This window comes from Belliella alkalica (genome assembly GCF_022549785.1).
Taxonomy (GTDB): Bacteria; Bacteroidota; Bacteroidia; order Cytophagales; family Cyclobacteriaceae; genus Belliella; species Belliella alkalica.
Genome location: NZ_JAKZGO010000003.1, coordinates 287,357 through 380,832, shown reverse-complemented (window position 1 = coordinate 380,832; position 93,476 = coordinate 287,357). Strand labels below are relative to the sequence as shown.

The 93,476-nt window shown below is 37.2% G+C and carries 72 protein-coding genes and 8 tRNA genes (1 of these 80 cut by a window edge); 23 read left to right on the top strand and 57 right to left on the bottom strand.

All coding sequences use genetic code 11. From position 1 onward, the window contains the following. The 20 genes from MM213_RS05690 to MM213_RS05595 form a co-directional block, all read right to left on the bottom strand. Positions 1–3,996: CLIPPER-2 domain-containing protein (locus MM213_RS05690; RefSeq protein WP_439647563.1), on the bottom strand; the 3,996-nt coding region annotated here is incomplete at its 3' end. A 21-nt stretch (positions 3,997–4,017) separates the two neighbouring features. Then, on the bottom strand, positions 4,018–4,533 hold the full coding sequence (locus MM213_RS05685) for a hypothetical protein (RefSeq protein WP_241410496.1): 516 nt from the start codon (positions 4,531–4,533) through the stop codon (positions 4,018–4,020). 502 nt (positions 4,534–5,035) lie between these two features. Next, on the bottom strand, positions 5,036–8,515 hold the full coding sequence (locus MM213_RS05680; RefSeq protein ID WP_241410495.1) for a DUF8818 domain-containing protein: 3,480 nt from the start codon (positions 8,513–8,515) through the stop codon (positions 5,036–5,038). Positions 8,516–8,583: 68 nt separating this feature from the next. After that, the gene (locus MM213_RS05675; protein WP_241410494.1) at positions 8,584–12,315 is read right to left on the bottom strand and encodes a sensor histidine kinase; all 3,732 of its coding nucleotides are present in this window, start codon (positions 12,313–12,315) and stop codon (positions 8,584–8,586) included. A gap of 74 nt (positions 12,316–12,389) precedes the next feature. Then, positions 12,390–12,623, bottom strand: coding sequence for a hypothetical protein (locus MM213_RS05670; protein ID WP_439647562.1), 234 nt, complete (start codon positions 12,621–12,623; stop codon positions 12,390–12,392). A gap of 62 nt (positions 12,624–12,685) precedes the next feature. Beyond that, positions 12,686–13,240: a DUF420 domain-containing protein gene (locus MM213_RS05665; protein WP_241410492.1), complete on the bottom strand. Its 555-nt coding sequence runs from the start codon at positions 13,238–13,240 to the stop codon at positions 12,686–12,688. After that, positions 13,227–13,862, bottom strand: a complete 636-nt coding sequence (locus MM213_RS05660) for an SCO family protein (protein WP_241410491.1) — start codon at positions 13,860–13,862, stop codon at positions 13,227–13,229. The genes MM213_RS05665 and MM213_RS05660 overlap by 14 nt, the downstream gene beginning before the upstream one ends. A 292-nt stretch (positions 13,863–14,154) precedes the next feature. After that, the gene (locus tag MM213_RS05655) at positions 14,155–14,484 is read right to left on the bottom strand and encodes a cytochrome C oxidase subunit IV family protein (RefSeq protein WP_241410490.1); all 330 of its coding nucleotides are present in this window, start codon (positions 14,482–14,484) and stop codon (positions 14,155–14,157) included. 21 nt (positions 14,485–14,505) lie between these two features. Next, complete coding sequence (locus MM213_RS05650; protein ID WP_241410489.1) at positions 14,506–15,282, bottom strand: cytochrome c oxidase subunit 3; 777 nt, start codon at positions 15,280–15,282, stop codon at positions 14,506–14,508. Between the two features lie 23 nt (positions 15,283–15,305). Then, entirely contained in the window at positions 15,306–15,887 is a 582-nt protein-coding gene (locus MM213_RS05645) for a cytochrome c oxidase subunit 3 (RefSeq protein WP_241410488.1), read from the bottom strand. 2 nt (positions 15,888–15,889) lie between these two features. Then, a complete protein-coding gene (gene cyoE, locus MM213_RS05640) occupies positions 15,890–16,792 on the bottom strand; it encodes a heme o synthase (RefSeq protein WP_241410487.1) in 903 nt (300 codons plus the stop codon). A 4-nt stretch (positions 16,793–16,796) separates the two neighbouring features. Next, positions 16,797–17,870 carry a COX15/CtaA family protein gene (locus tag MM213_RS05635; RefSeq protein ID WP_241410486.1) on the bottom strand — a complete coding sequence of 358 codons (1,074 nt, stop codon included), beginning with the start codon at positions 17,868–17,870 and terminating at the stop codon, positions 16,797–16,799. Continuing rightward, on the bottom strand, positions 17,851–19,740 hold the full coding sequence (locus MM213_RS05630) for a cytochrome c oxidase subunit I (RefSeq protein ID WP_241410485.1): 1,890 nt from the start codon (positions 19,738–19,740) through the stop codon (positions 17,851–17,853). The genes MM213_RS05635 and MM213_RS05630 overlap by 20 nt, the downstream gene beginning before the upstream one ends. A 16-nt stretch (positions 19,741–19,756) precedes the next feature. Continuing rightward, positions 19,757–20,794: a cytochrome c oxidase subunit II gene (locus MM213_RS05625; protein WP_241410484.1), complete on the bottom strand. Its 1,038-nt coding sequence runs from the start codon at positions 20,792–20,794 to the stop codon at positions 19,757–19,759. Positions 20,795–20,820: 26 nt separating this feature from the next. Next, complete coding sequence (locus tag MM213_RS05620; RefSeq protein ID WP_241410483.1) at positions 20,821–22,116, bottom strand: quinol:cytochrome C oxidoreductase; 1,296 nt, start codon at positions 22,114–22,116, stop codon at positions 20,821–20,823. 2 nt (positions 22,117–22,118) lie between these two features. Further along, positions 22,119–22,745, bottom strand: a complete 627-nt coding sequence (locus tag MM213_RS05615; RefSeq protein WP_241410482.1) for a c-type cytochrome — start codon at positions 22,743–22,745, stop codon at positions 22,119–22,121. A 13-nt stretch (positions 22,746–22,758) separates the two neighbouring features. Then, positions 22,759–23,289, bottom strand: a complete 531-nt coding sequence (locus MM213_RS05610; protein WP_241276221.1) for a DUF3341 domain-containing protein — start codon at positions 23,287–23,289, stop codon at positions 22,759–22,761. 2 nt (positions 23,290–23,291) lie between these two features. Continuing rightward, the gene (gene nrfD, locus MM213_RS05605) at positions 23,292–24,656 is read right to left on the bottom strand and encodes an NrfD/PsrC family molybdoenzyme membrane anchor subunit (protein ID WP_241276220.1); all 1,365 of its coding nucleotides are present in this window, start codon (positions 24,654–24,656) and stop codon (positions 23,292–23,294) included. 18 nt (positions 24,657–24,674) lie between these two features. Next, on the bottom strand, positions 24,675–27,761 hold the full coding sequence (locus MM213_RS05600) for a TAT-variant-translocated molybdopterin oxidoreductase (RefSeq protein ID WP_241410481.1): 3,087 nt from the start codon (positions 27,759–27,761) through the stop codon (positions 24,675–24,677). 38 nt (positions 27,762–27,799) lie between these two features. Then, positions 27,800–29,059: a c-type cytochrome gene (locus MM213_RS05595; protein ID WP_241410480.1), complete on the bottom strand. Its 1,260-nt coding sequence runs from the start codon at positions 29,057–29,059 to the stop codon at positions 27,800–27,802. A 329-nt stretch (positions 29,060–29,388) separates the two neighbouring features. Between MM213_RS05595 and MM213_RS05590 the strand changes: the two genes are divergently transcribed. The 3 genes from MM213_RS05590 to MM213_RS05580 all read left to right on the top strand — a co-directional run bounded on the left by MM213_RS05590 (position 29,389) and on the right by MM213_RS05580 (position 32,208). Next, positions 29,389–29,459: transfer RNA gene (locus tag MM213_RS05590), tRNA-Cys, on the top strand. Between the two features lie 148 nt (positions 29,460–29,607). Beyond that, positions 29,608–30,069, top strand: a complete 462-nt coding sequence (locus tag MM213_RS05585; RefSeq protein WP_241410479.1) for a (2Fe-2S)-binding protein — start codon at positions 29,608–29,610, stop codon at positions 30,067–30,069. 6 nt (positions 30,070–30,075) lie between these two features. Further along, a complete protein-coding gene (locus MM213_RS05580; RefSeq protein WP_241410478.1) occupies positions 30,076–32,208 on the top strand; it encodes a xanthine dehydrogenase family protein molybdopterin-binding subunit in 2,133 nt (710 codons plus the stop codon). A gap of 113 nt (positions 32,209–32,321) precedes the next feature. Here MM213_RS05580 and MM213_RS05575 read toward each other — a convergent pair whose 3' ends face one another. From MM213_RS05575 to rpsA, 5 genes are all read right to left on the bottom strand, one after another. Next, entirely contained in the window at positions 32,322–33,650 is a 1,329-nt protein-coding gene (locus MM213_RS05575) for a TolB family protein (protein ID WP_241410477.1), read from the bottom strand. A gap of 3 nt (positions 33,651–33,653) precedes the next feature. Beyond that, positions 33,654–34,232, bottom strand: coding sequence for an outer membrane beta-barrel protein (locus MM213_RS05570; RefSeq protein WP_241410476.1), 579 nt, complete (start codon positions 34,230–34,232; stop codon positions 33,654–33,656). A 160-nt stretch (positions 34,233–34,392) separates the two neighbouring features. Further along, positions 34,393–35,526 (bottom strand): hypothetical protein, encoded by a 1,134-nt coding sequence (locus MM213_RS05565; protein WP_241410475.1) that lies wholly within the window; start codon positions 35,524–35,526, stop codon positions 34,393–34,395. Continuing rightward, complete coding sequence (locus MM213_RS05560; RefSeq protein ID WP_241410474.1) at positions 35,523–36,707, bottom strand: hypothetical protein; 1,185 nt, start codon at positions 36,705–36,707, stop codon at positions 35,523–35,525. The genes MM213_RS05565 and MM213_RS05560 overlap by 4 nt, the downstream gene beginning before the upstream one ends. A gap of 153 nt (positions 36,708–36,860) precedes the next feature. Next, positions 36,861–38,630 (bottom strand): 30S ribosomal protein S1, encoded by a 1,770-nt coding sequence (rpsA, locus tag MM213_RS05555; protein ID WP_241410473.1) that lies wholly within the window; start codon positions 38,628–38,630, stop codon positions 36,861–36,863. A 796-nt stretch (positions 38,631–39,426) separates the two neighbouring features. Here rpsA and MM213_RS05550 point away from each other — a divergent pair. Continuing rightward, positions 39,427–40,155, top strand: coding sequence for a lysophospholipid acyltransferase family protein (locus tag MM213_RS05550; RefSeq protein WP_241410472.1), 729 nt, complete (start codon positions 39,427–39,429; stop codon positions 40,153–40,155). Positions 40,156–40,315: 160 nt separating this feature from the next. On the opposite strand, the gene MM213_RS05545 is transcribed toward MM213_RS05550, so the two are convergent. From MM213_RS05545 to MM213_RS05530, 4 genes are all read right to left on the bottom strand, one after another. Further along, on the bottom strand, positions 40,316–41,053 hold the full coding sequence (locus MM213_RS05545; protein WP_241410471.1) for a 3-keto-disaccharide hydrolase: 738 nt from the start codon (positions 41,051–41,053) through the stop codon (positions 40,316–40,318). Position 41,054: 1 nt separating this feature from the next. Beyond that, positions 41,055–41,480 (bottom strand): c-type cytochrome, encoded by a 426-nt coding sequence (locus MM213_RS05540; RefSeq protein ID WP_241410470.1) that lies wholly within the window; start codon positions 41,478–41,480, stop codon positions 41,055–41,057. Positions 41,481–41,507: 27 nt separating this feature from the next. Further along, positions 41,508–42,560 (bottom strand): sugar phosphate isomerase/epimerase family protein, encoded by a 1,053-nt coding sequence (locus MM213_RS05535; protein ID WP_241410469.1) that lies wholly within the window; start codon positions 42,558–42,560, stop codon positions 41,508–41,510. A 104-nt stretch (positions 42,561–42,664) separates the two neighbouring features. Beyond that, positions 42,665–43,834, bottom strand: a complete 1,170-nt coding sequence (locus MM213_RS05530; RefSeq protein ID WP_241410468.1) for a Gfo/Idh/MocA family protein — start codon at positions 43,832–43,834, stop codon at positions 42,665–42,667. A 284-nt stretch (positions 43,835–44,118) separates the two neighbouring features. Between MM213_RS05530 and MM213_RS05525 the strand changes: the two genes are divergently transcribed. Genes MM213_RS05525 through MM213_RS05505 form a run of 5 tightly spaced genes read left to right on the top strand, consistent with a single transcriptional unit; the run spans position 44,119 to position 49,490 of the window. Further along, the gene (locus tag MM213_RS05525; protein WP_241410467.1) at positions 44,119–45,354 is read left to right on the top strand and encodes a nucleoside permease; all 1,236 of its coding nucleotides are present in this window, start codon (positions 44,119–44,121) and stop codon (positions 45,352–45,354) included. A gap of 6 nt (positions 45,355–45,360) precedes the next feature. Further along, positions 45,361–46,236 (top strand): hydroxypyruvate isomerase family protein, encoded by an 876-nt coding sequence (locus MM213_RS05520; protein ID WP_241410466.1) that lies wholly within the window; start codon positions 45,361–45,363, stop codon positions 46,234–46,236. 31 nt (positions 46,237–46,267) lie between these two features. Beyond that, positions 46,268–47,944, top strand: a complete 1,677-nt coding sequence (locus tag MM213_RS05515; protein WP_241410465.1) for a GMC oxidoreductase — start codon at positions 46,268–46,270, stop codon at positions 47,942–47,944. A 22-nt stretch (positions 47,945–47,966) separates the two neighbouring features. Next, complete coding sequence (locus tag MM213_RS05510; RefSeq protein ID WP_241410464.1) at positions 47,967–48,524, top strand: gluconate 2-dehydrogenase subunit 3 family protein; 558 nt, start codon at positions 47,967–47,969, stop codon at positions 48,522–48,524. Positions 48,525–48,581: 57 nt separating this feature from the next. Then, positions 48,582–49,490, top strand: a complete 909-nt coding sequence (locus tag MM213_RS05505) for a sugar phosphate isomerase/epimerase family protein (RefSeq protein ID WP_241410463.1) — start codon at positions 48,582–48,584, stop codon at positions 49,488–49,490. Positions 49,491–49,582: 92 nt separating this feature from the next. On the opposite strand, the gene MM213_RS05500 is transcribed toward MM213_RS05505, so the two are convergent. The 7 genes from MM213_RS05500 to MM213_RS05470 all read right to left on the bottom strand — a co-directional run bounded on the left by MM213_RS05500 (position 49,583) and on the right by MM213_RS05470 (position 51,861). After that, positions 49,583–50,236, bottom strand: coding sequence for an MCP four helix bundle domain-containing protein (locus MM213_RS05500; protein ID WP_241410462.1), 654 nt, complete (start codon positions 50,234–50,236; stop codon positions 49,583–49,585). A 507-nt stretch (positions 50,237–50,743) separates the two neighbouring features. After that, a tRNA-Lys gene (locus MM213_RS05495) sits at positions 50,744–50,816 on the bottom strand. A gap of 163 nt (positions 50,817–50,979) precedes the next feature. Beyond that, complete coding sequence (locus MM213_RS05490) at positions 50,980–51,192, bottom strand: hypothetical protein (RefSeq protein ID WP_241410461.1); 213 nt, start codon at positions 51,190–51,192, stop codon at positions 50,980–50,982. Beyond that, positions 51,157–51,229: transfer RNA gene (locus tag MM213_RS05485), tRNA-Lys, on the bottom strand. The genes MM213_RS05490 and MM213_RS05485 overlap by 36 nt, the downstream gene beginning before the upstream one ends. 69 nt (positions 51,230–51,298) lie before the next feature. After that, positions 51,299–51,372: transfer RNA gene (locus MM213_RS05480), tRNA-Arg, on the bottom strand. Between the two features lie 288 nt (positions 51,373–51,660). Then, positions 51,661–51,734, bottom strand: a tRNA-Pro gene (locus MM213_RS05475). Between the two features lie 54 nt (positions 51,735–51,788). Continuing rightward, positions 51,789–51,861: transfer RNA gene (locus MM213_RS05470), tRNA-Lys, on the bottom strand. A 229-nt stretch (positions 51,862–52,090) separates the two neighbouring features. Here MM213_RS05470 and MM213_RS05465 point away from each other — a divergent pair. After that, complete coding sequence (locus MM213_RS05465; protein ID WP_241410460.1) at positions 52,091–52,819, top strand: tetratricopeptide repeat protein; 729 nt, start codon at positions 52,091–52,093, stop codon at positions 52,817–52,819. Between the two features lies 1 nt (position 52,820). On the opposite strand, the gene MM213_RS05460 is transcribed toward MM213_RS05465, so the two are convergent. The 3 genes from MM213_RS05460 to gap all read right to left on the bottom strand — a co-directional run bounded on the left by MM213_RS05460 (position 52,821) and on the right by gap (position 55,423). Further along, positions 52,821–53,450, bottom strand: a complete 630-nt coding sequence (locus MM213_RS05460) for an LON peptidase substrate-binding domain-containing protein (RefSeq protein ID WP_241410459.1) — start codon at positions 53,448–53,450, stop codon at positions 52,821–52,823. Positions 53,451–53,598: 148 nt separating this feature from the next. Beyond that, complete coding sequence (locus MM213_RS05455) at positions 53,599–54,258, bottom strand: M48 family metallopeptidase (protein WP_241410458.1); 660 nt, start codon at positions 54,256–54,258, stop codon at positions 53,599–53,601. A 160-nt stretch (positions 54,259–54,418) separates the two neighbouring features. Continuing rightward, positions 54,419–55,423, bottom strand: a complete 1,005-nt coding sequence (gene gap / locus MM213_RS05450) for a type I glyceraldehyde-3-phosphate dehydrogenase (protein WP_241410457.1) — start codon at positions 55,421–55,423, stop codon at positions 54,419–54,421. A 267-nt stretch (positions 55,424–55,690) separates the two neighbouring features. Between gap and MM213_RS05445 the strand changes: the two genes are divergently transcribed. Beyond that, positions 55,691–56,620 carry a trypsin-like peptidase domain-containing protein gene (locus MM213_RS05445; protein WP_369413880.1) on the top strand — a complete coding sequence of 310 codons (930 nt, stop codon included), beginning with the start codon at positions 55,691–55,693 and terminating at the stop codon, positions 56,618–56,620. A gap of 63 nt (positions 56,621–56,683) precedes the next feature. Here the strand turns inward: MM213_RS05445 and MM213_RS05440 are convergent, their stop codons facing one another. The 5 genes from MM213_RS05440 to MM213_RS05420 all read right to left on the bottom strand — a co-directional run bounded on the left by MM213_RS05440 (position 56,684) and on the right by MM213_RS05420 (position 61,721). Further along, on the bottom strand, positions 56,684–58,912 hold the full coding sequence (locus MM213_RS05440) for an NADP-dependent isocitrate dehydrogenase (protein ID WP_241410456.1): 2,229 nt from the start codon (positions 58,910–58,912) through the stop codon (positions 56,684–56,686). A 149-nt stretch (positions 58,913–59,061) separates the two neighbouring features. Next, complete coding sequence (locus MM213_RS05435) at positions 59,062–59,886, bottom strand: amidohydrolase (protein ID WP_241410455.1); 825 nt, start codon at positions 59,884–59,886, stop codon at positions 59,062–59,064. A 112-nt stretch (positions 59,887–59,998) separates the two neighbouring features. Next, a complete protein-coding gene (gene def, locus MM213_RS05430) occupies positions 59,999–60,553 on the bottom strand; it encodes a peptide deformylase (RefSeq protein ID WP_241410454.1) in 555 nt (184 codons plus the stop codon). Beyond that, positions 60,550–60,963, bottom strand: coding sequence for a Holliday junction resolvase RuvX (gene ruvX / locus MM213_RS05425; RefSeq protein WP_241410453.1), 414 nt, complete (start codon positions 60,961–60,963; stop codon positions 60,550–60,552). Before ruvX ends, def begins: the two co-directional genes overlap by 4 nt. Then, on the bottom strand, positions 60,963–61,721 hold the full coding sequence (locus MM213_RS05420) for a hemerythrin domain-containing protein (RefSeq protein WP_241410452.1): 759 nt from the start codon (positions 61,719–61,721) through the stop codon (positions 60,963–60,965). The genes ruvX and MM213_RS05420 overlap by 1 nt, the downstream gene beginning before the upstream one ends. 155 nt (positions 61,722–61,876) lie before the next feature. Here MM213_RS05420 and MM213_RS05415 point away from each other — a divergent pair, with 155 nt between their 5' ends. Beyond that, a complete protein-coding gene (locus tag MM213_RS05415) occupies positions 61,877–63,517 on the top strand; it encodes a S41 family peptidase (protein ID WP_241410451.1) in 1,641 nt (546 codons plus the stop codon). A 492-nt stretch (positions 63,518–64,009) separates the two neighbouring features. Then, positions 64,010–64,408: a VOC family protein gene (locus MM213_RS05410; protein ID WP_241410450.1), complete on the top strand. Its 399-nt coding sequence runs from the start codon at positions 64,010–64,012 to the stop codon at positions 64,406–64,408. A 287-nt stretch (positions 64,409–64,695) separates the two neighbouring features. On the opposite strand, the gene MM213_RS05405 is transcribed toward MM213_RS05410, so the two are convergent. After that, positions 64,696–66,654, bottom strand: coding sequence for a M1 family metallopeptidase (locus tag MM213_RS05405; RefSeq protein WP_241410449.1), 1,959 nt, complete (start codon positions 66,652–66,654; stop codon positions 64,696–64,698). A gap of 170 nt (positions 66,655–66,824) precedes the next feature. Between MM213_RS05405 and MM213_RS05400 the strand changes: the two genes are divergently transcribed. After that, positions 66,825–68,681, top strand: coding sequence for a TonB-dependent receptor (locus MM213_RS05400; protein WP_241410448.1), 1,857 nt, complete (start codon positions 66,825–66,827; stop codon positions 68,679–68,681). A 497-nt stretch (positions 68,682–69,178) separates the two neighbouring features. Here MM213_RS05400 and MM213_RS05395 read toward each other — a convergent pair whose 3' ends face one another. The 5 genes from MM213_RS05395 to MM213_RS05375 form a co-directional block, all read right to left on the bottom strand. Beyond that, positions 69,179–70,186 (bottom strand): acyloxyacyl hydrolase, encoded by a 1,008-nt coding sequence (locus tag MM213_RS05395; protein ID WP_241410447.1) that lies wholly within the window; start codon positions 70,184–70,186, stop codon positions 69,179–69,181. A gap of 249 nt (positions 70,187–70,435) precedes the next feature. After that, positions 70,436–70,510, bottom strand: a tRNA-Val gene (locus MM213_RS05390). Positions 70,511–70,534: 24 nt separating this feature from the next. After that, a tRNA-Val gene (locus MM213_RS05385) sits at positions 70,535–70,609 on the bottom strand. A gap of 168 nt (positions 70,610–70,777) precedes the next feature. Further along, positions 70,778–72,322 (bottom strand): L-piperidine-6-carboxylate dehydrogenase, encoded by a 1,545-nt coding sequence (gene amaB / locus MM213_RS05380; protein ID WP_241410446.1) that lies wholly within the window; start codon positions 72,320–72,322, stop codon positions 70,778–70,780. Between the two features lie 126 nt (positions 72,323–72,448). Beyond that, positions 72,449–73,492, bottom strand: coding sequence for a DUF4421 domain-containing protein (locus tag MM213_RS05375; RefSeq protein WP_241410445.1), 1,044 nt, complete (start codon positions 73,490–73,492; stop codon positions 72,449–72,451). A gap of 763 nt (positions 73,493–74,255) precedes the next feature. Between MM213_RS05375 and MM213_RS05370 the strand changes: the two genes are divergently transcribed. Continuing rightward, positions 74,256–75,059, top strand: a complete 804-nt coding sequence (locus MM213_RS05370; RefSeq protein WP_241410444.1) for a glycosyltransferase family 2 protein — start codon at positions 74,256–74,258, stop codon at positions 75,057–75,059. A gap of 165 nt (positions 75,060–75,224) precedes the next feature. Here MM213_RS05370 and MM213_RS05365 read toward each other — a convergent pair whose 3' ends face one another. Both MM213_RS05365 and MM213_RS05360 read right to left on the bottom strand, forming a co-directional pair. Continuing rightward, positions 75,225–75,935: a glycosyltransferase family A protein gene (locus MM213_RS05365; protein ID WP_241410443.1), complete on the bottom strand. Its 711-nt coding sequence runs from the start codon at positions 75,933–75,935 to the stop codon at positions 75,225–75,227. An 89-nt stretch (positions 75,936–76,024) separates the two neighbouring features. Beyond that, positions 76,025–77,227: a pyridoxal phosphate-dependent aminotransferase gene (locus tag MM213_RS05360; protein WP_241410442.1), complete on the bottom strand. Its 1,203-nt coding sequence runs from the start codon at positions 77,225–77,227 to the stop codon at positions 76,025–76,027. Positions 77,228–77,360: 133 nt separating this feature from the next. Here MM213_RS05360 and MM213_RS05355 point away from each other — a divergent pair, with 133 nt between their 5' ends. The 4 genes from MM213_RS05355 (at position 77,361) to MM213_RS05340 (ending at position 80,168) form a co-directional block, all read left to right on the top strand. Then, on the top strand, positions 77,361–78,218 hold the full coding sequence (locus MM213_RS05355; protein ID WP_241410441.1) for a toxin-antitoxin system YwqK family antitoxin: 858 nt from the start codon (positions 77,361–77,363) through the stop codon (positions 78,216–78,218). A gap of 82 nt (positions 78,219–78,300) precedes the next feature. After that, positions 78,301–78,732 carry a MarR family winged helix-turn-helix transcriptional regulator gene (locus tag MM213_RS05350; protein ID WP_241410440.1) on the top strand — a complete coding sequence of 144 codons (432 nt, stop codon included), beginning with the start codon at positions 78,301–78,303 and terminating at the stop codon, positions 78,730–78,732. Positions 78,733–78,827: 95 nt separating this feature from the next. Further along, positions 78,828–79,832, top strand: coding sequence for an NAD(P)/FAD-dependent oxidoreductase (locus tag MM213_RS05345; protein ID WP_241410439.1), 1,005 nt, complete (start codon positions 78,828–78,830; stop codon positions 79,830–79,832). Between the two features lie 15 nt (positions 79,833–79,847). Further along, on the top strand, positions 79,848–80,168 hold the full coding sequence (locus MM213_RS05340) for a 2Fe-2S iron-sulfur cluster-binding protein (RefSeq protein WP_241410438.1): 321 nt from the start codon (positions 79,848–79,850) through the stop codon (positions 80,166–80,168). Between the two features lie 191 nt (positions 80,169–80,359). Here the strand turns inward: MM213_RS05340 and MM213_RS05335 are convergent, their stop codons facing one another. The 4 genes from MM213_RS05335 to MM213_RS05320 form a co-directional block, all read right to left on the bottom strand. Continuing rightward, positions 80,360–82,270: a TIGR00341 family protein gene (locus tag MM213_RS05335; RefSeq protein ID WP_241410437.1), complete on the bottom strand. Its 1,911-nt coding sequence runs from the start codon at positions 82,268–82,270 to the stop codon at positions 80,360–80,362. Positions 82,271–82,298: 28 nt separating this feature from the next. After that, complete coding sequence (gene scpA / locus MM213_RS05330) at positions 82,299–84,425, bottom strand: methylmalonyl-CoA mutase (protein ID WP_241410436.1); 2,127 nt, start codon at positions 84,423–84,425, stop codon at positions 82,299–82,301. After that, entirely contained in the window at positions 84,422–85,876 is a 1,455-nt protein-coding gene (locus MM213_RS05325) for a methylmalonyl-CoA mutase family protein (RefSeq protein WP_241410435.1), read from the bottom strand. Before MM213_RS05325 ends, scpA begins: the two co-directional genes overlap by 4 nt. 307 nt (positions 85,877–86,183) lie before the next feature. Then, positions 86,184–86,981, bottom strand: coding sequence for a hypothetical protein (locus MM213_RS05320; protein WP_241410434.1), 798 nt, complete (start codon positions 86,979–86,981; stop codon positions 86,184–86,186). A gap of 269 nt (positions 86,982–87,250) precedes the next feature. Here MM213_RS05320 and MM213_RS05315 point away from each other — a divergent pair, with 269 nt between their 5' ends. Continuing rightward, the gene (locus tag MM213_RS05315; RefSeq protein ID WP_241410433.1) at positions 87,251–88,552 is read left to right on the top strand and encodes a serpin family protein; all 1,302 of its coding nucleotides are present in this window, start codon (positions 87,251–87,253) and stop codon (positions 88,550–88,552) included. Positions 88,553–88,606: 54 nt separating this feature from the next. Here the strand turns inward: MM213_RS05315 and recQ are convergent, their stop codons facing one another. Next, entirely contained in the window at positions 88,607–90,742 is a 2,136-nt protein-coding gene (gene recQ, locus MM213_RS05310) for a DNA helicase RecQ (protein ID WP_241410432.1), read from the bottom strand. Between the two features lie 320 nt (positions 90,743–91,062). On the opposite strand from recQ, the gene MM213_RS05305 reads away from it, so the two are divergent. From MM213_RS05305 to MM213_RS05295, 3 genes are all read left to right on the top strand, one after another. Continuing rightward, the gene (locus MM213_RS05305; protein WP_241410431.1) at positions 91,063–91,251 is read left to right on the top strand and encodes a CsbD family protein; all 189 of its coding nucleotides are present in this window, start codon (positions 91,063–91,065) and stop codon (positions 91,249–91,251) included. 334 nt (positions 91,252–91,585) lie between these two features. Then, the gene (locus MM213_RS05300; protein WP_241410430.1) at positions 91,586–92,260 is read left to right on the top strand and encodes a GOLPH3/VPS74 family protein; all 675 of its coding nucleotides are present in this window, start codon (positions 91,586–91,588) and stop codon (positions 92,258–92,260) included. Positions 92,261–92,664: 404 nt separating this feature from the next. Beyond that, positions 92,665–93,476, top strand: partial view of a homogentisate 1,2-dioxygenase gene (locus tag MM213_RS05295; RefSeq protein ID WP_241410429.1) — the 5' portion only. Its footprint extends 352 nt past the window's final position; the window shows 812 of its 1,164 coding nt (coding positions 1–812); it begins with the start codon at positions 92,665–92,667; its stop codon lies off the right edge, out of view.

Below are 93,476 nucleotides of genomic sequence, written 5' to 3'. Positions count from 1 at the left end.
CGCATCCACAACATTTACATTGCTCAACGTGAAGTCCCCAGTGTTCTCTACTCTGAACGTGTAGGTAATCACATCGTCAACAACATAGCTAGACTGACTCGCTGATTTATCTATRCTGATCGATGATCCTGCCGAACTGTCAACCGTGATCGTCTCTGTATCTGTATTCGTCACATCACTTCCTGTAGGAGGTGTACCTGTTGCCGTTGCTGTATTCTCTACCGATCCCGCATCYACATCCGACTGYGTAATCGTATAGGTTGCCGTAAACTCCGCAACCCCATTCGGTGCCAACGTAGTCGTACCTGATGTCTGGGTGATTGCTCCCAAACCTGGCAACGCATCCACAACATTTACATTGCTCAACGTGAAGTCCCCAGTGTTCTCTACTCTGAACGTGTAGGTAATCACATCGTCAACAACATAGCTAGACTGACTCGCTGATTTATCTATACTGATCGATGAAGTCCCTGAAATCGTTGTCGTCACACTCGCTTCTTCCTCTCCTGTTTGGGCAGTATTAACAAACGCAGTATTTACTATAGCATCTCCTAAATCAAAAATGGCTTGCGTGACTACAAAAGAAGCATTGTAAACCCAAGTTTCATTTGTATCTAAATTACCATCACCATTTGTATCACCTGAAGCAAGTGATAATGGAGTAGTATTATTTGTAAGTGGATCCGTCACAACAACTCCCGTCAAAGGAGTGTTACCTGGATTGGTAACATTGATGGTATAGTTTAAAGTAGTAGGAGCATTAATCTGCTCTTGCCCTGACGCAACAGTCTTAGTGATGGCAACTCTACAATCATTGATTGTCAAAGTCACAGGAGTTCTTTCTAAAGAAGCACAACCATCTGCTGAAACTGCTTCAACATAAAAAGTAACTGTTCCGACAGCACTCAAAGTTGGCGTAACTTCATTTAGCCCCTCGATAGAATCATACCATCTGTAAGTAACTCCAGCAATAGTTGAAATTGCATCTCTTGCATCCAAAGTCTGAATTGAAGTAGTGGCACATTCTGTTATATTACCAGAGGAAACTGGAAGAGGAGCAGCCGGATTTATAGTTACATTGACAAGAACTCTCTCGCTTTCACATTCACCAGCAGAAATTTGAGAAACCCACACGCTACTTACCCCAGATTGAGAAAGATTTACAACAGGGACAGTTTCAAATGGTAAACTAGAAGGATTATTATCTGAATAATATAAAAGAGTCGCTCCTGAAAGCGCAGTCACATCATATCCTATCGTACCCTCAGATTGACATTCAACAGTATTCTGAACCAACGGAGCTGTTGACTTAGGAGTAATTGTAATTGTCACAGGAACTCTGTCACCGATACAGCCAGATGAAGGGCCTTCTGCTACCCAGAAAGTTACTTGGCCTGGGTTATTAGTGTTAATGATAGGATTACTAATTGAATTTCCACCTGATTGCTGGGTAAAGAAAAACAATTGATAGTTGTTCTGAATCCCATCGGTACTTAGAGATATAAACTGGGAGAGATTCCCTGCATTTTCACCTTGACAGAAAGTCAAGTCCTCTGCACTTGGAACATCAGGATTAGTTGTTACTATAGTGACAATAATATCAAATTGGAAAATACACTCTGAAGAATTTGGCGGAATGGCATAAAACTGCCCACCAGCAGCAGGGAATGGATTATTCTCATTATATTCAATATCATTTAATGGGTCTGGACCTCCAAAAAACCGAGTTCCGATAGGGAAATTCCCTCTAATCTCAGACACAGGAATCCCAGCTGAAACATTACAGAAGAAAAATTCTAGCTCCAATGTTTCTCCCTGACAATTATTTTGAACCCAATCTATAGCATTGATAATAGGAATTCGTAAAGGCTCAGAAATAGGTTCTCCAACACAAGACCCTTGGTCTGAATAACCTGTAACAAAAGGCACAGCGTTAAATGTACTTTGAGAAGTAGCACCTTTTCCTCTGAGAATCCCACTAACCTCAACAAAAGCCTCACAATTCTGTTGGGCAAGAATGAAACAATTCTCTGTTCCTTTGAGCGTGTAAGTTAAAGTAGCCAAAATTTCATTAGGATCTCCACTAGGAGGCAACGGTAGATCATTGATTTTCCAGATGATTGAGCCAGTTGATCCAGCTGTCGGATCAAAGAATGGTGCTTGTGCATTTCCTCCTGAAAAATTGATTTGCGTAACAAGATCACTAAGATTACCAGTGAAATTAGCTGTAAATGGTATTGGTATTACTAGCTCAAGGTCATTCACTGCCTCTGTCCCTCTATTTCTTATATCTACTTTGTAAGTAAAGGTTTGACCTGGCTCCAATTCAGGCGTGCCACCTACCGAATTTCCATTAATCCCTGTTAATTGATTCAATGCTTCTACATCTGGCACATAAGCATCCACAGCGAATGCCACCATATAAATGGCATACAAATCCTGAGTAGTTCCATATCTAAATCTTGTAGAAGTCTGATTATTTGCAATGACATTGTTGTTTGGATTAGGAACATCCCACATTGCGATATCAATACCTGTGTTATTTAGAAGATTTGGTGTTCTAGGCGGTTGAACCAATGTGCCTGAAGCATTTGGAACAGGTGTATAAATAGAAGAATTAAAGAAATTATTTGTTGTATTTTGAGGATGAGTTAAGCCTACCCAATTAGTATTTGCAGCATTTCTTATTTGAAGAAAATCACCCGTAATCCCTCTATCACCCTCTCCTGCCAAAACACCAAGTTTAAATTTAACAGGTCCATTTTGCACAGAATTAAAGCCATCGATTGTAAATTCCCCCGCACTTTCAGTACCTGTAGTGGCCGCTTGTACGAATGAATATCCATCAAAAATCGTAATATCCCTCCATGGCATCTTAGAGTTTTCATAAACAACAATAATTGCCCAATGACCATAGTATCCAGTAGTACCACCATTACCTTCTGTCAAGGCAATATCAGCAACCGTATATTCTCCAAGACCATTTGCCCTTACATAGTTAGTGACATCCACATACCCTGCATACATATCAGCCTGACTTCCATTCGGATATAAAATATTATTGGAATTAGCTGTTAACTCAGTATAAGTAGATGAAGCAGGACCTTTTATCTTTACCTTTCTTTTATCTAAAGAAACTGTGTTTGGAATCATTGGAGTGAAAGTCCCTAAAATATTGATAGCAGCTCTAGAACTTCCTCTATATTCGTCTTGAGTTAAATTTGTACGTGTATCTCGTGTTAGACTATTAATGGTAATCGTCACTCCACCATCTGTAAATGTAAATGGTGTAACCAAAGTTGCTATTTCTAAACCTGATCCATTAGAAAGAGTTACTGGCACATCAACAAAAACCCCATTGCCCACTCTAAACTGAACCCTATTTGTACCTGAATTATTTGTGTAGTCAAAAGTATAAGTGTTACCATCTCCAGAAAAAACATATCTAGGATATCTTTGAGAAGAGACACCCTGTCTAGATACAGTCATATTATACGATGAAAAATTCACATCATTAGAATGACTTAAAGTTTGGTTTTGATTTATATTTTGAGTTACCCCAGGAACCTCCCCCTTTGTAACATTAAATGTATTTCCTATACCAGGTGTAGCTCTTCCAGACCAATACAACCCAGCATATAGAATCTCTGAACAGTTAGGATCTGCTCCGTTTTCCTGAGAGAACACCAAACTAGCAGAAGATGAATTGACAGTTTGGGGGACTCCATCTACATCCACGTAAATCATCTGATTGTTGGAGTTGTTGGTTTCATCACCATAACTCTGCAAAGTCAAATTGGTATTTCCTAATAATGAATAATCACCTTTTACGTTAAAGACCCCATTTGGTGGTTGTGGTGTGCCTACTCTTTTTAGAAAAGGCTTTACATTTTGATTTTGCCCAAATGCGTTGTTCACATTTAGACCAAACAGTAAAAAGACCACCGCAAGAGCAGTAAGTCTATATTTTTGAAAAGATTTGTAAATTTTTCTCATAGCTTCTTATATATAGAGTACTTACTGAGGCAATGCTACCTGATAAAAAATCAAAACATCTGTTTCTGAAAAGTCTGTAACCATTTTTGACACATCCTGAATCGTCATGGCTACATCGGATAAGATATGAATGAATTCAAGGTTTGGAAAAGAACTAAACAAAGTGGACTTGAGAGAAACACTATTTAATTGAGACACATCTGTAATATGGACCTGAATCATTTTAACTGTTCTGAACAAAGGATCACTATCATTCAATATTGATAATGAAACTCCATCAACATCAACTTTTTGAGGGTTCAACTCTGAAGGATATACCTTCGAACCATCAGAAATAACAATGGTAGGTGTAGCTCCATAAACAAAATTGAAAAGCCTATCTCCTGCTTCAATTCCCTCTTCTACAAAATAAGCGTTAAGCTCATTAACTTTCTGAGCCTGAACGCCAATTGATATTAAAAACAGTAATATAAAGACCCCTAAAAATGTCAATACTTGATCCATTTTACCCTTGATAAAGTTGAATTTGCTAATCATCTTATTTTTTTTATTTAGATATTTCATCTCTAAAATTTGCTTTTCTCATCTTGACCTATTTCAAAAACCTAGGCTATGATTATTTTCAAATTTATTTTTATGCTGTAAAAATACACTTTTTTGCTCTTCATTTCCAAATTCACTTTAATAAAAATGTTTATTAAATACATTTTTATAAATACAAAATACATTTTAAAGGATAGGCAATGATTTTTAAGAAGTTTTTTATTTCATAAATAACTATAAAAACAAAACACTATAAGTCAATTACATGAAAACAAACACAAAAAATTCTGAAGAACTAACTGCTAGAAAAACACTTATAATATTTTAATTTCTTATTGTTCTGAAACTTTCAACAGTAATTCTTCACATCATAATGATTAAAATCAGAAAAAACAGATCGTAAACTGGTCAATTTTTAAAATTGTATTCGAAGGAAGAAACAATACGTTTTAAAGAAAATTAAAAAATCTCGCAATAAACCTCTACTATAGACTGGTCAAAACAATGCCGTCACCTGCATTCTACCTACATGAACCAGTCTTCCCAAGCCTTGGGAATTCCTGCCCTCATAGACCATATTCATCTGCAGCCCCTCACCAATCTTCTGTAGCCAGTTGAATGTCCATGTAAGGTTATTTCCGACTGTCAATGCTTGTAACATTTCGTAGCCTGTTGGGGAGTTTGGTGTTCCATTGTAATCTATAAAAATATACTTGAGGTTGGCATTGATGGTGGTCTTGATTGCTTTCGAATACCTCAAATCCAAGCCTAATTGGTGCAGAAAAGCCTTTTCTTCCAACTCAACATTTGATACGTTTTCCTTATTGGTAAACTGATACATGACTGTCGAGCGAAAAATACTACTTGGCTGCCAAGCGAACTCTGGGCCTATTCCATATTGCTCTACATTATAGTTTCTATTGTCCAAGAAATCAGATGCAGCAATTCTATTCCCAGAGATTAGTATAAACCTAAAATTGAAATTAGGATTAAAATTAAATCTTGTATTCAAGCGCCAGTCCTTTTGTAAAAGATCTTCGAATCCTCCAGCCAGTAGCTGCTTGTTTTGACTATCAAAAAGTGATAAATCAAAACCATATTTTGGTGAAGCCCTATTGAAGAAAAAGGAGCTCCTTATCACTTGACGCACAGATATCAAATCTTCTTCATCAAAGCCCCCTACAAAGGGATTGATTCTTTCCCAAAATTCATTCGACGTGATTTTCTTTTCGACACTCAGACTGGTGGTGTTTGAGAATTTCTGAACAAAAGATTTAAGACCACCATCTTTTCTCCAACCGTCAGGGAATTTGGCATTTAACCTATAATTAAATATGGTGGAATAGGCCTGAATAAAATCAGTTGTTGGAACAAATACTTTAATAAAGCTTTTCTCTTCTGGATTCACAGCGATATAAAATTCGTTCAGCTGCTGAATCCCATCCCCATTATCATCTCTCCAAGCATGTGTCCCTTCACCTGTAGGCACAGGCAGAAAGACATATTCCCTTCTAAACTCTCTCCCGTTCCCCAATGCATAGGACAATTCATTTCTCATATTTCCGTCATACAAATTGCTGAGATAATCTATCTTACCCAAGACAGTAGTCTCCACTGCATCAGATCTCCGCAAAAACCTTAGTTCCCGATAGGTGAATGTTCCTTTGAAATCATGGTTTCCAAATTTTTTCTGTAAACCATAATTGGTAGCAAAGGCTTCCGTATCTGATATTAATTCTCCCCCTACGGGAAACTTATCTTGTCTCCAACTAGCATCTACAAAAAAAGAATAGGGCAATGTATCATTTGATTTCAAATAGACTACTTGCTCAATAAAATTCATGGCTGTGCTAACCACTGAATCCGACTCAATATCCCTGACGGAGTTCCTATCTAACATCAGCTTATACCCTGGAACGAGTATTTTGGATCTATAACTCACATCGCCTGTATATCTCAGCCATTCTGATTTCAAATCTCTGACATCACTGTCCAATCTGAAAAAACCATTTTTGACAAAAAATCGCTTGCCAATCTTTTGGTTTAACGTTGCCAGGTGTTGCGTTCCAGATAATATATCCCCTCTATTCCTCAGATTGAAACGATACGAAATAGATTGGTCAATATCCTTGTGTAAAGCCAATTGTGCATTGAAAATCCGCTCACTTCCTGGATCTTGGAGATCCTCTTCCGTCAAACTCCAATCTCGGTCAAATTCTATGTACCTCAATCGGTCTATAAAACTAAAACTCTGAGAATTGTATTCCATCTCGGTCAATGCATTGAAAGTGTAGTCTTTTAGCTTTGTAAAAGTTCTGTTTTCCGAGATCAAGCCAGATTTGATTGCAAATCCATTATTATCCTCATTATCAAGTTCTGAAAATAGATTCTCATCCGTATTGGAAAATGCCAGTTCGGTATAAACCTGTTCATATTTACTAACTTTATACCTCGACCCAGCTGAAAACATCTGCCTTTTGTTTGGAGCAGGAAGTGGGGAAAGAATGGAATACCTCCCTTGCGACACTCCATTTACTCTAGGCACAAATTCATAAACTGGCCCGTTAGATAGCTGCTGCCGTCTGATGTAATCCCCATTTCCCAAGCCTACTTCAGAAAATCCAATTGCGAAGTGGGCAGTTTCAGGATCTGTGGAATATTCATAAAATACTACCGGCAACCCCCTGTCATCAAATGCCTCTACTCTTCGATAAAGGATCCTGTTGACATCAAATGCCACGGAATCCACCCTAGGGACAGCTGCTGCGTCCAAATCATCTCCAACTGATGCAAGCAAACGTTTTTCACTATCTGAAAAATCAAAAAACAAGGGTCTATTTCTGTTGTCTTGCTCTCTATAGAAATTCATATAGAATGAAAGCTTGTCCGTCTCCTGAATATGATTAGCTGTCAGAATTGATCGAGAAAAATTCCTTTCTGCATATTCGAAATCTATCCTCACCCTGGAGTACTGTGTGATCAATACTTTTGGGGTAAATGTGATTTCTCCTTGGTTGTAATCGATCACATAATCATAATTAAAACCTCGCTGCAATTGCTTTCCATCCAAGAAAACTTTTTCCGAATTGGCCATTATAATAACAAACCTTTCGTTTTGGGGGCCAGGAATTCGATATGGACCGAGTGTTCCTTCCTGTACTTCTAGCTGGATAGATGCAAATTTACCTTTTGCCACTGATGCTGCCAACTGTGTGGAAGCTTTCCATTTATCCCCTATTTGGTAGTCGGTAGTAAGTTGGGCTCCTTGGACATTTTTATAGTATCTCAAAAACTCAGATTGTCTCTGCCTTAAAACCACATCACCGGCAGCAAGATTGAATTTATCATTGTAAATTTCCACCAAGACATTGTCAAAATCCTGGAGTTGCTGAGTATTTCCTTCTGGCTGAAAAGGCACATTTTGGTCTGTGATACTTGCACGAATATTTAAATTCTCTGAAAGTGCTCCATTCATTTGTAAGTTGAGGGAAGAGTTCACAAAGACATTTTGGGTATTTCCAAAAGACACACCCCTAGTCAAATTACCTGATTTATTCAAATTAGTTGAAGGAAACAATTCCTCCCTGAAGTCAAAACTGGGAATTGCTTCTACCCTATTATTCCTGAACATTGCCATGGAATCATAATCTTGAAGGAGTGTTCGCTTTGCTGCCTGAAAATGCAAACTATATGGAAAGACCCGATAACAGACTTTTAAAGAATCAATTTGATGATCATTTTGAAAATCCACCCTAATCATTCCAGAACTCAAATGATATGAAAAATCATAAGACTTAGCCATCTTATCTGTTATTGTTATGCTTTCTTCTATTACTGAAAGAGAATCCAACAAAAAATCCGTATTCAAAACCTCAACATCAATCCACTTGCACTTTACCTCAGATTGTGCGAACGACAATACCGAGACCTTTGTCAAAAACAACCCTAATAAAACTAAGCGTCTCAAAGCAAGCATTGGCATCTCAATATTGCTACTAAAGTAATATTTTAATGTTTAATCTACCTTGAGTAGTCAAAAAGTTTTCAGATCAAGCTTGCTGAATCATCAACAGACTGATCTATAATTTCAAATGACAAAAAGAATGAAGATCCTTTTCCTACCTGAGTTTCAAACCATATCTTGCCACCTGCTGTTTCTACACCTCTTTTGGCAATGGCCAAACCCAAACCAGACCCTTCTGATTTTGTACTGAAATTTGGGATAAAAATTTTATCTTTCAACTCATCGGTAATCCCTTTACCATTGTCTTGAATTTCTAGGATTGCTTGCTGATTTTCTTCCTTTAGAAAAACCATTATTTGCGGTTTCTTTTTCGATTCTACAGCCTGAATACCATTTATGATCAAATTTGAGATTACCCTCCCAAACAACTGATCATCGCCCATTACCAAAACCTCCTGGCTCAGGGATTTATCGACAAAGGTTACTGTTCCTTTTTCCCTATTCTTGAACAGCTCAATAGTTTCCAAAACTACCTTCCTTAGATCCATCACTTCATTCTTTGGTAAAGGCATTTTTGCAAAAGTTGAAAAAGATGTGGCTATATCACTCAGTGTATCCACCTGATTGATCAAGGTTTCGATTGGTTTTTTGAGCTTGGCAGGATCATCCAAACTCCCCATAGCCTGTAACCGCAACATGTGTTGAAGGGTCAATTTCATTGGGGTTAAAGGATTCTTTATTTCATGGGCTACTTGTTTAGCCATTTCCCTCCAAGCAGATTCCTTTTCAGTGTTTGACAAGATTTTCTTACTTGCCTCTAGCTTGAAAAGCATGTTGTTATATTCGTTTACCAAAAGGCCAATCTCATCGTTTGAAGGCCAATACATTGGTTCATTGCTATCCAAATCTGTAGTTTTCAACTTTTGGGTCAAAAGGTTGAAAGGGAAAGTAAGGTTTTTGGAAACGAAGTAGGATACAAAAAGGAAAAGTATAAATATTAGCACAAAAATATTGGCAATATTACTGAGTACATCTGCTATCAACAAGTCCAATTCAGACTCCGATTCAAAGAATGGTATCGCCACAATCGCCCTGATCTGCTGACTATCCGATGATCGGATCGCAAGATAGACTGATTTGTAATGTAAAGCTCCAATCTCCTCTTCCAGCAAAGTCCTATTGTTCTGACCTTCCACAATTTCGACTATAGCACGAGGGTTGATATATTTTGTCAAGATACCTTTATCAAAAGTGTTGGGCTGTGATGTTGCCATCATTTCACCATTTGGATCAAACACATTGACTTCTACATTGGTAGTTCCAGCCAAGTTGTTGACCATTTCGACAAAATCATCTCTGTCTGCTTCACCAATAGCTTGTCTTTCTAACACTGCAGAAAGGTTATCACCTACCAATGATGCTTTTTGGAAATATTGCCTATTGAGTTCTTCCCTGTAGGAATTTGTCAAAAGCCCTATTATAATTAAACTTATAGTCAATATTGGGAAGAAAAATGCAAAATTCAGATACATCTGTAATTTTGTCGCATAATTAAAATTAAACCTTCTTAGGCCTTGTTTCAAGGTAAAGAAAAATACACTGATCAATGTAAGTACTATAAAAGAAACAAAGAATAGAGAAACATCAGCAAGGATATAATATATTGGATAGACCGGTGATGATACCACCACCACCCTATCATTGTTTGATAGTCCTAAATGATGATACTTTTTAACATAAATTCCTTGTGAAAAGAGCTTTGGTTGTTTTTGAAAAGTCTCAAAGTTCACCGATCTATAATTGAAAATCCCAACAGAATATTGCAACTCTCCATCAGAAAACAATGCGAAATCGTAATTTCTATCATTGACATTATGGTTGTATTTCCTATCCATCATCAACTTTGGAAAAACTGACCCAGGCTGGATTTTCAATTGTCTAAGTTCCAAAAAAATAGTCCCTATATATTGATCTTCACGGTAAAGAGGTATGAAAGATATATATCTATTCCCAACCCTTTCTTTTCCTCCTTTGACAAAATACAAATCGCGTACTGTTGTAGCAAAATCACTCTTAATATAACTTAATCTCAGATCCTGAAGATTCTCTTCATCTGATCTGTCTAGGATATTATCTCCAAGAGAATTAAACACCTTAATTCTCAAATCATATTGATCGAAGTAATTGATCATATGAAACTTCCTGATTTTTCTAATAACTCCATCATTAGATTGAAATGGATCAGAAATGGTGTTTTTTATAAACAAATCTGACTTTACTCTATCCATAATTCCAGCTAGGTAAAACTCTGCCATCACATCGTTTTCAACAAGCTGCTGAGTCCCAAATCGTATTTTTGCTTGGACCTGCCTCTCAAGATATACTTGATGGGAGGCTATTCCCGTAATGATCGCTCCTATAAAACATCCAAAGAAAAAAGTGAGAAATGTATTGAATCCAAGTTTGAAAAGATTGTTATAAAGTTCAAAACTGACTATGGAAATCAACAAAATAAGGTGTGCGATAAAAGCTATTAAATAGACCCAATTAAAATACCCAAACAAAACCCCAACAGGTATGGAGAAATATACCAATAATCTGAGTGCATCGACTTTTGGGACTTTGTTACCACTTAAAACTAAGTTTATTCCCAAAATGGAAAACAACAGATACATTGCTCCACCAAAAAATACGATCAACAAGCTTATCAACTTCAGGTAATCAAATGCTGGAATAGATAAAATGTTCAAATCCCATTGGGAATTACTGAGTATGTTGATGTATAGATTATAAAAGAGTGTCAATAATACAGTAGAAACCGAATAGGCTAAAACTACAAATACCCCAGTTTTAAACTTAGTTCTGTAAATATCAAATTTTTCTTGAAAACCTTTGCTAGCAAGAACTCCAAGAAGTAAAGAAAAGATAATTATGCAACAAATGGTGTTTAAAAGTAAATCGCCCAAACTAGGATTGAACCAAGAAGACGCATAGTTCTTTGCGTCAAACAATGGAAAATCAAAGAAGCTTTGAGGGAAATTGAAAAAAATCATAAATGCCCTTATTGTAAACAAAATCCCAAATGCATACAAAATCGCCAAATACCTTTTCCCTTTATTCCAAATAGTGGAGACAAAATCATAACCAATGATCAATACCAACAGCAACAACGAAAAGAAAAAAACCAATAAAGTCAGATTACTGTCTTTTGAAACAGATTGGTAACCTGACTCAAACCGTACTGAAAAAACAAAGTCCCCTTTAATACTGTGGATTCCAATGGCATCTGCTTGACTTTTACCAAGTAATTGTACTCTATTATTCCCAAAAACCGTTGGGTTGAACCCTGAAATCAAAAAATCATTCTGTACTTCCCTTTTGTAACTCAAAGGAAAAAGCTGAACCAAAGAGTAATTAGAATCAAATCTTTTAATATTTCTTAATCGAATATAGTAAGCTCCTTTAGAATCTTCTACAAACTGGTGAGGCTTAGATTTATCCAAAGATTCAAAATCTATACTATGGATAAAATCTGACCAAAACACCAATTTCCCGCTTTCATCAAAGATATAATAAGGGTGATGACTTTTGACCAGTAAGTTCCCAAACGTAAATGCTTCATCAGGTCTGTTCTTCATCAATATCTCTATGAAATCCTGATCGAATTCAGCCTCTACTTCTTGGATCTTAATTTCAATTGGTTTTGAGAAATCATCTTGATTGACTACTTGACCCAAAAAAAAATAAATCGCCAAAAGAACACCAATGGCTAGGACTGCTGATAAAAGTATTACTCGTCTCTTCTTAAGCATATTCTATATAAAAGTAAAAAAGCAAAGTTTATAATCAAACTTTGCCCTTCGCTTTACTATTTTTCCTTTCAAGTTTAAAATTTATCGCCTTGAAAAACAAACTTGGATTTTCTTTTCTTAGCATTTCTGTACCAAAGGTAACCGATGATCCCTGCTATCAGATATGGCATAGCAAATAAATACAAAATCCCCATATTCAAGCCTGCACCAATTGTAGTGTCTCCATTACTGACATTATTTTCTACAGATGCCCTACACATCGCGCATTGTGCGAAACTACTTCCATGAACAAACACGAAAGCTAACATTAAATATAAAATTTTGCTTATTGATTTCATTGCTTATACAACGCTCTGTTTTTCAAAATAGTTTAGAAACTATAATATGGACTGATCATCAAATATACCAATACTCCTGAAACTGTAACATAAAGCCATATTGGATATGCAAACCTAACTATTTTCTTATGCTTGGCTCTTTGATCCGTATAGCCGAAATAATAGGCCAAGAGTATCGGAAACAAAGCTACTGCAGCAAGAATAATATGAGTAATTAATATGAAGTAATACACTGTCTTTATCAATCCTTCACCACCAAAAGAAGTACTTTCAGCAGCAGCGTGATAGATAACATAAGCTACTAGGAAGATTGCCCCCAGACCAAATGCAGTAGTCATCGCTGCTCTATGCAATTGAATATTTCCCTTTTTGATAAAAACCAAACCCATAATTAGCGCGACAGTTGCAGCGGAATTAATCACTGCATTCAAATGAGGAAGAAAATAAACCCATTCACTTGCTAGATCAAGTTTGGATGGCATGAACAAAAGTATTGCTACTACTACAGGCACAGCAATTGCAATTATGGTCACCCATCTGATGATTCCTTTGTCCTCAGCACTATTTAGCAAATTATTCTTTTCCATATAACAGAATCTTTATTTCTAATATTAATCTATCTACTTCTTCTCTATTTGTTCCACTATAATACCCACGTATCCTACCTTCTTCATCTACCAAGACAAATTTGTCTGAATGGACAAAGTCATCAGGTACATCTCCACCATCCATGGCAGGTAAGATAAATCCACACCTTGCCAAGTCATAAGTGACATCTTTATCTCCAGTCAAAAAGTGCCATTTATCTTTTGTCGCTTGATGTAATGTTGCATATTCCATGAGAACCTCAGGAGTATCATACTCGGGATCGATAGAAATGGAATAAATCTGTACATCATCTACATCCCTAAAAACATCATTAACTCTCTCCATTTCCGTAGACATGACTGGGCATATACTTGGGCAGGAAGTAAAGAAAAAATCTACAACCGTAACCTTTCCTTTCATATCTTCACTTCCCAATTTTTCATTGTATTGGTTGGTAAAATCAAATGGAGGGATTCTATGCTGCTCATTTTCTACAAAATCACATTCCATCAATGGATTATCTACACCAGTCTCATAGTAAATTGGTATATCATAGCTATTTGTAGTCATTGTCTTCAAGAAGACTATAATCAAAACTGGTATCAATAATATTGAAAACACAACAAACCCTTTTAAGAGGAGAAGATATCTTTCCTGTTTACTTTGCTCATTAAAAGGCAACTCTTTTGATGCCAAGACAATTAATATTCCAAATAAAGGGGTTAAAAAAAAGCTTATTAAAAACGCCTTTAAATATCCTATTTGTCTTTTTGACCCTACAATTCCTACAATAAACGAAGCGAGTATATAGAGTGGTATTATGATTAAATATTCCATATTGATAACATAACAAAAAAGTAGGTTGAAGAGTCACTCTCCAACCTACTTTTTTTCAAAAATAAATTATTTTTTTTTACCATCTATACATAAAGATGTCTGTACCTTCTTTCACTAAAGCAATAACAAGCCACACCAAGAAAATAAGTGGGACAATAATTGAGTAGAATAACGGTTTAGCTTCTTCACCTAAGTGCATAAAGTCCATCATGATGTATTTCGCTTTCCATATAGTTAATGCAATGAAAAGGAAATATAATAGCAATCCTCTCTCCATTGTGAAAGCCATAAGGAATTCTACAGCCGTTATTGCAAGAAGAATCAAGGCTGTTTTCCAGATTTTTTTGATTTTTTCATTATCTCTTGGAATTACTTCCAATGCAGATTTATTATTATGTGCTGCCATATCTATTACGGTTATATTCTTTTAGATTAAGTAGAAGAAAGTAAATACAAATACCCAAACAAGATCCACAAAGTGCCAATATAGACCTATTTTTTCAATCATTTCATAATGACCTCTTCTTTCATAAACTCCAACTGCTGCTTGATAAAAAGCCAAGAATAACAGTACAACCCCGATAGTTACGTGAAATCCATGGAATCCAGTAATAAAGAAGAATAGTTGCGCGAAGGATGCAGGACCATATTCATTCACAATTAAATTGGCACCGAATACAGTTTCTTTGACTACTTCATTCATAGAATTCACATAAGTCAAAACTGAACCACCATCAGATCCATGGATAAAGTGAGACCATTCCCAGGCTTGACAGCTCAAGAAACAGATACCTCCAAGCAAAGTCCAAAGCATCCATTTCACTACATCTTTTCTATCATTTCGATGTCCAGCTTCTACAGCCAATACCATAGTAACTGAACTCAAGATCAAAATAAAAGTCATCAAGCCTACAAAAACAAGTGGTAAATGCATTCCATGTGCAAAAGGAAAAGCATCAAATACAAGCTCTGGTACTGGCCAATATTCATTTGACCCTTCGAAAGTATCCATTGATCCCGCATACTCAGGGTAACTTACCCTTATAGCTGCATAGGTAATTAAAAAGGCGGCAAAAGTAAAGATATCTGAAAGTAAGAAAAACCACATCATGAGTTTTCCATAACTGGCGTTGAGTGGTTCGTTACCACCTCCCCAGATTCCTCTTTTGGAGCTTACTCCAATCGCTGTCGCAGTCGTTGACATATGAATATATTTAACTTAATTTATTAATGATTTAATAGCATAAATGTGAACAAGTACAACCATAATCCACCAAGGAAGTGCCAATAAGTTACACACATTTCCATTGGAACCATGGATTGGGAATGTACTTTGTATCTAAAGGACGAAATTAACACAATAATTAGAAATATCACACCGCTGACCAAGTGTAATGCATGCAAACCTGTGAAAATATACAAAAATGATCCAGAAGGATTCCCAACCAAATACACATCCATATCCACAAGTGCCACAAAACTATACCATTGGCCTACAAGAAAGACAATTCCTAAGAATGTAGCTATTGACATCCCTATACGCAATTGCATAAGTTCATTTTTCTTAGCAGAAAGATAAGCCCAATGCAAGAAAACACTACTTAAAATGATCACTCCTGAGGTATAATAAAACACAGCAGGCAGATCAAACTCAAGCCAATTACCTTCAGACTGCCGTACAATATATGCACTCGTCAATCCAGCAAATACCATTACAACTGTCACCATGAACAGCCATAATGAAAACTTTTTAGGATGCATCGCAATAGGTTGCTCTGCCCCTTCTACATAAGAATATCTTTCCTCCATAACTACACCTTATCTAATAAATACGCTATCTGCACAATTGGAAGATATAAGAATGACCCAAACATAATCTTTAGAGCTGATTTTCTAGAGCAATCCCTCATCAATGAAAATGTCTGTGCCAAAAATAATACACCACAAATAGTAGCTACTATTCCTGAATTGAGTCCTGTAAGTCCAAAGTAAGTTGGTAACAATCCCAATGGCAATAGAAATAGTGTGTATATCATAATTTGTATAGCTGTATTCAAATCTTTCTTACCACCACTTGGCAGTAATTTGAATCCAGCTTTTTTGTAATCATCATCACCAACCCAAGCTATCGCCCAGAAGTGTGGAAACTGCCAAATGAACTGAATCCCAAAAATGATTAATGCCTCGTGTGAAATCGCACCAGTAGCAGCTGTCCAACCTAGCAATGGAGGCATTGCTCCCGGAATAGCTCCAACAAAAACTGCTATAGGACCCACCCTTTTCAATGGCGTATATACGAATACATATAGTATCATACTTAGAACACCTAAAGCAGTGGTAAGAGGATTTGTGAAAATCCACAAAACGCTCACACCTACTAAAGCCAATAATGACGTAAACCAATAGGCTTCTTTAAGCGAAATCTGATTTAAGGGAAGCGGCCTGTTCTGAGTTCTGGTCATCAATTTGTCATAATCCTTCTCCCAGATTTCATTTGCAGCACCAGAAGCTCCTGATATCAGAAAACCTCCAATCATTAATGCAAAGAATTTTCCCCAAGAAAAGACTACTCCGGAATCGCCTAATATAAATCCAAATACTGCAGAAAAAGTAACCAATGCAGACAACCTGAATTTAATCAACTCATAATATACCTTAGCCCTAAAAGCAATAGCTTCAAATAAAGTATCTTCAGAAATATCTATAGTTCTCATGAACTTAATTTTCAATTTTTAATTTCCTTTGGTCATTCAAATTGAGTAAAAGCAGAAACTGCACCCCAATAATCAGAGACCCGAATAACAAGTGAATTGGCTGTAAGAACGCTGGTATTGCAAAATAAGCCATTCCTACACCAGTAAGAATTTCCACAAATATCACAAATACTAAAAATTGTGATAGTTTGAAAATCCCTGATCGCCTTACTGAATACTTATAAATTTTATAAATAAACACCAAATGAATCACCAACAGCAACAGCGAATAAGACCTATGAATCAAGAATGACAATCCCAATGAATCAATCCAAGATCCCCTCATCATATTTCCAAATGCAAATGCAACCTGATCTATCTCTTCACGAACCTGAGTCCCTAAGACAATCTGAATTATCATCAACAAAAATCCAGTCAAAAGAATCAAATAAAGCCTATTTGGTTTATCTGTTCTAAATTGAATGGTTTTGTTCAAATGATGCGCCCTGAAATGAATATATATTAATAAACAAACAAGCAGCAATGCCAACATCATATGAAGTGTGATCATCCACTCAAGAAGATTGGTAGAGACCACTATTGATCCAATCCAACCTTGAAACAAAACCAGTATTAAGCTGACAATTGACAAAATTGGAATAGCTCTATCTTCTTTCCAAAGAGCAAATGATCTATAAACTGTCATAATAATAAAGAAACCAATCAATACACCGATCAATCTATTCACATATTCAATCCATGTTTTTACAGGATTAAACTCCTCCTCGATCAGTATTGACTTGTCATTCCTTATTTCTTCAGCCTTTTTTGAAAATCCGATCTTTTCCAGATTTTCTACAAAACGATCATTTTTAGTGATCCGCTTTTCTAAATATATCTCCTGATAATTGTTTGGGAGCTGATTCACGCTCGTAGGCGGAATCCAGCTCCCAAAGCATTTCGGCCAATCTGGGCATCCCATACCTGAACCGGTACTACGAACAATCCCACCAACCAATATCAGAAAATAAACGGCTATCACAGTGATCAAAGAGATCCTGCGAAAGCCATTTATGTATTTAAGATTCTTTTGATTCATTTGCTACCAATACAACATCCTCTTCTGCAATAATCTCTTTCTCCAATTTCACCAATTCCTGCTCATGTGGAAGGTTGGATTCTGGAGTAGCAGAAAGTGGTACAGTCTGTGGGATGAAATCTTCGGCAGCGCCTGGCTTCGAATAATCATATGGCCATCTGTAAACAGAAGGGATTTCTCCAGGCCAGTTACCATGTCCAGGATTGATTGGAGTAGTCCACTCCAATGTAGTTGATCTCCATGGATTGGCACTCGCCTTTCTTCCTCTATACATACTGTAGAAGAAGTTGAACATGAATATAAATTGAGCTGCAAATGTAATGATTGCTGCCACAGATACGAACATATTCAAATCAGTGTACATGCTACTGAAGTCATAAGTCGTAAACGAATAGTATCTTCTAGGGAAACCTGCAATACCAATGTAGTGCATTGGGAAGAACACAAGGTAAACACCTACGAAAGTCAACCAAAAGTGTATATAACCAAGTCTTGCGTCCATCATTCTTCCAAACATTTTTGGRAACCAATGGTAAACACCTGCCATCAACCCGAAGAAAGAAGCAGAACCCATTACCAAATGGAAGTGAGCCACTACAAAATATGTATCGTGCAATTGAATATCAATAGCAGAGTTTCCTAAGAAAATCCCTGTCAAACCTCCAGAGATAAAGAAAGAAACCAAGCCTATTGAGAATAGCATCCCTGGAGTAAAAATCAAATTACCTCTCCATAATGTAGTAAGGTAGTTGAATACTTTTACAGCAGAAGGAATCGCAATAATCAATGTAAGGAACATGAAGATTGAGCCCAAGAATGGGTTCATACCAGATACAAACATGTGGTGAGCCCAAACTACGAAAGATAGGATGGTAATACCCAACATAGAAATAATCATGGCCTTATATCCAAAGATTGGCTTTCTGGAATTGGTAGCAATTACTTCAGAAGTAATTCCCAATGCAGGAAGCAATACAATATAAACCTCAGGGTGTCCCAAGAACCAGAATAAATGCTGATAAAGAACTGGACTACCACCTGTATTAGGCAATGCACCTTCACCACTGATATAGATATCAGATAAATAGAATGATGTCCCAAAGCTTCTATCAAATACCAACAACAAAGCAGCTGCAAATAAAACAGGGAATGACAAAAGACCAATAACAGCTGTTAGAAAGAAAGCCCATATTGTCAAAGGAAGTCTTGAGAAAGACATACCTTTTGTTCTCAAGTTAATTACTGTAGAAATATAATTGATACCTCCCAACAAAGACGATGCAATGAAGAAAGTCATAGCAATCAACCATAAGGTCATCCCAGTTCCTGACCCAGGAATAGTCTGCTCTAGTGCAGACAAAGGAGGATATACTACCCAACCACCACCAGCAGGACCATTCTCTAGGAATAGAGAAATAAACATGATCACACCTGATAAAAAGAAAAACCAGTATGAAAGCATATTCATAAATCCAGACGCCATATCTCTTGCTCCAATCTGAAGTGGAATCAAGAAATTGGAGAATGTTCCACTCAAACCGGCTGTCAATACAAAGAATACCATGATGGTACCATGCATTGTAACCAAAGCTAAGTAGAAATTAGGATCAAGCTTACCACCATCGTCAATCCATCCACCCAATAAAGGCTTCAAGAAAGTCATATCCATATCAGGGAATCCCAATTGCAACCTAAATAGAATCGATAGGAATCCACCAATCAATGCCCAGAAAATACCGGTAACAAGAAACTGCTTGCCGATCATTTTATGGTCAAGTGAGAAGATATACTTCGTTATGAAGTTTTCGTGATGATCATGATCGTGATCATGATCATGCGCACTATGTGAAGCTACGTTAGCTGTTGCCATAATCAATATAATTTAATTACTTATATTCGCTGATAGTGATATCAGCTAATTCTTTTAACTCTACGGATAAATTCTCCACTAGTGCCGGATTATTCACTATGTAGGGTTTTTGTTCTGACCTCCATTTTTCAAATTCTGCAGGCTCTACAACCTTAATAATTTTCTTCATTGAAAAATGCCCTCTACCACAAATTTCAGTACATGCCAACTCGTATTCAAATTCATCATTCCCTAGTTCAGCACGCATTTCATCAGTTGTCTTAGTAGGTGTAAACCAAAATCTCGTTGGCATACCAGGAACCGCATCCATTTTCAACCTCATATGAGGAGCAAATACAGAATGTAGCACATCTCTTGCTCTGATTTTAAACAAAACAGGCTCTCCTTTTGGAATATAGATAACAGGAGAAGAAAAATCATCGAAAGAATTTTTATCAGTAAAATCCACACCAGATTGATTGTTAATTTCATTGATAAGTCTGTAATCATAATTACCCAGAACATTATCCATACCCGGGTATCTAACTTCCCAAGCAAACTGATAACCCATAATTTCTACAACATGAGAATTTTCTGGTGCCGGAGCAGTTATATCAGACCAAGCTTTCCAACCACCTATTACAAGTAACGCCAATACAAAAGCAGGAACGATTGTCCAAATAACTTCTAATTTGTTATTGTCAGGGTAGAAAGTAGCTTTCCTCTTTTCATTATACTGATATTTGTATGGAAACCAAAACAACAAGATGTGAGTGATAATAAACACAATGCCTGTTACAGCCATTGTGATCCAAAACAAATTATCTGTGACTGCACCATGCTCTGAAGCCAATGGTAAGGTGTAGTTATCGAATTCCTTGATAGAATACCAAAACATCAACACTCCACCTGCCAACAAAAACACAACAAACAACATCGCATTTACTTTATTGCTGCTTGAAGCGATTTTTTTATCAGATCCTTTTACTACTGACACTAATGTCTGTATTCTGTACACCATCCAAATGATGGACAACAAAAACAAAATACCAACTGCTATAAGAAATCCGTACATAATTTTTTACTTTTTTCGGATAAATACTAAATGTGATGATGATAACTCTCTTCCAACATCGGATGGTTTTTTGCAACCAGTTTGTTTTTCGCCAATGATTTTAATGCTACAAAACCAAAAGCGGAGGCAAATACTAGCAACATCCCAACTTCCATCAAACCAAAACCACCATTGTGTCCAAGTGTCCCTGGCTGTACCATCAAGAAGAAGTCAAACCAATGACCAAGTATGATAAGAGAACAAACAACTTTCAAGAAAATCGAATGTCTTTTTGCATCACGTGTCATAAGAACAAGGAAAGGCAACACAAAGTTTAAAGCTAGATTTACAAATATAAACGGGCTATACACATCACTTGACAACCTCTCTACAAAGTAAACTGACTCCTCTGGAATGTTTGCATAATAGATCAATAAGAACTGAGAAAACCAGATATAAGTCCAGAAAATAGAAAAGGCAAAAACGAATTTTCCTAAATCATGAATATGGTTTTCATTGACCATTTCAAGATATCCTTTCTCTTTCAAGAAAACAGTGATAAGCGTGATTACGGAAAGTCCAGCTACAAACCAAGATGCAAATACATACCATCCAAACATTGTAGAGAACCAGTGAGTATCAATAGACATTACCCAATCCCATGCAGATATAGATGAAGTGATTCCAAACAATATTAAGAATATTGCTGACCACTTTCTGATAGCAGACCAATTGTGAGATCCTGTCAAGTTATCTTCAGCAAATGAAAGGTTCTTCAACTTGTTGAAAAAGAATATCCAAATACCGAAGAAGGCAAACATTCTAACGATATAGAAAATCGGGAAAGTCCCTTTTTCCATAGGCCAATAGAAAAATGAACCTTTTCCATCAATGATTTTATCATAATGCTCTAAGTCATCTTTATCAAAAAGATAACTGTGAGTCCAGTGAAACAAATCATGATTTGCAATAAAGAACGTCACTATCATTAACACCGCAGCAATCGGTAGCCAGTTGCCCAAAGACAACATCACTCTCAAGATTCCAGCAGACCATCCTGCTTGTGCAGCATACTGTATTGCAAAAAAGAATACACCTATTACAGCGATTCCAGTGAAATAAACATTGTTGATCCAAAGATTGGCATATAACCTCTGGTACCAGTGAAACGCATGCCCACCAGCTTCTTCAGCATGACCATGATCTCCACCACCAAAAATTGCTACCAAAATTCCTAAAATTAAGAGTACAGCACCTATGCCAAGCCCTATAAATAAGGCTTTCTTAGTAGAAGCTGTGAAATCAAATTTCTGATCTAAGTTATAGTTTGAAACGTGCGCCATGATTATTGCTTCTGAATTTCTTGTTTAACATAGTGAACAATTTTCCAAATCCTTTCTTGCGGGATTTGAGAACCGTGAGCGCCCATTCTTCCTTTACCTTTCATGATAACATGGAAAATATGACCTTCCGGCAAATTAATGTATGCACCACCCTTGAGGTTGGCAACACCACCAATAACTTCTCCTGCTTTGCCATCTCCCTCACCATTTATACCATGGCAAGCTGTACAATATTGTAAGTATAACTGTTGTCCTTCAGCTAGCACTTCATCAGATAACTCTACAGGATTTTGGATCTCAGCAGCTTTTTCCAATTCAAAAGCCAACAATCTATACGGAAGCATGCCATCCTTTGTCCTAGGAACAGTATTAGCAACAGGCTCTCTCATATTCATTGTGTGCGGATTATTGACGTTGGAATTGAAAAATTCACCCTTTCCATCCTCTCTTGTCGATAACCACTGACCTTCATCTTCATTCACAATCTGTGTCAATCCCTCATAAGGAACTGAATTATACATCTGAGGTGCATATTCATATCCAGGATGATCTCCAGAAGCACCACAGGAAGCTAGCCCGAAAGCTACACCCGCAGTTGCGATAACATATATGGATCTAATCAATTTCATAATGTCTGAGTTACTATTCAAAACTTTTTTTATTCACTTCTGAAGCCCCGCAAGATTTCAAAATATCTCCAATTTGTGCTTCACCTACAGCAGCGTTTGTTGCCAAATCGATTGCCATGACATGCTTGTCATCAGTAATTCTCAAATCAAAGATTCTAGGCTGTGCCCAAGGCTTCAGATTGGAAGTGATCATAAACACACCAACCATCCCGAAAGCTGCCAATAATACAGTCAATTCGAATGTCACCGGAATAAAGTTCGGAAGACCTGCGTGATCCTTACCTCCAATAATCATAGGCCAGTCTATCTTCATCATGTAAAATTGCATAGTCAAAGCAAGGCAAGTACCCAACATACCAAACAAAAAGGCAGCTATAGGCAATTTGCTTCTCTTGTATCCCAATTCTTCATCCAAACCATGTACTGGAAAAGGTGAATAAACTTCATGAATTTTCACACCACTACCTCTTACTTTGGCTACGGCTTCTAACAATACATCCTCATCTTCAAATACACCGAGGACAAAATTCTTATCTCTTTCCATGATTATTTATTTACTTTTTCTGAAGAAGACTTAACGATAGATTTCACCTCAGCCATGTTGATTACAGGGAAAAACTTAGCAAACAACAAGAAGAGGGTAAAGAACAATCCAAATGTGAATAAATATACGCCTACATCTGAAAGTGTCGGATAGAACATCGCCCATGAAGATGGCAAGTAATCTCTGTGTAGAGAAGTTACAATGATCACGAAACGCTCAAACCACATACCGATGTTCACTACAATCGACAAAGCAAAAGTAGCTACAATAGAAGTTCTGATTTTCTTAAACCAGAATAGTTGTGGAGAGATCACATTACATGTCATCATTGACCAGTAAGCCCAAGCATAAGGACCGAATGCACGATTCATAAATGCATACTGCTCTGCTGCAACTCCTGAATACCAAGCTATGAAAAACTCAGTGATATATGCAATACCCACAATAGATCCAGTGATGATGATTACAATATTCATCAATTCAATGTGTCCTATAGTAATATAATCTTCAAGTTTGAAAACTTTTCTTGTGATGATCATTAAGGTCAATACCATTGCAAAACCTGAGAAAATCGCACCAGCCACGAAATATGGAGGGAAGATTGTCGTATGCCATCCCGGGATAACCGAGGTGGCAAAGTCAAAAGAAACAATTGTGTGAACTGACAATACAAGAGGAGTAGCCAAACCTGCCAATATCAATGCAACAGATTCGTATCTGCTCCAAGTTTTGGCAGCGCCATCCCATCCAAAAGAAAGTGCTCCATATATCGTCTTTCTCAAACCTGTAGCTCTATCTCTAATAGTAGCAAAATCAGGAATCAAACCAATATACCAGAACACCAAGGATACTGAGAAATAAGTAGAGATTGCAAAAACGTCCCAAAGAAGTGGGGAGTTGAAATTCACCCAAAGTGAACCAAAAGTATTTGGCAACGGAAGTGCCCAATAAGCTCCCAACCATGGACGTCCCATGTGAATTACCGGGAACATTGCGGCACAGATAACAGCAAAAATTGTCATTGCCTCTGCAGCTCTATTGATTGCCATTCTCCATTTCTGTCTGAAAAGCAACAATACAGCGGAGATCAAAGTACCAGCGTGACCGATACCAACCCACCAAACAAAGTTGGTGATATCCCATGCCCAGCCAATAGTTTTGTTGAGACCCCACATACCAATACCTTCCCAGAGGGTTGCTACCAGCGCAAGACTGCCCAACAATAAGGTACCCACAGCTACCAAGAGACCTAGAATCCAACCCAAAGTTGGCTTTCCTTCTACCTGTCTTGATACGTCGTGCGTGACGTCTTTTAAGGTTTTACCGCCTGTAATTAGCGGCTCGCGTACGGATGAAGTAACCTGCATATCTTATAAAATTATTTATTACGCTTCTGATTTATCCTTATTTCTGATTTTCGTAAAGTACCATACGTTAGGGTTTACATTCACTTCCTCTAACACGTGGTATGCTCTTTCTTCATTCACCTCTTTAGTTGCAGAAAGCGTTTCTTCCTGAATCTTAAGAGTAGCATAAATTTTACTTCCTGTGTCATTCATATCACCAAATACAATAGCATCTGTAGGACATGCAGTAGCACAAGCTGTAGTGATCTCCCCATCCTGAACTTTTCTAGCCTCTCTCTTGGCAGTAAGTTTTCCAGCTTGGATTCTTTGAACACACATAGAGCATTTTTCGATAACACCTCTAGACCTAACAGTCACATCTGGATTCAAGACCATTTTACCTAAATCATCGTTTTGTGCGACGTTGACAGTTGAGAAGTCTTTGTTATCATGATATTTGAACCAGTTGAACCTTCTTACTTTATACGGACAGTTGTTTGCACAATATCTTGTACCGATACATCTGTTGTACGTCATTTGGTTTAGACCTTCAGAAGAGTGAGTGGTAGCAGCTACTGGACATACAGTCTCACAAGGAGCATTGTTACAGTGCTGACACATCATCGGCTGGAATACAACTTCTGGATTTTCAGATGCTATTTCCAATCCGTCATTATCACCTACTTCAGCATCAGAACTATAATATCTATCAATTCTGATCCAAGCCATTTCCCTTCTGTTGAGAACCTCTTGCTTACCTACTACTGCCACGTTGTTTTCAACTTGACAAGCAACTGTACAAGCACCGCAACCAATACAAGAGTTCATATCGATTGCAAGCCCCCAATGATGTTGACTATACTGATGTCCTTTCCAAAGTGAAATTTTGGAAGGTTTTACAAATTCACCTTCTTTGTAAATTTTTGGCTGATATCTACCTGCAAAAGCATCCTCTTTATATTCAGGAAGAATTGATTCCTGAACGACAAAGTTTCTGCCCATGTACGTTTGATGCGTCTGTGTTTGAGCAATTTTATATTTATCAGAAGTCAACTCAATGCTGACACCTTCTGTAATATCGAAATTCACAAATCCTTTGGAACTGTCAAGAAGCTCGTAAGCATTCACTCCGACTCCATTGGCAACTCTACCAGCTTTTGTTCTACCATATCCCAAAGCCAAACCAACTGTCCCTATTGCTTGACCCGGCTGAACCAATACAGGAACAATGACAGACTTATCTCCAATAGTCAATTTCGCTTTTTGAGTTGCTCCTTCGAACATCTTCAAGCCGTTTTCATTAGCCCATTTCTGAGAAACTGTCAAGTAGTTATCCCAAGTAGCTTTAGAAATAGGATCTGACATTTCTTGCAACCAAGGGTTGTTAGCAAAAGTACCGTTACCAATACCTATTTTGGTATAGATTACCAACTCAGTACCTGCATTATCAGCTTTGTAAGTTCTAGAAATTGCGGCAGCAGCAGCTGAAGCATCAGCTACACCTGAAATGGAAGTTGATTCAGAATTGTCAGAATAAACACCATTGAACAATGACTGATCCCAGAACTGTTGGAAATCAGAAAGCTCTGATTGAGAAGCAAAAAGTGACGATTTCCAATTTTCTTGCAAGAAATCGTAGTAGTTTGATTCAGAACCTGCCCATACCAACAATGATTCTTGAGCTTGTCTGGTATCAAACAAAGGAGAAATGGTAGGCTGTGCCAAAGAATATTCACCTTTCCTTGGATTGAAATCATTCCATGATTCGAGGAAATGATTGTCAGGAGCTACAAGTTGAACAGCTGAAGCTGTTTCGTCCATTGTGCTATTGGTAGCGATAGAAACTTTAGCTTTGGCGATTCCAGCTGCCAATTCAGCACCTTTGGCAAAATCGTAAACTGGATTACAGTTGAAAAATACAACACCACCTACTCTACCTGCATTCAAATCAGCTACAAACTGATTCATTTTTGCATCATCTCCTTTTCTAAAGAAAGATGGAGTAGAGAAATCAACAGTAATACCGTTGTTTCCTAATAGGTCATTGATTGCATTGATTACTATTTGTACATTAGGATCATTAGATCCTGAAACTACGATTGAAGCACCTCTATTAGCCCAAAGCTCATTTGCTGCTTTATCCAAATGCGCAACTTCTACAGCTGTGGCATTGAAACTGGCTGCCCCAGCTTTTTTGGCAATTGCATTGTAAAGAGACAAAACTGCCAAACCGCTGGCTGAAGCTTTGATTGGTGTTCTATAATCAGCGTTAGAACCTGTCAATGAAAGGTTAGACTCGAATTGGAAGTGTCTTGACATTTCTGGCTTTTCCTTGGAAATCTTTCTACCTTTTGCATATTGTCTTGCAAATTCGATAGGAGAAATCCATGTTCCCAAGAAATCAGCTCCAAAACTTACGATTACTTTAGCTTGATCAAACTTGTATGTAGGCAACACTGCTGCCCCATAAGAAGTCTCAGCTGCTTTTGTAATACCATAGCTGGATACAGGATCATAAGTAATTACCTCTGCTCCACCAAAAGTTTCCGCAAATTGAGATAAAGCCTTTTCAGTGGATGGAGATATGACAGTATTCGTTATGATTTTAATAGAACCTGCTGCAGCTAATTTTGATTTGACTTGCGCATCTAAAGTTGCCCAGTCAGATTTCTCGCCATTTACATAAGGAGCTGCCAATCTTTCTTTGTCATATAAAGAAAGTACAGAAGCTTCTACAATAGCACTAACCCCTTTTCCATTGATTGGAGAAAGCTCGTTACCATCAATTTTGATAGGACGACCTTCTCTAGTCTTTACTACTATCGATGCATAATCACCGCCAGAGGCGAATGTCGATGCATAATAATTTGGGATAGAAGGATTGATATCAACAGGTTTGTTGACATAGGGAATAGCTTTCCTAACAGGCGCCTCGCAAGCTGCTAAAGAAGCTGCTGCTAAACTGAAACCCATCAATTTCAAGAAGTCTCTCCTTGAAGGACCTCCATCTTCACCATTGGATGATGGTAAGTGCTCAGGGAATTCTCTGTCAGCATTTTTGACAAACTCTGGATCGTTTGTCAATTGCTCTAATCCTTTCCAGTATGTCTTGTTATTTTCTTTCATTGTATATTCAAGAAAAGTATGTTCTGATTTGATTTAAATTAATAGTGACATTTTGCACACTCTAGACCACCGATGTCCTTCACTTTGAGTGAATTTTTGCTGTCTGAATGTAACTGCACTAATTTGTCATAGTATTCGTTGCCTGCTGCGTTGATATCTGTCTGTCTGTGACAATCAATACACCAACCCATTGTCAATGAACTATGCTGATAAACAACCTCCATTTCCTCGATAGGACCATGACAAGTCTGACATTCGATTCCACCGACAGCTACGTGCTGTGAATGGTTAAAATAAGCTAGGTCTGGAAGGTTATGGATTCTCACCCATTCGATTGGCTGATTATTATCAACGGCATTGTAAATTTTCTGAATTTCAGAAGAAACTCCTTCTTTACCACCTACATTTTGAATGTGAGTATGACAGTTCATACAGATGTTGGCAGAAGGAATGTTTGCTGACTTACCAATTTCAACACCAGTGTGACAGTATTGGCATTGGATTTCGTATTGTCCTGCATGGAGCTGATGCGAGAATGCAATTGGCTGCTTCGGCTGATATCCCTGCTGCACACCTACTGAATAAAGACCATCAATGGCTGTTTTCGCCACAAGAGCTATCACCAACGCGGTAATGATGATTACAAAGGCATCACTTCTCAATATTTTTTTGACATCAAATTTTTGGTTGATGAACTCTTTATCATCTTCCTCTAAACTTTGATTGTTCAAGTATTTGGTCAATACAGAAATGATCAATCCCAAGACAATAAGTATCAGCAACAAAACAACTACTAATACAGCGAGGATAATCGTTAAGTATTCGTTTGGAACTCCAGAACCGCCCGCTGCTTGGCCAGAAGATCCATCTCCTCCACCTTCAGTAACAGCTGCTTCCTTATCACCATATTCTATATATGACAATAAGTTTTCAAGTTCTGTATCACTTAAGAATTCATGTGCTGGCATTGCCAAATTGCCAAATTCTTTATAAATGGCATTAGCTTGTGCATCACCTGAAGCAATTAATGCTTGAGAATTCTTGATGAAGCTTTTAGCCCACTCGACAGATCTACGGTCTGTAACACCTCGCAGTGCAGGACCAGTGTATTTTTGATCTAGCTTGTGGCAAGACTTACAATTCGCGTTAAATACAGATTTTCCGGCTGCAATAGCCTCTTCACTGTCAGAAACATCGGGATTAGCTCCAAAGGCTTGTGCTCCCAACATCAGGAAGAACACCATGGCCAAAGTGCTTAATCTTAAGGGAACACTTAATAATGAGCGTTTGATCGACATATTTATTACTTATTAAACAGTTTAATTCACGGTTTTTAAATAAACAGTGCAAATGTACTACCCCAATTCTACATTTCAAACTTGACTTCAATACACGGCAAATTCTTGTAAACAGCCCTACATTAATTGTAAGTAACTGTTTTTCAATTTTTTAAGACTACAAATTGAAGTAGTAAAATAATTTAGAATCTTTATAAATAAAACTTAATATTGGTGAAATTAACATTAGGAATATCGAATCAAAAAACAAGTGCGTTTTGTCAATAAAATTCAAATCAAATTTTGGAAAAACTGAGAATATCTCTACATTTGCATTCCCTTAACAAAAGGGTCGGGTGGCCGAGTGGCTAGGCAGAGGTCTGCAAAACCTTGTACAGCGGTTCGAATCCGCTCTCGACCTCTTATACTAAAAGCATCTCTACCAAAGGGATGCTTTATTTTTTTTACAAAAGTGTACTCCTTCACTCCACTTACATAAGGACTGCTCGATTTTTGGGATTTATTGGATTCTTTCCCTATATTTTAGAATTAACCAAACAATCCCCGCCATGAAATCAATTGATTTTCATATTAATGGAAAAAAGAAATCATTCGAAGTTGACCCAGAGGAACCGCTACTTTACATTTTAAGAGATGAATTCCATTTGTCAGGAGCGAAGTTTGGATGTGGACTTCAGCAATGTGGGGCTTGCATGGTTTTGGTAGATGGAGAGAGCCGACCAACTTGTCTTAGCCCTTGTGAAAATTTTGAAGGCAAAACGATAGAGACAATAGAAGGTCTCCAAAAAGACAATAAGCTCCATACTGTCCAAAAAGCATTTGTCGATCTGCAAGCAGCACAATGTGGCTATTGCCTCAATGGCATGGTCATATCAGCAGTTTCCTTATTGAGAAATAATCAAAACCCTTCTGAAGAGGAAATCAAAGATGCTTTGGATCAAGTAATCTGTCGCTGTGGTACGCATTCGAGATTTATAAAAGCAGTCAAAAGCGCATCCAATCCAAAGTAATTAATTATGGAAAACTTCAAACTCCCCAAAACTGGCAGAAGATCATTTCTGAAATCCACTGGTCAATTACTCATTGGATTCAATCTATTCCCTTTAGCATTTTGCAACCAAAAAGAGAATGAAGTGAGTGCCTCAATGTATTCAGGTATTCCAGAAAGACCGCACTTAGGAAAAGATATCATTGATTCTTGGATCAGACTGGATGCTGATGGACACGTGACTGTATTAACCGGAAAACAAGAACTTGGTCAAGAGATCAGAACAGCATTAATGCAGATCGCTGCTGAAGAACTGGATGTCTCTTTCGATATCTGCCATATTATCAATGGTGACACAGGACAAACTCCCAACGAGGGCTACACTGCAGGAAGCAATTCCGTGGAAGGAAGCGGAAGTGCCATTCGGCAAGCAGCAGCAGAGGCTAAGTATTTTCTGATGCAAGAAGCATCGCGGAAATTAGAAGTGTCTATAGATAAGTTAAATGTGAAAGATGGTGTCATAACTGGTCCAAAAGGTGAAAAAATTTCCTATTGGCAGCTTCTGGAAGGAAGATTTTTGGAAGGAGAAATCACTGGAGAAGCACCAATCAAATCTCCTGAAACCCATAATATCGTAGGGAAATCTTTCCAAAGACCAGAAATAATGGATATGGTTTTGGGAAAACCACATTTCGTCCATGATCTAAGATTTACTGGGATGCTGCACGCTAGGGTCATCCATCCTCCTACTTATGGTGCTAAGCTTCGGGCTTTTGACACTGAGACTATCTCTCAAATGACAGGGGTCGAAAAAGTTATCATAGATGGTAGTTTTATCGCAGTAGTGGCAAAAAGGGAATACCAAGCTATAAAGGCTTGGAAAAAAGTCCAAGAGATCGCCGAATGGGAAATCCAAAAAATAGGAATCAGTCAAACGGAGATTTTTGGGGATATGGACCGGAATTCAAATTCGCCTCAAGAGGTAGAAAAACATCCAAACATCAAATCAGCTATATCCAAATCATCAAAAACCCTGAAATCAACCTACCAAAAGCCTTACACGATGCATGGCTCAACCGGACCTGGATGTGCAGTAGCGAAGTGGGATGCGCAAAATCTAACCGTCTGGTCTCCGACTCAGGGAGTTTATCCTTTGCAAAACACTTTGTCGAATCTGTTTGACCTTGAAAAAGAAAAAATCAGATGTATTGGAATGCCTGGTTCTGGATGCTATGGCCACAATAGTGCTGATGATGTATCTGCTGAAGCTGCTTTGATTGCAAAACATCTTCCTGAAACTCACATAAGACTCCAATGGATGAGGGAAAATGAACACCAATGGGAACCATATGGTAGCGCAATGCAAATCTCTTTAGAAGCTGGGCTGAATGATAGTGGGAAAATCACTTCTTGGCAAACAAAAATCTGGTCAGACACCCATAGTACAAGGCCGAATGGAAAAGCTGGACATTATGTTTCAGCTAGACACTTGGAAAACCCTTTTGAATTTCAAAAAGGAGGATTTTCTGGTGGCTCGTATAGAAATGCTTCTCCTCTATATAAAATACCTGAAAGAGAACTTTTACTTTACAATTATGACGGTCCACTTCGAACTTCTGCATTGAGAGGATTGGGGGCTTATGGAAATATCTTTGCTTTAGAGTCATTTATGGATGAATTGGCAGCTCTTGCTGACGTTGATCCCTTTGAGTTTAGAATCAATAACCTAGATAATGGACGTGCTATTGCCGTCATCAAGACACTAAGAGAAAAATGTAATTGGGAAAAAAGAGATAAAAGTGGACAAGTGGGATATGGTTTGGCTTTTGCCCAATACAAAAATTCAGCTGCCTATTTTGCAGTGCTTGCAGAGATCGAAATGATTGAAGGAAATGAAAAATTCAAACTCAAAAATCTAACTAGTGTCATAGATGCTGGTCAATGCATCAATCCTGATGGTTTGAAAAATCAGACGGAAGGTGGCATGATTCAGTCTGCCAGCTGGACAATATTGGAGGCTGTACAGTATGATGAAAATGGCATAACAAGTAAAGACTGGAACTCCTACCCTATCATGCGGACAAAAGATGTACCCGACATTGAAGTGCATATTATTAATCGTCCAGAAGAAAAACCACTTGGTGCAGGTGAGGCAGCCTAAGGGCCAGTTGCAGCAGCGATTGTCAATGCTGTTTCTTCGCTTTTGGGTAAAAGGGTCTATGAATTGCCTTTGAGAAAATATTTTGAGGTTTGATTCTTACAGAAATCTCAATTCTAAAAAGCCACCTTTACCAATTCCCTTCCTCCTCTTGGAGACGAAACAGGTATCAGTAAAGCTTTCCCATCATCCGCCCAAGAAATTGCAAAACCAATCTTAGTAATTCTATAATCAGACTTCAGAGTACTGAAAAATGTCACCTGCTTCAACTCCTTAGAAACCAAATCAAGCATCCAAACCTGTGAAATTCCAGAACGATCAGATACGAAAGCTAGCTTATTAGCATCAAACGGTGATAAAGAAGGAGAAGAATCACTCCATTGTGAAACCATTATATCTAATTTTTGCCCTCCATTATCCATATCGAATCCAAAAATTTGATAAGCAGGCCTACCATTAAAAAATTGCAAGTGATCCAAAGCCACCATTCCATTGAGTCGAGAAACATCCAAATCAAAAAAAGGAGCCAAACCGGTTATGAGTTCTGGATCCCTGAAAGAAGGAAAAATAGGTGACGTATTTCCAAAAAAATCACGTTGCCATAAACCAAAATCGTCGCTACTCAGGGAATCTGAATAAAAGAATACTTGCTTATCATCCTTGCTGAAACTTGGCAAGTATTGTTGATGAAAGCCACCGCTGAATAAGGTGAATCCCTCTCCTTCCAAATCAAATATTTCTAAATGAGAAGGCAAACTTCCTTGAGCAGATTGGGAAAGCCCTTCTGTAGTAACATAAATCAGTCTCTTACCATCAGAAGACCAATTAGGTTGATTAGCATACCTCTTAATCAGGCTATGCTGCTGTGTTTCTTTATCCCAAATAAAAAGACTTAATGCACGGCGTTCTTCACCTGATTCTGTAAATCGCACATCAGAAACATAAGCCACTTGATTACCCAAAGGGCTTAGCCTAGGATGCATAAGTGCGTGACCACCCAAATCTAATCGGAAAACAACTTCCAGTGCTGGAACTGCACTTGGAATAATCATAACCGTATTGGAATCAACCGAAGTACCTGCCCTATTGGACTTGATAAAAAATTCGTAGGCTTCTCCCATTCTCACATCTCCAAACAAAAATTGATTGGTGCCGCTAGGCAAGCGAATTACTCTTTCAAAATTTTGAGCACCTGGTCTTTTTACAAACAGTTCATAATTACTGGCGCTTACCTCATTTCGGATACAGTTAAACCCATTACAAATTCTTATATCCCCCCATTGAAGCAGAATAGCTCCTTCTTCTGTAAGATCAGAAAAAAGCGTGGATATCGCTATAGATGCACCTTCTGGCATAGGATCATCCCATTTTTCCTGACATGAATTTGTTATCACCAATACAGAAAATCCAAGAAACAGACTGGTTAATTTTCTATAACGTTTCATAAATTAAAACTTATAAGCAACCCCAAATTGAATTCCGAGTTCTGTAAGATTGCTATTTGATGAGTCAAAAGAAATTGCCGCATGCCGTTTTAGGTGGGGATTAACAAATACCCCAATTTTATTAAAATAGTGCTGAGCTCCGATACCAATCAAATAACCAATCCCTGATTGATTGATAGAGGTTCTTTCTGAACTTTGTATATCTAACATTGGACCTCCATTTACATACAGAAAAGAGGATATTGAATATTTCATCAGCAAAGGGAAACTTAACATTTGAAATTTATAATTAGTAAAATTGAGATCAGGCCCAGCGTTAGAACTGACAATAACATTTGCCGTCGCTATATTCACACCTGTTTCAAGAGCCCATTTTGCATTTAACTCTTTTTCGATTAGAAAACCAAACTCTCTAAATCGCTCAACATCATACCCAGGACCTCCAACAAAACCCTTTTTGGTAATTAAAGCCGCACTTGATGTTCCAAAATAGGCTTTGCCATAGAATGAATCTTGAGCTTGTGAATTTTGGACTGCGAAAAAGAAAACAAACAAACTTATAGATGTAACTAATTTACTCATAAATACATTGATTATTTGGTGATTAGCATGATTGAAAGCAACATAATTCGATTTCAATCATTTATACTATTAGGACGAAGAAAGGTGTCAAAATGCGACAGAAAAGCAATTCTTAGTCTCAATAATTGAACTAAACTTTAAATAAAGATCATCAAACTGATCATTTATTAACTAATTGAAGTTTATAGAAAGTGACAAAATCCTGTTCTTCTTCGAGGTATTCATCATCTCTCACTGCGTAAAATGGTTTATCTACTGATTCTATATTCATTATTCTGCCTATTCTGTACGGGACATTAATTTCATTGGAAAGCAAACCTTCCGGCGATATTATTTTCAAAATTTGATTTTGAAAATCTTTGTATTTGGGAAAGTTTTTTGGATTATTCAATTCATTTTGTATAAATGTATCTTCATCTATCCCTTCAGTATATGTAATAACTACACCTTTATCTGTCACGAATAACTGCCTGACTCTCCCATCTAGCATTTTAGTACCAGAGATATATTGATACTTTTCTGAATGTTCACCATTATCCATAAATTTAGATGGCTGAAAATCAATAGTATTTAAATACTCCCCTCCAGTGCTCAGATCGTAAGTATGAATCATTGTTTCATTGCTTAGCACCAAATGTAGAATATTGTCAAAAATACCAAATTGAACCCATGGCCTTTCGTAATACTTATCTGTAGAATACCTTGAAGTACTTGGGGTTTTAATAATTGGCAATGAACCACCTGTCTTGGGATCAATTTTTTCCAATAGAAAATGATCTCTGAAAAAATGAGGATCATAAGGATTTGCCCCATCTCTACCTGGGTAGAAACTAATTAATGAATCATTCCAATATTCCAAATTACGAAGTAATCCACCACCATCTTTTGCCTCACTCGGAAATGGAAGCTTTATTTCTTGCTTCAAAGTCAAATCCATATTCAACTCATATAACCAACCCATAAAGCTTGCGGCAAAGAGACTACCTTCTTTTGAATACCTCAATTGAGTTGGATACTGAACTTTGCCTGGACCATCTGTTGGATAAGATGTTTCATGACTTATCTCCCCACTCGATTCAAACTCGATCAATTTATTCTCCTGAAAATTAAAAAACACTCCCTTGCCATTTCTAAAATCCCCGCCATCTACTGTTCCTAGATAATCAACTTGTATGGAGTCCAAAATCACAAGTTCCCAGTTATTGGGAAAACTCTCTAAATCGGCCTCCTTCTCTGATGAACAAGCCAAAAGTAAAACGCAGACAAACAACACTGCTAATATCCTATATTTCATTTTTTCACTAATTTAAATTTATAAATTCTTAAAAAATCCTCCTCTTCTTCTTCATTCGCCGATCTCTGCATCCATAAGTAGCCTCCACCTGATCCGAAACCACTATTATTGACTCCTTCTGGAAATTGAACATTCCCTTTAGTTTCTAAAGTTTGTATGTCAAGCACCAAAGATCCATGTGTGATTTTCTTTGCCTCCTTTTTATGAATTCGATTTGACTCATCTATATTTCCGGCAATCCATAAAGCATCTATTTCCTTCATGACTGCTTCTGGAAATCCGCCATAATAATGTAAGATTATGTGTCCATCGGAGACGTGAATATTTCTGATCGCGGGCGTACTCCATTTTATGGTTGCAGAATTTTTGTAAAACTCTTCACGAGATGTTATAGGCAGCTTTTCGAAACCAGGTATCTGAAGATGTACTATCGTGTCAAGACTAGCTCCATTAGGATGTAATGAGTAAACCAGCAATCTCTTTTCTCCGCCTAATGCAATATAAAGTTTATCTTCAAAGACCTCGTAAGCTGGTTCATAATCGCTTGCGAAATACCCATTCCCATCTAAAAATTGACTTCCTTCCTCAAAAGGGACAATTTCAAAGAAATCTTCATTTTCCAAGTGAATTAACTCCAATGCTTTAAAAGTATCGTAAAACTTCTGCTCACCAGCATAAGTATCTCTTTTCCTGAATGACTTACTTAATAGATACTGATGTCCATCCATGATAAATGTCTCAACACCCTTTCCTATAAAATATTTTGAGGTTGCAGCTCTTTGTTTTTCAGGATGAGCTAATTTCTTAACCAAATTGCCAGCTAAATCATAAAGAAAAACACCATTCAATCCAACTAATGCCACATTTTCTTCATCTACAAACCCAGGCAATTCCATAAGGGGACCATGTGCGTCAGGTGTATCTGCATTTTTTGAAAATTTACTTAAAACCTCTCCTGAAGAATCTGTAAATAAAAATTCTTTACTCGCATTATCATAAAAAGCAAATCGGCTAGATTTTGGGCTAACTTCCACCAATATCGGGTTTCCCAAAAACTTTAAATCCAAAGAATCTATTACTTCAAAAGTGTAGTTATTGGTAATTTCAATTTCCTTTTCTTTTGGGCTAGTGCAAGAGAATAAAAAAAATGAGATTAACCAGGAATGATAATATTGTTTCATTGTGGAATTTAAACAATATTTTCATATTCCTCTATCTTTAGTTCAAAATTAAGTGTTAATAAAAAAAGTGACCACCTTCCGGTAGCCACTTTCTTATTATTTAAGCATAAGACTTATCACGTGTCTCGCATCTCGCTTATCACGTCTAGCGTCTTATTTTTTACCGCCTTCCATTTTCTCTTTCAATTCTGCCAAAGCGTCCAAATCACCTAGGGTAGACTTTTCAGCTGGAGCAGCTGATGAAGGAGCGTCTTCTTTCTTCTTAGCTTTCTTAGGAGCAGCAGCAGGTTTTGCTTCTTCTCTGAATGTAGCAGTGTGAGAAAGAACGATTCTCTTATCATCTTTAGAGAATTCAGTTACTTTGAAGTCTAGTGCCTCTCCTACTTCTACAGAAGAACCATCTGCTTTTTCCAAGTTTTTGGAAGTAGCGAATCCTTCTAGTCCGTAAGGAAGTTCTAGAACTGCACCTTTATCGTTTTTAGAAACTACAGTACACTTGTGATCAGAACCTACAGGGAATACGCTTTCGAAAGTATCCCAAGGGTTTTCTTCCAATTGCTTATGACCTAGTGCCAATCTTCTGTTGTCCACATCAAGTTCCAAAACAGCAACATCCAATTCATCACCTACTTTTACAAACTCAGATGGATGCTTGATTTTTTTAGTCCAAGAAAGGTCAGATACGTGAACCAAACCATCGATTCCTTCTTCCAATTCAAGGAACAAGCCGAAGTTAGTCAAGTTTCTTACCACACCTTTGTGCTTAGTGCCAACTGCATATTTTGCAGCCATGTCACCTTTAGTCCAAGGATCTTCAGTCAATTGCTTGATACCAAGAGACATTTTTCTCTCGTCCTTATCCAATGTCAATACAACAGCTTGGATTTCGTCACCAACTTTCACGAAGTCAGCTGGATTTCTCAAGTGCTGTGACCAGCTCATTTCAGAAACGTGGATCAAACCTTCTACTCCAGGAGCAAGTTCCAAGAATGCACCGTAGTCAGCTACGTTTACAATCTTACCTTGTACCTTAGAACCGATCTCAAGTTCAGCAGAAAGTGCATCCCAAGGATGAGCAGTAAGCTGCTTCATACCCAAAGAAATTCTCTTCTTGTCATCATCAAAATCAAGAACCACAATCTGAACTTTATCGTCCAAATTAAGTACTTCTTCTGGATGATTGATTCTTCCCCAAGAGATATCAGTAATGTGAAGTAAACCATCAACACCACCCAAATCGATGAATACACCGAAGTTTGTCATGTTTTTGATTACACCTTCAAGTACTTGACCTTTCTCAAGGTTGTTCAAGATCTCAGCTTTTTGCTTCTCAAGATCTTTCTCGATCAACACTTTGTGAGATACTACTACGTTATCATTAGTGTGGTTGATTTTCACCACTTTCACTTCCATTTTCTTACCTACATAGATATCGAAATCTCTGATAGGCTTCACGTCAATTTGAGAACCTGGCAAGAATGCTTCTACACCGTAGATATCTACGATCAAACCACCCTTAGTTCTTCTCTTCACAAGACCTTCAATCACATTGTCATGCTCTAGCGCAGCTTCGATGTCGCTCCATGCACGGACCATTCTTGCTTTCTTTCTGGAAAGAACCAACTGACCAAGTGAGTTTTCTTGCTCTTCGATGAACAATTCAACTTCATCACCGATCTTAAGATCCGGAAGGTCTCTGAATTCTGTTCTTGGAACCAAACCGTCAGATTTGAAACCAATGTTGATGATCACATCTTTGTCATTGATACCTACTACAGTACCTTTGATGACTTCTTTTTCGGTGATCTCGTTCAAAGTTCCAGCGTAAAGAGCTTCCATTTCGGCTCTTTTGTCTTTGGAGTAACCTTCACCAAAACCTTTGGTGTCGAAATCTTCCCAGTTAAAATCTTTTTGATTAGACATATTGTAAAATAATCCTGATTTTCAACAACCCTAGGATCATCGGGTTGAGGTTTTTAGTTTTTGGAAAAGTCCCTGATAATCAATACCCGAAACCCCGTCCGACCGAACGGACTGCAAAGGTAGGGAAATTTGATAAAAAGTGAATATTGTCATCAATATTTTTACATTAAGTTCTTTATTGGGTTAACTTTTTAAAAATCTTGAACCTTACTTCTCTTAAACAAAAAAAACGGATTACCCCCTTAAAAATTTATTTTCTTAGCTCCTATGTTTTCTATGTGTCTATGTGGTTTTATTTTTTTTTTAATATAGATACTTAATTACTCGTTATTTTTTACCACTTAGCTTCTATATTTTCAATATGAATATGTGGTTAATTATTACTACCACATAGACACATAGTTGCACATAGTTTTTACAACATAGCTACTATGGTCTCTATGTCACTATGTGGTTTACATATTTGTTACATTAGCTTTCTTTTGTTTTGCAAAAGCGGTGAATTGAATTACACTAATAGAATTAGTATTAATTTACTTCGAATTAGCGGTGGTTTTCGGTAAAAACCCAAACCTTTCTATAGAAAAAATCGCCTACATGATTTCTTCCCATAGTATTTTGGATATAAAGCTTGATTAATGATTGAAATTTATCTTTTTCAGATGTCAATTAATTCAAAGATAACGCGACAAGTTCAAAAAAAACAAACCCCTGAAAACGCTTTCAGGGGTCAATTGCAAGTAAAGAGTTGTAAATTATTTTAAACTTGTACAAAAATACAGAAAGTGTCTGATCTATGAAAGTCTTCCAGTGGATTTATACCTTTTATGCTGCAATCCTTTTTGCTGTGTTTATGCTGATATTCGGTTGGTTTGTGGTAATTCCTTATGCAATATCTCCAAAAGCTGGAAAATTTGCATTTTTCTTTATTCGAATTTGGGTAAAGGCTTGGTCAACTTTGGTTGGAATCAGATATCATGTTCACGGAAAAAAACATATTGACCCCAAGCAGCCCTATATCTACATTTTCAACCATCGTTCATTCATTGACGCACCTGTAATTCCAATTGCCATCCCCCAAGAATTACGTGCCATAGGAAAGAAAGAACTTTCAAAAATCCCGGTTTTTGGTTTCATAACCTCAAGGCTGGCTGTTTGGGTAGATCGAAAGGATGCGAATTCTCGAAAAGTATCCGTACAAAAACTCCTTGAAATCCTGAATACAGGTATTTCCATTGTGGTAGCACCCGAAGGTACCAGAAATGAAAGCGAGCAGACTTTACTCCCATTTCAAAAAGGGGCATTTAGAATAGCTGTAGATACTGAGGTTCCTATTTTACCTATGGCTATTATAGGTGCTGATAAAATCATGCGAAGAGGATCTATCCTACTCCGTCCAGGGAAAATCGACATCTATTTTTCTTCGCCAATTTCTCCAAAACCCTACAAGGAAACAAATGACTTTGTATCATTATCCGAAAAATGCTACAATAGGCTGGAAGCAATGATTTTGACTCACGAGTAAAGTTACACTTCTACTTTAGAATAGATCTATTCAAAAAAATAAACCACAAAGGTCACTAAGTCTTGCACAAAGTTTACAAGTGGATCAACCTGCTTAGGCTAAAACTTCGTGTACATTGTGTTTGCTTTGTGCTCTTTGTGGTTATAAATTCTAGTTGGATTTATAGCTTCTTAATTTCGATGTTTCTAAACCAAACTTCATCTCCATGATCTTGAAGGGCAATTTTTCCAGTTTTGAATGTACCAAAACCTGGCATATCCTTGAACTTGCTTTTGGAAATCATTTCTTCCCACTCAGGAGTCCAAAGAGTTGTCTCCACCACTTTTGTACCATTCAGGTGAAGCTCTAAGTTCCCATCCTTAGACACTATCTCGGCAAGGTTCCATTCACCAACAGGCTTGACGGTTTCTTCACTAGAGTCTATCAAATCGTATAAGTCCCCAGCTCTATGGGTTGTGATTTTAGCATCAGGATGTCCATCATTGTCCAAAACCTGCATTTCCATTCCTGTCATCCAAGGATATTGATATTCTTCAGAATCATGGACATAGAAAATGATTCCGCTATTTCCATCTTTGGCAATTTTCCATTCTACTTTTAAGTGAAAATTATCGAATTCCTCTTTGGTTACAATATCACCTCCATCACCAGTTTGCCATCCATCTTTATTTGTCGCATCTAGGTAAATAGACCCATTTTGAACTTTCCATGCTGCTCCAACTTCTCCTCCTCCATACTTTTCCCAACCTGAAAAAGACTCCCCATCAAAAAGGCTAACCCATTCTGACTCTACTTCAACAACTTCATTTTCAATGGTCACTTCCCTTACTTCTTGGCTTCCACCACAAGCAAAAGTTAGCACTGAAAGTGCAAAAATCGAATATTTAAGAGTTTTCATTTTATCTTTTTAATAGTAATACATACTTAATCATATCTTCCACGTCAGATCTCTCCAAATGTGGATGAGAAGGCATCTGAATCTCTCCCCAATTGCCAACATTGCCGTTGATTACATGATCAGCTAGCATTGATACATTTTCTGGAGTGTTTTCATATTTCTCTGCAACGTCTGCGTAAGATGGTCCAACTACTTTTCGCTCTAACATGTGGCAAGCCGTACAGCCTGCCTCTTTAGCTTTCAATGATCCAGTAACAAAAATCGGATCATCTTTATATTTGTCTTCCAAACTCACTTTTGTTTCTTGAGCTGGAGCGGCAGAAGAATTGCTGGCAGTTTCGGTCGATTCTTGACTTCCACCTCCGCAAGCATAAGCCAAAGAAGAAAGTGCAATTATGCCAATAGAAAAGGGTTTAATTAGTTTCATTTTTTTTTAATTGTTTATTGATGGTTATTAAATTCCTAATATTTTTTTGTTAAAAGCTTCATCAGCTCCTGATCCTGCAAAATCATCAAATGCCTTATCAGTGACTGTAATAATGTGGTCAGCTATAAATTGAGCACCTTCGATCGCTCCTTGTTCTGGATGTTTGATGGCACATTCCCATTCCAATACTGCCCAACCATCGAAGTCATACTGCGAAAGTTTGCTAAATATACCACTAAAATCCACCTGACCATCTCCAAGTGAGCGGAATCTTCCTGCACGATCTATCCAACCTTGGTAGCCTCCATATACTCCTTGTCGTCCTGTCGGGTTGAATTCAGCATCTTTGACATGAAACATCTTGATCCTATCATGATAAATGTCAATGAATTGCAAATAATCCAAACATTGCAAAACAAAATGGCTCGGATCATAAAGTATATTTGCACGCTTGTGGTTATTTACTTTTTCCAAAAACATTTCAAATGTAATCCCATCATGCAAATCTTCCCCAGGATGTAACTCGTAGCAAAGATCTACTCCATTTTCTTCGAAAGTATCTAAAATTGGCAACCATCTTTTGGCTAGCTCTGTAAATCCAGTATCGACCAAACCTGCTGGTCTCTGTGGCCATGGATAAACTGTATGCCACATCAATGCTCCAGAAAATGTAGCATGCGCAGTCAGACCTAAGTTTTTTGAAGCTTTCGCTGCATATTTTAGCTGCTGAGTAGCCCATTCGGTCTTCCCTTTTAGATCTCCTGCCAAATTTGCAGGTGCAAATCCATCAAAAAGCTCATTATAAGCAGGGTGAACAGCTACCAGCTGACCTTGAAGATGAGTGGAAAGTTCTGTGATTTCCAATCCAGCTTCATTGACAATACCTTTGATCTCATCAGCATAAGTTTGACTTTCCGCTGCTTTTTGTAAATCTATCAATCTGCTGTCCCAAGATGGGATTTGGACTCCATAGTATCCTACTGAAGCCATCCATTCGCAGATACTTTTCAAATCGTTGAATGGTGCTTTATCATCAGCAAATTGTGCCAAAAATATTGCTGGCCCTTTAATAGTTTTCATAAGTGAATGTTTTTTAGGTTTTAGGTTTAATTTTAGATTTTAGATTTAAAATTGTTTTACTGAGCGATAGAGAAGAATTTAGATCCCTTGAATCGGGAAACCAACTACTTTTCAACAATAAACGGAGTCCACTTTTGGTCTGAGGCTGAACTTTTCAAAACATGCTCAACAAATGCCATTCCTCTGATACCATCTTCAGCACCAGGAAAATCAAGCCACTCCTTTTTCGGTTCAACACCATTTTGCTTGGCATAAATACAACGAGCAAAATTCCTGTATATGTTAGCAAAGGCCTCCATATATCCCTCTGGGTGTCCAGCCGGTGTCCGTGTATTCTCTTGGGCCAAAGAGGAAAGGTATGGTGAACCAGCTCTATAAATTTCATCAGGCTTATCCGGCCATCTCAAAATCAAAGAATTACAATCTTCTTGCATCCATTCAAGACCACCTTTGTCTCCATAGATCTTAAACTTCAGGTTATTCTCTGCTCCAGTGTCTATTTGTGAAGCTGTGAGGATTCCAGAAGCATTGTTTTCAAAACGCATCAATACTGCACCATCATCATCCAATTGCCTTCCTTCAACTTTGATATCCAAGTCTGCACAAATTTTAGCTACTTTTTGGCCTGACACATATTCTACCAAATTGAATGCATGCGTTCCTATGTCACCAAAACATCCAGAAGCTCCACTTTTACTTGGGTCTGTCCTCCATTGTGCCTGCTTATTGTCCTCAGATTCCAACAACTTCCATAACCAGCCTTGAGGATATTCGACATAAGCTTTCCTTACCTCCCCAATCAATCCATCTTCTATCATTTGCTTGGCTTGTTTGACCATGGGATATCCTGTGTAGGTATGCGTAAGACAAAAAAGCCCCTTAGCATTTTCAATGATACGATACAATTCTTTTCCTTCATGGTAATTCAATGTCATTGGCTTATCCAAAATAACATGAAAACCCAATTCCAAAGCTTTTTTTGTTGGGTCAAAATGGGCATGGTTTGGAGTTACAATACTCACAATATCAATTCTTTCAGAAATTGGCAATTGAAGCTCTTTTTCAAACATTTCATCATAAGAACTATAAACCCTATTTTCATCAAGCATCAATTCTTTTCCTGTCTGAATAGATTTCTCTGGTTTACTGCTAAAAACACCAGCCACTATTTCAATCAAACCATCCATCAAAGCAGCGTTCCTATGGATAGCACCTATAAAAGAGCCTGGACCTCCACCTATCATTCCCATTTTTAGCTTTCTATTTTTCATCATGATGATTTTTTTGTATTTCTTTGAATATTAAAAATTTTGAAATTTGATACATTAAGGATAAATTATCAATTATTTGATCTTGAAAACCAAATACAATAAATGATTAAGTGCAAAACAACATTATAAACGGTAAATGAATAGTTTTTACTTTTTACTTTATTGCGTTTTTGTTTGTGAAATTTAAAATTAATAGAAAAAGCCTAAATATTAAACTTAAAATTAATAGTTTGCCATTTCATTCGAATTCAATTAACCTAATTTAAACCTAAAAACCACCGAAATTAATGAGTACAGGAATTCGCTTTCGTCTCTCTTTCATGATGTTCCTAGAATTTTTTATTTGGGGATCATGGTTTGTCACCCTAGGCACCTTTCTTGGAGCAAACCTAAATGCCACAGGAACCCAAATAGCTACAGCTTTCTCGACACAATCTCTTGGGGCCATCATAGCTCCATTTATTATTGGTTTGATTGCAGATAGGTATTTCAATGCCGAAAAAATACTTGGTTTGCTACACTTGGCAGGGGCAGGACTTATGCTTGCCATGTACCAATCCGCGGATTTTGTAAGCTTCTATCCTTATTTATTATTGTACATGATCTTGTATATGCCAACTTTGGCCTTGGTCAATTCGGTATCTTTCAACCAAATGAAAGATCCTGAAAAAGACTTCTCCACCATTAGAGTTTGGGGTACTATCGGCTGGATAGTAGCAGGTCTCTCGATCAGCTATTTGTTTACTTGGGATTCGGTAGAAAATATGGCATCTGGGTTTTTGAAAAACACATTTATGCTTGCTGGCATAGCTTCTTTGATTTTGGGGATTTTCTCATTCACATTACCAAAAACCCCTCCAAAAGCTGACAGAACACAGAAATTGAGGATTTCAGAAATCTTGGGATTTGATGCATTAAGCTTATTAAAGGAGAGAAATTTTGCTGTGTTCTTCGTTTCATCAATATTGATCTGTATTCCTTTGGCCTTTTACTATCAAAATGCCAATCCATTCTTGGCAGAGATTGGGGTCGCAGATCCTACCGGCAAAATGACAATAGGACAGATCTCCGAAGCGCTGTTCTTATTGCTATTGCCTGTATTTTTCAAAAGGTTCGGATTCAAAAAAACATTACTGTTAGGTATGATTGCTTGGGTACTCAGGTATATATTATTTGCCATAGGAGATGCTGACAGTGGCCTATTTTTGTTGATTATCGGTATTGCACTCCACGGGATCTGTTATGATTTCTTCTTCGTGTCAGGTCAAATTTACACTGATTCAAAGGCAGGAGAAAAATTCAAATCATCAGCTCAGGGGCTTATTACCCTTGCTACTTATGGTGTGGGGATGCTGATAGGATTCTTTGTGGCAGGAAAAGTTTCAGACATGTACTTAGCAGCAGATGGTATGCATGATTGGCAATCTATCTGGATGATACCATCTGGAATTGCAGTTTTTGTAGTGTTCTTTTTCCTTATTTTCTTCAAAGATGAGTCCAAAAAACAATCAAACCTATCTTAAACTATAATGAATCATATCAATAGAAGGACTAGCATAAAAAAGATCGTAGTGGGTTCGCTAGCTGCTAGTGCACTTCCTTTGGTCAAGCTTAATGCTAACCCTATGAAAAACTCAAACTTGAAAGGTAATGTCAACCACGCCGTATGCGCATGGACATTTGGACATTTATCTTTAGAGGAACTTTGCAAATCAATCAAAAAAATCGGATTCAACGCTATCGACCTAGTTGGCCCAAAAGATTGGCATATCCTTCAAGCCAACGGCGTGGATTGTTCTATGTGCAATGGTGCAGAAGTTAGTCTAGAAAAAGGCTTTAACAATACAGCCTACCACGAGCAACTTATCAAAAACTATACAGAAATAATTCCACTTGTAGCAAAAGCGGGATACAAAAACCTGATTTGCTTTAGCGGAAACAGAGATGGCATGGACAATGAAACAGGACTTCAAAACAGCGTTGATGGCCTGAAAAAAGTGATTGGTCTGGCAGAAAAACACAATGTCACTTTAGTAATGGAGTTGCTGAATAGCCGAGTAGACCATCCTGATTATATGTGTGACAAGACTCCTTGGGGAGTAGAACTATGCAAACGACTTGGGAGTGACAATTTCAAATTACTATATGACATCTACCACATGCAGATAGATGAAGGTGATTTGATCCGAACTATCAAAAATAACCATCAATACATAGGCCATTATCATACGGCTGGCAATCCTGGGAGAAATGAGATTGATGACTCTCAAGAGATCAATTATCCAGCAGTAGTAAAAGCAATATTGGAAACTGGCTTTAAGGGATATATTTGTCAAGAGTTCATGCCAAAAAAAGAAAACAAACTTGCCTCTTTGGAAGAGGCAATAAGAATATGTGATATTTAAATAAGAAGAAGATAGCTTAAAATCAATAATTATGGCAAATCAATATGATGCAATAGTTGTCGGATCAGGAATAAGTGGTGGTTGGGCAGCGAAAGAATTAACCGAAAAAGGGTTAAAAGTCCTTTTATTAGAAAGAGGAAAGAACGTTGAACACATCAAGGATTACAAAACCGCAACGACTCCTCCTTGGGAAATAGCCCACAGAGGCAGAAGAACTGTCGAGATGACAGAGAACCATCCCAATCTTAGAAGAGATTATGTTCTGAATGAACTTAATCTAGATTGGTGGGCACATGAGTCAGACTCACCTTATGTTGAGAAAAAACCTTTTGCTTGGTTTAGAGGAAATCAAGTTGGTGGACGTTCTCTACTTTGGGGAAGACAAAGTTACAGATTAGCAGATCTAGATTTTGAAGCAAACTTAAAAGAAGGAATTGCGGTAGATTGGCCAATAAGATACAAGGACATCGCACCTTGGTATAGTTATGTAGAGAAATTTGCAGGGATTTCTGGTTCAAAGGATGGGATTCCGCATTTACCAGATGGGGAGTTCCAAAAACCAATGGATCTCAACTGTGTAGAAAAGGATGTTGCTGCAAGAATTAAAGAAAAATATGGTAACGCGAGGCATATGACCATCGGAAGAGTTGCCAATATTACAGAACCTATTCAAGCAAGAACCAATTGTCAATATAGAAACAAGTGTTGGCTAGGTTGCCCTTTTGGTGGCTATTTCAGCACCCAATCTTCAACCTTGCCTGCCGCTATGAAAACAGGCAATCTAACTTTGAGGCCATTTTCTGTAGTAAGTAGGTTGCTATATGACAAAGACACCAAAAAAGCAACAGGTGTTGAGGTAATCGATTCAGAAACAAAAGAGGTAATAGAGTACAATTCAAAGATTGTTTTTCTATGCGCGTCAGCATTTGGATCAACCTCAATTTTGATGAATTCAGCAACAGACATTTGGCCTGACGGCTTGGGTAGCAGTTCGGGCGAACTTGGCCACAATGTCATGGATCATCATTTCAGGTTGGGTGCTAATGGTACAATGGAAGGATATGATGATAAATATTATTTTGGTAGAAGACCAAATGGAATTTATATTCCTAGATTTAGAAATATCGGGGAAGACAAAAGAGATTATGTAAGAGGATTTGGTTACCAAGGAGCTGCCAGCAGATCTGGATGGAGCAGAAATGTTGCAGAAATGAACTTTGGAGCACCATTAAAAGAAGCTTTGAGCGAGCCAGGGCCATGGAGCATGGGAATCACTGCTTTCGGTGAAATCTTGCCATACCATGAAAACACCATCAAACTCAGCAAGACTGTAGTGGATAAGTGGGGTCTTCCAGCATTGGAAATGGATGCTGAGATCAAAGAAAATGAGATGAAAATGCGTGTGGACATGAAAAATGACGCTGCAGAGATGCTGGAAGCTGCTGGAATGAAAAATGTGACGACATTCGATGCTGGCTACACTTTTGGCCAAGGAATTCATGAAATGGGAACTGCTAGAATGGGTAGAGATCCAAAGACTTCAGTTCTAAATGGAAACAATCAAGTTTGGGATGCGAAAAATGTATTTGTAACAGATGGAGCTTGTATGACCTCAGGTGCTGCACAAAACCCATCATTGACTTACATGGCTTTGACAGCTAGAGCTGCTGCATTTGCCGTAGAGGAGCTAAAAAAAGGTAATCTATAATAATCAAAAAAAGGAAACTATTATGGCAATGAATAGAAGAGATGCAATAAAAAGTTTTGCCTTGATGATGGGTGGAGCTATGGTTGGAGCCAATGTAATCCTAACTGGATGTGCTCCCGAAGATCAAATAGTAGGTCTGGATTTCACTCCAGAGCAAATTGCTTTTCTTGACGAAATTGGTGAAGCAATAATCCCTACCACTGATACCCCTGGAGCAAAAGCTACAGGCATAGGCGAGTTTATGGTAATGATGGTCAAAGACACTTACAATGGTGAACAACAAAATTCATTTATTACGGGTCTAAACAATTTGAACAAAGACTTCAAATCTGCAAATAACAAAGATTTTATGGATGCTACCTTAGAAGAAAGGACTGCATTTCTAAACGAGATGAATCAAAAAGCATCAACCAGCGAGGACAATGAACCAAAAGTCATCGGTATGCTAAAAGATTTAACTATTCTTGGTTATTTCACATCTGAGATTGGAGCTACTCAACAATTGAGATTTGTGGAAGTACCAGGAAGATTTGATGCATGTGTAGATTACAAAAAAGGCGATAAAGTATTCGCCATTTAATTGTTTTAAAATCTTAGAGAGGCTTTGAATAGCCTCTCTTTTTAATTTGGTCCAATTATGAAAAATAGAAGAAAATTTATACAACTCAGTGCTGCTATGGGTGTAGGTGCATTTTTACCTCTCCAGTTTTGCAGTCCAAAAAAGGAAGAGGATACTGATGGCGGAGAGCAGGAGACGCTCTTATCAGCTTCAAAAGAAACACTTGCTGCATTTGGTATCCAACTCTATTCTGTAAAAGAAAACATGGCTGAAAATGCTTCTGAAACCATTAAATCACTTGCAGACTATGGCTACAAGCAGATCGAAGGGTTTGATGGAGGCAAAGGTATATTCTGGGGTATGAAAAACACAGAATTTAAAAACTTAACCGATGATTTGGGATTAGACTTTGTGTCCTCACATGTAAATACATATCAAGACCTTGACAGAATCGCTGCAGAAGCCGGAGAAATAGGTATGAAATATCTTATCAATCCCTATGTAGGTCCCCAAAAATCAATGGATGACTTCAAGCGAATTGCGGATGATTTCAACAAACAAGGTGAGATCTGTAAAAAGAATGGAGTTAAGTTTGCTTATCACAACCATGGATACACCTTTGTAGATTTTGATGGCCAAATCCCTCAAGACTACCTTTTGGAAAACACAGATCCTGATTTAGTTGATTTTGAACTTGATCTTTATTGGGTCTATACAGCAGGTTATGATCCTTTGGAGTACTTGGCAAAGCACCCTAACAGATTCAAACTTGGTCATGTAAAAGACAAAGAAAGCGGCATCGAAAAATCAGAGCCAAATGGATCTACTTTGGTAGGAACAGGTGTTTTGGATTTTTCTTCCATTATTAGAAAAGCCAAGGACAATGGAATGGAATATTTCATTGTAGAACAAGAAAGATATGTTGATATCAGTCCAATGGAAGCTGCAGAAAAAAATGCTGCTTATATGAAAGGATTGGAGTTCTAGTCAAAACTATAATGATTTCATAATACATTAACAAAAAAATCCCTGAGCCTTAGCCTAGGGATTTTTTTTTTCGTTAGTCCAGATTAACAAAATCAATCTATTAATTCAGATTTAATATTTCTGGAAGTATAAATCAAAAGATAGATAATCAACAATAGAATCACTAAGGCTGCAATTTCAAACTGAGCCCATATTCTAGATCTATTTACCACTTTTTCAGAATTTACAGCTAGCTTTTGACCTTCTTCTAGTTGGATAAGGGAGAGCTTCTCCAAATCTTTAATTGCTCTTTCTATGTAACCATTGTAAATATGAACTTGCTTTTCATTAATACCTGTTTCTTCTGAATACAAGAGTTCATAATCAGCAATTCTTAAATTTGATTCAATAATCCCTCTAAAATCCTTTAGAAAAACCTCTTCCGAATCCGTTAGATTAGTTCTTTCAAAAGTTTCTACAGTTTTTAGAATACTTTCCTCATATTCCTCAATATCTTCTAAGACATGAGAATAATCAGTTTCCTCCCAGCAATGATTGACGAGTAATTTTATTCTAAATAGATTTTCTGCAATTGTAAAAATATAACTTTCCACAACCAGTCTATCTTCATAGACAGATACAAAAGACTCTTCTAGCTCATTGAAATTCTTTCTATCCAAAATGTTCTTGCCAAATATTACCAATAATAAAAAAGTGAGGATAATTGCTGCCTTAAGCTTATTTGTTAGAGATTTAGGGGTTTTCATAACTTTTAGAATCTGGGTTTATATGCCACGCTACTAATATAAGTATGATTATCATACAAAGCTTTAATTAAGCAAAAGAAAGCTTTAAAACCTAAATTATCAATAAAAATGAGTGTTAAAATACAACCAGGACTCTTGAAAAAAATGCTGCGCAGCAAGCAAAAAGCATTAGGGGTAATTGGTGTTTTTGTAATCGAACTAGCGTGTTTTACCCCAAAATGTAGTAGCCTTTTGCTTTAACTCTTTCTTTTTGTCAACTTAATTGTATTCTATTAACCTTTCAGGTTAAAAATAAATCTTATTCTTTACCCAACGTAGAGACATTACACGATGCTTAAATATAATACACATTAAGGGCAAAAATACTCGATCCTAAAACCTTCCCAATTCGATTTGGTGATCTAGGCTGTAGATCAATGTCACTTCCAAGGAGCTTTATACAACAAGTCCGGTTGAAAGCAACAAAAATTTGAAAACAAAAAAACCTCCCAAGTTAGGAGGCTTTTGTGATCCCGCTGGATTCGAACCCAGGACCCTCCCGATAAAAATCGGGATGCTCTACCAGCTGAGCTACGGAATCATTATTAAATTAAATGGAGCATTTCTTTTTCTCGAAATGCTCCATTATTGGTGGTCTGGCGACCTTCTGTGATCCTGTCAGGACTCGAACCTGAAACCTTCCCGATTCGATCGGGACGCTCTTGTTCTCCTCCTTCTTAATTCTACCAAAAGAAAAAGATCAACTATTTTAGGACTTGACCACCATCCGTGATCCTGTCAGGACTCGAACCTGAAACCTTCCCGATTCTATCGGGATGCTCTAGACCTTCGACCTGAGTAACTTTAAAAAAACCAGTTGAAATAAACAAAAAATCAAAAACATCATAAACAAAAAAGCCTCCCAAGTTAGGAGGCTTTTGTGATCCCGCTGGGATTCGAACCCAGGACCCATACATTAAAAGTGTATTGCTCTACCAGCTGAGCTACGGAATCATTATTAAATTAAATGGAGCATTTCTTTTTCTCGAAATGCTCCATTATTGGTGGTCTGGCGACCTTCTGTGATCCTGTCAGGACTCGAACCTGAAACCTACTGCTTAGAAGGCAGTTGCTCTATCCAATTGAGCTACAAGACCTTTTTTACTATTGTTTGGTTTTGAACTCCGAACATGAAACCTTCCCGATGGAGCCGGGATGCTCTATCCAGTTGAGCTACAAGACCTTTTCTACTATTGTTTGGTTTTGAACTCTGAACATGAAACCTTCCCGATGAAGTCGGGATGCTCTATCCAGTTGAGCTACAAGACCTTTTTTACTATTGTTTGGTTTTGAACTCTGAACATGAAACCTTCCCGATGGAGTCGGTACATTCTATTCAGTTGAACTATTAGGTTACTTTATACAAATAAATTAACCAAAGTTAGTCGGGGTGGCAGGATTCGAACCTACGACCTCCACATCCCAAATGTGGCGCGATACCGGGCTACGCTACACCCCGAACTTTATACTAAACTTACAATATATCAACTCCTTGTAAATTGATATTATTTTGTGATCCCGCTGGGATTCGAACCCAGGACCCATACATTAAAAGTGTATTGCTCTACCAGCTGAGCTACGGAATCATTATAATTTGTTGCACGAGAATTTCAATTTAAGAACTTTTGGTTTTGCTCTTTTACAAATTGAAACATGTTTAGACAGCACCATTATTTGATGCCGTAAAACTAGTACCTTTAATTTTATATTTCAAATTTATTCTCTCACTTTTGAAAGACTTTTTACAGTTTTTGATTTGTTTTTTGTTAAATCATTGCCGTAATTGGACTGCAAATTTAAGCGGACTATTTTAAAATGCAAAACTCAAAGGCAAACTTTCTTACAAAATTTTCAATAATTTTAGCAGTATTCATACAAAGCTTTAATTGTCAGGCTAATACATTTGAACTCCAAAAGGCAGATTCTTTGTTTAATACTAACAATTATCAAGAAGCGATGGTTTATTATGAAAACATGCTCGAAAATGACCAGGTTTTCTCTCCTGCTATGCTCTTAAAAATGGCTTTTATTTCCGAAGGAAAAGGGGATTTCTCGAAGGCAAGTTTTTATCTTGCTAAGTACTACGACATTAACCCAAACCCAAGGGTAATTACAAAAATCAAAACCCTTACTGAGCAACCAAACCTTATTGGATACGAGATTTCTGATGGTGACAGGTTTTTCAAATTCCTTTCAGACTTGCAGCAAGAAATTACCGGAATCTTTGCAGGTCTGCTTCTAATATCAATAATTACACTCATGTTTTTTAAGGAAAAAGCAAACAAACCAAAATATTACATCCCTACTCTGTTGCTTATCCTTTTCGCATTCATAGCAAATAACTTCTTAAAAGAACCCACTACAGGGATTGTTACTGGCAGCCCTACCATTGTTATGGACAAACCTACAGCAGGCGGGAAACTAATTAAAAACGTGGATCCTGGGCACCGTGTGATAATCAAGTCTTCTAAGGATATCTGGTACGAAATAGAATGGGGTAAACAAAAAGCTTTTGTCAAAAAAGAAAGCATTACAAAACTTTGATTTAAAAATCCAAAGCGTCCAATGTTTTAAAGTGCCCATTCATTTGAATTTTGGTTTTGGCCTTCTCAACTTCCCTGAGAATCGGTATAACTTTAACAAGGTGCTTAATCAAAAATTGAATTCTTTGGATTTCCTTTCTCATAGCTATCAACTCATATTCTTCTTCAAGTGTTAGGCCGATTTTATGAGTCCAAGTAAAGGAATTTACTAAAAGCGGATGAATCTTGACTGGTTCACCAATAAGTCGAAAAAATTCCTTCAAATAAAAAAGAAACTCTGCGTAAAGATTCTTTGGCAGCACATTGTCATTCTCAAAGAAAATCACCTCTCCTCCTGCATACATCCTATCTTTGTAAGGGTTTTCAAATTTTACTAACTCATAGATCCTCAAAACCCTTGTTTTGATATCCAACCGACCGTCATCATAAACCTTCGAAACCTCTTCCAAAACCACTTCAGAACCAAAAGGCATGAGTTTATCTGTGTAAACAGATATACCAAACCTCCCATCTCCATTCTGCACGTCAGCAAGCAACTGCTTGTACCTTGGTTCAAAAATATGCAAGTTCAATTGCTCATCAGGGAAAGCTACAAGTTTAAGCGGAAATATTGGCAAAATCTCATTTTTCATAATTACCCAACACGTTTGCTTGAAATAAGTTACCACACCTTAAAACTAAATAGAGAAAAAAAGTGCTGAAAAAGTAAAAAGACTAAAGGAAATAAATGAGCATGCTTTGATTTAATTATTCATTCTTCAAAACCCAATTCCTAAAACTTCAGCCTTCATCTTCTAGCAGTTCTTCTTGTAAACTCAAAATCTGTAAAGGAGACATATACAAATCTCTAATTTTATTTTTGTAGGAGTCTTTAAAATTGTCATTATTGAGGATGTAATTTTTAACAGTCAAAATCTGATGCCCCATTCCACATGATATAGCATAAGTATCAGCAGCCAATTCGGCCTCTGTAAGCCTTTTGTTAGAAAGCATATATCTCATGCCAAAATGCATCATATTTACTGTGCTTCTATTCTTATAATCCATGATATGACCCAATTCATGACCGATCCACCCTACCAGCGCATCATGTGGAACTTCTTCTATAAGAACTGTCCCTTCTTCAAATTCAAATGCTCTTGTAATCTTTATCCTGTATTCTCTTTTTTCCTTTCCTGTCACAAACATCGTAAGTATACGAGGTTGTGCTTGCATTACCGCCCCTGATATTTTCTCCTTGAACTCAAAATCTATAGAAATCCCTGCCAATTCTGGAAAGTAAGCCAAGGCTTCGACTACAGCATCCTTGATTTCCCAAGGTATTCTCTTATTATCGACCTCTAAATACTCACTTTTTTGTGCAACATCGGCTATGGAGTCAGTGTGGTTTTCTTCAATTTCTGGAACAATCAAAAACAAACTTAATATAATAGCAATCATGTAGATAGGAAAATTTGATTATACCTCATATTAGCAAAAAAAATGCTAGGATCAAAAAAATCTATAGATAAAAACAAAATCCCAAAAAGATTTCAATCTACTGAACTGAAAAATTCAAGTTGATGAAACTTTTTGGGATCAGGTTTGGTGTTACCCGAATTTATTTACTTGAAATGTAAGCCAACAAATCTACAACTTTGTTGGAGTAACCCCACTCGTTGTCATACCATGCTACTACTTTCACAAACTTATCACTCAATTGAATTCCAGCTCCTTTATCAAAAATTGAAGTTCTGCTATCACCATTGAAATCCGTAGAAACAACATCATCTTCAGTGTAGCCCAAAACACCTTTCATGGTAGTTTCAGAGACTTCTTTCATCTTAGCACAGATCTCTTCGTAAGAAGCTCCGTTTTTCAATCTTACTGTCAAATCCACAACTGATACATTTGGAGTAGGAACTCTGAATGCCATACCTGTCAATTTACCGTTCAATTCAGGAATAACTTTACCTACAGCTTTAGCAGCTCCAGTTGATGAAGGAATAATGTTTTGAGAAGCACCTCTTCCACCTCTCCAGTCTTTTGCCGATGGTCCATCAACGGTTTTTTGGGTTGCAGTAGTCGCGTGAACAGTTGTCATCAAACCTTCTTCAATTCCCCAGTTGTCATTCAACACTTTAGCTATAGGCGCTAGACAGTTGGTAGTACAAGAAGCATTTGATACAAAAACCATATCAGAAGTATAAGAGCTTTCATTTACTCCCATCACAAACATTGGTGTATCATCCTTGGAAGGTGCTGACATAATTACTTTTTTTGCACCGGCATCAATGTGTCCTTGTGCTGTCTCTTTGGTAAGAAAAATACCAGTTGACTCAACAACATAATCAGCACCTACTGCACCCCAATTAAGGTTTGCTGGGCTTTTCTCAGCCGTAACTCTGATTTCGTTGCCATTCACAACCAGTTTACCATCTTTTACTTCAACAGAACCTTCGAATTTACCGTGGGTAGAGTCATATTTAAGCATATATGCCATATATTCTACATCGATTAGATCATTGATCGCTACCACTTGAATATCATCTCTTGATTCTGCAGCTCTGAATACCAATCTACCGATTCTACCGAATCCGTTGATTCCAACTTTAATTTTGCTCATAATTTTTAAGTATTTATTGTTTATAGGTTTGATTACAAATATATTGAATCAAAAATCAAAATAGTCTGATGCTAATTATTTACAATTAACATTGCATAAAATTACCAATAATATCTCGCCTACCCAAATAAATAATCAGGTTACTATTCGTGATTTCAAGACTTTAGGAAATACAATCGATTTCGTAAAAAAACTCATTTTGAAATTAGTTGTTTCAATTAAAAACAGGCGATTTATTAATAACATAAAAGACTAGTTCTTTCTAGATTGTTTATATTACATTTTCTTCCAAAACCAAAATTATTTAAAATGTTCGTTGACGCAATATCAAAAGTATCTGGATTTACAAGAGCGATTCATTCAATAAGTAGAAATTACAAAAGTCAAAAAATAATACCTGGCGCAGCTACTCTTTTTTTTGTAAATGAACATGGTTATGCTATTACCTGTAAGCATGTCGTCCAATGGATTTCAAGTGGAACACCATTAAATAATAATTACAAAGCATTTAAACAGGATTGTTCAAGAGTTCCTAGAGATGGGAAATATAAGCAAACATTAAAAAATCTAGAGGTAAAATACAAACTTTTAGAGAATAGCACAATACAGATGAAAAGCACTTTCATAGATTGTATTGACAAAATTTCCGGATTCACTTATCACCTTCACCCTGAATATGATTTAGCGATTATCAAGTTTAATGATTTTAGCAAAACGCTTTATCATGGTCATGCTGTTTTTCCTAAAAATGCAGACTCAATCAATCAAGGCAAATTTCTTTGTCGCCTAGGGTTCCCTTTTCCAGAATTCAGCAATTTCAAACTCAATCTTGAATCTGACGATATCGAATGGACCAGTGATGGTGTAAAGTCCTCTCCTAGATTCCCCATTGACGGGATGGTCACACGATTTTTGGGTGATAAAAAAGGGGTAAAACACGGTATTGAAATGAGTACGCCTGGACTTCGAGGGCAAAGTGGTGGCCCTCTATTTGATGAAAACGGAATTGTATATGGAATGCAAAGCCGTACAAAACATCTTCATCTAGGATTTGATATAGAGGATAAAGAAATCATTAGCAAAGGAAAAAGCAAAAAAATAAATGACTACTCCTTTATCCACCTCGGCGAATGCATTCATGTAAATATTATAAAAGAATTTTTAACCTTGCACAAGGTGAAATTTACAGAACAATAAATAAAAAGGCTGTACTCCAACTAGGGTACAGCCTTTTTATTTATTATGAGAAGGTTATCATCTTTATACAATGTCCGCCAAAATAGCATTAAAAACGCTGCTTGGACGCATCACCTTTTCTACTTTTGATTCATCCAATTTATAATAACCCCCAATATCAACTTTTACCCCTTGTGTATCATTCAATTCAGAAACAATTCTTGACTCATTTTCTTTTAATTGTTTAGCTACATCGACGAATTTGTTTTTTAACTCTGAATCCAAGTCTTGTGCAGCCAAAGCTTCGGCCCAATACATGGCCAAATAAAAATGGCTACCTCTATTGTCAAGTTCTTTTGCTTTTCTAGAAGGTGATTTATCTTCATCCAAAAACTTGCCTGTTGCTTGATCCAAAGTTTTTGCCAAAACCTTGGCCTTGTCGTTTGAGAAGGTTTCTCCCAAATGTTCCAAGGACACTGCCAATGCCAAAAACTCACCTAGCGAATCCCATCTCAAATGATTTTCTTCTACCAATTGCTCCACATGCTTAGGAGCTGATCCTCCTGCACCGGTTTCAAACAGCCCTCCACCATTCATCAATGGCACTATAGATAGCATCTTAGCACTTGTACCAAGTTCAAGAATAGGAAACAAGTCTGTCAAATAATCACGCAAAACATTTCCAGTTACTGATATGGTGTCTTTACCAGCTTTAATTCTCTCTAAGGAAAACTTGGTTGCGGCAACAGGAGACATTATTTTTATTTCTAACCCTTCCGTATCATGTTCTTTTAGATACGTATTGACTTTTTTGATCAATTCTCTATCGTGTGACCTGTTTTCGTCCAGCCAGAATATTGCAGGATCAGAAGTCGCACGCGCTCTGTTTACTGCCAATTTCACCCAATCCTGAATCGGAGCGTCTTTGGTTTGACACATTCTCCAGATATCACCTTGCTCAACATCATGAGAAATCAAAATTTCTCCATTCGACACTACTCTTACTACTCCTTTTGCTTCTATTTCAAAAGTCTTGTCATGTGACCCATATTCTTCAGCTTTTTGCGCCATCAGTCCAACATTTGGCACTGATCCCATTGTAGATGGATCAAAGGCTCCATTTTCTCTGCAAAAATCGATAGTCTCTTGGTAAACACCCGCATAGGATCTATCTGGAATAACTGCCTTGGTGTCTTGAGCTTTGCCGTCTTTATTCCACATTTGGCCAGAAGTCCTAATCATTGCAGGCATAGAAGCATCGATAATGACGTCAGAAGGTACATGTAAATTGGTAATCCCTCTGTCAGAATTCACCATTGCCAAATCAGGGCCATCTGCTAGACAAGATTGAATATCAGCCTCAATAGCTACTCTCTGATCTTCAGGAAGTGTTTTGATCTTAGAGACTAAATCTCCAAAGCCATTTCTTACATCTACACCAAGAGTTTTCAATAAAGAGTCATGCTTTTCGAAAACTGTAGCAAAAAACACTTTCACTGCATGTCCGAAAATAATAGGATCTGATACTTTCATCATCGTAGCCTTCATGTGCAGAGAGAAAAGTACACCTTCTGCTTTTGCAGCTTCTTTTTGCTTTTTCAAGAAAGTGTTTAGCTCAGACACACTTAGAACTGCGGCATCAATAACTTCCCCAGACTTCAAAGCCAAACCAGACTTCAACGCCTTTATATCTCCAGATTCGCTTACAAACTCAATATCAACTTTTGTCGCTTCTGGTATGGTCAGCGATTTTTCGCTACCATAAAAATCGCCACTTTCCATACTCGCCACATGAGATTTTGAAGTTTTGCTCCAAGCTCCCATGCTGTGAGGATTTTTCTTTGCATAATTTTTCACTGCAAGGGGAGCTCTCCTATCGGAGTTCCCTTCTCTTAAGACAGGGTTTACAGCACTACCTTTTACTTTATCGTATTTTAATTTTATCTCTTTCTCTTCTTCGTTCTTTGGGTCATGAGGATAGTCTGGCAATGCATATCCTTTATCCTGAAGTTCCTTTATAGCTGCTATTAATTGAGGGATTGATGCACTGATATTTGGTAATTTCACAATATTTGCCTCAGCTGTTTTTGCTATATCTCCAAGCTCAGATAGTGCATCTCCAATTTTCTGATCTTCATTTAAAAATTCAGGAAACAAAGCAATTATTCTTCCCGACAAAGAGATGTCTCTTGTTTCTACTACAACACCCGCAGAGTCTGTAAATGCTTTTACAATTGGCAAAAGCGAATAAGTTGCCAAAGCTGGCGCCTCATCTGTAAGAGTGTAGAGAATTTTTGGTTTTTTAGTGGTCATTTTATTTTTATTAACTACAAATTAATTTGATATATATGAAGTATAATGATAAAAACGCAAGAGAAAGTGGCCTTTTTATCTTTCTATTAAAATTCGGGCTAAATTAATCAAAAAATCGCAGTTTCAAAGATTGATTAGCCTTATGGAATCTAATTTGAGTTCTGCTTTGTCCTTGATTCTATGATTTGAAAATTATCTGAATCTTTCCATGCTGGAAATTTTTGTCTAAACGAATTAAGTGCTTCGAAATTTAATTCAACAATCAAAGTTTGCTCTTGGTCTTTGGAAAACATTAATTGATCACCTTTGAAGTTATACACTGCAGAGTTTCCTGAATAAAGAACTCCGTTCCCATCCTCACCAATTCTATTTACACCTATAGAATATACCAAATTCTCCACTGCTCTGGCCTGCAAAAGAATGTCCCACGCGCTTATTCTCGGCTTTGGCCAACTAGCTATGTAGATAGAGATATCATAATCCATTTTCCCATCCTTAGAAGTATTCCTAGACCAAACTGGAAATCTAAGATCGTAACATATCTGCGGCAGGATATTCCATCCTTTTATCTGGAAAATTCTTCTTTCTTGACCCATTGAGAAATGCTCGTCTTCATTTGCCATTCTGAAGAGGTGTCTTTTATCATAGTGCATCAATTCCCCATCTGGGCAAGCCCAAAGCATTCTGTTGTAATAATCATCTCCTTCTTTGATAATCACACTTCCTGTAACTACCGCCCCTGTCTGTGCTGCCATTTGTTTCAGCCATTTGCAGGCAGTGAAATTCATCGGCTCCCCATATTCTTTTACTTCCATGGTAAAGCCCGTCGAAAACATTTCTGGCAATATTATCAGATCGACCTCTCCATCGATTTCCCAAATCTTTTCTTCCAGCATGCTAAAATTGGCTGTCTTATCGTGCCAATAAAGATCTGTTTGAATCAGTGCTATTTTTAGATTTGGTTTATTTTTCATATTGCTTTAGGATTGAGAAAGTGCCAAATTGATTGTTTGAAGGAATAAGTATTTTCCGAAAAAAGAAAATTTAAAAAAAAGCCAACAGACTTTAATTTCTGTTGGCCTAGATTTATCTCAATGGGTAAATCATTCTATAGTCTGTGGAAATTTTCCCTTTACTTACTTCTATCAACTTGCTTTGAACCATCCTTTTTTTCAAACCTTTTAGATAATCAATAAAAAGAATTCCTTCCAAATGATCATATTCGTGTTGGATGACACGGGCAGTCATACCTGAGAATTCCTCTTCTTTCAAATTCCAATTCTCATCATAATACTCGATAGTAAGCTTCTCAGGTCTGATGATTTCAGCTCTCACTTCAGGGATACTCAGACAACCTTCTTCAAAACCATAATTATCGCCGTATTCATCCAAAATGATTGGATTGATAAATGCTCTACGGATTCCAGTTTCTTCATCTTCCTCATCGAGCATCAAAGAACTATCTATCACAAACAATCTAATCCCTTGATTGATTTGAGGCGCTGCCAGTCCCACACCACTTGCATGGTCCATGGTGCTATACATGTCTTTGATCAATGTGGAGATATCATCACCTTCATTAATTTCCTCTGCTTCTTTTTTTAATATTGGATTTCCGTATGCTACTATCGGATAAATCATAATTGCTGTAAATAGGTTTGTAATATAATTGCGGCGCTTATTTTGTCAAGATTGCCTGCTTTTTCTTTTCTGTCTTTCTTTTTGCTCCCCATAGTGATCATGCTTTGCATAGCCATCTTTGAGGTGAACCTTTCATCCACGAGTACAATTTTCTTGTCTACAAATATTTTCCCCAAACGATCCTTTAAGCTAATTACTCTTGGTGTCATTTCATTGTCAGAACCATCCAGTGATTTCGGATACCCCAAGACGATTACCTCCACTTCTTCCTTTTGGAAATAATTCGTAAGAAAATCTACGAGCTTTGATGTTTCAATCGTTTCTAGTGGATTTGCTGTAATCTTAAGAACATCTGTAACTGCAATACCTGTTCTTTTGGTTCCCAAATCAATTGCTAAAACCCTACTCATTAATTACTGCTAATTTGTTTTTTCACCATTCGAAGCACTTCTTTTTCCAATTCTACCGCTTTTGGAAATAGAAGCTCGTCTTCGATTTTAGCATGAATGATAAGCTCTTTCTCAAAATTCTGAAGTTCACTGTAGAGAATTTTCATGCTGAGGGGAGCGTCTTCTGGCAACTCATAATTTTTTGTTAATTTTCTGATCCCCACCATTTCATCATCATGATCCTCATGAGCATGCGCCATGGATTTAATTGGACTTTCTTCCAAAATCGTCAATGCATCATTTAATCTAAATCCTCCTGATTCTATTTCTTGCAATAACTGAATTCTTTTGAATACGCGACTTTCTTCTTCGTGAATATGGTGGATAAAATCTTCTACAAACAAAGGAAACATAATCCTTAGGTCTGACAATATTCCAGCATATTTATCATCTCTACTGATGCCTGTGACCATATTTGATAAAAAGGGCAACTCTTGTCTAACAAAGAAATAGTGTTTCTTTTTGAGATAAGCTACCAGAACCTCTATTGGATGTAAGTACAGCTCTTCTGATTTAGGCTCCTTTCTGTTTGCCCACACTTCCAATTCTTCTACAAGGTGATTAGGGTTTACTTTGAATTTCTTACAAACCTCTAGCAAAGAATTCTCCTCATATTGATAAAAATTTATTCCAAAATAATGCAAAACAGCCGCAAAAACATAATTCTCAGATACGAGTTCTTTGATTCGAGACTTTTGTATATCTTTTGGATTCAACATATAGACAAAAGTAAAGCATTTTAAGAGAAATTGCCCAAATTCTTTATCTAAATTGAATTTATTGCGTTTATAAAAACGAATTGCATAAAAATTCAGTTATGTAGTATATTTGAAGAATTTCCAATAAAGTAATTAAAAAATAACCAGAGGATATCGTGAGCGAAATTAAAAACACAAAAGCACAGGTCCGTCTTCCAATCATTATCGCGCTTGCAATTGCTGCGGGAGTTTGGATAGGTGCTACTTTTGCTGAACCAAAAACAGACAGAAATGACCTGAAAGCTGCTATTTATAAACTTCAGGAAATAGTAACTTATATCAACAGGGATTATGTAGACAGTGTGAATACTAATGAGTTGGTTGAGTTTGGAATTGAGAAAATGTTGGAGAAGTTAGATCCACATTCCAGCTACATCCCTGCAAAAGATGCTGCACTTGCGAAATCACAACTTGAAGGGAATTTTGATGGAATTGGTGTAGAATTTGGCATTATCAGAGACACTATTTATGTAGTAGCACCACTTACAGGTGGTCCTTCAGAGAAATTAGGGATCCAATCAGGTGATCAAATCATCAAAGTAGATGGTGAAACTGTTGCAGGAACAGGAATTACAAATAATGATGTATTCAGCTTATTGAGGGGCCCTAGCGGAAGTGTGGTAGAAGTTGAAGTAAAGAGAAAATCCCAAAGAGATCTTATCAAGTTCGATATTGTGAGAGATAAGATACCTCAATATTCTATCAATGCTTCCTATATGATAAATGATGAGGTAGGATACATTAAAGTGACTAGGTTTGCAGCCACAACCTACGAAGAGTTCAAAAAATCAGTTTCTGAACTTAAGGAACAGGGTATGACCAAGCTAGTGTTAGATCTGCAGAGTAACCCCGGAGGATATATGGGAGCTGCTATCAATATAGCAGATGAAATCTTAGGAAGCAACGCTGTAATCGTGTCCCAAGAAGGAAAAACGAATAAGTTTAATCAAAAGGCCTTCGCAGTAAAACAAGGTGATTTTGAGGAAGGATCTGTAATCGTTTTGATTAATGAAGGAAGTGCCTCAGCTTCTGAGATTGTGGCAGGTGCAATTCAAGACAATGACAGAGGACTAATTGTAGGTAGAAGGTCTTTTGGTAAAGGGCTGGTACAAATGCCAATACCACTTTCTGATGGAGCTGAATTAAGACTGACTATCGCAAGGTATTTCACTCCTTCTGGAAGATCTATCCAAAAACCTTATGGAGACAACGAGGATGAATACAGTTTGGATTGGATCAAAAGGTTTGAGCACGGTGAGTTTTTCTCTGCTGACAGTGTTAAATTCAATGATAGCCTTAGATATGAAACCAAATCAGGAAGAGCCGTTTATGGCGGAGGTGGAATAATGCCAGACTTCTTTGTACCATTGGACACCACTATGTCTAGCTCTTACGTCAACAGACTTTTCAATTCGGACTCGGCTAGAGAGTTTGTTCTTGAATACTTAGACAAAAACAAGAAGAAGTTTGATGGAATGAGCTTTGAAGACTACTACAGCAAGTATCAAGTGTCAGACGAAATGCTTCAAGCACTGATAAAAGTAGGAGAAAGAAACAAAGTTAAATTTGAAGAAAAAGACTTCAATAAATCCAAAGACTATCTCAAGACACTTATTAAAGCTAACATGGGAAGGAACATCTTCGATGATAATGCTTACTATAAGGTAATCAACGACATCAACGAAATATACCTACAAGCGATCAAGTTGTTTGATGAAGCAGAGAAGCTTGCTCTATCCGCAAATACAAATGAATAATTAACCCTAATACAAAAAAGGGAGACCAAATTAATGATCTCCCTTTTTTTATTTTATATCTATCAGAAAGTCTCTTCCAGATGGTCTCAGGACGTCGCCCACTTTTCCAAAAGCAATTACTACCCGCCTTTCTTTTGATTTATTAAAAATTTAGATTGATCACTCCTCGCTGATGTAAAAAAAAGCGAATAACAGAACCATCATATTTACTTAATATGTATATCCGTTTTCATACCAGTAGAATCTAAATAATTGAATTAACCTGTGATTTCGAACCAATATCAATAAATATCCAATATCTATTAGTATCAGTTTGCCAAAAAACAATCGTTTAATTGATTAGTGGCATGATTGCGGATAATCATATTACTTAATTATTGATAATGACAACTCATAATTCAACCTTTCTTTTTATTCTGTTAACTTAGTGATTATATAACCCTAAACCAGATGAAATCATTTATTCTAACTTTAACGCTAAGCTTTATACTAATGAGTGAAAATATTCAGGCACAAGTAAAAATAACCCATATCGCCGTTTATGTAAGTGACTTGCAGCGAAGTGCTGATTTTTATAGAGACGTATTAAATTTCAAAGAAATTGACGAACCTTTTAAAGACGGTTTACATGCATGGTTTGATATTGGAAACAATGTCCAACTTCATATCATTGAAGATGTGTGGGAACCTGTCACTATTAACAAAATAAACCACCTTTGTTTTAGCATAACTGACATGGGTGATTTTATCAAAAACCTGGAAAAACACAAAATTGCATTTGAAGATTGGCCCGGAGAAAAAGGAAAAATAAACATCCGTCCAGATGGCGTACAACAAATTTACCTTAGAGATCCTGATGGCTATTGGATAGAGGTTAATGATGAATACTAAATATGATTATCAGTAATGGGACAAGTAGTCGAATTTGTCAATTAAATAATGCGGATAATCGCTGCTTGTGTCGCGCCTGTGTGCATAGGCGAAGCGCACAAGAGTTATAAGTAGAATAGTTACTTTTGAATCAGTTGACTTAAAACATATCAAAGGTTGGCTTCTGGTAAGAAAGCGGATACATAAAGTACTAAATAAAAAAAGTGAAAGGACTCAACCTTTCACTTTTTTTATTTAGTACTCTTTCAAGAAGAGCTGTTTGCTGAAAAATTCTAATTGCCCCCTAATTACTTTTCGTAAAGTGCGGAAGGCCATACATCATTTCCTGCGTTCACATCTGTGATGATTTTATCAGGATCGATCTCGACTTTAACTACTTTTTTGTCCACCTTCAATAAGTGCTGCCAAGTATTTCCTTTGAACCAAACTTCGACAGGCAATGACCTTCTTTCCTTTTCTCCATCCTCATAAGTCACTTCAAAATTGACAGGCATTGGCATATCTCCCTTGTTTGAAAAAACTACAATATAATTGGCCCCATAAGGATAGACACCGTCCACAGACAAGTCAATGTTTGCATTGCTATAAAACCAACCTTTCCAGAACCAGTCCAAATTTTCCCCTGACACATTTTCTACGTGATTGAAGAAATCGGTAGGCTGTGGATGCTTATAAGCCCAAGTTTTGATGTAAGAACGAAATGCTTTATCAAACCTTTCATGACCCAAAATGTATTCTCTAAGCATAATCAGCCCCAATGCAGGCTTCATATAAGCTACCATACCCAAGTTATTGCTTTGAGTTCTATCTGCATGAGTTGCTATTGGCTCTCTGTTATCATTGGTCAACCAACCCAAATATTTTCTGGTCTGAATAAGATCGTTGGTGTACTCACCATTATTGAAAGCCAAGTAGCTGTAGTAATTGATAAAAGTATTGAAACCTTCATCCATCCATGCATGTCTTCTTTCATTGGTACCAACAATCATCGGGAACCAATTATGACCAAATTCATGATCAGTAACACCCCATAGCGACTCCCCTTTTGACTTGTAGCTACAGAAATTCAATCCAGGATATTCCATTCCTCCGATGTCCGCAGCAACATTTACCGCCACTGGATATGGGTATTCATACCACATTTCAGAGTAATGCTCAATCGACGCTTTGCTGTACTCAGTAGATCTTCCCCAAGCATCTTCACCATCACTTTCCTTTGGGTACACAGATTGGGCAATTATCCTTTTCCCACTTGGAAGATTCGCTCCTACTGCATCCCAAATAAATGCTTTTGATGATGCAAAAGCAACATCTCTACTGTTGTTCATTTTAAAGTGCCAAGTAAGCTTTCCATCCTGTCTCGGTCTGATATTGGCATGGTCACCCACTTCATCCGGATTGATGATGTATACTCTTTGATCACTCTCAGCTGCATTTTTCATTCTATTTTGTTGCTCCCTTGTCAGGACTTGACTTGGATTCTGAAGCTCGCCCGATCCTACTACGATATGATCAAAAGGGACAGTTACTTTATAATCAAAGTCTCCATATCCCAAATAAAACTCCCCAGCCCCTAAGTAAGGGTCTGTATTCCAACCAGTCACATCATCAAGCACCGCAACTCTTGGGTACCACTGAGCCATAGCATAGATTGTCCCATCTTTCACATCCAATCTCCCCATTCTATCCATTCCTTTGACAGGTATCTTATATTCAAAATCCATAGAAACGGTACCTACTCCACCATTTGCAGGAATAGGTTCCGCAAAAACAACTTGCATTCTGGTATCTGAAATCAAATACTCATTACTGACAGCTTTGTTTCTTCCTGATAAGCTAGCCTTCACATTATCGATAGTATATCCACCATCGACATCTCCACTGTATCGATTCCCCTGAACTGGCGTGGTCAATGTCCCTCTTGACTCTTCTGTAAATCTATTTTGCTCTAAAAAAAGCCAAATGAAATCTAAAACTTCTGGGCTGTTGTTTGTGTAAGTAATCGTCCAAGAACCTTTTACTGAATGATTCTCTTCATCCAACTCAACGTTAATGACATAATCAGATTTATTTTGCCAATAATTTGGTCCTGGCTTGCCCGTGGCAGACCTGTAAGCTGTCCCTTGTCTGTAACCAAACTCGGTAAAAGCAGCATCTTTATTGTCTTTTACTTGCTGAGCCTCAAGGTTAGTAACCCCTGTCAAAACTAGAAGTAAAAGGAATACCCTTTTTACAATATGTGTCATACTATGAAATATAATTTTAAATGATTTGGCTAAAATACAGAAACAAAAGATAACAAAAAACCAAATTTACAGAGTAAGGTATGTAGGCTAGAAATTACTTCTAAAATGCAAAACATTTGCATTTAGAATTATTTAGAAGGTAATTTGCCCCGAGATTTTAAATCTATTTTATGAAAAAAATATTACTTATTCCTGCTTTAATCCTTCATTCTTACGGTGTTAAAGCTATTCAAGACAGTACCACCGTTGATCTTGGAGAAGTTGTAATTCAAGAAAACAGGATTGAAATTCCATTCAACAAGGTATCAAGAAACATTTCAATCGTCAGTAGAAAAGACATAGAGACTACACCTGCCAGAAGCTTGCAAGAAGTTCTTTCATTTACTCCAGGAGTAGATGTAAGGCAGAGGGGTGTTTCTGGTGTACAAGGTGATATTGGAATCAGAGGTGGAGGTTTTGAACAAACCTTGATGCTCATAAATGGAATAAAAATGACTGATCCGCAAACAGGGCATCATATCATGAATATCCCAATTCCGCTTCAAGCAATACAACGTGTGGAGGTAATGAAAGGCCCAGCCTCCAGAATTTATGGACAAAATGCTTATGCTGGTGCTGTTAATGTGGTCACGATGCTACCCGAAACCAAAGGACTGAACATTCAAGCTTATGGAGGTGATTTTGGAATGAAGGGGGTCAGCGTAGTTTCCGCCTTGCCAGTCACTTTGCCTTTTGGCACTTACAAACAATCATTATCTGTTTCACACGATGCCTCAAATGGTCATTGGTACAACTCTGATTATAAAGTAAGTAATGTTTTCTATGAAGGTGGGATGGATTTGAATGAAAAAAATGAGATTCGAACTATGGTTGGGTATACCGACAGGTCATTTGGTGCAAATGGATTCTACACCAACAGCTTTCCGGATCAATGGGAAAGTATTCAGACTTTTATTGCTTCACTTAGCCATACTTATAGCCATGAAAACCTTTACTTACAGACTAGGGCATATTGGAGAAGAAATTCGGATGAATTTAGGTTAAGGAGAAATGAACCTGAATTTTTCACCAACAACCATGTCTCAGATGTTTTTGCCTTGGAGCTGAATGGAAGATATCAATCCAAACTAGGTACTACAGGCTTTGGAGTCGAAGGAAGGCAAGAGAAAATAGAAAGTAATAATTTGGGAGATAGAGATAGGGCTTTTCTTGGAGTTTTTGCGGAGCATCGGATTGAGTTTTGGGAAAACTTTGATTTCAGGGCCGGAGTATATTCCAATTTTTACGATGAATATGGCTGGAAGCATTTCCCTGGTGCAGAATTGGGGTATCAAATCAATAATAGCTCAAGACTTTATACAAACTATGGGGCAAGTTATAGAATCCCATCCTTCACAGAACTTTATTACCAAGATCCAAGTAATTTGTCAAATCCAGACTTGACACCAGAAGAAGCCCAAAGTTTTGAGTTCGGTTACAAATATGGAAACAAAGGCTTAAGACTTGAAATAGTCTATTTCAACAGACACACAAAAAACCTTATTGACTGGAATAGAGAGCCAAGCGAAATTGTACCAAACCCTAACCGCTGGACACCAAGAAATATCTCTGAAGTAACTTTCCAAGGGATCGAAATAGGAATGCAGCAAGCGCTAAAGCTTGGAAGTAAGAACTTTAAACTTTCTGAAATTTCATTGAGTTACAATTACATCGATGCTGACTTGAAACAATTACCAGGGGCAGAATCAAGAAACACCCTGAACGCAATGCGACATCAGGCTATTGCCGGTGTAAGAACTGAGTTTTTTACAAATTTAGAATTGAACATCAAGGCTAGATATATTGAAAGAATGGCATTAGATCCATATTTCCTAATGGATATTAGAATGGATTACAATAGGCTGAAGACTTTTGGCATTTTTGCTGAGGCTTCCAATGTCACGAATACTGATTATATAGAAGCTGGCTTTGTCCAAATGCCTAGAAGATGGTTTAGGGCTGGAATTAGTTTAAACCTCTTTCAATAAGAACTAACCCTGGATTTTTTATTAGGATTCTACATAGAAAATCAGATAAAAAATCCGGGGTTGTTCATTAGAGCTGAAGATTCAAAAAGACATCATTTATTCCTTCCTAATGAAAAACATTGCTGAAATCAATTTGACATTTTTTTGATTTTACATGCATGAAAGTTTATGATTATCCGCAATCATGCCACTAATCAATTAGACGGTTGTTTTTTGGCAAACTGATACTAATAGATATTGGATATTTATTGATATTGGTTCGAAATCACAGGTTAATTCAATTATTTAGATTCTACTGTTATAAAAACGGATATACATATAAAGTTTTTTTTTTAAAAAAAGATATATGCTTCAATGCCTGTAAGCTAAATTTCTAACATTTTTGGTTGCATTGAATCAATATCCACAAATATCTTGTATCAATTAATATCGAATAGAAGCAAAAATGATTGATTTGTTTTGTCACTGACATCATTCCGTATACACATAAAATTTTATCAAAACACATACCCAAGAGTCCACTCCATATAATCTGCCCTTCCTCCATGGGCTTTCAATGTGGCGGCTACTTGCCAGTTTGATGACAAATGATACTTCAAGCCGTATCTTTGATAAAAAAGTTTATGTGTTTCATCAGGTCTTTTTAGATAAGTTGCAAATTGGGTCACAAAAACAAGTTTATTCATATGTAAATCATGACCAACTGCAAAACCTGTTCTCCATCGATCGAATGACCCTGATTGGCCATATTCATCTACCCTCGCCTGTCTTTCTCTAATATAACCCACATTGTAATCTAAATCCAATCCAGCCGTCCAAGACCCAATAGGTGAATATCTATATGATGAGGTATAATTGATGCCATATGCAGGAAAAACAGCAAAATCTAAAGCTCTAATACTTTTCACACCCGATCTGATATATATCGCATGATTTATCCTTTCCAATTTATAATCAAGCGTCTTTTGGTTAACTTTTTCAAAAGCCTTTGGATTCTCCTCAGCAATTTGATAATTGACTCCAAAACCAGCAAAAACAATGTTAAGGCCGGAATTAGGCAGTCTACGCGCAGCATTACTGATGTGAGTAAGTCCAGCATGTGCATTCAACCCCAATTTGTCCGTAAGTGAATAATTGTACACCAATTGAGCTTCAACAAAATAATTCACATTAGAACCAATTGCTTTTTGGAGATCGTTTTTCACAGGATCAAATGGGTTTTCTACATAGGCTAAGCCAAGAGACACTTTGTATGAAACTTCACTTTTTCCCCAAGCTTTAATAATCGGCTGGAGAAATCCACTTAATGCGTAAGATCTCCCTACCAAGGCATTATCATGATCTAAATAGGTAAAGCTCACACCAGCTATAGGGTTATTCATATGATCATGATATTCTTTTGCATTGAGTCTTGAAAAATAATCAAGCTTAACAAACCTTGGATAACCTTTCACAGGGCTCACTTCTGAATTATGAATAATTGTACTCCCCAATGACTTGTTCATTTGGAAATAACTTTGACCCTTGGCTTGATTTGTGACAAAAAAAACGACACCAAGAATAATTACCCTTGAGATACAATCCCTAATCATGAAAATATATTTGTTCTAATTATTCGCGTTCTGATGTCATTGCAGACAACCAAATTATATCAGAATTATGTACTCAAAAGAAAAAAAAATGTTGTGATTCAAAATGCAATATATAAATATTACAAGTCATAAATAAAAAAAGCCTCTCTCTGAGGCTTTATGTGGGAGTTGAGGGATTCGAACCCCCGACCCTCTGCTTGTAAGGCAGATGCTCTGAACCAACTGAGCTAAACTCCCGAAGGACAATAAATATAAAATATGTGGGAGTTGAGGGATTCGAACCCCCGACCCTCTGCTTGTAAGGCAGATGCTCTGAACCAACTGAGCTAAACTCCCATTGCTTTCTGAATGGAATGCAAAGGTAAATTTAAATTTTATCCATACAAACATAAAATTAAATATTTTATCACCTCAACAAGTAACTTTCTGATAATGAACCAAAAATTCTTTCAGACCCAAAAATTTCACCTATTAGGAAATTCTAATAGGTGAAATCATCTCTAATCAAATATCAAACTTTATCCCTTGGGCTAATGGCAATGAATTGCTGTAGTTGATGGTATTTGTTTGGCGGCGCATATATGCTTTCCAAGAATCAGAACCTGACTCTCTTCCTCCACCAGTTTCTTTTTCACCTCCAAAAGCCCCACCAATCTCTGCACCTGAAGTACCTATATTTACATTGGCAATTCCACAATCTGATCCTGCAGCTGACAGAAACAATTCCGCCTCACGCATATTCAAAGTCATAATTGAAGAAGATAATCCTTGCGGAACTCCGTTTTGCATTGCAATTGCATCTTCCAATGATGCGTATTTCATTAGATACAGAATTGGCGCAAAGGTTTCATGCTGTACCATCAGATAATTGTTTTCAGCTTCGATGATGCATGGTTTGACATAGCATCCCGACTCATAGCCTTCACCGGTCAACACACCACCAGAGACTAATTCCTTCCCTCCTTCTTCAGTTACCTTTTTGATTGCATCAAGGTACATATCGACAGCTTCTGTATCTATGAGCGGCCCTACATGATTTTTCTCATCCAAAGGATTTCCTATTACTAATTTACCATATGCAGAAACCAATCTAGATTTCACTTCTTCATACACAGATTCATGAATTATCAACCTACGAGTAGTAGTACATCTTTGCCCAGCAGTCCCTACAGCACCAAAAAGAGCCCCTCTGATTGCTATTTCCAAATCAGCATTCTCGGTAATTATTATAGCATTATTTCCTCCCAACTCCAATAATGACCTACCTAACCTTCCTCCAACGGCTTGACCTACTAGCTTACCCATACGGGTAGAACCTGTGGCTGAAACTAAAGGAATTCTAGAGTCGTGAGACAAATACTCCCCTACTTTATAATCACCCACGATCAGTGATGAAATCCCTTCAGGGAGATTGTTTTCCTTCAATACTTTTGCGATAATTTTCTGACATGCGACTGCTGACAAAGGTGTTTTTTCAGAAGGCTTCCACACGCACACATTGCCACAAACCATAGCTATCATACTATTCCAAGACCAAACTGCCACTGGAAAATTAAAAGCTGATATAATCCCTACAACACCAATTGGATGCCATTGCTCATACATCCTGTGCCCAGGCCTTTCTGAATGCATGGTCAAACCATAAAGCTGCCTAGACAACCCAACAGCAAAATCACAGATATCAATCATTTCCTGGACTTCTCCCAGTCCTTCTTGATATGATTTACCCATTTCATAAGAAACCAATTTCCCTAATTCAGATTTCACCTCCCTCAATGCATTTCCTACCTGTCTAACAATCTCACCTCGCTGAGGAGCTGGTGTCACTCTCCAAGATTCAAAAGAACCCTGAGCTTCCTTAATGACTTTTTCATAAGCTTCCTTATTTGTCAATTGGACTTTGGCTATCAGCTGCCCATCTGCTGGAGAAAAAGAACTCAAAAAACTTTCACCAGTATCTATCCAATTGTCACCAGTACTCGTACCATTGTTTTCAGCAGAAATGCCCAAAACTTTTAGAGCATCACTTATTCCATATTTCTCTGACATATATAATTGGTTTTATATTATTTCCTTGTTTGTAAAAATAATAAAATTGATTTGCTTGCTGATAGCATGCCACATATTTATACCTAATCACAGGCAAATCAATATAAATTTCATAATGCTAAAACACTATCTCAACAATAGTCTTTTTAAATCCACAGCATCAAGATAACGCTTCAATCCTGGACCAGGAAGTATTCGATACACAAAATTAATACGATAATTACCAGTCATCAAGGTGTTATCAAACTCACTGTTTCTCGTCAAATTAACTCGATTGTGTACATAGTTTGCATTAACGGACCATTTTTTAGAATTGTAACCGACAAATCCCCTTAAAAACAAATTGGAATTTAAAGCCCATCTTTTTTCAGTTTCATTCTCAAATGAAATGCTTTGATGACCTAAACTCAGGTTGGTAGAAGCAGATCCGGTTATAAAAAAATGCTTGAGGATAACAAAAGTGTGGGTGTACCCTACATTTGGTCCAAATTGGAAATAACGAGAAGAACTGAAATTCCTACTTTCAGAGGGCAAAAAACCAATGGGTAAAATAAGCCTATCGTTATCCACCAGACCACCATAAACCTCAAACCCTACAAGTGGACTTCCCGCAGAACGCTTCTGCCATTCACTCTGAAGAAACGCTGCTCTTAGTGAAAGCTTATCACCATTAAACAAATATTGTACATTTGTTCCGATCTTTCTGACACGCATTTCAGGAAGAATCAAAAAAGGGTCAGTTTGATTTGATAAACCATCAAGATCAGCATAAAACCCTTTATAAAATTGCAGAAAAAGATCTATTACAAGGTTTTTTGGGTAAGCATGTGCTTGCAAATCCAAGTACTTAGAATCACCAGTTCCTTTATCTGGATTCAAAAATCCAAAACCGTAGGCAATGTTCAAAGTCAGACCATTATAAGTGGCACCAACACCTAAGTTTAAAGTAGAGTTGGGTTCAAAGCGAAGTTTTTGATCTCCACGCCTATCATTTAAAAGAAATGAAGTGTATTTTCTAGAAGTGTAGACCCGAGTGGTCAATTGGTCTGGGAATTTTTCGTAATAGACAGAGTCTTTATCGTTTTGGGCAAAAACCTCTTGCTTTAGCGCAATCAAGGAAAACACGAACAGTAAGACTAGCTTAAATATTTGATTCTTGTAAATATTCACATTGAGTTAATTTAAAGAATTTCTTCAATTTGCTAAATTAATAAGACCATACCAAACAAAAAATCCTGCCGAAGCAGGATTTATTTGTTGAAATGAAGACTAGTAAAAGCAATTTTCAATATAGTCTTCATTTCTAAACTAGTTCAAAAACTCTAAGCAGAAAAAGTTGCTTAATCACCCGTGACAAATATACACAAGTTTATCTCAAACTTCCAAAATTTTCTTCATGGTATTTTTAGATAAATTATAAAAATAATAACACAACATTACTCAAGCGACACCTTTATCAGGATTTAAAGGCAGATGTAAAACGCCATTTATCCAATTTAAATCCTAATACAAAACTAGTAAACTTTACCTCGTAAATTATATTATAAATCTATATATCAACAGTTTATAAATTAAAATGACCACAGTTAAAATCAAATATTAACTTTGAATTTATTTCCATTCAAATAAAAAGTGACTATTTGATACGCATCTCAATATTGAGTACTTTTGAGTACTATAAAAACAATTAAAAATTAGAATATTAATATTTGTGATACTCAAAACTTCTCAAAATTCAAACAAAACCAAGCTATCTCTATTGCCAAAACTCTAACAGATTACTCCAAAGTAATCGTGTGAAAAATGCAGTATATATAATCATTAAAGTATTTTATACTAGTTAAAAATTTATCCAAATTTAAAAAAGTAGTCTAATTAAAATAAAGCCTTCAAGGAATCAAGTATCTTTATACAAAATTTCGTCTAAACTCAAATGATAAATAATCAGCCTCTTGTTTCAGTTATCATCCCATGTTTCAACCATCAGGATTACATCCAAGAAACAGTAAGCTCTGTATTACAATCATCATATCCGAAAGTTGAAATCATCATTGTCAATGATGGATCCACTGACAAATCAGGGGAAGTAATAAGGTCTTTAGAAAATGAATATGAAAACATTCTCGGAATCGAGCAAAAAAATGCAGGCCCCTCCGCTGCAAGAAATGCCGGTATATCAAAAGCAAAAGGGACAATAATCTTACCTCTGGATGGAGATGATTTGATTTCAAAAGACTACATATTAGAAGCGGTAGACACATTTTTCAAATCGGAGAATATCAAACTAGTATATTGCAAAGCCGAAAAATTCGGAAAGAAAAATGGGCCATGGAAACTAAAACCATTTTCATTAGAGTCACTTGCAAAAGACAATATGATATTTGTAAGTGCAATGTTCAAGAAAGAAGATTGGCTGTCGGTTGGGGGGTTTGATGTAGAAATGAGAGGTGGATGGGAGGACTGGGAATTTTGGATTTCGCTTTTAAAATCTGGTGGGGAAGTCGTACAGCTACCATTTGTCGGGTTTTATTACAGAACTGCTGAAAAATCAAGAAGGAAGATTTTTTCTAAAAAAGGAAAAAACAAAACTATAGATTATCTTAACCAAAAACATAAGGATTTTTTCTTCAAATATCTAAATGGACCTCTTCACCACCAAAGAAGCCTTTCAAATATCATCAATAAGATTAAATCTATATTTGCTAATATCAATATCCGTAATAACGCAAAAAGCTAAATCAAAAGACTTGCTCAAGCGAATAATCGTAACTTACGCCAGACCTTTGCGCCTAGGCTTAGCAGACAAGGGTTATTAGTAGATTAGTTATCTAGGTGCATCAACTGATTTACAATATATCGTTTTGTTTGGCTACTGCTAAGGAAGGGAATAACTATTTGGTAATTAAATTTTATCCCTACCCAAAATAAATTTCTGCCAGTAATACTTAATTGGATTGGTATATTTCAGTTGTTTCCAAGGGCGACTTCCATGTGGTCTATGCCAAACCTGCACATCATTTAGCACAAAGTTTCTGAACCCAAGATTAATGGACATTTTTGAAATAGTTGTATCAAACCAATCTTTTGACCTCTCTAGACGGTTTAGGTCAAACTGCTTTAATAGAGGTAGCGAAATCAAAGTACAACAAAAGCTTAAACTCCTTTCTGTTTGAATTACGTTCTTTTTTTCATTTTTAAATTTGAGATATGGGAAATTTGTCATCCCAACTTCATCTACAGTTATTGCTCCAATCATACCTGATTTTTCATTGAGAGCAAGAAAATCAAGTAATCTTGAAAAAGTATCTTTCTTTACTACAACATCAGACTCTACTATAATCATTGGCAATTTCTCGTCAAGAGCTATACTTTGCCCCTTTTGCAGAACATAATCATAGTTAGGTGAAGGTTTACTTACAAAATCCTCTAAATGGATCAATTCATATCCAAAAATTGCACGGTTTGCTTCCAACTTCTCTCTAGTATCTTCACTACTAAAGTCATTAAAAATAATATGTTTTACTTTAATATCAGATTCACTTATGGCCTTTGCTGTATCCAAAGTGGTTTCTATTGCATTCTTTACTGGTGTAATTACTACAGCCTTTACCATATTAATAACAAAATAGTTGAAGGAAAACAAATATAACTGGAGGCCAAATGAAAATAAACTCAAATGACCTCCAGATAAACATTAGCTAATTAAGACAACTTTCCCAAAGCTTCTTTCATCCTTTTCAAAGCTTCTTTCAAATCCTCTTCTGAGGCTGCATATGATAGCCTAAAACAATCAGGAGCACCAAATGCAGCTCCTGTCACTACTGAAACGTTCGCTTTCTCTAGCAAATAAATACACAAATCATCTGCATCATTTATTTGCTTTCCATCGGCACTTTTTCCAAAGAAAGCAGTCACATCCGGAAAGAAGTAAAAAGCTCCTTCGGGAACGTGTGTTTTAATCCCTGGAATATCTCTCAACAATTCCAACACCAATTCTCTACGTCCTAAATACGCCTTCTCCATTTCTTTGGAAGGATTTTGATCTCCTGATATTGCTGCCAAGGCAGCTCTTTGTGCGATACCTGTACCACCTGAGGTGAATTGACCTTGCATCTTCTCACAAGCTTTGGCGATAAATAAAGGAGCACAAATATATCCTACTCTCCATCCTGTCATTGCATAACCTTTTGAGAATCCGTTTACGGTGATTGTCCTTTCAAACATCCCTGGGAAAGAACCTATACTTGCATGCTTTCCAGTGAAGTTGATCAATTCATAAATCTCATCAGCGATCACATATACACCTTCTTGGCTTTTTACTACTTCAGCGATAGCCTCCAATTCTTCCTTGCTGAAAACTGAACCTGTGGGATTGCAAGGTGAAGAATAGATTACTGCTTTTGTTTTAGCTGTCATTGCATCTTTCAACTGCGCAGCTGTTGCTTTGAAATTATTTTCCAAAGTACCTTCAATCAAAACAGGAACACCACCTGCCAACTTGATGATCTCTGCATAAGAAACCCAATAGGGTGAAAAAATAACTACTTCATCACCTTCATTAAGCATACACATAAATATGTTAGCGATAGAATGCTTAGCTCCAGTAGAAACGACTATGTTTTCAGCTTTTGCTTCACTTATGTTATTTTCATCACGTAGCTTTTTGGCTATTGCCTCTCTCAAATCCTGATACCCTGCCACAGGAGGGTAAGCAAAATATTTCCCCTCATCGATTGCAGCCTTTGCTGCTTCCTGAATATGTTTTGGCGTTTTGAAATCTGGTTCTCCAAGACTCAAACTTATAATATCTATTCCTTGGCCTTTTAGCTCTCTAGCTTTTTTTGCCATTGCCAGCGTTGCTGACTCTTCCATTTGGTTAATTCGGTCTGATAGGATTGAATTCATTCTAGTGGTTGTTTTTTTAAAATTTTGTCAAAATTAAAGATTTGAAACTTTAATTCTAAACATAACTGAGATTTGATTGCGAATTAGTAATTTTAATGCTCAATAAACTTAAAAAGAACACGTTATTCAGATCATGAAATCGATCAAAATTCTTTTATTCCTGCTGATTGCTTTTAAAGTGGGCGCGTTTGCACAAAAAAAGTCTGACGTGGAACTCGTTGACCCTGATTCATCGGGAATAGTTGCCAATAAATTGTTACCGACCACATCTCCGCTTTTGCTATTTGATGAACAAAGCAGAAAGGAAAAAAAGAAAAAGGATAAAAAGAAAGCAAAGAAAAATATTTACTTCGGAGAGAAAACCAGAAAAGGAAGAACTAGGCAAGTATTTAGAGATCAAGTTCAATACACCGTTTTCAATTACACATCAGAACAAAAAACTGTAGACCCTTATATTAGAGACATCTATTGGTACGATCAAAAAGATAGGATAATTCGTTCAAAGGATTTTGACCCCTCAAAAGGAGTATTGCTGCATGGCCCTTTTGAAAAATATCTAAATGAAACTGTCATAGAAAAAGGCATGTTTTATTTCGGCACCAAGCATGGTACTTGGCTAACCTTCGACGCCAAAAGTGTCTTGTTAGACAAAGGACATTATAATGAAGGATGGCCAAAAGATTCTAGGACGACTTACTACGACGAAAACAATAAAGTGATCGAAAAAATAACTCCTGTGGAATATGAATTGAAGGAAGGTAATTTCTATCATTTCTACCAAAATGGACAAGCTGCAGTTATCGGGGAATATAAATACGGTGAAAAAGTCGGTATTTGGACAGAATACTGGGACACCAAAAATACCACCGCTATCAGGAAGAGGGAGATTCAATATCAGGAAAAACCCTTCACCAAAAATTTCAGACCCTATATAAGGGCAGAATGGGACAAGGAAGGAAGTTTGATCTATAGAAACCTCGCATCAAATTAATTTACAATTAACCCTATAATTTTTATAGGGTTTTTAATTTTAGATATATTTTTTCCATATATTTGTCACACTAACTATTGGTATGACACAAGTACAATTCAGCAAGTATTCATTTCTACTGGACAGAACTGCCAGAAAAGTAAAACAATATGCACAGCAGAAGTTTAATCTTGGGGAATTTGACATTACGGTAGATCAATGGTTGGTGCTGAAAAATCTTGCTGAAAATGAATTGCTAAGCCAGACCGAATTAGCACAACTGGTATTCAAAGACCACCCTACTTTGACAAGGATCATAGATATACTTTCAAAAAAAGGATACGTGGAAAGGATACCACATCCACAAGACAGGAGAAGCTTTCAACTTCATCTTACTGAAGATGGAATAGAGAAAGTCGAATCGCTTAAGCCACAGGTAGCATCAATAAGAGAAAAAGCTTGGGAAAACCTTGATTCAAAGGATTTTGAAGAATTTAAAAGGATTTTGAACACTATTTATAATAATCTGGAATAGAAAAACCCAAGAAGGTTTAAAATAGTTGTTATACTAATTATATTTGTACGAACAAATTGAATTCACATTGGTTTTACCAATAAACAAATAGAGAAATGATTAATACTGACATTTGCATTATCGGAGCAGGACCAGTTGGTTTGTTTGCTGTTTTTGAAGCAGGACTATTAAAAATGAGGTGTCATTTGATTGATGCATTACCTCAGGTAGGTGGTCAACTTTCGGAGATTTATCCCCAAAAGCCAATCTATGATATCCCAGGGTATCCAGAAGTAAAAGCACAGGAATTGGTGGATAATTTGATGGATCAAATCAAGCCTTTCAATCCGACATTCACTTTGGGAGAAAGAGTGGATCACCTTGCTAAGCAGGAAGATGGCTCTTTTATAGTCACCACTAGTGATAAGACGAAAGTTCATGCTCAGGTAATTGTAATTGCTGGAGGCTTGGGTTGCTTTGAACCTAGAAAACCTGTCCTTGAAAACTTAGAGCATTTTGAAGGAAAAGGCATTACCTATATGGTAAAAAACCCTGAAACCTTTAGAGACAAAAAGGTGGTCTTGGCAGGTGGTGGAGATTCTGCACTTGATTGGGCTATCTACTTGTCAGATGTAGCGAAAAGGGTAACCTTGGTTCATAGAAATGAAACTTTCAGGGGTGCTCCTGATTCTGCTGCGAAGGTTTTTGATATGGCAAATAATGGTAAAATCGATTTGATCCTTTCTGCAAATCTCAAGCAGGTAGGTGGAAATGGTGTGCTAAATAGCGTTACTCTAGAAAGTAAAAATAAAGAGGAAATAAAAATAGATGCTGATTATTTGATCCCATTGTTTGGATTAAGTCCAAAACTTGGACCTATAGCAGATTGGGGTTTGAGTATTGATAAAAATGCCATCGAAGTGGATACCACTGACTACTCTACTGGTGTTGACAGAATCTACGCAATTGGTGATATCAATACTTATCCGGGGAAATTGAAGCTGATACTTTGTGGCTTCCACGAGGCAGCCATCATGATGCACTCAGCTTTCAAATATGTTTACCCTGATCAAAAATTAAGCTTCAAATATACCACTGTCAATGGTGTAAATGCATTTTAATTTTATCTTTGCACCATGGTAACATTTATAGTAGAAGATCACGACGGCAATCGCCAATCTATAGAAGCTCCTGACGACATGGGGCTGAGCTTGATGGAAATCTTGAAAGCTTCAGAATACCCAGTACTTGCAACTTGCGGCGGAATGGCTCTTTGTGCCACCTGTCATGTAGAAGTCTTGGAAGGCGAAGAGGCACTTGGAGAAGCTACCGATACTGAACTCGATCAGTTGGAGAATCTACCCGAGTACTACCCAACAAGCAGACTTGCATGTCAGGTAAGAATCAGCCCAATATTGGAAGGGGCTGTGATCAAACTCAGAGGTGAAGACAATTAATATAAATAAAGGATAGATGATAAGAGAAAAAGGAGGTCAATTTGACCTCCTTTTTTTAAATGTGACTTTCTACAAATAATTGAATTTTATATATAACACGAATCGATTTACGAATTATTCCTTTCAGGATCTCCGATTGTACTGTGACACACTCCAATACAACCTAGCTCTCCATTTTAGAACACCCACAATTATTCATTTTTCTCCCTCCACAAACCAACCGCCACTGACAGTTCCAAATCTATCTTTTGAGACAATATTTCTTCAATTTCATCTTTCACCTGATTCAGCTCTTGGATATCCAAAGGCGACTCTGACACAATCGTTGCTGAAAGCTTTAACGGAACCACTTTAATGACTTTCACATCCCTCAATACACCAATTGAGATCTCCTTTCCACTAAGATCTTGCATGATTTTATTTTCTTTGACCATTTTGGAAAAACCAAAAGCCAGCGGCGCTGAGATTAGTATCACAAAGAATAGTGATATTGTCAAACCTTTTTTTGCTAGTTTGAATGGACTGAACCCAAGAAAAAGGAATGTAAGCGCTGCGGCCAGAACCATTCCTGCCAAGTTGGTTCCCAAAAGCAGTAATGCTCCCCAGAAAACCGACCAATCTCCCCAACCAAGCCCAACTCCAGATACTGCCAAAGGAGGCACTAGTGCAACTGCTATTGCTACACCTGCCAGTGTTTTTGCAACTTCTTTCTTGGCATGGGCATAAGCTCCTGCAACCCCTGAGGCCGCTGCCACTCCCAAGTCAAGTAAGTTAGGTCGAATCCTTGCCAAAATCTCACCATTCATCGTGTTCAATGGAGTAAACCAAGTGATCAAAACTGCAAAAAGATAGCCTACCCCCAAGCCAAAACCTATAGTTTTAAAACTTTCGCTTATCAGCTTATTATCTTGTCTCAAAACACCCATTGCCAATGAAATAATCGGAGACATCAATGGGGCTAAAATCATCGCTCCAATAATCACAGGAGATGAATCTCCAAAAAGCCCAAAAGTCGCAATGATCGTGGATAATGCCATCAAAACAAGATAACTCGAACTAAGCCTAGAATTCTCCCTTAAGATTGTAAAGAGCCACTTAAACTCTTCTGTAGTTGCATGGTTGGTGATTGGCAAGAATCTTTCCAACAACTCATTTTTCAACTCACCTTGTGGCAAATTTTGGGTTTTATAGACTCTGCTTTTTCTGACCTTATCCTCAGTCTTCAAGGATTTTCCTGGAACTATTGACAAAGCTTTTGACACTACTTCCAATTCTATTGACTTGGATGTCATCAGAATTTCATCCACTGAATAGTTAATCGGCGAACTACTATTTATATGAACTTTCTCTGTCTTAATGTGTGCTACATAGTCTGGAAGCCGATTCTTTTTTGAAGATTTGAAAATACTAAAAAAACCAAACTTAAAAATCTCCCAAATACTACTTGGTGCCAGCACTAAGCAATGCATCAAACCATCATTTGCGTAAGATCCTTCAATGATTCTGCGTGATAAAATAGAACTCTGACCATGTTGTACCACCACCATACCCAAGGCAGCGGTTTCGATTGGCTTTTCTTTAAACTCCCCTCCTTCTGTACTCCAGTTGATACTGAAAGGATGAAGCTTCACTCTTCTGAAGGAATTGAACAATCGCTTAACCCTAATAGCAAATTGAGAAATAAAATTCCTGTCTTTTTCTACCGCATACAAAAGGCTGAATGAATCTCCAATCATCAACTTATTCAATACAGGCTGACCATTTGCCAACAGGACATCGATTTCGAAGACTTCTTCAGTAGTCAAAATATTATCTACAGCAATTTCAAGATTTGAAGACACCCCAAAACCCTGCCTTGCCTCCACCAATTTCGGATGAGGCAAAAAACCTATTTTCCAGTGATTCTCTATGATCACATCCAATAATTCACGCAATTGCTCATCTGATAGATAGGCTACGATAAAATCATTGTCAGTAAACTCGTGCTTTCTATGATCTTTGTATGGAATCTTGATTTTGACATTATTACTCAATAAGGGCAAAACCTTTTCTTCCAAGAGGTCTAATTGATTTTCATCATAAATTAAAGTAATCGACTTCATAAGGGTATCAAAAAAGAAAGGTTGAAAATCAACCCTCCATCATTTTATTTAAAATTTCTATTGCGGCCTTTGGCAATACTGTACCAGGTCCAAATACAGCCGAAACACCTGCATTATAGAGAAAATCATAATCTCTTGGCGGAATCACACCTCCAGCTATGACCATAATATCCTCTCTTTTTAATTTCTTCAACTCAGCAATCAAAGCAGGAACCAGTGTTTTGTGCCCTGCTGCCAAAGAAGATGCTCCTACTATATGAACATCATTTTCTACAGCTTGTTGTGCCACTTCCTCTGGAGTTTGAAAAAGAGGCCCTATATCTACATCAAAACCCAAATCTGCAAAGCCTGTTGCGATTACTTTCGCTCCGCGATCATGGCCATCTTGTCCCATTTTGGCAACCATAATCCTAGGCCTTCTGCCTTCAATTTTGGCAAATTCATCGGCCAATGCTTTGGCTTCTATAAAACTCTTATCATGCATCGCTTCACCTGAATAAATCCCCGAAATTGATTTCACTGTAGCCTTATGCCTCCCAAATGCTTCTTCCATAGCATCTGATATTTCTCCTAAGGTAGCCCTTTTTCGAGCCGCATCTACCGCCAGTTCCAATAAATTACCTTTTCCACTTTTGGCTGAATCAGTGATTGCCTTCAATGCTGCTTTCACTTCTTCCGTATTCCTTTCTGCTTTTAACTTGTGGAGTCTTTCGATTTGTGACTTTCGGACAGAATCATTGTCAACTTCCCTTATCTCAAAATCAGATTTCTCTGATGTCTGATATCTGTTGACTCCGACTATCACATCTTTCCCACTGTCTATCCTTGCTTGCTTCCTTGCGGCGGCTTCCTCTATGCGCATTTTCGGAATACCTGCTTCAATAGCTTTTGCCATTCCTCCAAGCTCCTCCACTTCTTCTATCAGTGCCCAAGCTTTTTTCACTAATTGATCAGTCAAGTACTCTACATAGTACGAACCTCCCCAAGGATCAACTACCCGTGTGATCTCGGTTTCATCTTGGAGATATAATTGTGTGTTTCTTGCTATTCTTGCCGAAAAATCCGTAGGCAAAGCAATAGCCTCATCAAAGGAATTGGTATGCAAGGATTGTGTATGACCAAGTGCTGCTGCAAGCGCTTCTACAGCTGTTCTTGTGACATTATTCATTGCATCTTGTTCTGTAAGTGACCAACCGCTCGTTTGACAATGAGTCCTTAAAGCTAGTGATTTGTCATTTTTGGGATTGAATTGCTTCACTATTTTTGCCCAAAGCAATCTTCCTGCCCTCATTTTTGCAATTTCCATGAAATGATTCATTCCGATTGCCCAAAAAAACGAAAGCCTCGGTGCAAAATCATCTATATCAAGACCTGCCGCTACTCCAGTCCTTAGGTATTCCAAACCATCTGCCAAAGTATAAGCCAATTCCAAATCAGCAGTAGCACCTGCTTCTTGCATGTGGTAACCTGATATTGAGATTGAATTGAATTTGGGCATCTTCTTCGAAGTGTATTCAAAGATATCCGCAATGATCCGCATAGAAGGCAAAGGTGGATATATATAGGTATTACGGACCATGAATTCCTTCAAAATATCATTTTGGATCGTGCCACTCAGTTGCTCTGGCTTTACTCCCTGCTCCTCTGCAGCAACGATATAAAAAGCCATTATCGGAATCACAGCACCATTCATCGTCATGGAAACAGACATTTGATCCAATGGAATCTGATCAAAAAGCACTTTCATATCCAAAACTGAATCAATCGCAACACCTGCCTTACCTACATCCCCTACTACTCTTGGATGGTCAGAATCATAACCTCTATGAGTCGCCAAATCAAAAGCAACAGAAAGCCCTTTTTGGCCAGCTTTAAGATTTTTTCTATAGAATGCATTTGACTCTTCAGCTGTAGAAAATCCAGCATACTGACGAATCGTCCATGGTCGCATCACATACATGGTGCTATATGGTCCCCTTAAGTATGGTGCTATTCCAGCAGCAAAACCCAGGTGTTCGGCTTCAGAAAGATCCTCTTTTTGTACCACTGCGGGTACTTCTATTTTCTCCGCAGTATTCCATGTATAACTTCCCCAATCTTCTTTTTGAAAATTGACCTTTTTGTCTAAACTCAATTGTTTTAAATCCGGTCTCATAACTTCTCTTGGTTCAAAACTTCTTTCAAAAAACTCTGTCTATTGAATTTCAACTGACTTCCTGATTCATTGGCTATAGGATCTTCAAGCTGCAAACCTTCTTTTACATCACTCAAATATTTATTGACACCAACTTTGGTTAAACTACCTTCCAATACCATTTGTTGCTGTTTCTCTCTAACAGATTTCACTTCATTTTGAATGCTATTTTGATCTGCAGCTTGCCACCAACCACCAAGTTGTTCTATTTCCAATAGTTTCTCTTTGGCATTTTCAAAAATCTCTGCAATCAAACTTTCCATAAAATATGACCCTGCAACAGGATCCAATACTTGATCTAAGTAACTTTCTTCTTTTAGGATATTGGAAACATTTCTGGCCATCCGCAAAGAAAATCCACCCATTTCTTTGCTGACCACATCATGCCTTAAAACTTCCAATGCATTGCATCCGCCCAAAATCGCTGACATTGCTTCAGTAGTATTTCTCAGCAAATTAGTCTGGACATCGACCCCTGATTTTGTCCAATAACTTGTTTGGGCATAAATGAAGATATCTTCGGGGCTTTGTTCTACCTGATAAAGTGAGGCAAGATTTTGAATCAATATTCTCAGAACCTTGATTTTGGTCATTTCCAAAAAGTAATCTGAGCCAACAGCTGTCTGAAGTATTAAATTCCCGAAAATTTCCTCTGGACTAATCCCTTCAGCACTTAATTCATCAATCACATCAATGAAATAACTTAAGCTGAATGCCAATTCCTGAACTATGCTGGAACCTGCATTGTGATAATGGGAACATTGCAAAGTTAAAGCTCTAAAGTTTGGAAGCTCTTGTCCCATCGAAAGCAATGTTTTGCAAGTCTGGGTTACATTTTTTCTATCTCTCCCTTTTGTCAAATATTGTACAGCTCCATCCCAAATTATCCCTCCATTGATATCTGAAAAATCATGGTTCTCAACACTTAACCAATCCTTGAATTTACTAAATACAGGAATGGGGTCATCGGTTGGCTCTAAAAACAAATTTATGTACGCTGGCTGAATATCTTTCAACAAAACAGAAAGATCTTCATTACCATCCAATTCTAAGACAATTGCATCTGCACCATTTTGAAGAGACTCTAAAAGGATCTCGTTCCCTGCTTTTTCATCGACAGATGCGATTCTCACCACATTACTCCAAACTCGGGGCGCGATTCCAGGCACAGAAGGCTTAGGGTTTAGCCTATGGTGAAATTCACTTAGTACTGTATCAGCAGGAAGATCTTCAATTGTATAAAAAGGCTGTATTCTGAACCTATCCAAAGTTTGATTGACAAGGGTATCTTCGAAATCCTTTCCTTTCAAATCTTTGACAACTTGAGCAATCCACTCCTCTTTGGTAGTAGGTACAAAATCATCTAACAATTTATTTCTCATATCTATAATTACATTTGGGTTATTTTGCATTGTTTAAAATCAATTTTGATTTTTTAATAATGACATTGCTCTTCAAAACCAAAAATAAGGTTTTTAATGTAAACATTAGATATGATGTAGATACGCAATTCGTCAAGCGAACAAAATAGCCTAACATTCTCAATATTTAGATACTCCTAGAAATTGGATCGCCTACGGAAATAGTATTTATATACATTTATCCTCAAAACATTGGTTTTGTTGCAAAAAATAATCACTGGGAAAAGAGTTAGGCAATCAGGATCAACTAATCGAATTTCACTTTTCCTCTTATCTTCTTTATTTCTGTTGGATCAAATTATTTGTTAGCAGAAAAAATATTTAGTGGCAATTTATACGCCAGTTCAAACATCGTACCTTGAATATGAATTCTTTCTACCACTGTGCCACTTTCTCCACCATATTCCCAATCGTAAGACACTGTCCTATACGACCAAGGTGAAATTGCTTTGGAAACTTGAAAGTTCAAAAAAGAAGATTTGAAAACCTGAACTTCAGCATAGATCCCCACTTTTAAGAAAACCTTAATATTCGGTTCTATCCAGTCAAAATTGTAATGCAAAGGTTCGTCTTGAGGATTGTAAATATCAAACACATATTTTCCACGACCTGATCCTTTATAATTTCTAATTTGATGAATAAAAATATTCGTCGAACCCATTGCTCCAAACCTGAACTTCTTTGAAGGACCAGTAGGTACATCATATTTGACCACAAAGGGCAAAAAGATTGCATTATATACCCCAAAAGTCTTAAAGCTCTTCTCTATAGACTCCAAATAATGCTCCCCTCTATGGTATTGCCAAACAAAACCCAGCCCTGTTTCAAATGAGGTGTTTTGCTTTCTAAACCCATAATTTACCCCAACAACTCCATTGAAATTCCCGTAACCACCTGTAAATACATCATTCCTATTTGAATTATTATGTTTTCTCAAGCCTCCTTGAAAAAGCAAATAACCACCATCCTCCCTGCTTGATTCTATTCTCCTTTCTTTCTTAAGCCACCTTGATACTTTTGCACTCCCTTCATAAACTTGGGTAAAGCCTTCAAATGAAAAAAACACGAACAAAAAAACTGTAAAAACTGCTTTCATTTTCTGTTAAATTAAAGTATTAAAACATGGAATATTAACTTGAAAAAGTGGGTTTTATTTTAAAGTAAAATAAACTTTATTTTTCTTATTCCACCATGGTATCGATCAAATCAGACGCTTCGAGATTTTATGTAAAAAATTTTACAAATAACCGGAAAAGCGAACAAAAAAAGAATTCATTCAAAGACATTGGCCCGGATTTTTCAAAAAGTTCTCAACAATTGTAGCATTCAAGAGAAAAAAAACGTCTTGATGGAAACAAGCTAGCCATGAAAAAAATCTTTATCAAAACCTACATGGGTTCAAAAGCTATTTCAAGCTTATATATCCTTTCAGCATTTTTCTTTTGCTTTGGTTGTATCAATAATGAGGACGATGCCCTTTCAGGCAAAGTTGAAGCTAATCTCAGGGTTTTGTCTTCGGATGAAAACAGACTCTCCGATTCAAATACCAAGTTTGCAATAAACCTCTTTCAACAAATAGCCTCGAATAATGATTCAGAAAATCTATTTTTTAGCCCATATTCAGTGCACCAAGCATTGGCTATGGCTATGAATGGAAATGAGGGGGTAGTTTTAGAAGAATTTATCCAATTTCTACAATTGGAAGGCATGAGCTTAGTAGAGGCAAATCAAGCTATCAAAGACTTAACTTCCTTCCTACTTGATGTAGATTCAAAAGTAAAGCTAAACATCGCAAATGGTATTTGGTATAAAGATGATTATCAAGTACAAATTCCTTTCAAGAATACTTCTCAGCAATATTTCAATGCTGAAATTGCTCCTCTTGATATGTATGATCCTAACTCTGTAAACATCATCAATAACTGGATAGAAAAGCAGACCAATAACCTCATCAAAGACATGCTGGATTTTATACCACCAAATGCTGTGATGTATTTAGTCAATGCTATTTACTTCAAGGGGGATTGGACTTATAATTTTCCAAAGGGAAATACCAAAAAAGAAAAATTCAAACTTGGAAGTGGTCAAGAAATCATGACTGACATGATGAACTTGGGTGAGCCTGCTGGATTTAAGACTTTTGCTACACCCGACCATACTTATTTGGAGATCCCTTACAGCTCGGGACAATATACAATGGGGATACTGATCAACGATAGCGGAAACCTGTCGCAGCTATCCCAACAATTCACCATGGAAAACCTGAATACCTGGAGAGATAATTCCAGAGACGCAAATTTGATTTTGAAAATGCCAAAATTTAAAATTGAATATAGAATTGACAATTTAGCCAATGATTTGCAAGCTATGGGGCTAGTTACGCCTTTCCACTTCCATGCTGATAACTTCACCAAGCTCTTTTCAAACCCAACCGAACCTTTGAAGATCAGTAGGGTTATTCATCAAGCCCTGATAGAAGTAGATGAAAGAGGCACAGAGGCTGCTGCGGCAACGATTGTTGAGGTAGTTGAATTAGTAAGCAGTAATCCTAACAGAGCCCCAGCAGTTTTCACATTGGACAGGCCATTTATTTTCTTTATTCAGGAAAAACACAGCGGAGCGATTTTATTTATGGGTAAATTGGAAAATCCTTTGGAAAACAATTAAAATGCTTTCATAGATCATATGTCAACTTATTCCTATCGGATAGATGTATGATTCCTATCTCTCATTTGCCAAAGCCACCTTCAACTGAAAATATGAATACCTTTCTCCAAAATGCTCTTTCAATGGCTTGAGAAAATGTGTCCCCTGCCTTCTATATGCCAATCTAATATTCAAAATATCATCTTTAGACAAAAATTTCTCAGCATCCACTTCTTTCTTTTGGATCATATTTACCAAATGCTCCTCCACAGTATTGAAAGTCATTCCTCTCTCTTCAGCAATTTGATATATATTTTTACCTTCATTGAACAACTTTAAAGTCAACGCTTCAGACTGGGAACTCCGAAGTGGCTTGGTTCTTTGGGCCTGTACTTTTCTATGGGGAGTGAGGTTATTTTTTCTGACATATTCTCCTACAACTTTGAGAAAGTCATCACCATAGCTTTGTGCTTTCACTTGTCCTACGCCCGAAATCGTCAAAAATGAAGCCTCATCAACTGGCAGATAGGTAGCCATCTCCAGCAATGAATTATCAGCAAAAACTACATAAGGAGGAACCCCGCTTTTTTGGGCAATGGAATACCTTAGAGCTTTCAATTCATCCAATAAATCTTCGTGATGTGTACTTGGTTTACTTGACACGTCTGATATAGATTCTTCCATCGGAAGTAAGATCTTTTCTTTAGCTTTTAGCTTTTGCCAAGCAAATTCCGTGAGTTTCAAAGTTGGAAATTGAGCACCTGCCTCTGCTAGGTAATCTTCTTGAAGCAACTTGTCGCCTAGATCCTTCCAAAACGACTCCGATCTATCTTTTCCAATTCCATAGACACTCAAACTCTGGTGTGCTTCTTGGACTTTGGCAGATTTTGACCCCCTAAGCACAAGAATGACATAGCCTATCCCATAATTCTCCCCCAATCTGGCTACTGTAGAAAGCAGCATCTGCGAAGGAATAGTCATATCTTGGCGATTTCCTTTTTGAAAGCAGATATCACAATTGCCACAATCCCCCGCATGGTTCTCCCCAAAGTAATTCAGTAAAAATTTCCTCCTGCAGACCTTCGTTTGACAAAATGATTTCATCTTCTCCAACTTATCCTGCATCACATGGGTAAACTCTTGATTTTCGCCTTGATCTAGCATTCTACCAAGTGTAATCGCGTCTTGACCTGAGTAAAACAACAAGGCATCGCTCGGAAGCCCATCTCTTCCTGCCCTACCTGTCTCCTGATAGTAGCCCTCTACATTCTGCGGCATATTCATATGGACAACAAACCTGACATTGGATTTATCTATCCCCATCCCAAAAGCTATGGTAGCCACCATGATTTTCACTTCATCTTTGATAAAAAGCTCTTGGTTCTTCTCTCGCTCTTCCCTAGGCAACCCAGCGTGATAAGGCAATGCAGACAGTCCCCTGGCTTGCAATTCAGCTGCTGTTTCCTCTACATTTTTTCTCGAGAGGCAATAAATTACTCCTGAATCCTTTTTGTGGAAATCCAAAAACTCCAACAACTTACCCATTGCATCCCTTTTGGCAGTTACACGATAAGTGATGTTACTTCTATCAAAAGATGAAATAAACCATTGAGGAGCCTTCAAACCCAACTTATCAGCAATATCCTTTCGTGTCAATTTATCTGCTGTAGCCGTCAGTGCTACAAATGGAATTTGAGGAAATGATTTCCTCAACTCACCAATTTTCAAATATTCAGGCCTGAAATCATGACCCCACTGGGAAACGCAATGTGCTTCATCGATAGCTACAAGAGATAAATTAACAGTTTTTAGAAAATCAATCAACGGATAATCCCCTTTATACAAGCGCTCTGGAGCAATGTATAATAGTTTTATTTTTCCTGATTCAATTTGTGAAGAGATAAAGCGCTGTTCGCTTTGACTTTGAGAGGAATTGAGGAATGCAGCAGGAATCCCATTGGCATTCAAAGCATCAACTTGATCCTTCATCAAAGAAATCAAAGGCGATATCACCAAAGTCAATCCCTCAAAAATCATCGCCGGAACTTGGTAACAAACAGATTTGCCTCCACCTGTAGGCATCAATACAATTGTATCTTTCTTTTTGAGTACTGAGTCAATGATGGCTTGCTGATTCCCTCTAAATTCCGAGTAACCAAAAAATTGTTTTAAAATTTCCTCCGGCTTTTTAACTAATGCAGCTTGGCTCATGACGTTATGATAGATAAAAATTAAAATTTAAAGGTACTAAATTTTAGGGTTTTGGGGAAAGAAATCCACTTAATCCAGTAAACTTTTCCCCAAATGAAAAAATGAGAATCCTGCATACTACATACCTCAATGAATTTAAATTACAAATTCTATCAATTTTTAAAAACTACAAACATCTTACAATCAGAATTTTATTAGATAATTTGTTTAATCCAAAAAGATTTAAAGATTAAAATCATTTTAAGACAAAAAAGAAGCTTTGGAACAGTACTTGCATTATTATAAACATAATATATTTTAAACTAAAACCAATTATTGTTATGTCTACTAAATTGAAATTGAAAGGAAACTGGAACGAAATGAAGGGTAAGTTGAAAGAGAAGTATGGTGAGCTGACAGATGATGATTTAGCTTATGCTGAAGGTCAAGAAGATCAACTCCTGGGCAAACTCCAGAAAAAAACAGGTGCTGCCAAAGAAGAATTGAGCAAATACCTTTTTGAAGATTAATAAATATTTCAATTGCTTAAAACCAATTGATTTTGAATAATACCTAAAAGCGGCTTCGAGCCGCTTTTTTTTTAACCATATGGTTGTCTAATATGTAAATCCGCTTTCTTACCAGTGCCAAACAAAATGATATATTCTAAATCAATTGATGCACAGATAACTAATCAACCAATGTCCCTTGTTCGCTGTGGCGTAAATAACAATTTTCCGTATGATTTTATTGGTAAATTCACCTAATGGTATCATTGCGGATAAACATATTGACCTGAAACCAAACTTTTTTTCCACTTTTTAAGTAAAGTCAATGTAATTTTAATCAATCAAAATTCACCATATGGAATTATCACTTTCAGAAAAACTGCTTTTGTTGTCCATTCATCCTGAGAATGGAAAATTTATTTCCCCTGATTTACACCTAAACTACAGTTTGACAGGAGCTATCTTGTTGGAGCTTTCCATCAAAGAGCACCTCAAGTTAGTGGATGGCAATATCTATTTAAATGACATTGATAAAATTGACAGTCCTGTATTACTCGGAGTGATAAATTTGATCCAAGAATCAAAGAAACCAAGAACACTAAAATATTGGGTTCAGAAGTTGGGTAGAAAAAGCGGCAAATTCAGATGGTCAATATTGAAAGATGTGGAATCAAAAAGAGTGGTGAGAACACATGAAAAAGCATTTTTGGGAATTTTCCCATATAAAAGAGTTTTTGTTTTGGACAAACAACTTAGAAATGAGTTGCATTTCTCTTTGAAGGAATTTATCAGGAGTCCGGATTCCCTAAACACTGAACAAGTAGCTTTGTTGGGACTGATAGATGCAAGTCAAATGCACAAATTATTGACTTCAGACAGCCAAAACAAGAGGGCTATCAAAAAACGAATTCAGGAAATCGTCAGAGAAAACCCCATCAAAGACACCGTCGAGCTAGCAATCAAAGAGATTCAAGCCGCAATCCTAACGATTATTGCCATTAGCGCTGCGACATCAGCTAGTGCAAGGTAAATAAGAAGCTTGAGAAGAAATGACAAGTCAATCCCCTCCACTCAATAAAATTTGTAGAGGGGATTATTTTTTTTAGTAGAATTCGGTTAAAAAAATTCTAGTATAACTACTGAATCCTATGGATTTTATTAGGATTTTCCCGATTATCAAACAGCATAATTATTTCTATTTTCTCTTCATTACCTATACTTCGACATAAATTGTTCGTAATCGATTTTTTCACCCCTATCCAACTCATCCATCCCCTGAAGCGCCCTTGAAATCTAGCTTACCAATAACCTTAAAACCTTGTAACCTTCCAACTTTGTAGCTCCTCCGCTTTACAAAAGGAAATAAAACCTTCAACTTGACAGCAGGTCAACATAATTCCTTAAATTTGAATATAAATATAAACCCAAAAGTAAATGGCATATTATCACAGACTTGGAAATATCCCTCCGAAGAGACATACCCAATTCAGGCAACCTGATGGTAGTCTTTATAAAGAAGAATTGGTGAGCTCAAAAGGGTTTTCTGGTATATATTCTAACTTATATCATATCCATAATCCCAACAATGTTCAAAAAATCGGCAAACCCACTCCTTTTGACTGGGAAATCGCCAAAGAACATGGGCTAAAACAAACACATCTCAAGACAGCTGGAGTAGGCATAACAGGGAAAGATTACCTCAGTGCGCGAAAAATGCTGATGATGAACAATGATGTGATGATGGGCATTTGTTCTCCAGAACAAAGAAAGATGGATTACTTTTTCAAAAATGCTGATGGAGATGAGTTGCTTTACATCCACGATGGAGAAGGTGTGATGTATTCTCAATTTGGAAAACTGGAAGTAAGGCAAGGTGACTACATTGTGATTCCGAGAACTACTATTTATAGATTTGAATTTAATGAAGAAGGTCCACTCAGGCTTTTGGTCATAGAATCCAAAGGTCCGATTGAGACTGTCAAAAGATATAGAAATGAAGTTGGGCAACTTTTAGAACATTCTCCATATTGTGAAAGGGATATTCGTCCTCCTCATGAAATGTACACAGAAAGTGAAAAAGGCGAATACCTAGTCCAAATAAAAAAGCAGGGGATGCTCCATCCATACACTTACGGCCATAGTCCATTGGACATTGTTGGATGGGATGGCTATCTATACCCTTATGCGCTTTCGATCCACGACTTCGAACCGATTACTGGTCGAATCCATCAGCCGCCACCGGTGCA

Coding starts and splice junctions, on each gene's coding strand:
- MM213_RS05365 (WP_241410443.1), bottom strand. CDS start 75,935: ATGGTAAAGGCTGTAGTAATTACACCAGTAAAGAATGCAATAGAAACC.
- MM213_RS05570 (WP_241410476.1), bottom strand. CDS start 34,232: ATGAGTAAATTAGTTACATCTATAAGTTTGTTTGTTTTCTTTTTCGCA.
- MM213_RS05680 (WP_241410495.1), bottom strand. CDS start 8,515: ATGCTTGCTTTGAGACGCTTAGTTTTATTAGGGTTGTTTTTGACAAAG.
- MM213_RS05440 (WP_241410456.1), bottom strand. CDS start 58,912: ATGACCACTAAAAAACCAAAAATTCTCTACACTCTTACAGATGAGGCG.
- MM213_RS05300 (WP_241410430.1), top strand. CDS start 91,586: ATGGAATTATCACTTTCAGAAAAACTGCTTTTGTTGTCCATTCATCCT.
- def (WP_241410454.1), bottom strand. CDS start 60,553: ATGATTTATCCGATAGTAGCATACGGAAATCCAATATTAAAAAAAGAA.
- MM213_RS05505 (WP_241410463.1), top strand. CDS start 48,582: ATGAAAAATAGAAGAAAATTTATACAACTCAGTGCTGCTATGGGTGTA.
- MM213_RS05510 (WP_241410464.1), top strand. CDS start 47,967: ATGGCAATGAATAGAAGAGATGCAATAAAAAGTTTTGCCTTGATGATG.
- MM213_RS05625 (WP_241410484.1), bottom strand. CDS start 20,794: ATGTACGGATTTCTTATAGCAGTTGGTATTTTGTTTTTGTTGTCCATC.
- MM213_RS05315 (WP_241410433.1), top strand. CDS start 87,251: ATGAAAAAAATCTTTATCAAAACCTACATGGGTTCAAAAGCTATTTCA.
- MM213_RS05515 (WP_241410465.1), top strand. CDS start 46,268: ATGGCAAATCAATATGATGCAATAGTTGTCGGATCAGGAATAAGTGGT.
- amaB (WP_241410446.1), bottom strand. CDS start 72,322: ATGTCAGAGAAATATGGAATAAGTGATGCTCTAAAAGTTTTGGGCATT.
- MM213_RS05520 (WP_241410466.1), top strand. CDS start 45,361: ATGAATCATATCAATAGAAGGACTAGCATAAAAAAGATCGTAGTGGGT.
- MM213_RS05530 (WP_241410468.1), bottom strand. CDS start 43,834: ATGATGAAAAATAGAAAGCTAAAAATGGGAATGATAGGTGGAGGTCCA.
- MM213_RS05355 (WP_241410441.1), top strand. CDS start 77,361: ATGAAATCGATCAAAATTCTTTTATTCCTGCTGATTGCTTTTAAAGTG.
- MM213_RS05615 (WP_241410482.1), bottom strand. CDS start 22,745: ATGAAATTGATTAGATCCATATATGTTATCGCAACTGCGGGTGTAGCT.
- MM213_RS05540 (WP_241410470.1), bottom strand. CDS start 41,480: ATGAAACTAATTAAACCCTTTTCTATTGGCATAATTGCACTTTCTTCT.
- MM213_RS05550 (WP_241410472.1), top strand. CDS start 39,427: ATGAAAGTCTTCCAGTGGATTTATACCTTTTATGCTGCAATCCTTTTT.
- nrfD (WP_241276220.1), bottom strand. CDS start 24,656: ATGCAGGTTACTTCATCCGTACGCGAGCCGCTAATTACAGGCGGTAAA.
- cyoE (WP_241410487.1), bottom strand. CDS start 16,792: ATGAGAACTATAGATATTTCTGAAGATACTTTATTTGAAGCTATTGCT.
- MM213_RS05420 (WP_241410452.1), bottom strand. CDS start 61,721: ATGTTGAATCCAAAAGATATACAAAAGTCTCGAATCAAAGAACTCGTA.
- MM213_RS05435 (WP_241410455.1), bottom strand. CDS start 59,886: ATGAAAAATAAACCAAATCTAAAAATAGCACTGATTCAAACAGATCTT.
- MM213_RS05685 (WP_241410496.1), bottom strand. CDS start 4,533: ATGATTAGCAAATTCAACTTTATCAAGGGTAAAATGGATCAAGTATTG.
- MM213_RS05305 (WP_241410431.1), top strand. CDS start 91,063: ATGTCTACTAAATTGAAATTGAAAGGAAACTGGAACGAAATGAAGGGT.
- MM213_RS05525 (WP_241410467.1), top strand. CDS start 44,119: ATGAGTACAGGAATTCGCTTTCGTCTCTCTTTCATGATGTTCCTAGAA.
- MM213_RS05410 (WP_241410450.1), top strand. CDS start 64,010: ATGAGTGAAAATATTCAGGCACAAGTAAAAATAACCCATATCGCCGTT.
- MM213_RS05360 (WP_241410442.1), bottom strand. CDS start 77,227: ATGAATTCAATCCTATCAGACCGAATTAACCAAATGGAAGAGTCAGCA.
- MM213_RS05650 (WP_241410489.1), bottom strand. CDS start 15,282: ATGTCAACGACTGCGACAGCGATTGGAGTAAGCTCCAAAAGAGGAATC.
- MM213_RS05620 (WP_241410483.1), bottom strand. CDS start 22,116: ATGGCGCACGTTTCAAACTATAACTTAGATCAGAAATTTGATTTCACA.
- MM213_RS05580 (WP_241410478.1), top strand. CDS start 30,076: ATGGAAAACTTCAAACTCCCCAAAACTGGCAGAAGATCATTTCTGAAA.
- MM213_RS05500 (WP_241410462.1), bottom strand. CDS start 50,236: ATGAAAACCCCTAAATCTCTAACAAATAAGCTTAAGGCAGCAATTATC.
- MM213_RS05545 (WP_241410471.1), bottom strand. CDS start 41,053: ATGAAAACTCTTAAATATTCGATTTTTGCACTTTCAGTGCTAACTTTT.
- MM213_RS05565 (WP_241410475.1), bottom strand. CDS start 35,526: ATGAAATATAGGATATTAGCAGTGTTGTTTGTCTGCGTTTTACTTTTG.
- ruvX (WP_241410453.1), bottom strand. CDS start 60,963: ATGAGTAGGGTTTTAGCAATTGATTTGGGAACCAAAAGAACAGGTATT.
- MM213_RS05675 (WP_241410494.1), bottom strand. CDS start 12,315: ATGCTTAAGAAGAGACGAGTAATACTTTTATCAGCAGTCCTAGCCATT.
- MM213_RS05670 (WP_439647562.1), bottom strand. CDS start 12,623: ATGTTAGCTTTCGTGTTTGTTCATGGAAGTAGTTTCGCACAATGCGCG.
- MM213_RS05340 (WP_241410438.1), top strand. CDS start 79,848: ATGGTAACATTTATAGTAGAAGATCACGACGGCAATCGCCAATCTATA.
- MM213_RS05455 (WP_241410458.1), bottom strand. CDS start 54,258: ATGATTGCTATTATATTAAGTTTGTTTTTGATTGTTCCAGAAATTGAA.
- MM213_RS05490 (WP_241410461.1), bottom strand. CDS start 51,192: ATGTATGGGTCCTGGGTTCGAATCCCAGCGGGATCACAAAAGCCTCCT.
- MM213_RS05610 (WP_241276221.1), bottom strand. CDS start 23,289: ATGGAAAGAGATAAGAATTTTGTCCTCGGTGTATTTGAAGATGAGGAT.
- MM213_RS05325 (WP_241410435.1), bottom strand. CDS start 85,876: ATGCAAAATAACCCAAATGTAATTATAGATATGAGAAATAAATTGTTA.
- MM213_RS05350 (WP_241410440.1), top strand. CDS start 78,301: ATGACACAAGTACAATTCAGCAAGTATTCATTTCTACTGGACAGAACT.
- MM213_RS05460 (WP_241410459.1), bottom strand. CDS start 53,450: ATGAAAAATGAGATTTTGCCAATATTTCCGCTTAAACTTGTAGCTTTC.
- MM213_RS05585 (WP_241410479.1), top strand. CDS start 29,608: ATGAAATCAATTGATTTTCATATTAATGGAAAAAAGAAATCATTCGAA.
- MM213_RS05655 (WP_241410490.1), bottom strand. CDS start 14,484: ATGGCAGCACATAATAATAAATCTGCATTGGAAGTAATTCCAAGAGAT.
- rpsA (WP_241410473.1), bottom strand. CDS start 38,630: ATGTCTAATCAAAAAGATTTTAACTGGGAAGATTTCGACACCAAAGGT.
- recQ (WP_241410432.1), bottom strand. CDS start 90,742: ATGAGCCAAGCTGCATTAGTTAAAAAGCCGGAGGAAATTTTAAAACAA.
- MM213_RS05370 (WP_241410444.1), top strand. CDS start 74,256: ATGATAAATAATCAGCCTCTTGTTTCAGTTATCATCCCATGTTTCAAC.
- scpA (WP_241410436.1), bottom strand. CDS start 84,425: ATGAGACCGGATTTAAAACAATTGAGTTTAGACAAAAAGGTCAATTTT.
- MM213_RS05335 (WP_241410437.1), bottom strand. CDS start 82,270: ATGAAGTCGATTACTTTAATTTATGATGAAAATCAATTAGACCTCTTG.
- MM213_RS05635 (WP_241410486.1), bottom strand. CDS start 17,870: ATGAATCAAAAGAATCTTAAATACATAAATGGCTTTCGCAGGATCTCT.
- MM213_RS05575 (WP_241410477.1), bottom strand. CDS start 33,650: ATGAAACGTTATAGAAAATTAACCAGTCTGTTTCTTGGATTTTCTGTA.
- MM213_RS05600 (WP_241410481.1), bottom strand. CDS start 27,761: ATGAAAGAAAATAACAAGACATACTGGAAAGGATTAGAGCAATTGACA.
- MM213_RS05465 (WP_241410460.1), top strand. CDS start 52,091: ATGCAAAACTCAAAGGCAAACTTTCTTACAAAATTTTCAATAATTTTA.
- MM213_RS05560 (WP_241410474.1), bottom strand. CDS start 36,707: ATGAAACAATATTATCATTCCTGGTTAATCTCATTTTTTTTATTCTCT.
- MM213_RS05665 (WP_241410492.1), bottom strand. CDS start 13,240: ATGGAAAAGAATAATTTGCTAAATAGTGCTGAGGACAAAGGAATCATC.
- MM213_RS05320 (WP_241410434.1), bottom strand. CDS start 86,981: ATGAAAGCAGTTTTTACAGTTTTTTTGTTCGTGTTTTTTTCATTTGAA.
- MM213_RS05400 (WP_241410448.1), top strand. CDS start 66,825: ATGAAAAAAATATTACTTATTCCTGCTTTAATCCTTCATTCTTACGGT.
- MM213_RS05345 (WP_241410439.1), top strand. CDS start 78,828: ATGATTAATACTGACATTTGCATTATCGGAGCAGGACCAGTTGGTTTG.
- MM213_RS05405 (WP_241410449.1), bottom strand. CDS start 66,654: ATGACACATATTGTAAAAAGGGTATTCCTTTTACTTCTAGTTTTGACA.
- MM213_RS05395 (WP_241410447.1), bottom strand. CDS start 70,186: ATGAACAAGTCATTGGGGAGTACAATTATTCATAATTCAGAAGTGAGC.
- MM213_RS05645 (WP_241410488.1), bottom strand. CDS start 15,887: ATGGAGGAAAGATATTCTTATGTAGAAGGGGCAGAGCAACCTATTGCG.
- MM213_RS05595 (WP_241410480.1), bottom strand. CDS start 29,059: ATGTCGATCAAACGCTCATTATTAAGTGTTCCCTTAAGATTAAGCACT.
- gap (WP_241410457.1), bottom strand. CDS start 55,423: ATGAGCAAAATTAAAGTTGGAATCAACGGATTCGGTAGAATCGGTAGA.
- MM213_RS05535 (WP_241410469.1), bottom strand. CDS start 42,560: ATGAAAACTATTAAAGGGCCAGCAATATTTTTGGCACAATTTGCTGAT.